Annotated in this window: 112 protein-coding genes, 4 tRNA genes and 3 pseudogenes (2 of these 119 cut by a window edge); 67 read left to right on the forward strand and 52 right to left on the reverse strand. The window is 63.3% G+C overall.

What is annotated here, in order from left to right; translation table 11 throughout:
* The 4 genes from rlmD to ACOAPY_RS06750 all read left to right on the forward strand — a co-directional run.
* Nucleotides 1-506, forward strand: the end of a protein-coding gene (gene rlmD, locus ACOAPY_RS06735; RefSeq protein WP_465155801.1) for a 23S rRNA (uracil(1939)-C(5))-methyltransferase RlmD. The gene continues 844 nt to the left of window position 1, outside the view; 506 of the gene's 1,350 nt are visible here — the last part of the coding sequence; its start codon lies off the left edge, out of view; its stop codon occupies nucleotides 504-506.
* An 80-nt stretch (nucleotides 507-586) separates the two neighbouring features.
* Entirely contained in the window at nucleotides 587-2,833 is a 2,247-nt protein-coding gene (gene relA, locus ACOAPY_RS06740; protein ID WP_142136846.1) for a GTP diphosphokinase, read from the forward strand.
* Nucleotides 2,834-2,973: 140 nt separating this feature from the next.
* The gene (gene mazG, locus ACOAPY_RS06745; RefSeq protein WP_465155803.1) at nucleotides 2,974-3,813 is read left to right on the forward strand and encodes a nucleoside triphosphate pyrophosphohydrolase; all 840 of its coding nucleotides are present in this window, start codon (nucleotides 2,974-2,976) and stop codon (nucleotides 3,811-3,813) included.
* A gap of 14 nt (nucleotides 3,814-3,827) precedes the next feature.
* Nucleotides 3,828-4,367, forward strand: coding sequence for a DUF2058 domain-containing protein (locus tag ACOAPY_RS06750; RefSeq protein WP_076584250.1), 540 nt, complete (start codon nucleotides 3,828-3,830; stop codon nucleotides 4,365-4,367).
* Nucleotides 4,368-4,453: 86 nt separating this feature from the next.
* Here the strand turns inward: ACOAPY_RS06750 and ACOAPY_RS06755 are convergent, their stop codons facing one another.
* The 3 genes from ACOAPY_RS06755 to purM are packed head-to-tail and all read right to left on the reverse strand — an operon-like array spanning nucleotide 4,454 to nucleotide 6,884.
* The gene (locus ACOAPY_RS06755; protein WP_465155805.1) at nucleotides 4,454-5,170 is read right to left on the reverse strand and encodes a DUF3108 domain-containing protein; all 717 of its coding nucleotides are present in this window, start codon (nucleotides 5,168-5,170) and stop codon (nucleotides 4,454-4,456) included.
* 8 nt (nucleotides 5,171-5,178) lie between these two features.
* On the reverse strand, nucleotides 5,179-5,826 hold the full coding sequence (purN, locus tag ACOAPY_RS06760; protein ID WP_424924173.1) for a phosphoribosylglycinamide formyltransferase: 648 nt from the start codon (nucleotides 5,824-5,826) through the stop codon (nucleotides 5,179-5,181).
* Complete coding sequence (gene purM / locus ACOAPY_RS06765) at nucleotides 5,826-6,884, reverse strand: phosphoribosylformylglycinamidine cyclo-ligase (RefSeq protein WP_280053509.1); 1,059 nt, start codon at nucleotides 6,882-6,884, stop codon at nucleotides 5,826-5,828. The genes purN and purM overlap by 1 nt, the downstream gene beginning before the upstream one ends.
* Before the next feature lie 197 nt (nucleotides 6,885-7,081).
* Between purM and ACOAPY_RS06770 the strand changes: the two genes are divergently transcribed.
* From ACOAPY_RS06770 to hda, 3 genes are read left to right on the forward strand one after another with little or no spacing between them, the layout of a single operon-like run.
* The gene (locus tag ACOAPY_RS06770) at nucleotides 7,082-8,107 is read left to right on the forward strand and encodes a DUF2066 domain-containing protein (RefSeq protein ID WP_465155807.1); all 1,026 of its coding nucleotides are present in this window, start codon (nucleotides 7,082-7,084) and stop codon (nucleotides 8,105-8,107) included.
* Between the two features lie 31 nt (nucleotides 8,108-8,138).
* Nucleotides 8,139-9,233, forward strand: a complete 1,095-nt coding sequence (locus tag ACOAPY_RS06775; protein ID WP_465155809.1) for an AI-2E family transporter — start codon at nucleotides 8,139-8,141, stop codon at nucleotides 9,231-9,233.
* The gene (gene hda / locus ACOAPY_RS06780) at nucleotides 9,230-9,934 is read left to right on the forward strand and encodes a DnaA regulatory inactivator Hda (RefSeq protein WP_465155811.1); all 705 of its coding nucleotides are present in this window, start codon (nucleotides 9,230-9,232) and stop codon (nucleotides 9,932-9,934) included. The genes ACOAPY_RS06775 and hda overlap by 4 nt, the downstream gene beginning before the upstream one ends.
* Nucleotides 9,935-9,953: 19 nt before the next feature.
* Here the strand turns inward: hda and ACOAPY_RS06785 are convergent, their stop codons facing one another.
* Genes ACOAPY_RS06785 through arsC form a run of 3 tightly spaced genes read right to left on the reverse strand, consistent with a single transcriptional unit; the run spans nucleotide 9,954 to nucleotide 11,309 of the window.
* The gene (locus tag ACOAPY_RS06785) at nucleotides 9,954-10,361 is read right to left on the reverse strand and encodes a DUF2069 domain-containing protein (protein ID WP_465155813.1); all 408 of its coding nucleotides are present in this window, start codon (nucleotides 10,359-10,361) and stop codon (nucleotides 9,954-9,956) included.
* Complete coding sequence (gene wrbA / locus ACOAPY_RS06790; protein ID WP_465155815.1) at nucleotides 10,354-10,959, reverse strand: NAD(P)H:quinone oxidoreductase; 606 nt, start codon at nucleotides 10,957-10,959, stop codon at nucleotides 10,354-10,356. Before wrbA ends, ACOAPY_RS06785 begins: the two co-directional genes overlap by 8 nt.
* Nucleotides 10,956-11,309 carry an arsenate reductase (glutaredoxin) gene (gene arsC / locus ACOAPY_RS06795; RefSeq protein WP_465155817.1) on the reverse strand — a complete coding sequence of 118 codons (354 nt, stop codon included), beginning with the start codon at nucleotides 11,307-11,309 and terminating at the stop codon, nucleotides 10,956-10,958. Before arsC ends, wrbA begins: the two co-directional genes overlap by 4 nt.
* Before the next feature lie 71 nt (nucleotides 11,310-11,380).
* On the opposite strand from arsC, the gene ACOAPY_RS06800 reads away from it, so the two are divergent.
* Together ACOAPY_RS06800 and ACOAPY_RS06805 are read left to right on the forward strand one after the other, a co-directional pair.
* The gene (locus ACOAPY_RS06800; RefSeq protein ID WP_465155819.1) at nucleotides 11,381-12,598 is read left to right on the forward strand and encodes a YihY family inner membrane protein; all 1,218 of its coding nucleotides are present in this window, start codon (nucleotides 11,381-11,383) and stop codon (nucleotides 12,596-12,598) included.
* Between the two features lie 181 nt (nucleotides 12,599-12,779).
* Complete coding sequence (locus ACOAPY_RS06805) at nucleotides 12,780-12,971, forward strand: hypothetical protein (protein ID WP_061905009.1); 192 nt, start codon at nucleotides 12,780-12,782, stop codon at nucleotides 12,969-12,971.
* A 55-nt stretch (nucleotides 12,972-13,026) separates the two neighbouring features.
* Here the strand turns inward: ACOAPY_RS06805 and ACOAPY_RS06810 are convergent, their stop codons facing one another.
* A complete protein-coding gene (locus ACOAPY_RS06810; protein ID WP_465155821.1) occupies nucleotides 13,027-13,419 on the reverse strand; it encodes a hypothetical protein in 393 nt (130 codons plus the stop codon).
* 121 nt (nucleotides 13,420-13,540) lie between these two features.
* On the reverse strand, nucleotides 13,541-14,950 hold the full coding sequence (locus ACOAPY_RS06815; protein WP_465155823.1) for a PilZ domain-containing protein: 1,410 nt from the start codon (nucleotides 14,948-14,950) through the stop codon (nucleotides 13,541-13,543).
* Between the two features lie 30 nt (nucleotides 14,951-14,980).
* Between ACOAPY_RS06815 and ACOAPY_RS06820 the strand changes: the two genes are divergently transcribed.
* Nucleotides 14,981-15,448: a TlpA disulfide reductase family protein gene (locus ACOAPY_RS06820; RefSeq protein ID WP_465155825.1), complete on the forward strand. Its 468-nt coding sequence runs from the start codon at nucleotides 14,981-14,983 to the stop codon at nucleotides 15,446-15,448.
* Nucleotides 15,449-15,453: 5 nt separating this feature from the next.
* On the forward strand, nucleotides 15,454-15,726 hold the full coding sequence (locus ACOAPY_RS06825) for an acylphosphatase (protein ID WP_061905005.1): 273 nt from the start codon (nucleotides 15,454-15,456) through the stop codon (nucleotides 15,724-15,726).
* A 27-nt stretch (nucleotides 15,727-15,753) separates the two neighbouring features.
* Here the strand turns inward: ACOAPY_RS06825 and ACOAPY_RS06830 are convergent, their stop codons facing one another.
* Together ACOAPY_RS06830 and ACOAPY_RS06835 are read right to left on the reverse strand one after the other, a co-directional pair.
* A complete protein-coding gene (locus ACOAPY_RS06830; RefSeq protein ID WP_076584278.1) occupies nucleotides 15,754-16,704 on the reverse strand; it encodes a hypothetical protein in 951 nt (316 codons plus the stop codon).
* A 16-nt stretch (nucleotides 16,705-16,720) separates the two neighbouring features.
* Complete coding sequence (locus ACOAPY_RS06835) at nucleotides 16,721-18,436, reverse strand: proline--tRNA ligase (RefSeq protein WP_465155827.1); 1,716 nt, start codon at nucleotides 18,434-18,436, stop codon at nucleotides 16,721-16,723.
* Between the two features lie 101 nt (nucleotides 18,437-18,537).
* Between ACOAPY_RS06835 and ACOAPY_RS06840 the strand changes: the two genes are divergently transcribed.
* Nucleotides 18,538-18,945 carry a PaaI family thioesterase gene (locus ACOAPY_RS06840; protein ID WP_465156728.1) on the forward strand — a complete coding sequence of 136 codons (408 nt, stop codon included), beginning with the start codon at nucleotides 18,538-18,540 and terminating at the stop codon, nucleotides 18,943-18,945.
* A gap of 73 nt (nucleotides 18,946-19,018) precedes the next feature.
* On the opposite strand, the gene ACOAPY_RS06845 is transcribed toward ACOAPY_RS06840, so the two are convergent.
* Nucleotides 19,019-20,299: an OprD family porin gene (locus ACOAPY_RS06845; protein WP_465155829.1), complete on the reverse strand. Its 1,281-nt coding sequence runs from the start codon at nucleotides 20,297-20,299 to the stop codon at nucleotides 19,019-19,021.
* 656 nt (nucleotides 20,300-20,955) lie between these two features.
* Here ACOAPY_RS06845 and ACOAPY_RS06850 point away from each other — a divergent pair.
* Nucleotides 20,956-21,381, forward strand: a complete 426-nt coding sequence (locus ACOAPY_RS06850) for an HIT family protein (RefSeq protein WP_076584472.1) — start codon at nucleotides 20,956-20,958, stop codon at nucleotides 21,379-21,381.
* A 3-nt stretch (nucleotides 21,382-21,384) separates the two neighbouring features.
* The gene (locus tag ACOAPY_RS06855; RefSeq protein ID WP_076426307.1) at nucleotides 21,385-21,591 is read left to right on the forward strand and encodes a SlyX family protein; all 207 of its coding nucleotides are present in this window, start codon (nucleotides 21,385-21,387) and stop codon (nucleotides 21,589-21,591) included.
* Between the two features lie 45 nt (nucleotides 21,592-21,636).
* Here the strand turns inward: ACOAPY_RS06855 and ACOAPY_RS06860 are convergent, their stop codons facing one another.
* From ACOAPY_RS06860 to ACOAPY_RS06880, 5 genes and pseudogenes are all read right to left on the reverse strand, one after another.
* Nucleotides 21,637-21,867: a cold-shock protein gene (locus tag ACOAPY_RS06860; protein WP_237034913.1), complete on the reverse strand. Its 231-nt coding sequence runs from the start codon at nucleotides 21,865-21,867 to the stop codon at nucleotides 21,637-21,639.
* A gap of 57 nt (nucleotides 21,868-21,924) precedes the next feature.
* Nucleotides 21,925-22,248, reverse strand: a pseudogene (locus ACOAPY_RS06865) (cold shock domain-containing protein membrane protein); the annotation flags it as partial.
* 140 nt (nucleotides 22,249-22,388) lie between these two features.
* Nucleotides 22,389-23,456 (reverse strand): GGDEF domain-containing protein, encoded by a 1,068-nt coding sequence (locus ACOAPY_RS06870; protein ID WP_465155831.1) that lies wholly within the window; start codon nucleotides 23,454-23,456, stop codon nucleotides 22,389-22,391.
* 109 nt (nucleotides 23,457-23,565) lie between these two features.
* Nucleotides 23,566-24,036, reverse strand: coding sequence for a Dps family protein (locus ACOAPY_RS06875; RefSeq protein ID WP_076426304.1), 471 nt, complete (start codon nucleotides 24,034-24,036; stop codon nucleotides 23,566-23,568).
* 116 nt (nucleotides 24,037-24,152) lie between these two features.
* Complete coding sequence (locus ACOAPY_RS06880; RefSeq protein WP_465155833.1) at nucleotides 24,153-25,268, reverse strand: HD-GYP domain-containing protein; 1,116 nt, start codon at nucleotides 25,266-25,268, stop codon at nucleotides 24,153-24,155.
* Between the two features lie 245 nt (nucleotides 25,269-25,513).
* On the opposite strand from ACOAPY_RS06880, the gene aspS reads away from it, so the two are divergent.
* The 16 genes from aspS (at nucleotide 25,514) to nadA (ending at nucleotide 38,497) form a co-directional block, all read left to right on the forward strand.
* Nucleotides 25,514-27,289, forward strand: a complete 1,776-nt coding sequence (aspS, locus tag ACOAPY_RS06885) for an aspartate--tRNA ligase (protein ID WP_465155835.1) — start codon at nucleotides 25,514-25,516, stop codon at nucleotides 27,287-27,289.
* A gap of 80 nt (nucleotides 27,290-27,369) precedes the next feature.
* On the forward strand, nucleotides 27,370-28,119 hold the full coding sequence (locus ACOAPY_RS06890) for a YebC/PmpR family DNA-binding transcriptional regulator (protein WP_465155837.1): 750 nt from the start codon (nucleotides 27,370-27,372) through the stop codon (nucleotides 28,117-28,119).
* 125 nt (nucleotides 28,120-28,244) lie between these two features.
* Complete coding sequence (gene ruvC, locus ACOAPY_RS06895; RefSeq protein WP_061904992.1) at nucleotides 28,245-28,769, forward strand: crossover junction endodeoxyribonuclease RuvC; 525 nt, start codon at nucleotides 28,245-28,247, stop codon at nucleotides 28,767-28,769.
* Nucleotides 28,770-28,786: 17 nt separating this feature from the next.
* Nucleotides 28,787-29,392 carry a Holliday junction branch migration protein RuvA gene (ruvA, locus tag ACOAPY_RS06900; protein ID WP_465155839.1) on the forward strand — a complete coding sequence of 202 codons (606 nt, stop codon included), beginning with the start codon at nucleotides 28,787-28,789 and terminating at the stop codon, nucleotides 29,390-29,392.
* 3 nt (nucleotides 29,393-29,395) lie between these two features.
* Entirely contained in the window at nucleotides 29,396-30,445 is a 1,050-nt protein-coding gene (ruvB, locus tag ACOAPY_RS06905; RefSeq protein ID WP_465155841.1) for a Holliday junction branch migration DNA helicase RuvB, read from the forward strand.
* 53 nt (nucleotides 30,446-30,498) lie between these two features.
* Nucleotides 30,499-30,942, forward strand: coding sequence for a tol-pal system-associated acyl-CoA thioesterase (ybgC, locus tag ACOAPY_RS06910; RefSeq protein ID WP_465155844.1), 444 nt, complete (start codon nucleotides 30,499-30,501; stop codon nucleotides 30,940-30,942).
* Nucleotides 30,943-30,973: 31 nt separating this feature from the next.
* Complete coding sequence (gene tolQ / locus ACOAPY_RS06915; protein ID WP_043216495.1) at nucleotides 30,974-31,645, forward strand: protein TolQ; 672 nt, start codon at nucleotides 30,974-30,976, stop codon at nucleotides 31,643-31,645.
* A 10-nt stretch (nucleotides 31,646-31,655) separates the two neighbouring features.
* Entirely contained in the window at nucleotides 31,656-32,114 is a 459-nt protein-coding gene (gene tolR / locus ACOAPY_RS06920; RefSeq protein WP_465155846.1) for a protein TolR, read from the forward strand.
* Nucleotides 32,114-33,067: a cell envelope integrity protein TolA gene (gene tolA / locus ACOAPY_RS06925; protein WP_076584307.1), complete on the forward strand. Its 954-nt coding sequence runs from the start codon at nucleotides 32,114-32,116 to the stop codon at nucleotides 33,065-33,067. Before tolR ends, tolA begins: the two co-directional genes overlap by 1 nt.
* Nucleotides 33,064-34,362, forward strand: a complete 1,299-nt coding sequence (gene tolB, locus ACOAPY_RS06930) for a Tol-Pal system beta propeller repeat protein TolB (RefSeq protein WP_061904988.1) — start codon at nucleotides 33,064-33,066, stop codon at nucleotides 34,360-34,362. The genes tolA and tolB overlap by 4 nt, the downstream gene beginning before the upstream one ends.
* A 56-nt stretch (nucleotides 34,363-34,418) precedes the next feature.
* On the forward strand, nucleotides 34,419-34,916 hold the full coding sequence (pal, locus tag ACOAPY_RS06935; protein ID WP_021700660.1) for a peptidoglycan-associated lipoprotein Pal: 498 nt from the start codon (nucleotides 34,419-34,421) through the stop codon (nucleotides 34,914-34,916).
* Between the two features lie 6 nt (nucleotides 34,917-34,922).
* Complete coding sequence (gene ybgF, locus ACOAPY_RS06940; protein WP_465155848.1) at nucleotides 34,923-35,741, forward strand: tol-pal system protein YbgF; 819 nt, start codon at nucleotides 34,923-34,925, stop codon at nucleotides 35,739-35,741.
* A gap of 120 nt (nucleotides 35,742-35,861) precedes the next feature.
* A complete protein-coding gene (gene queE / locus ACOAPY_RS06945; protein WP_374560942.1) occupies nucleotides 35,862-36,509 on the forward strand; it encodes a 7-carboxy-7-deazaguanine synthase QueE in 648 nt (215 codons plus the stop codon).
* Between the two features lies 1 nt (nucleotide 36,510).
* Nucleotides 36,511-37,185 carry a 7-cyano-7-deazaguanine synthase QueC gene (gene queC / locus ACOAPY_RS06950; RefSeq protein WP_374560940.1) on the forward strand — a complete coding sequence of 225 codons (675 nt, stop codon included), beginning with the start codon at nucleotides 36,511-36,513 and terminating at the stop codon, nucleotides 37,183-37,185.
* A 56-nt stretch (nucleotides 37,186-37,241) separates the two neighbouring features.
* Nucleotides 37,242-37,317, forward strand: a tRNA-Lys gene (locus ACOAPY_RS06955).
* Nucleotides 37,318-37,438: 121 nt separating this feature from the next.
* On the forward strand, nucleotides 37,439-38,497 hold the full coding sequence (nadA, locus tag ACOAPY_RS06960; RefSeq protein ID WP_076584315.1) for a quinolinate synthase NadA: 1,059 nt from the start codon (nucleotides 37,439-37,441) through the stop codon (nucleotides 38,495-38,497).
* Nucleotides 38,498-38,552: 55 nt separating this feature from the next.
* Here the strand turns inward: nadA and ACOAPY_RS06965 are convergent, their stop codons facing one another.
* Complete coding sequence (locus ACOAPY_RS06965; RefSeq protein WP_279999638.1) at nucleotides 38,553-39,983, reverse strand: M48 family metalloprotease; 1,431 nt, start codon at nucleotides 39,981-39,983, stop codon at nucleotides 38,553-38,555.
* A 101-nt stretch (nucleotides 39,984-40,084) separates the two neighbouring features.
* Between ACOAPY_RS06965 and ACOAPY_RS06970 the strand changes: the two genes are divergently transcribed.
* Nucleotides 40,085-40,324: a sulfurtransferase TusA family protein gene (locus ACOAPY_RS06970; protein WP_076426294.1), complete on the forward strand. Its 240-nt coding sequence runs from the start codon at nucleotides 40,085-40,087 to the stop codon at nucleotides 40,322-40,324.
* Nucleotides 40,325-40,372: 48 nt separating this feature from the next.
* Here ACOAPY_RS06970 and ACOAPY_RS06975 read toward each other — a convergent pair whose 3' ends face one another.
* Together ACOAPY_RS06975 and ACOAPY_RS06980 are read right to left on the reverse strand one after the other, a co-directional pair.
* On the reverse strand, nucleotides 40,373-40,846 hold the full coding sequence (locus ACOAPY_RS06975; protein WP_465156730.1) for a peroxiredoxin: 474 nt from the start codon (nucleotides 40,844-40,846) through the stop codon (nucleotides 40,373-40,375).
* 10 nt (nucleotides 40,847-40,856) lie between these two features.
* Nucleotides 40,857-41,414, reverse strand: a complete 558-nt coding sequence (locus ACOAPY_RS06980) for a glycine cleavage system transcriptional repressor (RefSeq protein WP_465155850.1) — start codon at nucleotides 41,412-41,414, stop codon at nucleotides 40,857-40,859.
* A gap of 155 nt (nucleotides 41,415-41,569) precedes the next feature.
* Here ACOAPY_RS06980 and dapA point away from each other — a divergent pair, with 155 nt between their 5' ends.
* The 4 genes from dapA (at nucleotide 41,570) to ACOAPY_RS07000 (ending at nucleotide 44,756) form a co-directional block, all read left to right on the forward strand.
* A complete protein-coding gene (gene dapA / locus ACOAPY_RS06985; RefSeq protein ID WP_076584326.1) occupies nucleotides 41,570-42,448 on the forward strand; it encodes a 4-hydroxy-tetrahydrodipicolinate synthase in 879 nt (292 codons plus the stop codon).
* A 17-nt stretch (nucleotides 42,449-42,465) separates the two neighbouring features.
* Nucleotides 42,466-43,581, forward strand: a complete 1,116-nt coding sequence (gene bamC, locus ACOAPY_RS06990; RefSeq protein WP_465155852.1) for an outer membrane protein assembly factor BamC — start codon at nucleotides 42,466-42,468, stop codon at nucleotides 43,579-43,581.
* A 92-nt stretch (nucleotides 43,582-43,673) separates the two neighbouring features.
* On the forward strand, nucleotides 43,674-44,543 hold the full coding sequence (locus ACOAPY_RS06995; RefSeq protein ID WP_076426289.1) for a phosphoribosylaminoimidazolesuccinocarboxamide synthase: 870 nt from the start codon (nucleotides 43,674-43,676) through the stop codon (nucleotides 44,541-44,543).
* 123 nt (nucleotides 44,544-44,666) lie between these two features.
* Nucleotides 44,667-44,756: transfer RNA gene (locus ACOAPY_RS07000), tRNA-Ser, on the forward strand.
* Between the two features lie 180 nt (nucleotides 44,757-44,936).
* Here ACOAPY_RS07000 and ACOAPY_RS07005 read toward each other — a convergent pair.
* Complete coding sequence (locus ACOAPY_RS07005) at nucleotides 44,937-46,292, reverse strand: hemolysin family protein (RefSeq protein ID WP_076584329.1); 1,356 nt, start codon at nucleotides 46,290-46,292, stop codon at nucleotides 44,937-44,939.
* Nucleotides 46,293-46,420: 128 nt separating this feature from the next.
* Complete coding sequence (locus ACOAPY_RS07010; RefSeq protein ID WP_465155854.1) at nucleotides 46,421-46,906, reverse strand: CBS domain-containing protein; 486 nt, start codon at nucleotides 46,904-46,906, stop codon at nucleotides 46,421-46,423.
* A gap of 299 nt (nucleotides 46,907-47,205) precedes the next feature.
* Between ACOAPY_RS07010 and ACOAPY_RS07015 the strand changes: the two genes are divergently transcribed.
* Both ACOAPY_RS07015 and ACOAPY_RS07020 read left to right on the forward strand, forming a co-directional pair.
* Entirely contained in the window at nucleotides 47,206-47,577 is a 372-nt protein-coding gene (locus ACOAPY_RS07015; RefSeq protein WP_076426286.1) for an XRE family transcriptional regulator, read from the forward strand.
* 115 nt (nucleotides 47,578-47,692) lie between these two features.
* The gene (locus tag ACOAPY_RS07020; RefSeq protein WP_465155857.1) at nucleotides 47,693-48,445 is read left to right on the forward strand and encodes an RES family NAD+ phosphorylase; all 753 of its coding nucleotides are present in this window, start codon (nucleotides 47,693-47,695) and stop codon (nucleotides 48,443-48,445) included.
* On the opposite strand, the gene ACOAPY_RS07025 is transcribed toward ACOAPY_RS07020, so the two are convergent.
* The 4 genes from ACOAPY_RS07025 to ACOAPY_RS07040 all read right to left on the reverse strand — a co-directional run bounded on the left by ACOAPY_RS07025 (nucleotide 48,446) and on the right by ACOAPY_RS07040 (nucleotide 52,883).
* Nucleotides 48,446-48,910, reverse strand: a complete 465-nt coding sequence (locus tag ACOAPY_RS07025) for a copper chaperone PCu(A)C (protein WP_465155859.1) — start codon at nucleotides 48,908-48,910, stop codon at nucleotides 48,446-48,448. It lies immediately after the preceding gene.
* Entirely contained in the window at nucleotides 48,907-50,337 is a 1,431-nt protein-coding gene (locus ACOAPY_RS07030; protein ID WP_465156732.1) for a PepSY domain-containing protein, read from the reverse strand. The genes ACOAPY_RS07025 and ACOAPY_RS07030 overlap by 4 nt, the downstream gene beginning before the upstream one ends.
* Complete coding sequence (locus ACOAPY_RS07035; RefSeq protein ID WP_465155861.1) at nucleotides 50,337-52,406, reverse strand: TonB-dependent receptor family protein; 2,070 nt, start codon at nucleotides 52,404-52,406, stop codon at nucleotides 50,337-50,339. The genes ACOAPY_RS07030 and ACOAPY_RS07035 overlap by 1 nt, the downstream gene beginning before the upstream one ends.
* A 93-nt stretch (nucleotides 52,407-52,499) precedes the next feature.
* Nucleotides 52,500-52,883, reverse strand: a complete 384-nt coding sequence (locus ACOAPY_RS07040) for a DUF2946 domain-containing protein (protein WP_465155862.1) — start codon at nucleotides 52,881-52,883, stop codon at nucleotides 52,500-52,502.
* Between the two features lie 429 nt (nucleotides 52,884-53,312).
* Here ACOAPY_RS07040 and ACOAPY_RS07045 point away from each other — a divergent pair, with 429 nt between their 5' ends.
* Both ACOAPY_RS07045 and ACOAPY_RS07050 read left to right on the forward strand, forming a co-directional pair.
* Nucleotides 53,313-53,726 carry a tetratricopeptide repeat protein gene (locus ACOAPY_RS07045; protein WP_076584336.1) on the forward strand — a complete coding sequence of 138 codons (414 nt, stop codon included), beginning with the start codon at nucleotides 53,313-53,315 and terminating at the stop codon, nucleotides 53,724-53,726.
* Nucleotides 53,727-53,906: 180 nt separating this feature from the next.
* Nucleotides 53,907-55,268 (forward strand): DNA recombination protein RmuC, encoded by a 1,362-nt coding sequence (locus ACOAPY_RS07050; protein ID WP_465156734.1) that lies wholly within the window; start codon nucleotides 53,907-53,909, stop codon nucleotides 55,266-55,268.
* 1 nt (nucleotide 55,269) lies between these two features.
* Here ACOAPY_RS07050 and ACOAPY_RS07055 read toward each other — a convergent pair whose 3' ends face one another.
* The 3 genes from ACOAPY_RS07055 to ACOAPY_RS07065 form a co-directional block, all read right to left on the reverse strand.
* Nucleotides 55,270-56,526: an MgtC/SapB family protein gene (locus tag ACOAPY_RS07055; protein WP_465155864.1), complete on the reverse strand. Its 1,257-nt coding sequence runs from the start codon at nucleotides 56,524-56,526 to the stop codon at nucleotides 55,270-55,272.
* 68 nt (nucleotides 56,527-56,594) lie between these two features.
* Nucleotides 56,595-57,293 carry a pirin family protein gene (locus ACOAPY_RS07060; protein ID WP_465155865.1) on the reverse strand — a complete coding sequence of 233 codons (699 nt, stop codon included), beginning with the start codon at nucleotides 57,291-57,293 and terminating at the stop codon, nucleotides 56,595-56,597.
* Nucleotides 57,294-57,502: 209 nt separating this feature from the next.
* Nucleotides 57,503-60,973: a hybrid sensor histidine kinase/response regulator gene (locus ACOAPY_RS07065; protein WP_465155867.1), complete on the reverse strand. Its 3,471-nt coding sequence runs from the start codon at nucleotides 60,971-60,973 to the stop codon at nucleotides 57,503-57,505.
* A 165-nt stretch (nucleotides 60,974-61,138) separates the two neighbouring features.
* Between ACOAPY_RS07065 and ACOAPY_RS07070 the strand changes: the two genes are divergently transcribed.
* The 5 genes from ACOAPY_RS07070 (at nucleotide 61,139) to ACOAPY_RS07090 (ending at nucleotide 65,727) form a co-directional block, all read left to right on the forward strand.
* Nucleotides 61,139-61,708, forward strand: a complete 570-nt coding sequence (locus ACOAPY_RS07070) for a GNAT family N-acetyltransferase (protein ID WP_465155869.1) — start codon at nucleotides 61,139-61,141, stop codon at nucleotides 61,706-61,708.
* A gap of 4 nt (nucleotides 61,709-61,712) precedes the next feature.
* On the forward strand, nucleotides 61,713-62,540 hold the full coding sequence (locus ACOAPY_RS07075) for an AraC family transcriptional regulator (protein ID WP_465155871.1): 828 nt from the start codon (nucleotides 61,713-61,715) through the stop codon (nucleotides 62,538-62,540).
* Between the two features lie 61 nt (nucleotides 62,541-62,601).
* Nucleotides 62,602-63,312, forward strand: coding sequence for an AzlC family ABC transporter permease (locus tag ACOAPY_RS07080; protein WP_374323666.1), 711 nt, complete (start codon nucleotides 62,602-62,604; stop codon nucleotides 63,310-63,312).
* Nucleotides 63,312-63,641, forward strand: a complete 330-nt coding sequence (locus ACOAPY_RS07085) for an AzlD domain-containing protein (RefSeq protein ID WP_465155873.1) — start codon at nucleotides 63,312-63,314, stop codon at nucleotides 63,639-63,641. The genes ACOAPY_RS07080 and ACOAPY_RS07085 overlap by 1 nt, the downstream gene beginning before the upstream one ends.
* A 187-nt stretch (nucleotides 63,642-63,828) precedes the next feature.
* Nucleotides 63,829-65,727: an MFS transporter gene (locus tag ACOAPY_RS07090; protein ID WP_465155874.1), complete on the forward strand. Its 1,899-nt coding sequence runs from the start codon at nucleotides 63,829-63,831 to the stop codon at nucleotides 65,725-65,727.
* A 52-nt stretch (nucleotides 65,728-65,779) separates the two neighbouring features.
* Here ACOAPY_RS07090 and sugE read toward each other — a convergent pair whose 3' ends face one another.
* A complete protein-coding gene (gene sugE, locus ACOAPY_RS07095; RefSeq protein ID WP_465155876.1) occupies nucleotides 65,780-66,094 on the reverse strand; it encodes a quaternary ammonium compound efflux SMR transporter SugE in 315 nt (104 codons plus the stop codon).
* Nucleotides 66,095-66,258: 164 nt separating this feature from the next.
* Nucleotides 66,259-67,179, reverse strand: coding sequence for a recombination-associated protein RdgC (gene rdgC, locus ACOAPY_RS07100; protein ID WP_021701959.1), 921 nt, complete (start codon nucleotides 67,177-67,179; stop codon nucleotides 66,259-66,261).
* Between the two features lie 159 nt (nucleotides 67,180-67,338).
* Here rdgC and ACOAPY_RS07105 point away from each other — a divergent pair.
* The 7 genes from ACOAPY_RS07105 (at nucleotide 67,339) to ACOAPY_RS07135 (ending at nucleotide 70,504) form a co-directional block, all read left to right on the forward strand.
* A tRNA-Val gene (locus tag ACOAPY_RS07105) sits at nucleotides 67,339-67,414 on the forward strand.
* A gap of 20 nt (nucleotides 67,415-67,434) precedes the next feature.
* A tRNA-Asp gene (locus tag ACOAPY_RS07110) sits at nucleotides 67,435-67,511 on the forward strand.
* Nucleotides 67,512-67,737: 226 nt separating this feature from the next.
* Nucleotides 67,738-68,454, forward strand: a complete 717-nt coding sequence (locus tag ACOAPY_RS07115; protein ID WP_021701958.1) for an FKBP-type peptidyl-prolyl cis-trans isomerase — start codon at nucleotides 67,738-67,740, stop codon at nucleotides 68,452-68,454.
* Nucleotides 68,455-68,798: 344 nt separating this feature from the next.
* The gene (locus ACOAPY_RS07120) at nucleotides 68,799-69,230 is read left to right on the forward strand and encodes a YkvA family protein (protein WP_465155877.1); all 432 of its coding nucleotides are present in this window, start codon (nucleotides 68,799-68,801) and stop codon (nucleotides 69,228-69,230) included.
* A 115-nt stretch (nucleotides 69,231-69,345) separates the two neighbouring features.
* Complete coding sequence (locus tag ACOAPY_RS07125; RefSeq protein ID WP_465155879.1) at nucleotides 69,346-69,663, forward strand: helix-turn-helix domain-containing protein; 318 nt, start codon at nucleotides 69,346-69,348, stop codon at nucleotides 69,661-69,663.
* Nucleotides 69,660-70,025, forward strand: a complete 366-nt coding sequence (locus ACOAPY_RS07130; protein ID WP_076584353.1) for a hypothetical protein — start codon at nucleotides 69,660-69,662, stop codon at nucleotides 70,023-70,025. The genes ACOAPY_RS07125 and ACOAPY_RS07130 overlap by 4 nt, the downstream gene beginning before the upstream one ends.
* Complete coding sequence (locus ACOAPY_RS07135; protein ID WP_465155880.1) at nucleotides 70,025-70,504, forward strand: sel1 repeat family protein; 480 nt, start codon at nucleotides 70,025-70,027, stop codon at nucleotides 70,502-70,504. Before ACOAPY_RS07130 ends, ACOAPY_RS07135 begins: the two co-directional genes overlap by 1 nt.
* Here ACOAPY_RS07135 and ACOAPY_RS07140 read toward each other — a convergent pair.
* Nucleotides 70,488-70,976: pseudogene (locus ACOAPY_RS07140) on the reverse strand (diguanylate cyclase domain-containing protein); the annotation flags it as partial. The gene ACOAPY_RS07135 and the pseudogene ACOAPY_RS07140 sit on opposite strands and share 17 nt — an antisense overlap.
* Before the next feature lie 306 nt (nucleotides 70,977-71,282).
* On the opposite strand from ACOAPY_RS07140, the gene ACOAPY_RS07145 reads away from it, so the two are divergent.
* Nucleotides 71,283-73,442: a hypothetical protein gene (locus ACOAPY_RS07145; protein WP_465155882.1), complete on the forward strand. Its 2,160-nt coding sequence runs from the start codon at nucleotides 71,283-71,285 to the stop codon at nucleotides 73,440-73,442.
* A gap of 132 nt (nucleotides 73,443-73,574) precedes the next feature.
* Here ACOAPY_RS07145 and ACOAPY_RS07150 read toward each other — a convergent pair whose 3' ends face one another.
* Entirely contained in the window at nucleotides 73,575-74,843 is a 1,269-nt protein-coding gene (locus tag ACOAPY_RS07150) for a site-specific DNA-methyltransferase (protein WP_465155883.1), read from the reverse strand.
* Between the two features lie 66 nt (nucleotides 74,844-74,909).
* On the opposite strand from ACOAPY_RS07150, the gene ACOAPY_RS07155 reads away from it, so the two are divergent.
* The gene (locus ACOAPY_RS07155) at nucleotides 74,910-76,532 is read left to right on the forward strand and encodes a hypothetical protein (RefSeq protein WP_465155885.1); all 1,623 of its coding nucleotides are present in this window, start codon (nucleotides 74,910-74,912) and stop codon (nucleotides 76,530-76,532) included.
* 126 nt (nucleotides 76,533-76,658) lie between these two features.
* Here the strand turns inward: ACOAPY_RS07155 and ACOAPY_RS07160 are convergent.
* Both ACOAPY_RS07160 and ACOAPY_RS07165 read right to left on the reverse strand, forming a co-directional pair.
* Nucleotides 76,659-78,083, reverse strand: a pseudogene (locus ACOAPY_RS07160) (EAL domain-containing protein); the annotation flags it as partial.
* Between the two features lie 86 nt (nucleotides 78,084-78,169).
* Nucleotides 78,170-80,248, reverse strand: a complete 2,079-nt coding sequence (locus ACOAPY_RS07165) for a carboxy terminal-processing peptidase (protein WP_465155886.1) — start codon at nucleotides 80,246-80,248, stop codon at nucleotides 78,170-78,172.
* Between the two features lie 155 nt (nucleotides 80,249-80,403).
* On the opposite strand from ACOAPY_RS07165, the gene ACOAPY_RS07170 reads away from it, so the two are divergent.
* Entirely contained in the window at nucleotides 80,404-81,366 is a 963-nt protein-coding gene (locus ACOAPY_RS07170; protein WP_465155887.1) for an NAD(P)H-quinone oxidoreductase, read from the forward strand.
* A gap of 16 nt (nucleotides 81,367-81,382) precedes the next feature.
* On the opposite strand, the gene ACOAPY_RS07175 is transcribed toward ACOAPY_RS07170, so the two are convergent.
* The 6 genes from ACOAPY_RS07175 to ACOAPY_RS07200 form a co-directional block, all read right to left on the reverse strand.
* Nucleotides 81,383-82,036, reverse strand: a complete 654-nt coding sequence (locus ACOAPY_RS07175) for an HAD family hydrolase (protein WP_465155888.1) — start codon at nucleotides 82,034-82,036, stop codon at nucleotides 81,383-81,385.
* The gene (locus tag ACOAPY_RS07180; RefSeq protein ID WP_076584362.1) at nucleotides 82,036-83,025 is read right to left on the reverse strand and encodes an ABC transporter ATP-binding protein; all 990 of its coding nucleotides are present in this window, start codon (nucleotides 83,023-83,025) and stop codon (nucleotides 82,036-82,038) included. The genes ACOAPY_RS07175 and ACOAPY_RS07180 overlap by 1 nt, the downstream gene beginning before the upstream one ends.
* Nucleotides 83,026-83,069: 44 nt before the next feature.
* Nucleotides 83,070-83,864, reverse strand: coding sequence for an ABC transporter permease (locus ACOAPY_RS07185; protein ID WP_076584367.1), 795 nt, complete (start codon nucleotides 83,862-83,864; stop codon nucleotides 83,070-83,072).
* Complete coding sequence (locus ACOAPY_RS07190) at nucleotides 83,854-84,693, reverse strand: ABC transporter permease (protein WP_139332530.1); 840 nt, start codon at nucleotides 84,691-84,693, stop codon at nucleotides 83,854-83,856. Before ACOAPY_RS07190 ends, ACOAPY_RS07185 begins: the two co-directional genes overlap by 11 nt.
* Complete coding sequence (locus ACOAPY_RS07195; RefSeq protein WP_465155890.1) at nucleotides 84,693-85,499, reverse strand: alkaline phosphatase family protein; 807 nt, start codon at nucleotides 85,497-85,499, stop codon at nucleotides 84,693-84,695. Before ACOAPY_RS07195 ends, ACOAPY_RS07190 begins: the two co-directional genes overlap by 1 nt.
* A gap of 148 nt (nucleotides 85,500-85,647) precedes the next feature.
* Nucleotides 85,648-86,703, reverse strand: coding sequence for an ABC transporter substrate-binding protein (locus ACOAPY_RS07200; protein ID WP_076584371.1), 1,056 nt, complete (start codon nucleotides 86,701-86,703; stop codon nucleotides 85,648-85,650).
* Nucleotides 86,704-86,995: 292 nt separating this feature from the next.
* Here ACOAPY_RS07200 and ACOAPY_RS07205 point away from each other — a divergent pair, with 292 nt between their 5' ends.
* Entirely contained in the window at nucleotides 86,996-87,712 is a 717-nt protein-coding gene (locus ACOAPY_RS07205) for a UTRA domain-containing protein (RefSeq protein ID WP_465155891.1), read from the forward strand.
* A gap of 65 nt (nucleotides 87,713-87,777) precedes the next feature.
* On the opposite strand, the gene ACOAPY_RS07210 is transcribed toward ACOAPY_RS07205, so the two are convergent.
* From ACOAPY_RS07210 to minC, 5 genes are all read right to left on the reverse strand, one after another.
* The gene (locus ACOAPY_RS07210; protein ID WP_465155892.1) at nucleotides 87,778-89,067 is read right to left on the reverse strand and encodes a M18 family aminopeptidase; all 1,290 of its coding nucleotides are present in this window, start codon (nucleotides 89,065-89,067) and stop codon (nucleotides 87,778-87,780) included.
* A 172-nt stretch (nucleotides 89,068-89,239) separates the two neighbouring features.
* Nucleotides 89,240-89,875 (reverse strand): RluA family pseudouridine synthase, encoded by a 636-nt coding sequence (locus ACOAPY_RS07215; protein ID WP_076426259.1) that lies wholly within the window; start codon nucleotides 89,873-89,875, stop codon nucleotides 89,240-89,242.
* 56 nt (nucleotides 89,876-89,931) lie between these two features.
* Nucleotides 89,932-90,186, reverse strand: coding sequence for a cell division topological specificity factor MinE (minE, locus tag ACOAPY_RS07220; RefSeq protein ID WP_021701941.1), 255 nt, complete (start codon nucleotides 90,184-90,186; stop codon nucleotides 89,932-89,934).
* Nucleotides 90,186-90,998, reverse strand: coding sequence for a septum site-determining protein MinD (gene minD / locus ACOAPY_RS07225; RefSeq protein WP_076426258.1), 813 nt, complete (start codon nucleotides 90,996-90,998; stop codon nucleotides 90,186-90,188). The genes minE and minD overlap by 1 nt, the downstream gene beginning before the upstream one ends.
* A 100-nt stretch (nucleotides 90,999-91,098) precedes the next feature.
* Nucleotides 91,099-91,830, reverse strand: coding sequence for a septum site-determining protein MinC (gene minC, locus ACOAPY_RS07230; protein ID WP_465155894.1), 732 nt, complete (start codon nucleotides 91,828-91,830; stop codon nucleotides 91,099-91,101).
* Nucleotides 91,831-91,941: 111 nt separating this feature from the next.
* On the opposite strand from minC, the gene ACOAPY_RS07235 reads away from it, so the two are divergent.
* Both ACOAPY_RS07235 and ACOAPY_RS07240 read left to right on the forward strand, forming a co-directional pair.
* A complete protein-coding gene (locus tag ACOAPY_RS07235) occupies nucleotides 91,942-92,877 on the forward strand; it encodes a lipid A biosynthesis lauroyl acyltransferase (RefSeq protein ID WP_465155895.1) in 936 nt (311 codons plus the stop codon).
* Between the two features lie 39 nt (nucleotides 92,878-92,916).
* Nucleotides 92,917-94,122 (forward strand): patatin-like phospholipase family protein, encoded by a 1,206-nt coding sequence (locus ACOAPY_RS07240; protein WP_465155896.1) that lies wholly within the window; start codon nucleotides 92,917-92,919, stop codon nucleotides 94,120-94,122.
* A gap of 3 nt (nucleotides 94,123-94,125) precedes the next feature.
* Here the strand turns inward: ACOAPY_RS07240 and ACOAPY_RS07245 are convergent, their stop codons facing one another.
* The 4 genes from ACOAPY_RS07245 to ACOAPY_RS07260 form a co-directional block, all read right to left on the reverse strand.
* Nucleotides 94,126-94,974 (reverse strand): pirin family protein, encoded by an 849-nt coding sequence (locus ACOAPY_RS07245; RefSeq protein WP_465155898.1) that lies wholly within the window; start codon nucleotides 94,972-94,974, stop codon nucleotides 94,126-94,128.
* Nucleotides 94,975-95,066: 92 nt separating this feature from the next.
* Nucleotides 95,067-95,834: an MlaA family lipoprotein gene (locus tag ACOAPY_RS07250; protein ID WP_465155899.1), complete on the reverse strand. Its 768-nt coding sequence runs from the start codon at nucleotides 95,832-95,834 to the stop codon at nucleotides 95,067-95,069.
* Nucleotides 95,827-97,125 (reverse strand): serine/threonine protein kinase, encoded by a 1,299-nt coding sequence (locus tag ACOAPY_RS07255; protein ID WP_465155900.1) that lies wholly within the window; start codon nucleotides 97,123-97,125, stop codon nucleotides 95,827-95,829. The genes ACOAPY_RS07250 and ACOAPY_RS07255 overlap by 8 nt, the downstream gene beginning before the upstream one ends.
* Nucleotides 97,126-97,204: 79 nt before the next feature.
* Nucleotides 97,205-97,771: a hypothetical protein gene (locus tag ACOAPY_RS07260; protein ID WP_465155902.1), complete on the reverse strand. Its 567-nt coding sequence runs from the start codon at nucleotides 97,769-97,771 to the stop codon at nucleotides 97,205-97,207.
* An 84-nt stretch (nucleotides 97,772-97,855) separates the two neighbouring features.
* Here ACOAPY_RS07260 and ACOAPY_RS07265 point away from each other — a divergent pair, with 84 nt between their 5' ends.
* The gene (locus ACOAPY_RS07265) at nucleotides 97,856-98,224 is read left to right on the forward strand and encodes a hypothetical protein (protein WP_465155903.1); all 369 of its coding nucleotides are present in this window, start codon (nucleotides 97,856-97,858) and stop codon (nucleotides 98,222-98,224) included.
* Between the two features lie 39 nt (nucleotides 98,225-98,263).
* Here the strand turns inward: ACOAPY_RS07265 and ACOAPY_RS07270 are convergent, their stop codons facing one another.
* Together ACOAPY_RS07270 and ACOAPY_RS07275 are read right to left on the reverse strand one after the other, a co-directional pair.
* Nucleotides 98,264-99,817 carry a glycoside hydrolase family 17 protein gene (locus tag ACOAPY_RS07270; RefSeq protein ID WP_465155904.1) on the reverse strand — a complete coding sequence of 518 codons (1,554 nt, stop codon included), beginning with the start codon at nucleotides 99,815-99,817 and terminating at the stop codon, nucleotides 98,264-98,266.
* 64 nt (nucleotides 99,818-99,881) lie between these two features.
* A complete protein-coding gene (locus ACOAPY_RS07275; protein WP_465155906.1) occupies nucleotides 99,882-100,106 on the reverse strand; it encodes a DUF2061 domain-containing protein in 225 nt (74 codons plus the stop codon).
* 213 nt (nucleotides 100,107-100,319) lie between these two features.
* Between ACOAPY_RS07275 and ACOAPY_RS07280 the strand changes: the two genes are divergently transcribed.
* The 7 genes from ACOAPY_RS07280 (at nucleotide 100,320) to ACOAPY_RS07310 (ending at nucleotide 105,466) form a co-directional block, all read left to right on the forward strand.
* A complete protein-coding gene (locus ACOAPY_RS07280; RefSeq protein WP_465155907.1) occupies nucleotides 100,320-100,928 on the forward strand; it encodes a DUF3391 domain-containing protein in 609 nt (202 codons plus the stop codon).
* Nucleotides 100,847-101,548 carry an HD-GYP domain-containing protein gene (locus tag ACOAPY_RS07285; RefSeq protein ID WP_465155908.1) on the forward strand — a complete coding sequence of 234 codons (702 nt, stop codon included), beginning with the start codon at nucleotides 100,847-100,849 and terminating at the stop codon, nucleotides 101,546-101,548. The genes ACOAPY_RS07280 and ACOAPY_RS07285 overlap by 82 nt, the downstream gene beginning before the upstream one ends.
* Nucleotides 101,549-101,769: 221 nt before the next feature.
* Complete coding sequence (locus tag ACOAPY_RS07290) at nucleotides 101,770-102,081, forward strand: DUF485 domain-containing protein (RefSeq protein WP_076426246.1); 312 nt, start codon at nucleotides 101,770-101,772, stop codon at nucleotides 102,079-102,081.
* On the forward strand, nucleotides 102,078-103,736 hold the full coding sequence (locus tag ACOAPY_RS07295) for a cation acetate symporter (RefSeq protein WP_465155910.1): 1,659 nt from the start codon (nucleotides 102,078-102,080) through the stop codon (nucleotides 103,734-103,736). The genes ACOAPY_RS07290 and ACOAPY_RS07295 overlap by 4 nt, the downstream gene beginning before the upstream one ends.
* Nucleotides 103,737-103,839: 103 nt before the next feature.
* Nucleotides 103,840-104,547, forward strand: coding sequence for a DUF4349 domain-containing protein (locus tag ACOAPY_RS07300; RefSeq protein WP_280053432.1), 708 nt, complete (start codon nucleotides 103,840-103,842; stop codon nucleotides 104,545-104,547).
* A gap of 7 nt (nucleotides 104,548-104,554) precedes the next feature.
* Nucleotides 104,555-104,830: a hypothetical protein gene (locus ACOAPY_RS07305; RefSeq protein WP_465155911.1), complete on the forward strand. Its 276-nt coding sequence runs from the start codon at nucleotides 104,555-104,557 to the stop codon at nucleotides 104,828-104,830.
* A 105-nt stretch (nucleotides 104,831-104,935) separates the two neighbouring features.
* Nucleotides 104,936-105,466: an RBBP9/YdeN family alpha/beta hydrolase gene (locus tag ACOAPY_RS07310; RefSeq protein ID WP_465155912.1), complete on the forward strand. Its 531-nt coding sequence runs from the start codon at nucleotides 104,936-104,938 to the stop codon at nucleotides 105,464-105,466.
* A gap of 49 nt (nucleotides 105,467-105,515) precedes the next feature.
* Here ACOAPY_RS07310 and bfr read toward each other — a convergent pair whose 3' ends face one another.
* Complete coding sequence (gene bfr, locus ACOAPY_RS07315; protein WP_021701923.1) at nucleotides 105,516-105,986, reverse strand: bacterioferritin; 471 nt, start codon at nucleotides 105,984-105,986, stop codon at nucleotides 105,516-105,518.
* Between the two features lie 212 nt (nucleotides 105,987-106,198).
* On the opposite strand from bfr, the gene ACOAPY_RS07320 reads away from it, so the two are divergent.
* Nucleotides 106,199-106,564: a DUF2784 domain-containing protein gene (locus ACOAPY_RS07320; protein ID WP_465155914.1), complete on the forward strand. Its 366-nt coding sequence runs from the start codon at nucleotides 106,199-106,201 to the stop codon at nucleotides 106,562-106,564.
* A 103-nt stretch (nucleotides 106,565-106,667) separates the two neighbouring features.
* Nucleotides 106,668-107,095: the 5' portion of an SDR family oxidoreductase gene (locus ACOAPY_RS07325; RefSeq protein ID WP_465155915.1), read on the forward strand. 382 nt of this gene lie beyond the right edge of the window; the window shows 428 of its 810 coding nt (coding positions 1-428); it begins with the start codon at nucleotides 106,668-106,670; the stop codon falls past the right edge of the window.

A 107,095-nucleotide genomic window follows, 5' to 3' on the forward strand; every position in this document is an offset into this window, starting at 1 on the left:
AGGTCAATGGTGCGGTCAATCAGGCCATGGTCGAACAGGCGCTAGACTGGTTGGCGCCGCAGACTGGCGAGCGGGTACTGGACCTGTTCTGCGGCCTGGGCAACTTCGCCCTGCCGCTGGCGCAGCGGGTCGGCGAAGTGGTGGCGGTGGAAGGCGTGCAGGCCATGGTGGCGCGGGCGCGGGAAAATGCCGCGGCCAACGACTTGGGCAATCTGCACTTTTTCCAGTCCGACCTGTCGAAGCCGCTGGCCGATGCGCCCTGGGCCGCCCGCGGCTTCGACGCGATACTGCTCGACCCGCCCCGTGACGGCGCGTTCGAGGTGGTCAAGGAGATTCACCGACTGGGCGCCCGGCGCCTGGTCTATGTGTCCTGCAACCCGGCGACCCTGGCGCGCGATGCCGCCGAGCTGGTCCGGCAGGGCTACCGGCTGAAGCGGGCCGGGATTCTCGACATGTTCCCGCAGACGGCGCATGTGGAGGCGATGGCGTTATTCGAGAGGGGCTAGGAAGCCCCTGTAATCCGACTGGCCCAGAGAAGGTCAGAGCTAATCCGGCGGGGCGTGACTCGCCGTAGGGAAGGCAGAAAATGGTACAGGTCAGAGCACACCAGCCGATCAACCTCGACGGCAGCATCAACCTCGAGGCCTGGCTGGACCATACGCTGAGCGTCGACCCGGCGCTCGACCGCGAGGCCCTCAAGGTGGCCTGCGAGTTCGCCCGCGAGGTCGAGCAGCAGGCCAATGCCGCGCAGAACCTCTGGGCGGAGGGTAACTCCAGTTTCCAGACCGGCCTGGAGATCGCCGAGATCCTCGCCGACCTCAAGCTGGACCAGGACAGCCTGGTGGCGGCGGTGATCTACCGCGCCGTGCGCGAGGGCAAGACCACGCTCAAGGTGGTGCAGGAGAAGTTTGGCGCGGTGGTGGCCAAGCTGATCGAAGGCGTGCTGCGCATGGCCGCCATCAGCAACAGCATCAACCCGCGCGAGTCGGTGGTGGTCGGCTCGCAGACGCAGGTGGAGAACCTGCGCAAGATGCTGGTGGCCATGGTCGACGACGTGCGCGTGGCACTGATCAAGCTGGCCGAGCGCACCTGCGCCATCCGCGCAGTCAAGCATGCCGATGACGAGAAGCGCCTGCGTGTGGCCCGCGAGGTGTTCGACATCTACGCGCCGCTGGCCCACCGCCTCGGCATCGGCCATATCAAGTGGGAGCTGGAGGACATCTCCTTCCGCTACCTCGAGCCGGAGCAGTACAAGCAGATCGCCAAGCTGCTGCACGAGCGCCGTCTCGACCGCGAGCAGTACATCAACGATGTGATGAAGCAGCTGCGCGACGAACTCTCCGCCACCGGCATCAAGGCTGACATCAGCGGCCGCGCCAAGCACATCTACTCGATCTGGCGGAAAATGCAGCGCAAGGGCCTGCAGTTCAGCCAGATCTACGACGTGCGCGCGGTGCGTGTGCTGGTGCCGGAAGTGCGCGACTGCTACACCGCGCTCGGCATCGTGCATACCCTGTGGCGGCACATTCCCAAGGAGTTCGACGACTACATCGCCAACCCCAAGGAAAACGGCTACCGCTCACTGCACACCGCGGTGATCGGCCCGGACGGCAAGGTGCTGGAGGTGCAGATCCGCACCAATGCCATGCATGAAGAGGCCGAGCTCGGCGTCTGCGCGCACTGGAAGTACAAGGGTACCGACGCCAAGGGTGGCTCCGACCACTACGAAGAGAAGATGGCCTGGCTGCGCCAGGTGCTGGAGTGGCACGAGGAGCTGGGCGACATCGGCGGCCTGGCCGAGCAGCTCAAGGTCGATATCGAGCCGGATCGGGTCTACGTGTTCACCCCGGACGGCCATGCCATCGACCTGCCCAAGGGCGCCACGCCGCTGGACTTCGCCTACCGCGTGCACACCCAGATCGGCCACAACTGCCGTGGAGCCAAGATCAACGGGCGCATCGTGCCGCTGACCTACAGCCTGCACACCGGTGAGCAGGTGGAGATCATCACCAGCAAGAACGGCGCACCGAGCCGCGACTGGCTCAACCCCAACCTGGGCTACATCACCACCAGCCGCGCGCGGGCGAAGATCGTCCACTGGTTCAAGCTGCAGGACCGCGAGCAGAACGTCGCGGCCGGCAAGGCCATGCTCGAGCGCGACCTGTCGCGCCTGGCGCTGGCGGCCGTGGACTTCGCCAAGCTGGCGGAAAAGTGCAACCTGAAGACGGTCGAGGACATGTACGCCGCCCTCGGCGCCGGCGACCTGCGCCTGGCCCATGCGGTCAACCTGGCCCAGCAGCAGGTCGAGCCGGAGCGTGGCAACGAGCAGCTGGAGCTGATCCCGCGCCGCGCCAGTGCACCGCGCCCGGGCAAGCGCGGCGATATCCAGATTCAGGGCGTCGGCAACCTGCTGACGCAGATGGCCGGCTGCTGCCAGCCGCTGCCGGGTGATCCGATCGTCGGCTACATCACGGTCGGCCGTGGCGTCTCCATCCACCGCCAGGACTGCGCCTCGGTGCTGCAACTGGAGGGGCGCGAGCCGGAGCGGATCATCCAGGTCAGCTGGGGGCCGGTACCGGTGCAGACCTACCCGGTGGATATCGTGATCAAGGCCTACGACCGTTCCGGCCTGCTGCGCGACGTGACCCAGGTGCTGCTCAACGAGCGCATCAACGTGCTGGCGGTGAACACCCGCTCGAACAAGGAGGACAACACTGCCTCCATGCAGCTGACCATCGAGATTCCCGGGCTGGACGCGTTGTCGCGCCTGCTCGCGCGCATCTCCCAGCTGCCCAACATCATCGAGGCGCGGCGCAACCGCTCCGGCAATTGAGTTGGTAACTCCCTCTCCCTTTGGGAGAGGGGTGGGGTGAGGGTGCCATCGGCGACTCGGAGCTGCCTGGAGCCCCTCACCCCCGGCCCCTCTCCCGGCGGGAGAGGGGAACGTGTGGCCCCATTCTTCGAGACTGACTCATGCAAGACACTTATTCCCTCGATGACCTGCTGCACCTGATGGCGCGCCTGCGTGACCCGCAACACGGCTGCCCCTGGGACCTCAAGCAGAACTACGCGACCATCGTGCCCTATACCCTGGAAGAGGCCTACGAGGTGGCCGATGCCATCGAGCGTGGCGACTTCGACCATCTGCCCGGCGAGCTGGGCGACCTGCTGTTCCAGGTCGTCTACTACAGCCAGCTGGCCAGGGAGGAGGGGCGCTTCGAGTTCGCCCAGGTGGTCGATGGCATTACCCGCAAGCTGATTCGCCGCCACCCACACGTGTTCCCTGATGGTGACCTGTACGGCGCGCCGGATGCGGCGAAGCTGGAAGAGGCGGCGGTCAAGCAGCGCTGGGAGGAACTCAAGGCCGAGGAACGGGCCGAGAAGGCCGCGGCGCCGGAGCAGCTGTCGCTGCTCGACGATGTGCCCACGGCGCTGCCGGCGCTGTCGCGTGCCGCCAAGCTGCAGAAGCGCGCGGCCCAGGTCGGTTTCGACTGGCCCGAGGCGCTGCCGGTGGTGGACAAGGTCCGCGAGGAACTCGACGAAGTGCTGGAGGCCATGAGCGAGAACGATGCCGAGGCCATCGCCGAGGAGATCGGCGACCTGCTGTTCGTCGTCACCAACCTGGCGCGGCACCTCAAGGTCGACCCGGAAGCTGCCCTGCGCGGGGCCAACGGCAAATTCGAGCGGCGCTTCCGCCATATCGAACAGGCATTGCGCGAAGCCGGCCGGTCCATCGAGAATTGCAGCCTGGAAGAGCTGGATGCCCTGTGGGGCGAAGCCAAGAAACTGGAAAAACTGCAGCCTGGCTGCTGAGTGATGAGAACCCCATGAGCCTTTCCCTCCGCGACCAGCTGCTGAAAGCCGGCCTGGTCAATGAAAAGCAGGCCAAGCAGGCCGGCAAGCAGAAACAGAAGCAGCAGCGCCTGGAGAAGAAGAACCAGGTCGAAGTCGACGATTCGCAAAAGCAGGCCGCCCTGCAGGCCATGGCCGAGAAGCAGGCCCGCGACCAGGAACTGAACCGCCAGCAGCAGGAGAAGGCCCAGCAGAAGGCCATCGCCGCGCAGATCAAGCAGCTGATCGAGACCAGCCGCTTGCCCAAGATCAACGGTGAGGACTACTACAACTTCGTCGACGACAAGAAGGTCAAGCGCATCGCGGTGAACAACCTGATGCGCGACAAGCTCAGCCGTGGCTCGCTGGCCATCGTCCGCCATGGCGGCGCCTACGAGGTGATTCCGCGCGAGGCTGCGCTGAAGATCCAGGAGCGTGACGCGCAGCGCATCGTCCTGCTCAACACCCAGACGGAAGGGCCGGACGAGGATGATCCTTACGCCGCCTACCAGATCCCCGATGATCTGATGTGGTGACGAAAAAGCCGGGCTTGCCCGGCTTTTTCCTGTCTGCAAACACAAAGAAGCCGGGACAGACCCGGCTTCTGGCATGACACGGCGCCTTACTCGGCGAGGCCCTCGACGGTGCGCCCGTCGACCTGGCCGTCCTTGAGCATGATCTGGTATTCCTTGCCGTCCTTCTCCACCTGGTGCAGGCGCACCAGCAGGTAATCCCAGTCCTTGGCGAACCACAGCACGGTCTTGCGGCTGCTCTGGGTCGGGTCGCGTACGCGCTCGACCTTGATCGCGTCAATCAGCCCGGCCTTGGTGCGTACGCGCTCCTCGCCGAGTACGCGGAAGTCGTAGGTCTCGATCTCGTCACCGTCGATCACCTGGTAGCTCATGCTCTGCTTGCCGGCCGCCACGTCGTGCTGCAGCACCAGCTGGTAGGTCGACTTGTCCATCAGGCCGCGGTTGAGCGGGAAGCGCACCGGTTCGCCGCGGTCGTTGCCCAGTACCTGCTTCTCGGTCCAGTCGAAGTCCAGCTCGATCTGCTTGGACTTGCCCAGGCCGCTGCGGTCGAAGCGATAGGTCAGCGGCAGGAAGGCGTCGCTTTCCATGCGCAGGGTGCTGGTTTCCTTGAGGCTGGCGACCAGCATGGAGGCCTCGAAGTCCAGCTCCCAGCGGCCGTTATCCAGGGCCTTGAGGCTGCGCCCGGCGGTACCGCTGATCGGTACCTGCTTCCAGTCGGCGGTGTAGCTGGCGGAGAAGGGCTTGAGCTCCAGGGCCTGCACCGGCAGGGCCAGGAGGGCGAGCAGCATCAGCAGAACGCGGGGCATGGAGTCTCCTATGGGCGGATCAGGTGTCCGGTGGCCGGCAGGTCCTTGCCGTCCAGTTGTGCGCCGGTCTTACCCAGCTTCAGGCGGCCTTCGGCGAACCAGCGCATGGCCAGGGGGTAGACATGGTGTTCCTGGCGGTGCACGCGCTGGGCCAGACTTTCCGGCGTGTCGTCAGACTCTACCGGCACCACGGCTTGTACGACCAGTGGTCCGCCATCGAGTTCCTCGGTGACGAAATGCACGCTGCAACCATGTTCGCGGTCGCCGGCCTCCAGCGCGCGCTGGTGGGTGTGCAGGCCTTTGTACTTGGGCAGCAGCGAGGGATGGATATTCAGCAGGCGGCCCTCGTAGTGACGCACGAAGTCACCGGTGAGGATGCGCATGAAGCCGGCCAGCACCACCAGCTGCGGGTCGAAGCCGTCGATGGCTTCGATCAGCGCGGCATCGAAGGCCTCGCGGCCGTCGAACTGCTTATGGTCGAGCACCCTGGTCGGGATACCGGCGTTCTGCGCGCGAACCAGGCCGTAGGCATCGGCGCGGTTGGAAATCACCGCGGCGATGCGCGCCGGATTGCCGTCCTGGGCGATGCTGTCGATCAGGGCCTGCAGGTTGCTGCCGGACCCCGAGATCAGCACCACGACATTGCAGTCGGCCATCAGTGGGCTTTCAGGTTGTTCAGCACGACCTGCTCGGCACCTTCGGCGGCCTGGGCGATCTGGCCGATCACCCACGGGGTTTCGCCGGAAGCACGCAGGCTGGCCAGGGTGGCCTCGACCTGGTCCTGAGCGACGCAGATGACCATGCCGACGCCGCAGTTCAGTACGCGGTGCATCTCGTGCTCGTCGACGTTGCCCTTTTCCTGCAGCCAGTCGAACACCGCCGGGCGGGTCCAGCTGGCCACGTCGATCACGGCCTGGGCGCCTTGCGGCAGCACGCGCGGGATGTTGTCGAGCAGGCCGCCGCCGGTGATGTGGGCCATGGCCTTCACCGCGCCGGTGTCCTTGATCAGTTTGAGCAGCGGCTTGACGTAGATGCGCGTCGGCGCCATCAGCAGGTCGGCCAGCTTCTGGCCGTTCAGCTCGGTGGCTTCGATGTCGGCCCCGCTGACTTCGATGATCTTGCGGATCAGCGAGTAGCCGTTGGAGTGCGGGCCGGAGGAGGGCAGGGCGATCAGGGCATCGCCGGTGACCACTTTCGAGCCGTCGATGATCTCGGCCTTTTCCACCACGCCGACACAGAAGCCGGCCAGGTCGTAGTCTTCGCCTTCGTACATGCCCGGCATCTCGGCGGTCTCGCCACCGACCAGGGAGCAGCCGGCCAGCTCGCAGCCGGCGCCGATGCCGGTGACCACGGTGGCTGCCACGTCGACGTTGAGCTTGCCGGTGGCGTAGTAGTCGAGGAAGAACAGCGGCTCGGCGCCGCACACCACCAGATCGTTGACGCACATGGCGACCAGGTCCTGGCCGATGCTGTCGTGTTTGTTCAGGTTCAGTGCCAGGCGCAGCTTGGTACCGACGCCGTCGGTGCCGGACACCAGCACCGGCTGCTTGTAGCCGGCGGGGATTTCACACAGGGCGCCGAAACCACCCAGGCCGCCCATGACTTCCGGACGCGCAGTGCGCTTGGCCACGCCTTTGATGCGCTCGACCAGGGCTTCGCCGGCGTCGATGTCGACACCTGCATCCTTGTAGCTGATGGAGGGTTGCTTGCTCATGGGTTCGGGCCTTTAGAAAGGGAGAATGCTGTGGGCGACCGGTGCGGCAGCGGGCCGGTCCGCGAAGGCGCGCGATTTTATCAGGCTTGCCCGCCAGCGGCCACCGGGCGCGACGGTTGCCGGGGGGCAGGCGGCTGTTTAAGGTATAGCCCTTCGCGTGCCGCTCAGGCACAGCCTTTCCAGCCGAGACCCGATCGATGCGCCTGTCCGCCCGCCTGTTTGCCCTCTGCTTCCCGCTGTTCAGCCTGCCGGCCCTGGCCGCGCCGGTCAGCGGCCTCTATCAGGTGCGCGAGGCGGTGACCAGCCAGCAGCCGGAGGAGCGCAGCGCCGCGCTCAACCGTGCCCTGGAGACCCTGGTCCTGCGCCTGACCGGCGACGCCAAGGCACTGCAGAGCCCAGCCCTGGAAGGAGTGCGCCAGGACCCGCAACAGCTGGTCAGCCAGTATTTCTACGAGGGCGAAACCCTGGTGGTGGACTTCGATCCGCTGACCACCGAGAACAAGCTGCGCCAGGCCGGCCTGCCGCTGTGGGGCGCCAACCGCCCGGCGATCCTGACCTGGTGGCTGAACAGCAGTGCCGAGGGCGCCAGCCTGGTCGGTGATGGTCAGGAAGCCGCCGCGCCGCTGCAGCAGGCCGCGCAGCACCGTGGCCTGCCGCTGCGCCTGCCGCTGGCGGACCTGCAGGAGCAGTTGGCCGCCACGCCGGAGAACCTTGGTGCCACGCAGCCGGACGCACTGCGTGAGCCCTCCGAGCGCTATGCCGCCGATGCGCTGCTGGCCGTGCAGGCCCGCGAGGATGGCGGCCAGTGGCAGGCCGAGTGGCGCCTGTGGCTGGGCGATGCGCGCGAGCAGGGCAAGGCCCAGGGCGCCGATCCGCAAGCCCTGGCCGATGCCGTGCTGCTGGCCGTGAGCGAGCGCTTGGCGCCGCGCTTCCTGGTCAAACCGGGCGCGGCCAGTGCCCTGACCCTGGAAGTCCAGGGCGCCAACCTCGGCCGTTTCGCCGAACTGGAACGTCTGCTCGAGCCCTTTGCCGCGCGCCTGCTGCGGGCCAAGGGCGATCTGCTGGTGTGGCAGGTCAATGCCAGCGCCGAACAGCTGCGCGCCCAGCTGGCGCTGGCGGGGCTGCAGGAAGTGCCGGCCGATGCCGCTCCGCTGGATGCCGCCGGCAGCCCGCAGGCCGCCCCCGCGGCGGCACCGGCCAACCTGATGCGTTTCCGCTGGTAAAGTCCCCATCAATAGCGACGGAGTGCCTGAGATGACCGATTCGCGCCGCTGGCTGTGGCTGGCCGGAGTGTTTCTGTGCGGCTGGTTGATCTACCTGCTGACCCCCATCCTGTCACCCTTCCTGGTGGCCATGCTGCTGGCCTACATGGGCGATCCGGTGGTGGATCGTCTGGAGAAGCGCGGGCTGTCGCGGACCTGGGGTGTGGTCATCGTCTTTGCGCTGTTCAGCCTGTTGCTGCTGATCATGCTGCTGGTGTTGATCCCCATGCTCGGTCGCCAGCTGGTGCGCCTCTACGAACTGGTGCCACAGGGCCTGGACTGGGCGCAGCACCAGGCGCTGCCCTGGATACAGGCGCAGCTCGGTCTGGCCGAGGGCTTCTGGCGCTTCGATCAGCTCAAGCAGGCGCTGTCCGGGCATCTGGGCAAGACCACCGACATCCTTAGCGGACTGCTGGCCCAGGCCACCGCCTCGAGCCTGGCGCTGCTCGGCTGGCTGGGCAACCTGCTGTTGATCCCGGTCGTGGCCTTCTACCTGCTGCGCGATTGGGACCTGATGCTGGCCAAGCTGCAGAACCTGCTGCCGCGCGCCCGCGAAGGCCTGGTGGTGCGCCTGGTCGGTGAGTGCCACGAGGTGCTCGGTGCCTTCATGCGCGGTCAGCTGCTGGTGATGCTGGCGCTGGCCGGCATCTATTCGGTCGGCCTGATGGTGGTGGGGCTGGAGCTGGGCCTGCTGATCGGGCTGCTTGCCGGCCTGGCCAGCATCGTGCCCTACATGGGCTTCATCGTCGGCTTTGGCGCCGCAGTGGTCGCTGCGTTGTTCCAGTACAGCGGCTTCGAACTGTACCCGCTGATCGGCATCGCCGTGGTGTTCGGCATCGGCCAGTTGCTCGAAGGCATGCTGCTCACGCCCATGCTGGTCGGCGATCGCATCGGCCTGCACCCGGTAGCCGTGATCTTCGCCATCCTCGCTGGCGGCCAGCTGTTCGGCTTCACCGGCGTGCTGCTGGCCCTGCCGGTGGCCGCGGTAATCATGGTTTTGCTGCGCCATGCTCATGATTTCTATAAACTTTCCGCCCTTTACGGAGAGTCTTCCGGCGATTCGCAAGAACCGCCGTCCAGTGCATGAAACCAGTTCAGCTGCCCCTGGGCGTGCGTCTGCGTGACGACGCCACCTTCGCCAACTACTACCCCGGTGCCAACGCGGCGGCCCTCGGCTATGTCGAGCGCCTGTGCGAGGCCGATGCCGGCTGGACCGAGAGTCTGATCTACCTCTGGGGTAGTGACGGCGTGGGCCGTAGTCACCTGCTGCAGGCGGCCTGTCTGCGTTTCGAGCAGCGTGGCGAGGCGGCGGTCTATCTGCCGTTGGCCGAGGTGGCCGAATATGGCCCCGAGCTGCTGGATGGCCTGGACCAGTCCGAGCTGGTCTGCCTGGATGACCTGGATGCGGTGGCCGGCCGTGCGGACTGGGAAGAGGCGCTGTTCCACCTGTTCAATCGCCTGCGCGATTCCGGCCGGCGCCTGCTGCTGGCGGCCATGGCCTCACCGCGCGAATTACCGGTGCAGCTGCCCGACCTGCAGTCGCGCCTGACCCTGGCGCTGGTGTTCCAGCTGCACGCGCTGTCCGACGAGGACAAGCTGCGCGCACTGCAGCTGCGCGCTTCGCGCCGCGGCCTGCACCTCACCGACGAGGTCGGTCGCTTCATCCTCACCCGTGGCGAGCGCAGCATGAGCGCATTGTTCGAGCTGCTCGAGCGCCTCGATCAGGCTTCGCTGCAGGCGCAGCGCAAGCTGACCATTCCCTTCCTCAAGGAAACCCTGGGCTGGTAAGGCCCAGGTTTGTCCTTTCTCACTCGCCCGCCAGCTTGCGGTCGTACTGGAACTTCCAGCGCACATAGAGCAGCGCGCTGCAGAACAGGCCGAGGCTGATCACCGTCTCCAGCGCGCCGAACAGGGCTCGGGCCGGGTCGATGGCGGCCAGCACGCCCTGGATGAAGTAGATGTTCACCACGAAGCAGGCCCAGGCGTGCGCGCGGGCGTTGCCCAGCAGCAGGCCGGGGGCGAGCAGCAGCAGCGGCAGCAGCTGAATGCTGAGGACGACCCAGATGCGTGCGCCGTGCAGGTCGGCGAAGGCCAGGTTCCACACTAGCAGCAGGATCAGCAGGGCGAAGTAGCTGAACAGGGCGAGGGCGCGGCTGATTTTCAGGCGCGGGGCCAGCCATTCCAGGCTTGGCAGGGGCTTGGGCGTTTTAGCCACGAGAGGTCTCCAGTTGCTTCGCGGTGCTCGCCAGGCGCTGGCCGAGGGCGCGGCACAGGGCGATTTCGTGTTCGTCGAGCTTGCGTTTGCCATCGGCTCCGGCATGGTGGCTGGGGCCGTAGGGGGTGCCGCCGCCGCGGGTGTCCAGCAGGGCGCCTTCGCTGTAGGGCAGGCCGGTGATCAGCATGCCGTGGTGCAGCAGCGGCAGCATCATCGATAGCAGGGTGCTCTCCTGGCCGCCGTGCAGGCTGGAGGTGGAGGTGAACACGCCGGCTGGCTTGCCGACCAGCTCGCCGGTCAGCCACAGGCTGCTGGTGCCGTCGATGAAATACTTGAGTGGCGCGGCCATGTTGCCGAAGCGGGTCGGGCTGCCCAGGGCCAGGCCGGCACAGTGGCGCAGGTCATCCAGTTCGGCGTACAGCGCACCCTCCTCAGGAATGGGTGGGGCGGTCGCCTCGCACTCGCTGGAAACTGCCGGCACGGTGCGCAGGCGCGCTTCCAGCCCGGCCATCTCCACGCCACGGGCGATCTGTTTGGCCATCTCGGCGGTGGCGCCGTGGCGACTGTAATACAGCACCAGGATATAGGGCGCGCTCATGCCAGCAGCTCCAGTACCTTCTCCGGCGGCCGACCGATCACCGCGCGCTCGCCGGCGACCAGGATAGGGCGCTCGATCAGTTTGGGATGGGTGACCATGGCGGCGATCAGTTGCGCGTCGCTCAGGCTGCTGTCGGCCAGGCCGAGCGCCTTGTACTCGTCCTCGCCAGTGCGCAGCAGTTCGCGCGGAGCGATGCCGAGCTTGCCCAGCAGCGCACGCAGCTCCTCGGCGCTGGGCGGGGTTTCCAGGTAGCGCACCACGGTCGGGCTCAGGCCTCGTGCTTCGAGCAGCTCCAGGGCGCCGCGAGACTTGGAGCAGCGCGGGTTGTGGTAGAGGGTCAGGTCGGTCATTGGCAGTGCCCATTGGCGAATGAGGGCGCTATTCTAGCCGTCTAGAGGACATTACGGGCTAAGGAGTGGGGATGCGACAGCGGCTGGATGATCTGGTGGAGTTCTGGCGTTTCCTGCTGCAGCGTTTTTTCGCCGACCGTGCCATCAACAGCGCCGCGGCGCTGACCTACACCACGCTGTTTGCCGTAGTGCCGGTGATGACCGTGACCTTCGCCATGCTCTCGGCCGTACCGGCCTTCCAGGATACCGGTGAGCAGATCCAGAGCTTCATCTTCCGCAACTTCGTGCCGTCCTCGGGCGAGACGGTGCAGCAATACCTGCGTGACTTCACCACCCAGGCGCGACACCTGACCTGGGTCGGCGTGGCACTGCTGGCGGTCACCGCCTTCTTCATGCTGGTGACCATCGAGAAGACCTTCAATGCCATCTGGCGTGTGCGCCAGCCGCGCCGCGGGATTTCCAGCTTCCTGCTGTACTGGGCAATCCTCAGCCTGGGCCCACTGTTGCTGGGTGCGGGTTTCGCCGTGACCACCTACATCACCTCGCTGTCGCTGCTCTCCGGGCCGGATGCGCTGATTGGCGCCAAGACCCTGTTGGCCTTCGCGCCGCTGCTGTTCAGCACGGCAGCGTTCACCCTGATCTACTCGGCGGTGCCCAATGCCCGGGTGCCGCTGCGCCATGCGCTGACCGGCGGCTTGTTCGCGGCGGTGCTGGTGGAAGTGGCCAAGGCGCTGTTCGGTCTGTTTGTCAGCCTGTTTCCCGGCTACCAGCTGATCTACGGGGCCTTCGCCACGGTGCCGCTGTTCCTGCTGTGGATCTACCTGTCCTGGCTGATCGTGCTGTTCGGTGCCGAGCTGGTGTGCAACCTGTCGTCATCGCGTACCTGGCGCCGGCGTGCACTGCCGCGCCTGCTGGTGCTGCTCGGCGTGCTGCGGGTGTTCCACGACAGTCAGCAGCGTGGCCTGGCGGTGCGCCATGCCGACGTGCAGCGCGAAGGCTGGCCGCTGCCGGAGGACGAGTGGGAGGAGCTGCTCGACTTCCTTGAGCGCGAGCAGTTGATCTGCCGCGCCAGTGGTGGCGGCTGGGTACTGTGCCGTGATCTCGAGCACTACAGCCTGCATCGTTTACTCGGCCACAGCCCCTGGCCGTTGCCACGCCCGACCCAACTGCCGGAGCAGCTGGACGAGGCCTGGTATCCCGCGCTGCGGCGTGCCCTGGACATGCTGCATGAGGAGCAGGCGGCGCTGTTCGAGGGCAGCCTGGCGCAATGGCTGCACGCCAGAGACTGAAGGCTTGCCAGATGTGACGAAAAAAGTCAGTTTAGGGCGAGGTGCAGTCCGTCGCATGGGGCTGCCTGGGCGCTGAGGCGCAACATTTCCGGCCATGGAAGGGCTGGCACGCTTCTGGCAATCAACCAGCGAAATGCTGGCAGACTGCCGGCGGCCTGAACGGATCAGGGATGTCGAGTGGATGAGCAGTAGCAAGAACAAGATAGTGCCGTTGCAGCCGCGGGACTCCGAGGAAGCCCTGGAACGGCTCAATCGCATTACCGGCCTGCGTTTCGCACGTTGGCCGGAGTCGCTGGCTGCTTTGGCGCGTCAGGCCGCCGAAGAGAATGAGCCGGCCAAGCCTGGCAGCGTGGTGCGTTTCGGCGTTTTCTGAGGCGCCAAAAAACAAAACCCCCGCCGAGGCGGGGGTGGGGAAAGAGCCGGAAGATTCAGGCCATGGCCTGACGGGAGGCGCTGTCCTGCATCTCCACGGCTTGCACGAACAGTTCCTCGACGATCAGGGTTTGCGCCGGCACCGCCGAGCGCAGGCGTATCTGCATGTCTTCGATCTTCTGCTTCAGGGGCAGGCGGGCGATGCCGGACAGCATCACCTTGCTGTGGCTGTTGACCTTGCCGTGATCGACCGCCACTTCGCGCACCTGGCTGCCATCGCGGTAGCGCACCATCAACGACACCGGCAGATTGGCCAACCCCGGTAGATGCAGCCAGACCGCCACGTTGTACTCGCCAATGCGCCCTTCGTAGGGCGTCACGCTCAGACGCGCGCTGTTGACGATGCTGGCAGGTACAGGGCCGATCAGCTTGTCGTTGGCTTGGGTCATGAAGGCTCCGGCAGAACTCATTGGTATAGGAATGGCGCGATTATAGGGGTGGGCTGCGCCGGCAATCTGTGCGCTGAGCCTTTTTCGGCTGAGACTTCCGTCGCAGAACCTGTCTCAGGGTTCAAGCCAGGCGCAGCGGGTGGCGGACCACTTCCGAGGTGCCGAGGTTGGCGGCGGGCAGGGGCAATACGGCCTGATTGTTGACGTTGGCCAGTTGCAGCCAGATGTTCTCGCCCTCGACGAACTGTCCGCAGGGCAACCACAGGCCGTGGTGCCAGCCGGCTCCCGGCTCGGGCGTGCTCTGCAGTACGCCGGGGTGGGTCTGGGCGCTGGGTGCGCGCCGCAGCCAGGCAGCGCGTGGCAGCCCCTTGAGGTAGCGCAGGCCGAGGTACAGCCCCTCCTGGTTGAGGTGGCGCCAGCGCACCAGGGCCAGGGTCGGCGTACCGCTGTGCGGCATGACCAGGATCAGCTGGCCGACCGGCAGTTGCGTGGCCTGGTCGCGGTGGCACAGCAGGCGTGCGCCACCGGCGCTGGCATCGAGCATCTGCGCCGTGCAGCTGCTCGGGCGTTTCTCCAGTAGCTGCGCATGGATGGCGGTGAGGCCGATCACCAGCCTGCAGTCGGCGCTGAAGTCGGCGCGCGGGTGGCGGCGTTGCTGGCGTCCCAGCCAGTGCTGGCGTACCCGCTCGAGCAACTCGTGCTCGCGCGCACTCTGCAGCGGCGCGGGTTCGTGCAGGGCTACCAGCAGGGCGCCCAGCTCCAGGCGCCGCAGGTACTCGGCGCTGCCTTTGGCTTCGCCATCGTAGGGCAGGCAGGGCAGCGCCTGGCTGAGATCGATCAGCGGGCCTTCCTGCTCTTCCTCGTCGTCCCAGGGCAGCAGGCGCGCCAGCTCGGCCAGGGGGGTGAGGGCGCCGAACAGTACTGCACATTCGCCCTCGGCCATGTGGAAGGGGTTGCTCAGCGCCAGTATCAACATCTGTTGGTAGAGGCCGCGCAGGGTGCCGGCAGGTATCGGCTGGAAGGGAGCGGCCACGTGTTCATCGAGGCAGCCCTGATGTTCGCCTATCCAGTACAGCAGGTGGCTGTCGCTCCACAGCGAGGCTGGCGGTTCCAGATACAGCTGGTAGTGGCGCAGCAGGCTCTGGGCCAGGAAGTGTTCGGCCATGTACAGGCACCAGGCCAGGTGCGGGCGCGATGGCTGACGGCCCTGGAGGATCTGCAGCAACAGACGCTTGAAGCCTGCGGCCAGCTCATCACAGAGATGCACGAACAACGGCGACGGCGCGCTGCCATCGCGCAGGGCGCTGCTGTAGTGGCGGTACTCCTCGCACAGGCTTTGCAGGGCGCGCTGTCTTTCCAGTAAGGTCATGGCGCTGCGGTTCAGACGAAACAACAGCCTCAGCACCTGTTGCAGGCCCTCCTCGCGAGGCTGCAGGCGTGCTTCGGCCAGCGCAGCATTGAGGTCGGTCAGCGGCGGGGAGTCCTCGTCGAGAATATCCGGCACTTCCAGATGCAGGGCATCCAGCGTCATACCAACCCCGCGAACACGAGGAGCGATTGCATGGGAAGACCACTCCAGATGGTAATAGGTGTGATTGCCGGGCTTCTGCTGGCCGGCTGCGCCGACGACTGGGGCGTCGATCAGCATGGACGAAAGGTACCGGCTGAACAACTGGATGGCCAGTGGTTGGTGATCAATTACTGGGCCGAGTGGTGCGGCCCCTGCCGGACCGAGATTCCCCAGCTCAATCGCCTCGAAGCGGAGCTGGGAGGTAAGGGGGCGAGGGTGATCGGGGTCAATTTCGACGGAGTGCAGGGCGATAAGCTGGCACAGGTGACCGACGCCTTCGATATCCGCTTCACCGTGCTGGCTAAGGACCCGGCCGCGCGCCTGCAGCTGCCGCGCAATGACGTGCTGCCGGTCACCTATATCATCGATGCCGATGGCAGGCTGCGCGAGCGTCTGGTCGGCGAACAGACGGCCGCGGGCCTGCAGGCGCGGCTGGCCCACTGGCGGGCCCAGGAGTAACGACGATGCAGATCTGCCTACACGGTTTTGTCAGTGGCAAGGTGCAGGGCGTGAGCTTTCGCCAGTGCACGCAGGATGAGGCCGAGCGTCTCGATCTGAACGGCTGGGTGCGCAACCTGGCCGATGGCCGGGTCGAGGTGCTGGTCGAGGGTGAAGAGTCGGCAGTGCGTGAGCTGGAGGTCTGGCTGGGGCGCGGTCCCGAGCGCGCTCGGGTCGATGCGCTGGTGCTGGAACAGCAGCCGGTGCAGGGCGTCACCGGCTTCGTCGTACGGCGCTAGAGCGCTCCGGTCCTGCCCGGCACGGGCTCAGTCCTCGCCGGGGTCGGCGGCCAGGCGCCCGGCATCCTTCATCAGTGCCTTGAGGAACTCTTCCTGCAGCTCCGGATCGTTGCGGGTCAGTTCGATCAGGCTCTGTTCCAGTTCGCTGGCTTCCTCTTCCAGGCCGAGGTCGGAAAGGCGCTTGACCCGATGGACCCACTGGCTGACTTCGTCATCTTCGAGGTCGTCATAGATCAGGGCGTGAGCCTCGCGCAGCTTGCCGCGCAGACTGCGGCTGACCAGCAGGTTGGCTTCGGCGCGGGTGCCATCCTGCGGGTCTTCGACGCTGAGCAGCAGGTTGCCGATCAGGGCTGCATCATGCTCGGCGAACGGGCCGTCGAGCAGGTTGAGGCGCAGCACGCCGTTGCGGTCGGTGGTCAGCTCCAGCTCGTCCTTGCCGGCCTTGACCAGCACCGGACGCTCCGCCCAGGGCAGGCTGGAGTATTCCGTACGCCTGTCGCGCTGGGTTTCCTCGATGGCGGCCAGGTTCTGTTCGGCACGACCATTGGACTCGACGTTCATTGCCGGATTGAGGCCGGCGACGCCGTAGCTGATCCAGTCCTTGGTCACGCTGTCCGGTAGGCGGCCGAGCATGACCACGTTGAGCACGTTGGCGCCCACGCCAGCGACTACCGCCACCGCCCCCAGCGGTACTTCGTAAAGCTCGCGCCAGGGCTGGTAGGGGGTATAGCGATCGTAGCGGCGGGTGACCTCGAACTCGGTGACTTCGAAGGTCTTCTGCTCGTTGATGCGTACCCGGCGCTGCGGCAGTTCCAGTACGCGTGGCTCGCCCACGTCGATCTGCAGGCTGTGGTCGAGCAGGCGGCGCTCGAAGCGTTCCTCATGCTCGCTACGCTGTGGCAGGTGGTTGGCACAGCCGGCGAGGAGGAGGGCGCCGATCAGGGCGGCGCCAGTGCGCAGGGTGGTTCGCTGGAACATGCGGGCTACTTGCGACTCAGCGTGGGATGCGGGTGGAGAGGAACGGCAGCAGTTCGGCCGCCGGGATTTGCTGGCTCTCGCTGTCGCGACGGCTCTTGTACTCGAGGTTGCCCTCGGCCAGGCCGCGCTCGCTGACCACGATACGGTGCGGGATGCCGATCAGTTCCATGTCGGCGAACTTCACGCCGGGGCTGGTTTTCTTGTCGCGGTCGTCCAGCAGCACCTCGTAGCCGGCGGCGGTCAGCTCGGCATAGAGCTTGTCGGTCGCCTCGCGCACGGCTTCGTTCTCGTACTTCATCGGCACGATGGCGATCTGGAAGGGCGCCAGGGCGTCGGTCCAGAGGATGCCGCGCTCATCGTAGTTCTGCTCGATGGCGGCAGCGACCACGCGCGATACGCCGATGCCGTAGCAGCCCATGATCAGGGTGACCGGCTTGCCATTCTCGCCCAGTACCTTGCAGCCCATGGCCTCACTGTACTTGGTGCCCAGCTGGAAGATGTGCCCGACCTCGATGCCGCGCTTGATCACCAGGGTGCCCTGGCCATCCGGGCTGGGATCGCCTGCGACGACGTTGCGCAGGTCGGCAACCGCCGGCAGCGGCAGGTCGCGTTCCCAGTTGAGGCCGAAGTAGTGCTTGCCGTCGATGTTGGCGCCAGCGCCGAAGTCGCTCATCAGCGCCACGCTGCGATCGACGATACAGGCGATCGGCAGGTTCAGTGGGCCCAGGGAGCCGGGGCCGGCACTGATGGCGGCGCGAATCTCTGCTTCAGAGGCGAACACCAGCGGGCTGGCGACCAGCTCATGGTTGGCAGCCTTGATTTCGTTCAGCTCGTGGTCGCCACGGATGATCAGGGCGATCAGCTTGCCTTCCTCGGCTGCGTGGACCACCAGGGTCTTGACGGTTTTCTCGATGGCCAGGCCGAACTGTTCGACCAGATCAGCGATGGTCTTGGCGTTCGGCGTGTCGACCAGGCGCAGTTCCTCGGTGGCGGCGCCGCGCTCTTTCTCGCGCGGGATGGCCTCGGCCTTCTCGATGTTGGCTGCATAGTCCGAGGTGTCGCTGAAGGCGATATCGTCTTCGCCGGACTCGGCCAGCACATGGAATTCGTGGGAGCCAGTGCCGCCGATAGAGCCGGTATCGGCCTGCACCGGACGGAAGTTCAGGCCCAGGCGGGTGAACACGTTGCAGTAGGCCTGATGCATGCGGTCATAGGTTTCCTGCAGCGAGGCCTGGTCCAGATGGAAGGAATAGGCATCCTTCATCAGGAATTCACGGCCGCGCATCAGGCCGAAGCGCGGACGGATTTCGTCGCGGAACTTGGTCTGGATCTGGTACAGGTTGATCGGCAGCTGCTTGTAGCTGTTCAGCTCGTTGCGCGCCAGATCGGTGATGACTTCCTCATGGGTCGGGCCGACGCAGAACTCGCGATCATGGCGGTCCTTGATGCGCAACAGCTCCGGGCCGTACTGCTCCCAGCGCCCTGATTCCTGCCACAGCTCGGCCGGTTGGATGGCCGGCATCAGAACTTCCAGTGCGCCGGCAGCGTTCATTTCCTCGCGCACGATGGCTTCGGCCTTGCGCAGTACGCGCAGACCCATTGGCAGCCAGGTGTACAGACCGGAGGCCAGCTTGCGGGTCATGCCGGCACGCAGCATCAGTTGATGGCTGATCACTACGGCGTCGGAGGGGGTTTCCTTGAGGGTCGAGAGCAGGTACTGACTGGTACGCATGTTTGGCCGTTATGTCGGTTGCGAGGGCAAATAATGACTCGGCATTGTACGGTGCCAGCCAGGTGGCGTACAGGACAGAGCGGGAGTTGAACATGGCGGAACTGACCGCTGACCAGGTGCAGGCGCTGATTCGTGCGGGTGTGCCGATGGCGGAAGATATCGACCTGCGTATCGAGCGTCTCAATGGCGATCTGGCGGTTGCGCGAGTGCCGTTTCACGGCAAGCTGGTGCGGCCGGGCGGGACCTTGTCGGGGCCGACCATCATGGCGCTGGCCGATGCGGCCATGTATGCGGTGGTGTTGGGGAGACTGGGGCGCGTGGAGATGGCGGTGACGGCCAATCTCAATATCAACTTCCTGGCCAGGCCCAAGCCGGTCGACCTGATTGCCGAGGCGCGCATCCTGCGTCTGTCGAAGCGCCAGGCGGTGTGCGAGGTGCAGCTTTATTCGCAGGGTGAAGAGGGAGAGTTGGTGGCGCATGTCACCGGGACCTATGCCTTGCCGCTTTGAGTGGCTCGTCCCGATAAAAAAGAACCCGGCCTAGGCCGGGTTCTTTTTGCACTGATTGCAGTATCGCTAGGACTTACAGCACGTCCAGCGGGTACTCAACGATCAGGCGGGTATCGTTCAGGTCAGCGCTGTAGTCAGCGTTGTAGGCATCGTTAGCACGCCAGATGGCGTGACGCAGACGGAAGGACAGATCCTTCGCGGCGCCTTCCTGGATAACGTACTTGGTTTCGAAGTTCCACTCGTGCTCTTTGCCTTCTTCGCCAGAGCTGGTGGTGATGTCGTCACCGGTGATGTAGCGGGTCATGAAGCTCAGGCCCGGTACGCCGTAGGTGGCCATATCCAGGTCGTAGCGAGCTTGCCAGGACTTCTCGTCTTGGGCGTCGAAGTCGGAGAACTGAACGGAGTTGTTCAGCCAGACGGTGCCGCCACCGTCCACTACGCCGTAGGAGTAGCGGGTGTCACCGGAAGAGCGCTGGTAGGCAACGGTGAACTTGTGAGCGCCGATAGCGTATGCAGTTGCCAGGCTCCAGATCTTGTTGTCGATCTCGCCGGCCAGGGCATCGCCGTCATCAGTGGTGCGGTAGCCATTGAGGTCGAAGTTCAGCGACTGCTCATCGGCCAGCGGCAAGGTGTAGTTCAGGTTGAGGTACGTCTTCTTGTGATAGTCCTCGAAATTAGCGTGGTGGATAGCACCGCTAAAGTTCTCGGTGAAGGCGTAGCTGGCGCCGACGATGTCACCCTCGGTGACTTCGAAGGTGTCGCGGTCGGTCGAGGTCTGGCTGCTCAGTGCGGTGAAGCGACCGGCGCTCAGTTCCAGGCCTTCGATCTCGTTGCTGACCAGGTAGGTACCGGTGGCGACTTCCGGCAGGATGCGGCTGTCGTCGGTGGAGAAGACCGGGCTAGCAACAAACTGATTGCCGTATTTCAGGACGGTATCGGAAATACGGAACTTGATGGCGCCACCGACTTCGGTCTGGGTGTCGTCGCCACGACCATCGCTGGTCTGGTCGAACTGGCCAGTGCCGTAACGGCCGCGGCCGCTATCGATCTTGATGCTGGAGAGGGAGTGAGCATCAACGCCGACACCTACGGTGCCCTGAGTGAAGCCGGATTCGAACAGCAGGCGGATGCCCAGGCCGGTTTCTTCGCGATAGCCAGCCGGATTGGCCGAGCTGCTGGCGCCGTTGCTTGCGCCATTGCGGAAATCGCGGTTCATGTAGAGGGCGCGGTTGAAGATGTCGAAGCTGCTGTCTTCAACGAAGCCCTTGGATTCGGACTGCGCGCTGGCGAAAGCCAGCTGGGTGGTACCGGCGGTCACGGCCAGAGCCAGTGCGCTCCACTTCATCACTTGCATTGTGAATGCTCCTTTGGTTTAGAAGAGTTGTGCTGCCCAAGGTCTTGTTTTTAGGCGGCTCTTTCTTTTTGTGTCGGCGCTAACTTATAGCACGGAGACTCAAGTTGGCGACAGCTATCATCGATTCGCTACGGTTTATTTACGTGTGCGTCGCATTTTTGCACGTCAGGTGTCGCGAATCTGTAGTTTTGCCGCCGACGTTCCACCTGTCGGGTGTTCCGAAAAGCCTGCAAATCCAACTGGTTAGAGGGCTGCAGGGTGTTTCTCGACACGCCGACTCCGACGGTGTATTGGTTCAAGCAAGTTCCATGCACAAAACTCGATTTCAAGACTGATTGATCACTTGGTCATCGTTGGGGGCCTTGCAAGAGCGCTCTCTGCGCTGCGGCTTGGAGGCCAGATGCGAACGCCGGTTGAGCGCCATTGGAGGTCGTGCATCTGCTGGCGTTACCTGAGTAGGTAAAATCTACTCGCCGGTAACGTTATTGTCTGAGACGGCGTTCGATTTGTGGGCGCTATGGTCATCGGGGTGCTCGATTCTGGGGCATTTGTTGCGTGGGGCCCTGTTGCGCCCGTCGGGGGTGTCTGAAAGGGGGTGAATTGTGCAGGGGGCGCCCTTATCCTGCGCAGCTTGCCGATATAGAGGGGGAAGCATGATGTTCAGTCTTGATAGTCGTTTACAGCAGGACACTCTGGTCGTTGGGGATTTTCCCCTGTGCCGGCTGCTGTTGATGAATGATGCGAACTATCCCTGGTTCATCTTGGTGCCGCGCCGGGAGGCGGTCAGTGAGCTCTTCCAGCTGGATGCTGTCGATCAGCAGGCTCTCTGGGGTGAGACCACGCGTCTGGCGGAGGTGCTCAAGGACGCTTTCTCTGCCGACAAAATGAATGTGGCCACGCTGGGTAATGTCGTCAGTCAGCTGCATATGCATGTCATCGTGCGTCGTCGTGAGGATCCCGCCTGGCCGGCCCCGGTATGGGGGCGTCTCCCTGCGCGGGCCTATACAGATGCAGAGATCGCTTTGGTGCGTGAGCGTCTGCGCCTTGTGTTGACTGCCGATTTCCACTTCATCGAGGGTTAGGCTATGGATCTACAATCCAGAGTGGTCGAGCTGGAGAGTCGGTTGGCTTTTCAGGACGATACCATCGCGACCCTTAATGACGTGGTGGTGGAGCAGCAAAAGGTCATCGAGCGTCTGCAGTTGCAGATTGCCGTGCTGGCGCGTCGTCAGGAGGAAATGGCGGGACAGTTCGGCATCGCCGAAGATGAGGCACCGCCGCCACATTATTAAAGGCAGAAAAAAGCCCGCGTTAAGCGGGCTTTTTGCTTTGCAGCTTCAGCGGTAGCCGGGCAGGGCAATGATCACGTCTTCTGCCTGCAGGCCCTTGTCGCGTTGCATCACCGAGAACTCGACGCGCTGGCCTTCGACCAGGACGCGGTGGCCCTCGCCGCGAATCGCCCGGAAGTGCACGAAGATGTCGTCGCCGCTGTCGCGGGAGATAAAACCGAAGCCCTTGGAGGTGTTGAACCATTTCACCGTGCCGGTTTCGCGATTCTCGTCGCTGATCTGGCTCTGCGCGGGGCTGGTCCGGGCGCTGGTGCCGCCAAACCTGATCGCCAGGTGCAGTGCGCAGGCAATGGCTAGCACGGCCAGGCTCAACCAGATGGCGGGCTGCTCGCCGATCTGTGGCAGCGGTGCGAGCAGGATGAGTGCCTGCAGCACGCTGGCGAAGACCAGTAGCGCACTGACCAGTGCCTGCAACTGATTGCGCAGACCCTGTTGGCGGCCGGATACGACGGGGGCGACGAGCAGGTTGATCAGGCCGAACATGGCCAGGTGCAGCGCATCGGGGTGTTGCAGGAAGCCTGGAGTCTGGCTCTGTAGGCTGGGTGCGAACGACAGCAGCAGTGCGCCGCCGCCTGTGATCAGGTGAACGATCTTTAACATATCCAGAGAACTCACTTATCGAGGGTGGTCAATCAGAGAGCGGTGCTGTTCGACTCGATGGATTGGCCGAACATGACCCGCCTATGCCGCAACATGACGGCACGGCACCTATTTAACCGCAAAGGAGATATCCGCTCAAATCAAGCGCTTAGAGCGGCTTCTGGTTTGGAGGGGTGGACCTGATTACGACCGTTGCGCTTGGCTTGGTAGAGGGCGTCGTCGGCTCGGGTGACGAGGCTGTCGAAAGTATCGCCCGGCTCGGCCATGGTGAGGCCAAAGGAGGCGGTGATGGTATCCAGTACCTTGTCAGTGCTGCGTACTTTCACGCGCAGGGCCTGGATCTTCTGGCGCAGTTGCTCGGCGAAGCTGTTGGCGGTGCTGATGTCCGGGCAGTCTCGCAGGATGACGCAGAACTCTTCACCGCCATAGCGTGCGGCGATGCCTCGTGCCGGCAGCAGGTCGCGCAGCAGTTGGCCGACATGCTGCAGCACGCGATCGCCCAGCGGGTGTCCGTACTGATCGTTGAACTGCTTGAAGTGGTCGATATCCAGCATGACCAGGGCGAGACCAGTGGTGTCGCCCGCCAGTGCCTGCTCCAGCAGGCGGGTGAACGCGTGGCGGTTGAATACGTGAGTCAGGCTGTCCAGCGTGGCAGCGGCTTGGGCGCGCTCGAGTTGAGTGCGCAGGTTCTGAATTTCGGCCTGGGCTGCCCGCAAGCGATAAAGAAAGCGCTCCTGCTGATCCTGCATCTGCAGGGTGCTTTGCTGGAGTTCGTTGAGGACATTTGGCAGGTCGTCAACGATGGGCTCCTGCAGGGCGGCCAGGCCATGAGACAGGCTGGCCTGATAGTGCTGGCTACCCGTCACGCTGCGCTGTACATCGCCTTCGATATCGTCGACCAGTTCGATGACCTGCTGCTGGCCGGCGCGCGCCTCTTCCAGCTCGCCACGAATGATGAAGTCACGGAATAGTTTGGTGGCAGTCTCTGGCGGGAAGCTGGAGAAGTCCTTGACGGTCTTGTCGAGGCGGCGGTTCAGTTCGGGCTCGGAGCCTTTGCAGTAGCTGTACCACAGTGCGTAGTGGATCGGGTTTGGGGGGATGTCGTGGCGCACCATGTGCGGCACCGCTTGCTTGAGCAGATCCGCAGCCTCACGGGTCTCTTCGGGAAAGAGCTCTAGCAGGGAGGGTGCTTTGGTCGGCTGGCTCATGCAATTCACTGAGGTAAAAAGGGGTAATACGCAAAGGATAGAGTAGTCGTGTGCCTCTCGCCTAGCAAAAGGCCCGGTCTAGCCGGGCCCTTTGGAGGCGCGGGGATGGTCAGGCGGCGAGCAGGCTGCGCAGCATCCAGGCGGTTTTTTCGTGTACCTGCATGCGCTGGGTGAGCAGGTCGGCGGTCGGTTCGTCGCTGACCTTGTCCAGCAGCGGGAAGATGCCCCGCGCAGTGCGCACCACGGCTTCCTGGCCTTGCACCAGCAGCTTGATCATGTCCTGCGCGTTCGGCACGCCTTCTTCTTCCTTGATTGAAGACAGGCGGGCGTAGGCGGCGTAGGTGCCCGGCGCAGGGAAGCCCAGGGCGCGAATGCGCTCGGCGATGGCGTCCACGGCCAGGGCCAGTTCGGTGTACTGCGCCTCGAACATCAGGTGCAGGGTGTTGAACATCGGGCCGGTGACGTTCCAGTGGAAGTTGTGGGTCTTCAGGTACAGGGTGTAGGTGTCCGCGAGCAGGCGGGACAGGCCTTCGGCGATGGCGGCGCGATCCTGTTCGGCGATGCCGATATTGATTTCCATGCCTTTTTCTCCTCTCAGATGTTCAGGGCAAAGACTCCCCTTGATGACTGCAGGCTATCACGGCTAGTTCCGTAAACCTCTTGTCTTATATCAATCGGTTCGATGCTTGCGGCCTATCACTGTTGGTGTGCCAGCTCGGGGTGTTCCTGCAAGGTGCGGTTGAAGATATCGACCCAGTAGGCACTGAACTGCTGGCCTGCCAGGTTGTTGATTTCCAGGATGGCACGCAGGCGTGGGCGTTTGCTCAGTGTCTGGTGGGCGCGCTCGTGGGTGCGGGCGTCGAAGGTGTCGACGATGTTGAGCAGCAGTGCTCCCGGGTGGATTTCCGCTTCGCGCAGGCCCTTGGGGTAGCCGCTACCGTCGGCGTGTTCCTGGTGTTGCAGGATGATCTCGCTGGCGCTGGCCCAGGCGGGCATGCGCTTGAGTAATTCGCTGGCCTGGCGTGGGTGTGATTGCATCTGTCGACGTTCCTCTCGGCTCAGTTCGCTGCCCTTGTGCAGCAGGTCGAGCGGCAGGAAAGCCATGCCAAGATCGTGCAGGCACACGGCGGCGGCCAGCTGTGCGGGTTCCACCGGGCGGCCGGCGGTCTCGTTCAGTGCCAGGGTGAGTTCGAGCGTGCGCAGGCCGCGGCCTTGCCAGAAGGGCGAGCGGCGCTCGCTGGTGGCCATCAGGTCGGTAAAAAACAGCAGGTCGGCGTCCAGGGTGATGTCGTGGCGTGCCAGCAGCTGCGGAAGCTGCTCATGATCGATCTCTTTCGGTTGCAGGCGGGTATTGGGGTCCAGATGCTGCAGCAGGGTGCGACGGATCTCGGTCTGGCGAGTTTCCGGGGCAGTTGCCAGGGCTCGCAGAGCCTGGCACTGGCTGGCGATCTGCTGCGGGTCGGGGGCGTCGGTCATGCCCAGGGCGGCGTCGATGAGCTGGCGTAGCTGATCCAGGCTGAGCAGCAGGATGTCGCCGAGCAGGCTGTCGAAACGCAGCGTGCCTTCGCGCAGGCTGCCCAGAACATCTTCCATGGCCTGGGGTAGCGGTAGCAGGTCGTTCAGCTCCACATAGCCCAGGCTTCCCTTGATCGTGTGCACCAGGCGGAACAGTTCACGCAGGCGATCGCCATCCTGTGGATGGCGCTCCAGTTCAATCAGCAACTGCTCGCAGCGTGGCAGCTGTTCCTTGGTATCGAGGCGGAAATCCTCCAGCAGGTCGCTGGAAATGTCGGCGGGGCGGTGCAGGGCCATGGGGGAGTCTCCACGGGGCTAGACCTTCAGTATAGGAAGGCCGCGGGGCGGTGGCTGCGCGGGTACGATTAACCCTATATAATCCCGCCCCTTGTCTGCGGATGCGGAAACGCCTCGGTCCCGGCGCTGGGCGCCGTTAGTCGCCTGTTTCGGTGCTTTCCCCGTCGTTTTGCAGAAAATGCTCGCTGTTGCCCGGTATCGCCGGGCGCGAATTCAAGACTGATCTAGAGAAGCGAACCACGACCATGATGCGCAGCCACTATTGCGGCCAGTTGAACGAGAGCCTGGATGGCCAGGAAATCACCCTTTGCGGCTGGGTGCACCGCCGTCGTGATCATGGTGGTGTGATCTTCCTCGATATCCGTGACCGTGAAGGTCTGGCCCAGGTGGTATTTGACCCGGATCGCGCCGAAACCTTCGCCAAGGCCGACCGCGTGCGCAGCGAATATGTGGTCAAGGTCACCGGCAAGGTGCGTCTGCGCCCCGAGGGTGCGCGCAACGCCAACATGGCCAGCGGCGCCATCGAGGTGCTGGGTTACGAGCTGGAAGTGCTGAACCAGGCCGAGACCCCGCCCTTCCCGCTGGACGAGTACTCCGACGTGGGCGAGGAAACCCGTCTGCGTTATCGCTTCATCGACCTGCGCCGCCCGGAAATGGCCGCCAAGCTGAAGCTGCGCTCGCGCATCACCAGCAGCATCCGTCGCTACCTGGATGACAATGGCTTCCTCGACGTCGAAACGCCGATTCTGACCCGCGCCACCCCGGAAGGCGCGCGTGACTACCTGGTGCCGAGCCGCACCCACGCCGGCAGCTTCTTCGCCCTGCCGCAGTCGCCGCAGCTGTTCAAGCAGCTGCTGATGGTCGCGGGCTTCGACCGCTACTACCAGATCGCCAAGTGCTTCCGCGACGAGGACCTGCGCGCCGACCGTCAGCCGGAATTCACCCAGATCGACATCGAGACCAGCTTCCTCGACGAGAACGACATCATGGGCCTCACCGAGACCATGATCCGCAACCTGTTCAAGGAAGTACTGGGCGTCGAGTTCGGCGAGCTGCCGCACATGACCCTGGCCGAGGCCATGCGCCGTTTCGGCTCCGACAAGCCGGACCTGCGCATCCCGCTGGAGCTGGTGGATGTCGCCGACCAACTCAAAGACGTCGAGTTCAAGGTGTTCTCCGGCCCGGCCAACGATCCGAAAGGTCGCGTCGCCGCCCTGCGCGTGCCGGGTGCCGCGTCCATGCCGCGTAGCCAGATCGACGACTACACCAAGTTCGTCGGCAACTACGGCGCCAAAGGCCTGGCCTACATCAAGGTCAACGAGCGCGCCAAAGGCGTCGAGGGCCTGCAGTCGCCGATCGTCAAGTTCATTCCGGAAGACAACCTCAAGGTCATTCTGGATCGCGTTGGTGCCGTCGACGGCGACATCGTGTTCTTTGGTGCCGACCGCGCCAAGGTGGTCTGCGACGCCCTGGGCGCCCTGCGCATCAAGGTCGGTCACGACCTGAACCTGCTCACCTGCGAGTGGGCGCCGCTGTGGGTGGTCGACTTCCCGATGTTCGAGGAGAACGACGATGGCAGCCTGACCGCCATGCACCATCCTTTCACGTCGCCCAAGTGCACTCCGGAAGAGCTCAAGGCCAACCCGGCCGGGGCGCTGTCGCGCGCCTACGACATGGTGCTTAACGGCACCGAGCTGGGCGGCGGCTCCATCCGTATCCACGACAAAAAGATGCAGCAGGCGGTATTCGAAGTCCTCGGTATCAGCGAGGCGGAGCAGGAAGAGAAGTTCGGCTTCCTGCTGGATGCACTGAAGTTCGGTGCGCCGCCGCATGGTGGCCTGGCCTTTGGTCTGGATCGCCTGGTGATGCTGATGACCGGCGCCGCCTCGATCCGCGAAGTGATCGCCTTCCCGAAAACCCAGAGCGCGGCCTGCGTCATGACGCAGGCGCCGGGCCTGGTTGACGCCAAGGCGCTGCGCGAGCTGCATATCCGCCTGCGCGAACAGCCCAAGGCTGAGTAAGCGGTAGCAACAGGAGCCTGGCATGCCAGGCTCCTTGCATTCAGGCACGACAAAATCGATTGAAACTGACGGAGTGAGTTATGGCCGGTCATTCCAAATGGGCCAACATCAAGCACCGCAAGGGGCGCCAGGACGCCAAGCGCGGCAAGATCTTTACCAAGCTGATTCGTGAGCTGACCGTGGCGGCCAAGCATGGCGGTCCGGTGCCGGCGGATAATCCACGCCTGCGCCTGGCGGTCGACAAGGCCCTTACGGCCAATATGTCGCGCGACGTGATTGACCGCGCCATCGCCCGTGGTGCCGGCAACACCGAAGCCGACAACATGATCGAGCTGAGCTACGAGGGCTACGCGCCGAGTGGCGTGGCGATCATCATCGAGGCCATGACTGACAACCGTAACCGTACCGCCGCCGAAGTGCGTCACGCCTTCACCAAGTGCGGTGGCAACCTCGGCACCGACGGTTCGGTGGCCTACATGTTCGAACGCAAGGGGCAGATCAGCTTCGCGCCGGGCGTGAGCGAGGACGCGCTGATGGAGGCGGCCCTGGAGGCCGGCGCCGATGATGTGGAGATTGGCGAGGACGGCTCGGCGCTGGTGTCGACCAGCTTCGCCGACTTCCTGGCGGTCAACGAGGCGCTCACCGCTGCCGGTTTCAAGGGCGAAGAGGCCGAAGTGGCGATGATTCCCTCGACCATGGCGCCGATCACCGATCTGGACACCGCCAAGAAGGTGCTCAAGCTGATCGACATGCTGGAAGATCTGGACGACGTGCAGAACGTCTACCACAACGCCGAAATCCCTGACGAGATCATGGAGCAGCTGGACTGATCCCGCTGCGTCGGCCGAAGCCGGAAGTCGCCTCGCGCGCTTCCGGCTTTTTTATATGCGCGGCGCTCCGTATACTCGCGGCTGGATAAATAGACAGTGCCCAGGCGCGTGGAGCTGAACCCGGCATGACCCTGATTCTCGGCATCGACCCTGGTTCGCGCACCACCGGTTACGGCGTGGTGCGTGATACCGGGCGTGGGTGCGAATACGTGGCCTCCGGCTGTATCCGCACCGGCGATGGTGACCTGGCCAGCCGCCTGCAGGTGGTGTTTCGCGGTGTGGGCGAAGTGATTCGCCTGCACGGGCCGGTGACCATGGGTATCGAGCAGGTATTCATGGCCAAGAACGCCGACTCCGCGCTCAAGCTCGGTCAGGCGCGGGGCGCGGCGATAGTCGCCGGCATCGAGGCGGGTCTGGATGTCAATGAATACACCGCCAGTCAGGTCAAGCAGGCTATCGCCGGCACCGGGGGGGCGGACAAGCAGCAGGTGATGATGATGGTCATGCACCTGCTCAAGCTTACCCAGAAGCCGCAGATCGACGCCTCCGACGCTCTGGCTATCGCCCTCTGCCATGCCCATCACCGGCAGAGCCTGATTCCCCATGGGCTGCTCGGTGCCAAGCGGCGCAGCGGTCGCCTGCGCCTGTAATAGAAGGAAGCGAATTCGTGATCGGACGCCTCAAGGGCACCCTGGCGGAGAAGCAGCCGCCACATTTGATCCTCGACGTGAATGGCGTCGGCTATGAGCTGGAAGTGCCGATGACCACGCTTTACCGCCTGCCGGCGGTGGGGCAGGGGGTGACGCTGCACACCCATCTGGTGGTGCGCGAGGATGCCCACCTGCTCTACGGCTTTTTCGAGAAGCGCGAGCGCGAGCTATTTCGTGAGCTGATCCGTCTCAATGGCGTCGGTCCCAAGCTGGCCCTGGCGTTGATGTCCGGGCTGGAAGTGGACGAGCTAGTGCGCTGCGTGCAGGCCCAGGACACCTCGACCCTGGTAAAGATCCCTGGCGTCGGCAAGAAGACCGCCGAGCGACTGCTGGTTGAACTCAAGGATCGCTTCAAGGCCTGGGAAACCATGCAGTCCATCGCCACGCTGGTGGTGGAACCTCGTGCCGGCGTGGCAGTCTCAAGCGCGGAGAGCGACGCCTTGAGCGCATTGATCGCCCTCGGCTTCAAGCCGCAGGAAGCCAGCAAGGCTGTGGCGGCGATCAAGGAAGAGGGGCTGTCCAGCGAAGAAATGATCCGTCGAGCCCTCAAGGGCATGGTCTAAGCAGTGATCGAAGCCGACCGTCTCATTACCGCCAGCAGCCGCGACCGCGATGAGCAGCTGGATCGCGCCATCCGCCCCCTGGCGCTGGCTGAATACATCGGTCAGCCGGTGGTGCGCGAGCAGATGGAGCTGTTCATCCAGGCTGCCAAGAACCGTCAGGAAGCCCTCGACCACACCTTGATCTTCGGCCCGCCCGGCCTGGGCAAGACCACCCTGGCCAACATCATTGCCCAGGAAATGGGCGTATCGATCAAGAGCACCTCGGGCCCGGTGTTGGAGCGCCCGGGCGACCTGGCCGCGCTGCTGACCAATCTGGAACCGGGCGACGTGCTGTTCGTCGACGAGATCCATCGCCTGTCGCCTGTGGTCGAGGAAGTGCTGTACCCGGCCATGGAGGACTTCCAGCTCGACATCATGATCGGCGAGGGGCCGGCCGCGCGCTCGATCAAGCTCGACCTGCCGCCCTTTACCCTGGTCGGCGCCACCACCCGCGCCGGCATGCTGACCAACCCACTGCGCGACCGCTTCGGCATCGTCCAGCGCCTGGAGTTCTACTCCAGCGAGGATTTGGCCACCATCGTCAGCCGTTCGGCCGGCATTCTTGGGCTGCATATCGACCCCGCAGGCGCCTTCGAGATTGCTCGTCGCGCCCGCGGCACGCCGCGTATCGCCAACCGCCTGCTGCGCCGCGTGCGCGACTTCGCCGAGGTGCGCGCCGGCGGGCAGATCAGCCGTGGCATCGCCGACCAGGCGCTGAACATGCTGGATGTTGACGAACGTGGCTTCGACCACCAGGACCGGCGTCTACTGCTGGCCATGATCGACAAGTTCGACGGCGGGCCGGTGGGTATTGACAACCTGGCGGCGGCTATTGGCGAAGAACGCGGCACCATCGAGGACGTGCTCGAGCCTTACCTGATCCAGCAGGGCTACATCATGCGCACGCCGCGGGGCAGAGTGGTGACGCGGCACGCCTACCTGCACTTTGGCCTGAATTTGCCGAAGCGCCTGGGCGATGCGCCGGTCGCGGATCTGTTCGACGGCAACGATTAGTCGAAAAACAACGGCTTGCCCGGATTGGCAAGGCCAGGAGTAAACACTAGAGTATGCGCGCGCAAAACGAGGCCCAGCCTTTTGCCCTCAAGTGTCGGGTGTATTACGAGGACACCGACGCTGGCGGCATCGTCTACTACGTCAACTACCTCAAGTTTATGGAGCGGGCTCGTACCGAGTGCCTGCGCAGTCTGGGTTTCGCCCAATCGCAGCTGGCGGGGGAGAACCTGCTGTTCGTCGTGCATTCCGCCGAGGCGCGCTATCACGCGCCGGCCCGGCTGGACGACGAACTTTTTATCACGGCCGAGGTGATCGAGTTAAACCGTGCCAGCCTGCGCTTTCGTCAACAGGTGCGGCGGGCAACGGATGAGGCGCTGCTCTGCGAGGGGCAGTTCGTGGTGGCCTGTGTGCGCACCGACAATTTGAAACCCCGTGCCATTCCCGAAGCGCTGCGTGCAGCCTTCGCCGGCATGGGTCCAGTCACAGCAGGAGAGTAGCGTGGAAGCAACAGCCAACGCCGTTGACCATATGTCGATGTGGAGCCTGATCAGCAACGCCAGTCTGGTGGTGCAGCTGGTCATGCTGAGCCTGGTCGCCGCCTCGGTGGTGTCCTGGATCATGATCTTCCAGCGCAGCACCATGCTGCGTGCGGCGAAGAAGTCCCTGGAGGTGTTCGAGGAGCGCTTCTGGTCCGGCATCGACCTGTCCAAGCTGTACCGCCAGGCCGGCAGCAACCCCGACCCGGATTGCGGTGTCGAGCAGATCTTCCGCGCCGGCTTCAAGGAGTTCTCCCGCCTGCGCCAGCAGTCTGGCGTCGATCCGGATGCGGTGATGGACGGCGTGGCCCGTGCCATGCGCGTGGCCATCTCGCGTGAGGAGGAGAAGCTCGAGCAGAGCCTGCCGTTCCTCGCCACAGTCGGTTCCACCAGCCCCTATATCGGCCTGTTCGGTACCGTGTGGGGCATCATGAACTCCTTCCGCGGCCTGGCTCAGGTACAGCAGGCGACCCTGGCCACCGTGGCCCCGGGTATCGCCGAGGCCCTTATCGCCACCGCCATCGGTCTGTTCGCTGCCATTCCGGCGGTGATCGCCTACAACCGCTTTTCCGCCGGTGGCGATCGCCTGATCAGTCGTTACTACACCTTCGCTGACGAGTTCCAGGCGATCCTGCACCGCAAAGTGCACACCAGCGAGGACTGAGGCTCAGCCCATGGCCAGAATTCGCAACAGACGCAAGCCGGTCTCCGAGATGAACGTCGTGCCTTATATCGACGTGATGCTGGTGCTGCTGGTGATCTTCATGGTGACCGCGCCGATGCTCAACCAGGGCGTCAAGGTCGACCTGCCCAAGGTCTCCAGCGAGGTGCTGCCGCAGGACAATGACTCCCGCGTGCTGACCATCTCGATCAAGGCCGACAAGACCTACTACTGGAACATGGGCGACGAAGTCGATCCGGACCAGGGCAAGGCCAGCGAAACCGCCACCGTACTGCCGGCACTGGTGCAGACGGTGAGCGCGATCATGAGCCAGAACGCTGCCCAGGGTAAGAAGGTGCAGGTGTTCGTGCGCGGCGACAAGTCGGTCGACTACGGCTCGGTCATGGCCGTGATGGGCGGCCTGCAGGAAGCCGGCGTGGGCAACGTCGGGCTGATCACCGAGGCGCCCTGATGCAGCAGAAGAGCGTGCGCTCCTCGTCGGAAAGCTATTTCTGGCCAACGGTATGGGCCGTGACCATTCACGTCCTGCTGTTCGCCATGCTGTTCGTCAGCTTCCACTTCGCCCCGGAATTGCCGCCGGCGCGGCCGATTGTCCAGGCTACCCTGTACCAGTTGAAGTCGCAGAGCCAGGCGACTACCCAGACCACCCAGAAGATCGCTGGCGAAGCGCAGAAGACCAAGGCCCGCCAGTACGAGGTGGAGCAGCTGGAGACCAAGAAGGAAGAGCAGCAGAAGCAGGAAGCTGCGGAACAAAAGAAAGTCGCGGCGGCCAAACAGGCTGAAGAGAAGAAGCAAGCCGAGGCCAAGAAGGCCGAAGAGGCGAAGAAAGCGGCTGAGCAGAAGAAGCTGGCCGAAGTTGCCAAGAAAAAGGCCGAGGAAGAGAAGAAGAAAGCGGCTGCCGAGGAAGCGCGCAAGAAGGCGGCTGAGCAGGCGAAGAAGAAGGCGGCGGAAGAGGCCAAGAAGAAGGCCGCTGCCGAGGCCGCGAAGAAAAAAGCCCAGGAGGCCGCACGCAAGGCCGCCGAGGACAAGAAGGCACAGGCGCTGGCGGAGCTGCTGGGCGACACCACCGAACGTCAGCAGGCGCTGGCCGACGAGGTGGGCGACAAGGTGGCGGGCAGCCTCGACGACCTGATCATCAAACTGGTCAGCGAGCAGTGGCAGCGGCCGCCATCGGCGCGCAACGGCATGAGTGTCGAGGTGCTGATCCAGATGCTGCCCGATGGCACCATCGTCAATGCCTCGGTGACCCGTTCCAGTGGCGATTCGCCGTTCGATGCCTCGGCTGTCGCGGCAGTGAAGAACGTTGTGCGTATTCCTGAAATGCAGCAAGTCGATAGTGCCACTTTCAACGCCATGTACCGTCAGCGGCGGATGATTTTCAAACCGGAGGATTTGTCTCTGTGAACAGCTTGATTCGTATAGCGCTGCTCGGCCTGGCCCTGCTCGCGGGTGCCGTGCAGGCGGCAGACCCCTTGGTGGTCTCGACCGGCAGCGACCGTGCCATTCCTATCGCCGTAGTGCCCTTTGGCTGGCAGGGTGGCACCGTGCTGCCCGAGGACCTGGCCACCGTGATCGGCAACGACCTGCGCAACAGCGGCATGTACGAGCCTATTCCGCGGCAGAACATGATCAGCCTGCCGACCTCGGCGGCCGAGATCATCTACCGCGACTGGCAGGCCCTGGGCGCCCAGTACGTGATGGTCGGCAGCATCGTGCCGAGCGGCGCGCGCCTGCAGGTGCAGTTCGCCCTGTTCAACGTGGCGACCCAGCAGCAAGTGGTGGCCGGCACCGTCGGTGGCACCACCGACCAGCTGCGTGACATGGCCCACCATATCGCCGACCAGGCCTTCGAGAAGCTCACCGGTATCAAGGGCGCCTTCTCCACCAAGATGCTCTACGTCACCGCTGAGCGTTTCGGTGTGAACAACACCCGTTACACCCTGCAGCGCTCGGACTACGACGGCGCCCGTGGCGTGACCCTGCTGCAGTCGCGTGAGCCGATCCTGTCGCCGCGTTACGCGCCGGATGGCCGCCGCATCGCCTATGTGTCCTTCGAGCAGCGTCGCCCGCGCATCTTCATGCAGCACATCGACACCGGTCGCCGCGAGCAGCTGACCAACTTCGAGGGCCTCAACGGCGCGCCGGCCTTCTCGCCGGATGGCAATCGCCTGGCCTTCGTGCTGTCTAAGGACGGCAACCCGGAGATCTACGTGATGGACCTGGGCAGCCGCCAGATTCAGCGCGTGACCAATTCCGGTTCGATCGAGACCGAGCCGTTCTGGGGTAAGGACGGGCAGACCCTGTACTTCACCAGCGACCGCGCCGGCAAGCCGCAGATCTACAAGCAGAGCATCTACGGCGGCGCGGCCCAGCGCGTGACCTTTACCGGCAACTACAACGCCAATCCGAAGCTGTCGGCCGACGAGAAGACCCTGGTGATGATTCACCGCCAGGACGGTTTCACCAACTTCAAGGTGGCCGCCCAGGACCTGGTAACCAGCCGCCTGCGCATCCTCTCGGAGACTAGTCTGGACGACTCGCCCACTGTTGCGCCCAATGGCACCATGCTAATCTACGCCACCCGCCAGCAGGGTCGCGGAGTGCTGATGCTCGTGTCCACCAATGGACGCGTCAGACTGCCGATTCCCACCGCGCAAGGTGATGTTCGGGAGCCGTCCTGGTCTCCCTTCCTGAACTGATGCGGTAGCAACTTTTTCTGCTGTAAACACACCTAGAACTCATTAGGAGCTCCACCATGGAAATGCTGAAATTTGGCAAATTTGCCGCTCTGAGCCTGGCCCTGGCCGTGGCTGTTGGTTGCTCGTCCAAAGGCGGCGACAACTCCGGCGAAGGCGCTGTTGACCCGAACGCTGGCTACAACGCCAACGGCAGCGGCGTTGACGGTGCTCTGAGCGAAGAAGCCGCTCTGCGCGCCATCACCACCTTCTACTTCGAGTACGACAGCTCCGACCTGAAGCCGGAAGCCATGCGCGCTCTGGACGTACACGCCAAGGACCTGAAAGGCAACGGCGCTCGCGTCGTTCTGGAAGGCCACACCGACGAGCGCGGCACCCGCGAGTACAACATGGCTCTGGGCGAGCGTCGTGCCAAGGCCGTTCAGCGCTACCTGGTGCTGCAGGGCGTTTCCCCGGCTCAGCTGGAACTGGTTTCCTACGGTGAAGAGCGTCCGGTTGCTACCGGCAGCGACGAGTCCTCCTGGGCTCAGAACCGCCGCGTCGAACTGCGCAAGTAATTCGCCATGCGTAAGTGCCCTCGTGTCCTGACCTCTCTGGTATTCGCCCTGCCGCTTGCGGCGGTGGCGGAGGTTCCCGTGGTGGATGGCGGCTCTGCGAGCAGCTATCCGCCGGTCGGTTACGGTACGAGCGGCGCCTACGCCGGAGCCGGGGCAGCCGCCCCGGTTTCGGCGCAGGGCGAGCTGTTCATGCAACTGCAGCAGATGCAGCAAGATATTGCGCAACTGCGTGGCCAGGTTGAAGAACAGCAGAACGAGATCGCACGCCTCAAGCAGGAAAGCCAGGCGCGTTATCAGGATCTCGACAGCCGCCTGCAAGGCGGTGCCGCCGGTGCACCTCAGGCACCTGCACAGAATTCTCCTGCCGGTGGCGCGATCAATGCCGCCGGTACTCCCGTCGCTCCGGTCCAGCAGCCTGCTCCGGCTGCCAGCAACGAACCGGCCGACCCGGCGAAGGAAAAGCTCTACTACGATGCTGCCTTCGACCTGATCAAGGCCAAGGACTTTGCCAAAGCCAGCCAGGCCTTCGAAGGTTTTCTGCGCAAGTTCCCGCAGAGCCAGTATGCCGGCAATGCCCAGTATTGGCTGGGTGAAGTGAACCTGGCCCAGGGCAATCTGCAAGGCGCTGGCAAGGCCTTTGCCCAGGTTGCTGCCAGCTACCCAACGCATGCCAAGGTGCCGGATTCGCTGTTCAAGCTCGCCGACGTCGAGCAGCGTCTGGGCAACACTGATCGCGCCAAGGGTATCCTGCAGCAGCTGATCGCCCAGTACCCGGGCTCTTCCGCCGCTCAGTTGGCGCAGCGCGACCTGCAACGTCTGCCCTGACCCGGCCGTCGTTCGGTCAGAAAGCCCGCGCCTGTCGCGGGCTTTTTCGTTACTATCGCGGCCCCGATTCACCCGCAACGGAGGCGGATGGCCTGTTTCGCCGTCACGCCCGGTGCTCTCATGCAAACAAACCTGCGTATTACCGAGATTTTCTACTCGTTGCAGGGCGAGACCAATACCAGTGGCCTGCCCACCGTATTCGTCCGCCTCACCGGCTGCCCGCTGCGCTGCCAGTACTGCGACACCGCCTACGCCTTCAGTGGTGGCGAGATCATGAGCCTGGAGGCCATCCTCGAGCGGGTAGCCGCCTTCAAGCCGCGTTATGTCTGCGTCACCGGTGGCGAACCGCTGGCGCAACCCAATTGCATCCCGTTGCTCGAGAAGCTGTGTGACGCCGGCTATCGCGTGTCGCTGGAAACCAGCGGTGCCATGGATATTGCCCCTACGGATCGGCGGGTCAGCCGGGTGGTCGACCTGAAGACCCCGGGCTCGCAGGAAGTCACGCGCAACCTCTACAGCAACCTGGATGAGCTGACCGGCAACGACCAGGTGAAGTTCGTCATCTGCTCGCGCGAGGACTATGACTGGGCTGTCTCCAAGCTGATCGAGTACCGCCTCGAGCAGCGCGCCGGCGAGGTGCTGTTCTCGCCCAGCCACGGGCAGGTGGATGCCCGCGCCCTGGCCGACTGGATCGTCGCCGACAACCTGCCGGTGCGCTTCCAGTTGCAGTTGCACAAGATTCTCTGGAATGACGAGCCGGGACACTGATATGACCGACAAGAAAGCCGTGGTACTGCTCTCCGGTGGCCTCGACTCCGCCACCATCCTGGCCCAGGCCAAGGCGGCGGGTTTCGCCTGCTACAGCATGAGTTTCGATTATGGCCAGCGTCACCGCGCCGAGCTGCAGGCGGCCGAGCGGGTGGCGCGGCAGATGGAGGTGGTCGAGCACAAAGTGATCGGCCTCAACCTCAACGGCATCGGTGGCTCGGCCCTGACCGACAGCAGCATTGCCGTGCCCGAGGCGCCGACCGAGGGTATTCCGGTCACCTACGTGCCGGCGCGCAACACCGTATTTCTCTCCCTGGCACTGGGCTGGGCCGAAGTGCTGGGCGCCCACGACATCTTCATCGGTGTGAATGCGGTGGATTACTCGGGGTATCCGGACTGCCGTCCGGAGTTCATCGAGGCCTTCGAGCGAGTGGCCAACCTGGCGACCCGCGAGGGGGTGGAAGGCCGAGGGTTCCGTATTCAGGCGCCGCTGCAGAATCTGTCCAAGGCGCAGATCGTGCAGATCGGTGTGCAACACGGCGTCGACTACGGCCTGACCGTGTCCTGCTATCAGGCGGACGACGACGGGCGTGCCTGCGGCAAGTGCGACAGCTGCCGCCTGCGCGCTGCGGGTTTTGCGGCTGCCGGGGTGGCCGATCCCACCCGCTACGCATAAATTTTTCTCTGGAGTGTTGATTTCCTGAATTAAATCAGTATCATGCGCTCCGCGTTGGGTCGTTAGCTCAGTCGGTAGAGCAGTTGGCTTTTAACCAATTGGTCGTAGGTTCGAATCCTACACGACCCACCATATCGCTAAAGCCAGTCGAAAGACTGGCTTTTTTTATGCCTCGAAAAAGCGGTTTGGCGGGCGGCCCTGGGCCCGGTGATATACTGCCCGCTCGCGTTTCAGCGCCCTCAGGTTTGATGACATGACCCAGATTTCCGAACGCCTGCTGGTGCAGGCCCATCTTGCCGCCAAGCAGCCCAAGCCGCTGACGGTCGAGGAGGAAGCCTTCTACCGCAGCGAGATCGCCGCCGAGCTGAAGAAGCAGAACGCCGTGCTGGTGGCGCATTACTACTGCGACCCGGTGATCCAGGCCCTGGCCGAGGAAACCGGTGGTTGCGTCTCCGACTCGCTGGAGATGGCCCGTTTCGGCAACCAGCACGCGGCGCAGACCGTGGTGGTGGCTGGGGTCAAGTTCATGGGCGAGACCGCCAAGATCCTCAATCCGGAAAAGCGTGTGCTGATGCCGACCCTGGATGCTACCTGCTCGCTCGATCTGGGCTGCCCGGTGGATGAGTTCTCGGCCTTCTGCGACCAGCACCCCGATCGGACCGTAGTGGTGTACGCCAACACCTCGGCAGCAGTGAAGGCGCGTGCCGACTGGGTGGTGACGTCCAGTTGTGCGCTGGAGATCGTCGAGAGCCTGATGGACAACGGCGAGAAGATTCTCTGGGCGCCGGATCAGCACCTGGGGCGCTACATCCAGCGCGAGACCGGTGCCGACATGCTGCTCTGGGACGGTGCCTGCATCGTCCACGAAGAGTTCAAGGCCAAGCAGCTGGAGGATATGAAGGCGCTCTATCCGGAGGCCGCCGTACTGGTGCACCCGGAGTCGCCGGAGGCGGTGATAGAACTGGCCGATGCGGTGGGTTCGACCAGCCAGCTGATCAAGGCGGCGCAGACCCTGCCGAACAAGACCTTCATCGTCGCCACCGACCGCGGCATCTTCTACAAGATGCAGCAGCTGTGCCCGGACAAGGTCTTCGTCGAGGCGCCTACCGCCGGTAACGGCGCCGCCTGCCGCAGCTGCGCGCACTGCCCTTGGATGGCGATGAACACCCTGCAACGTACCTTGCAGTGCCTGCGTGAGGGCAGTAACGAGATCCTGGTCGATGCGGCGCTGATTCCGCGTGCGATCAAGCCGCTCAAGCGCATGCTGGACTTCACCCAGGCTGCTCGACTGAAGCTGGCCGGCAACGCCTGATTTTCCAGCGTGCAGAAAAAAGCCCGGCCAGTGCCGGGCTTTTTCATGGCTGGGTTCAGCGCATCATCTTGTCCAGGGCGCGCTTCTCCTCCATCAGCTCCTGCTGGCGCGCGTCGATGCGTGAGGCCAGGGGGAAGTTGCTGCTGGCGCGGCGCTTGGCCAGGTCGAGCTGCTCCAGTGCCTGGTCGTAGTCGCCAACCAGGGCGAAGAACTCGGCGCGGGCCTGATGCAGGCCGATGATGTTGCGCGTCAGGCCGCGCACCTCCGCCACCTGATACCACACGTCCGGATCGTTGCCGCGCTGCTTGAGCAGTTGGTCGAGGGCGACTTCGGCTTCCTTGGTCTGGTTCTGCTTGAGCAATAGGTCGATGCGCGCCTGCTCCAGCGGGTAGCTGTCCGGATACAGGCTGCGCATCCGTTCGACGCGCTGCTGGGCGTCGCTCAGTCGGTTGGCTGCGCTGTCCAGTTCGATCATGGCCAGGTTGTAGGTGAGATCGTTGGGCTTCTTGGCCAGCAGGGCGTTCAGCTCGCTGCGCGCCTCGGCGAGGCGGCCGCCCTTGATGTGGGCGATGGCCAGGCCGTAGTGGGCCGCTTCCAGCTGGGGGTTGCTGTCGAGCATGGCGCGGAAGCGCTTGGCGGCAATGCCCGGGGTTTCCTCGAACATCAGCTGGGTACGTGCGCGCATCAGCTGATAGCCGAGGCTGTCGGAGATACCGCGGGAGGGATACTGCTCGGCGCGGTTGCGGGTATCGGCGATGCGCGACTCGGTGACCGGGTGGGTAAGCAGGAATTCCGGCGGCTTGGAGTCGTAGCGATACTGACGCATCAGGCGCTCGAACATGCTGGGCATGGCGCGCGGATCGTAGCCGGCTTTTTCCAGGTTGAGCAGGCCGATGCGGTCGGCTTCCTGTTCGTTCTGTCGGGAGAAGCGCCGCTGCTCCTGGATGGCGGCGGCCTGCGCACCCATGATGGTGGCGATACCGGCGTCTCCGGCGCCGGCAGCGGCAGCAACGATGCCGGCGAGCATGGCGGCCATCACCGGTACCTGCATGCGTTGCTGGGCCTCGACGCCGCGGGCGAAGTGGCGCTGCGACAGGTGTGCGAGTTCGTGGGCCATCACCGAGGCGTATTCGCCTTCGGTCTGGGCGTGCAGCAGCAGGCCACCGTTGACCCCGACGATGCCGCCGGGGGCGGCGAAGGCGTTGATCTGCGGGCTGTTGAGCAGGACGAATTCCAGGCGGCGGTCTTCCAGCTGGCTGGTCTCGGCCAGGCGATAGACGCTGGTTTCCACATAGTCCTTGAGCTGCGGGTCGGACAGCTGGTCGATCTGCCCGCGCAGGACGCTGAGCCAGGCGCGGCCTAGGCGGTGTTCCTGTTCTGGCGAGACGATAGATGAGCTGGCGTCGCCCAGCGACGGCAGGTCGCTGGCGCCTGCGGGAAGCGCGAGGCAGGCCAGGGCGAGCAGGGTGGGGCGCAGAAGATTCATGCACGGGGCTCTTGGCGAAACGAGGGGCTTACTGTAGCCGCCTTGCCGCGCTGCTGGCCAGGGTTGTGCGTTATCCTTGGCGGCCTTCGAGGAGAGTGTGCATGACCGATATTCCCCCTTGCGATGCCGAGCTGGATGCCACGGGCCTGAGCTGCCCGCTGCCGCTGCTCAAGGCCAAGCTGGAGCTCAATCGCCTGGCCAGTGGTGCGGTGCTCAAGGTCACCGCCACCGACGCCGGCTCACAGCGCGACTTTCGCGCGTTCGCCCGGCTGGCCGGGCATGAACTGGTGCGCGAGGAAGAAGGAGGCGGGGTGTTCCGCTACTGGCTTAGGAAGGCCTGAGGCCTGTTCAACGAAAAAGGGCCGCTGATGCGGCCCTTTTTCTGTGAGTCAGCTCTTGTTCAGCGCCTGTGCCGCAGCCAGCACTTCATCCACATGGCCCGGCACCTTGACGCCGCGCCACTCCTGGCGCAGCACGCCCTGCGCGTCGATCAGGAAGGTGCTGCGATCAATGCCCAGGTATTCCTTGCCGTACAGCTTTTTCAGCTTGATCACGTCGAACAGCTGGCAGAGTGCCTCGTCCTTGTCGCTGATCAGCTCGAAGGGGAATGACTGCTTGCATTTGAAGTTCTCGTGAGACTTCATGCCGTCGCGCGAGACGCCGAAGACCACCGTATTAGCGGTCTGGAAGGCGGCGTGCTGGTCGCGAAAGTCCTGGCCCTCGGTGGTGCAGCCCGGGGTGCTGTCCTTGGGATAGAAGTAGATCACCACTTGCTGGCCCTTCAGGGCACTGAGGGATACCTGCTGGCCGCTGGTGGCAGCGGCGCTGAAATCGGCAACCGGTTGGTCGAGAGAGACGGCCATCATTCACTCCTTACGGGTTTTGCGGGCGCCAGGGTTCGATCAGCGCGTCCAGGTTCAGCGCATCGGCAAAGTCGAGGAACTGGTCGCGCAGCCAGCTGATCTGGGTGCCCGGTGGCAGGGTCACGGTGAGCGTTGCGTTGAGCAGGGTGCCGCCGGTTTGCGGTGCCTGGTAGGTGTCGCAGGTGATGTTCTCCAGTTCCACGCGGTGGTCGCTGAAGAACTGGCACAGCTCGTTGAGAATGTCCGGGCGGTAGGCGCAGCTGACATAGGCCACATAGGGCAGCGCATTGGGGCGTACGTCCAGGGCGGCGCTGCGGATCATGTTGACGCTGAAGGCGTGGCGCTTGGCCAGCGCCGGCAGCGCACCCTCCAGGCGCGCCAGAGCGTCCCAGCTGCCGTTGACCTGCAGTACCAGGGCGCTGTACTCGCCATGGCGAGTGAGGCGGCTACTGACCACGCCGCAGCGGTTCTCCTGGCTGGCCCGGCAGAGCACGCTGGTGAGCTCCATGGGGTTGGCGCCGAGTGCGCTGATGACGAGGAATTGTTCGCGAACCTGAGGGGTGGACATGCAGCTTTCCTGAAACGATGGGCGCTCGGCACACGCTGGCCGAACAAAGGCAGAAGGGTAGCGAAAAGCGCCGCTCAGGGGAATGCTGCGGCGGTTGTGCAACACCTGAGCCGCCAGTACCATTACGGCTCTCTTTTTCCGGCAGGAGCGGTTGCATGATTTCGGGCAGTATGGTGGCACTGGTCACGCCCATGGACGCACAAGGCGGTCTGGACTGGGACGCCCTGAGCAAACTGGTCGACTTCCACCTGCAGGAAGGCACGAACGCCATTGTTGCCGTCGGCACCACCGGTGAGTCCGCGACCCTGGATGTCCACGAGCACGTGGAAGTCATCCGCCGCGTGGTCGACCAGGTGGCTGGGCGCATCCCGGTGATCGCCGGCACCGGCGCCAACAGCACCCGCGAGGCCGTCGAGCTGACCCAGAACGCCAAGAGCGTCGGCGCCGATGCCTGCCTGCTGGTCACCCCCTACTACAACAAGCCGACTCAGGAAGGTCTCTATCAGCACTTCCGGCATATCGCCGAGGCAGTAGCGATTCCGCAGATCCTTTACAACGTGCCGGGCCGTACCGCCTGCGACATGCTGCCGGAGACCGTCGAGCGCCTGGCCAAGGTCGCCAACATCATTGGTATCAAGGAAGCCACTGGCGACCTGCAGCGCGCTCAGGACATTCTCAATCGCGTGAGTTCCGACTTCCTGGTCTACTCCGGCGATGATGCCACCGCCGTCGAGCTGATGCTGATGGGCGGCAAGGGCAATATCTCGGTGACAGCCAACGTCGCCCCGCGTGCCATGGCCGAGCTGTGCGCCGCCGCGATGCGCGGTGATGCCGCCACCGCGCGGGCGATCAACGAGCGCCTGATGCCGCTGCACAAGAATCTGTTCATCGAATCGAACCCGATTCCGGTGAAGTGGGCCCTGCATGAGATGGGACTGATGCAGGACGGCATCCGCCTGCCGCTGACCTGGCTCAGCCCGCGTTGTCACGAACCGCTGCGGCAGGCCATGCGCCAGTCCGGCGTCCTGGCTTAATCGAGGAATACTTGCGCATGAAGCGACTGGCTGGACTCTCCACCCTTGCCCTGATCATCTCCAGTACCAGCGGCTGTGGCTGGCTGTGGGGCGACGAAGGTTACTTCCGTGACCGCTCCACCGACTATCTGGACGCGCGCCAGACCGCGCCGATGCAGATGCCGGCCAATGTTGACGCCAAGCGCATCGATCCGCTGTTGCCGGTTCCGGCACACGTGGCGACCAGCTCAGAGACGCCTCAGAGCTTCGAGGTGCCGCGTCCGCAGGCACTCGGTGCTGCGGCCGAGTCCAACGAATTCAGCCTGCAGAAGAGCGGTGATTCGCGTTGGCTGGTGGCGCAGCGTACGCCGGCGGAAGTCTGGCCGGTGGCGCGCTCCTACTTCGAGAACAACGGTTTCCGCATCGCCGAGGAGCGTCCGCAGACCGGCGAATTCGTTACCGAATGGCAGGGCGCACAGGACCTGGCGCCGTCCATGGGCCGTCGTGTCGGCAGCCTGATGAGCGACACCGATAACCAGTTGCGGGTGCGCGTGCGCATCGAGCCGGGCGTGGTGCGCAACACCAGCGAAGTCTTCGTGGTAAGTGTCGAGCGTGAGGAAGGCAGCAGCGCCGACGTGGGCTTCCCGGCTCGCAGCGGTAACGCCAGCCTGGAGGCTTCACTGCTCGACGGCATGCTCGCCGATCTGGGCAGTACTTCCGAGCATGGCTCGGTCTCTCTGCTGGCCGCGCGCAGCTATGACGCGCCAAGCCGTGTGAGCCTGACTCAGGATGGCGCCGGCAACCCGGTACTCAACCTCAGCACCGACTTCGACCGCGCCTGGTCCAGCGTGGGGCGCGCCCTGGAACTGGGGGATGTGCGCGTCGACGACATCAACCGCAGCCTAGGCGTGTACTACGTCAACCTGGCCGAGGGCGCGAAGAAGCCCGAGGAGAAGAAGGGCTTCATCAGCGGCCTGTTCGGCAGCGAGCCGACCAAGGAAGAGATCGATGCGCGCGCCGAGCGTTATCAGGTACGCCTGACCCGCAACGCCGGCGGCGACGTGCAGGTCACCGTGGAGAAGGACATCAACACCGTGGCGCCGGAAGATGTGGCCCGCCGTGTACTCACCCTGATCCAGGAAAACCTCGGCTGATCCGCTCCGGCCGCGGCCGGAGCCACAGCGAACCGATAGGCGAAACCCTCAGGGTTTCGCCTGTTTCGTTTTGAACCAGGCGGAAAATCGACATGACCACACCTACCACCCTCAGCCTGAAGAAGATCTACTCCGGCAAGGTCCGCGATCTCTACGAAATCGATGAAAAGCGCATGCTGATGGTCGCCAGCGACCGCCTGTCGGCCTTCGACGTGATCCTCGAGGAGCCGATTCCGGAGAAGGGCAAGATCCTCACCGCCATCTCCAATTTCTGGTTCGACAAGCTCAAGGACCTGGTGCCCAACCACTTCACCGGCGACAAGGTCGAAGACGTGGTGCCGGCCGCCGAACTGCCGTTGGTCGAGGGCCGCGCGGTGGTGGCCAAGCGCCTCAAGCCGGTCGCGGTGGAGGCCATCGTGCGCGGCTACATCGTCGGTTCCGGCTGGAAGGAATATCAGAAGAGCGGCACCGTCTGCGGCATCCAGCTGCCGGCCGGGCTGAAGGAAGCGGCCAAGCTGCCGCAGCCGATCTTCACCCCATCGACCAAGGCCGCCGTCGGTGACCACGACGAGAACATCAGCTTCGCGCAGTGCGAAGCCATCATCGGCGCCGAGCTGGCGGCCAAGGTGCGTGACACCGCCATCGCCCTTTACAGCGCGGCGGTCGAGTATGCGGCCACTCGCGGCATCATCATCGCCGACACCAAGTTCGAGTTCGGTCTGGATGAAGACGGCACCCTGACCCTAATGGACGAGGCGCTGACCCCCGACTCCAGTCGCTTCTGGCCGGCCGACAGCTACGCCGAAGGCAGCAACCCGCCCAGCTTCGACAAGCAGTTCGTGCGTGACTGGCTGGAATCCACCGGCTGGAACAAGCAGCCACCAGCACCGGCCGTGCCGGCCGATGTCGCGCAGAAGACCGCCGACAAGTACCGCGAGGCGCTGACCCGCCTGACCCAGTGACGTCTGTCTAGGCGAGAGAGGGGGGCAGCGGCCCCCTTTTTCATTTCGGCAGCGCAAGCGGTTGATCAGCCAAGAAAAAATGCTGGACTAAAGGCTCTCAACTGGTATCATGCGCACCGCTTTGGGAAGATGCCGGAGTGGTCGAACGGGACGGATTCGAAATCCGTTGTGTCAGCAATGGCACCTAGGGTTCAAATCCCTATCTTCCCGCCATATCCAAAGCCTAAACCCCTGAAACTCCTAGAGTTTCGGGGGTTTTGCATTTTGGGGTGGTGACTGCCGATTGGGCTCGATGACCAGCTCGCAAGGCGTACGGCTAGCGCGCTCAGTTCCGCGTGCCAGTTGTTCGGGCGCGGGGCCGTGGTGAGCACCGGCCCGATGGCGTGTTGTTCGTTAGCGTTGTCTGGTGGTGCTGCGCGTTTCGGCGTCGCTCCAGGGGAGCTCACCCTCGCTGCTTTCGCCATCCGGGCGTTCTACCGGTGTGGCGAGGACCTTGTCGATGCGCTTGCCGTCCATGTCCACGACCTCGAACATCCAGCCGTCCCATTCGACGCGGTCACTGGTGGCCGGTACCCGGCCGAGCAACAGCATGAACATGCCCGATACCGTGTGGTAGCGGCCCTTGTCTTCTTCGGGGACCGTCTTTAGGTTCAGGCGATCCTTCATTTCAGGAATCGGTATGGCTCCGTCCAGTAACCAGGAGCCGTCATGGCGCTGTACGGCCCAGGCGTCTTCCTCATTATTGGGGGTGAACTCACCAGTGACCGCCTCCAGCACATCCTGAAGAGTCACGATACCTTCCAGCTCGCCGTACTCGTCGATCACGAATGCCATCTGCATGCCGCTGGCCCGGAACTGCTCGAGCAGCTCCATGCCCGTGAGGGTTTCCGGCACGAATACGCAGGGGTGCAATTGCTCGCTGAAGTCGGGTTTCTCTCCCTTGGCCAGGCAGGCAAACGCCTGCTTGGCATGCAGCACGCCCAGCAGGTTGTCGAGCCCGCCGTCGCAGACCGGAAAGCGAGAATGTTCGGATTCGATCATGATCTGGATGTTCTCTTCCGGTGTCTTGCGTATGTCCACGAAAACCAGATCCGAGCGCGGGATCATCAGAGAGCCGAGTTGGCGATCATCCAGGCGGAATACGTTGCGCACCATCTCATGCTGGTGCTGCTCGATCACACCAGCTTCCGAGCCTTCCTCCAGCATGGCGTGTATCTCTTCTTCGGTTACGCCGGAGTTACTGGCCTGGCGTACGCCCATGATCCGCAGAATGGTGTGGGTGGACCATGACAGCAGCACGACGAATGGGCGCGTAAGGAACGACAGGGTCACCATCGGCCTGGCCACGAGGCGGGCAATAGCCTCGGGGTTGAGTTGGCCGATGCGTTTGGGTACCAGTTCGCCGATGACGATGGATACATAGGTAATGACGATCACCACGCCAGCGGTCGCGCCAATGCTTGCCGTTGCGTCGGGTACGCCCAGGCTGTGCAGCCACTTCGCCAGCGGAGCGGCGAGCACGGCCTCACCGACGATACCGTTGAGGATGCCAATTGAGGTGATGCCGATTTGGATGGTCGAGAGAAACTTGGTTGGGTCTTCGCCCAGCTTCAGGGCGATTGCAGCTGCTGAATCACCCTCGGCGGCCAGCTTCATCAGGCGTGCTTTCCGCGCTGCGACCAGGGCGATCTCCGACATGGCGAAGAGGCCGTTAAGGACGATCAGCAAAGCCAATGCAACAAATTCCACGTTTCATCTCCCACGTACGCCGTTGGCGCACGGATAACTGTTTCGTTCCGGCCAGGTCAAGCAGCTGTCAGGCCCGGCTCCATTCATGCGGTCATGCTGCCGAGCGACAAGCATGAAACGTCGCTTGCCTACAGGCGGTCATCGTCCAGGTTCAGCAGGCTGCTGCGGGTGCACAGGCCGATGAGAGTGCCATCAAGGTCGCATAAAGCGCCGAGTTCAGCCTGCTTGCGGCTCAGCAGGCGAATGGCCTCATCGACACTGATCGAGACGGGCAGGCAGGGGGTGACGATGATCCGGGACAGCAAATCGGGGGCATGCCTCAGCAATTCAGCGCGCAGCGATTCACGTGTGGCGTAGCCCAGTGGGAAATCATCATCAGCGGAGGTGAATACCAGACAGCAGGAGTTTTCCCGGCGCATCACTGCGTCGTACAGGGCTTCGAATGTGTCGTTGAGGTAGATGCGCTCGAACTGGTGCAGTGGCGTGCTGATCGACGGCAGCAGGGCCGAGAGCGGTGTGATCGAATCCGCCGCATGAGCGACTGGCATAAGGTCGCAGTGAGGGTTGGTCTCTTCAGGGAAGGTGCGACTGGGAGGTTCCGATGAAATGGTCATGCAGAAAGGTGTTAGCCAAGGGAACCAAAGCATAAACCTTGCTGTCGCGCGGGAGGCAGAGCATCTTTTACAAGCTGTTTCCCATCGCCGTCCGCCTGGCCCGCTTGGGCGATATGGCTGTTGGCGCGCCTGCTGTGCCGGTTTCCGGCCGCTGCATAGTCGAGGCTCGGGCTGAGTTATCTGGCGTGGCCGCCATTGATCGCGTGGTTGTTCGGCGCGTTTGCGGCGGCGCGGTGCAGGTTTTGTCTGTTTGCTATTAATCTGCTAATTTTGTTGCAAACAGACATGGTGAGGCGATCATGAGTGCGCTCAGCAAACCCAATGTCGACGCCGGCGCTGTCCTGCTCAAGGCGCTGCTTAACAGCCGTGAGCAGCTGGGCCTGACCCAGCAGGAGCTGGCGGCGATAGTCGGCGTCAACCGTTCCGCCATCAGTCGCTGGAGCGACAGCGGCGGGCTGCGTCCGGAGAGCAAAACCGGTGAGCTGGCCTTGCTGCTGATCCGTATCTACCGAGCCCTGTTCGCCCTGTTTGGTGGCAATCTGGACGACATGCGGCATTTCCTGCGCACCGAGAATCGGCATCTGGCTGGCGTGCCTTTGCAGCAGATGGGGCAGGTGCAGGGCCTGGTGCGGGTGGTTGAGTACCTGGACGCCATCCGTGGCAAGGTCTGAGGGCCTGCTGTATTGAGCACCCCGTCCGTGGCGTTTGCCACTTCTGATTGATCCTCGACAGGTTCTGACCTTTTTTCTGAGCGCCCCCAGCAGTGGGGCTGAGCGAGCTTTCGATATGGATATCTGGCAGGTCTGTGAGGGAGAGCAGCAGATCATTCCCCTGCGCGGTCGTCTGGTGCGGCTGGTCGAGAACCAGGGCCAGGTCGCAACCTTGCAGTTGGTGGATACGCTGGAGGAGCAGGCGTTGCTCGAACAGTTGCTGGAGAGCAGCAAACCGCCGTTGCCATCCAGCGACGAGCCGCTGCACTACCTGTTGCGCACGCCGTTTCGCTACCCGCCGCTGCGCTGGGGCTCGCGTTTCGGTCGGCGTCATGAGCCCAGCCTGTTCTACGCCGCTTGCCGGCTGGAAACGGCGATGGCCGAGACGGCCTTCTATCGCTTCGTGCTGTGGTACGGCATGGTCGAGCCGCCGCCCAGTGGTCGTATTCTTTCCGAACACTCATCCTTCGAGGCGCGCTACCAGGTGCAGCGCGGGGTGCGTCTGCAGCTGCCGCCGTTCGACCGCCATCGCGCGCTGCTCACCCACCGCAGTGACTATCGCGCCACTCACAGCCTCGGTAGCGCAATGCGCGAAGCGGGGGTGGAAGCCTTCGAGTACCCCTCGGCACGTTGTCCGAGGGGCGGCAACAATGTCGCCCTGTACGTGCCGGCAGCCTTCAGCGAGAGGCGCCCACGCAACCTGCAACCCTGGCTGTGTGAAACCACGGCAGGTTACGTGGCGTTCAAGAACGCCCAGGCGCCCGATACACCACGCCTGTACGCCCTTGATCTCTATCTCGAGGATGGCGTGCTGCCGCAACCTGCCTGATCAGTGGCTGTGCTCGGCGGCCGGGGCGTCTTTCTGCACGGCGACTTCGACCTGCACCTCGCCTGCGTGCTCGAAGCGCAGGGTCATGGGGAAACGCTCGCCGTCCTTGAGTTGCTGCTTCACCCCGAACAGCATCACGTGGTAGCCCATGGGCACGAACTTCACCTCGCCGCCGGCGGGTACATCCACGCCCTGTACCTGTTGCATCTTCATCAGACCGTCCTTGTGCACGTGCTCGTGCAGCTCGACTTTCTGTGCCTGCGGCGAGCTGGCTGCGAGCAGACGGTCGGCTGTTGCACCCTGGTTGTGCAGGGTGAAGAAGGCTGCGGCATTCGGAGCGCTTGGGGGCATTTCGCGGGACCAGGGGTGGTCGATCTGGATCTGGCCTGCCTTGTACTCATGGGCCTGAGCCATCAGCGGTGACAGCATCAGTCCGGTCAACAGCAAAAGTGTTTTGGCGTTCATGGTGTTTCTCCTTGGGGGGCGTTGAGCGTGGTCGAAGCAGTGCGCTGCGGGCGCCGGGCATGCAGCCAGAGGCCCGTACAGGCGAGCAAGAGCAATGACAATGCGCTGAGGCTCAGCAGCAGGTCTTTGGTGACTTTACCCAGATGATTGAGCAGTTCCCACTTGTGCAGGTAGGCGAATATGGCGCCTTCCAGGCGATCGGCGTTGCTGACGCGCGCGGCCAGTGCGCCATCGACCGGATCAAGGAAGAGCGCGCTGTTGTCGGCGTCATCGTAGCTCGCCTTGAGCACTGGCAGGCGCTTGAAAATGAAGCCGTACTCATGGTCGAAGCGCTCCTGCAGCTGGATTTCCCGTGGCTGGCCAAGGCCCCGTTGCGCGGCGTAGTAGGCAAAGCGCTGCTGCAGGTAGCGCTGCGCCGCCGCGTCGGGCAAGGGCTCGCCACCGGCAGTGCGGTAGAGCAGGGCATGGTCCGCTTCCAGGCGCCAGGTGGGCTCGCCATCGAGCTCAACCAGGTGCAGGCGATACAGTGAATCCCCTGGCGGTAGCCATTCTGGCGCGGGCGCGCCGACCAGCTTGGCCGTGCTCAGTTGTGCGGCATAGTCCACTAGGGGCGCAGGCGCGGCGCGTTTGTGCAGCAGGTGCCAGGTGCCGCTGGCCAGGAAGCTCAGGCTCACCAGAGCCAGCAGCATGCCGCCCCAGCCATGCAGGCGGCGCAGCCGGGTGGGCGCGCGCCTGCGCGCGATGAACAGCGCCAAGCCGAGGAGCGCCGTCAGCGCCACGCTGGCGAGCAATACCAGCATCAGCACCACCCGCCAGGTGCCCGCGTGCTGCAGCCAGGCGAAGCTGTGCAACTGCTGGAACAGCAGGCTGAACCATGCCTTGCGGTCGTCCACCAGCGTGCCGAGACGATCCTGGTAGAGGTCGACATACAGGCGCAGGCCGTCCTCGCGTGCAGTGTCCACGCGCGCGGCCGGCAACAGGCGGTTGATGAAGGCGTACTCGCTGCTGAAGCCCGTCAGGTTGCCGCGATAGCGCAGGCCGGCGTCCTCGCCGAGATAATGCGCGGCAAGGCTCTCGGCGTGGCGGGCCGCGAGATCGGCAGGTGCGCCCGTGCGGGCATGCCAGTAACGTGGTTCGCTCTGTCCGGGCAGGCGCGCCTGGTAGTAAGGCTGGCCATCCAGCACCAGCAGGCGCAGGCCGGCCACCGCCGGTACTCCGGCAGTAGCCAGCACCTGGGCTGGCGCACGCAGCTGCTCCAGCGGCAGGGCCGGACGGGGCGCCACGAATTGCGCCGGGCGAGGCTGCAGCGCGCTCATCAGCGGATGCAGCATGCCACTGGCCGCCCAGGTGAATACCCCCAGGCAGGCCAGCAGTGCCAGGCGCCGGTGCCACGGTAGCAGCCGCAGCAGGCGTTGGCGCCAGCGCATCACATCCGCCACTCCAGGCCGACGTACAGGCTGCGACCGTCACCCGGGAGGAACAGCGCCGCATCCTGGCCGTTGGCGTTGGCCACGACACCGGTGGTGGCGATGTAGGTCTTGTCGGCGAGATTGCGGCCTTCAACGAAGAAGCCCAGACCATCATCCGGTCGGTAGCCGCCTTTCAGGCCCCAGATGGCATAGCCTTCGGCATACAGGCTTTCGGCATGGTCGACGGCATAGTGGGTCGGCACCCATTCCAGGGTCGGACCGGCATACCAGCCCGCCTTCTGCCAGAGCGCCTCGCCTTTGAGGAACTGGCGCGGCACGCCGGCGATGCGGTTGTCGCCGTAGACCTCGTCGTTGTCGAAGCGGAAGTCGTTGAACAGGTATTGGCCGCGCAGCACGAAGTCGCCCAGGGTCCAGGCGGCGCCGAACTCGATCCCCTGGTGGATGGTGCGGTCGGCGTTGGTGGTGATGACATTGCCTTGTCGGGTCGGGTCTGTGTAGCCGATCAGCTCGTCGCGAATCTCGCTGCGGTAAACCGCCATGTCGACATCCAGGTCACCGCGCGCCCAGCGCAGGCCCGCTTCCAGGGTGTTGGCCTTTTGCGCGTCGTTCTCGCTGACGATGGCGCCGCCGGAGAGCTCGCTGAAGGTCGGCGGCTCGAAGCTCTGGCTGAAGTTGGTGAACAGTTGCAGCTCTTCATTCAGGTCATGGCGCAGGCCGATGCGTCCGCTGCGACCGATGTAGGTCTTGTTGAACGACTCGTCCTGCGGCAGGCAGAAGCCGGTGACGAAGGCATTGCAACGCAGGCGGTCATCCACGTCGCGCTCCTGGTGCTGCCAGGCTGCGCCGGTAATCAGCGCCCAGCGTTCCGCCAGTGGGATTTCCAGTTCGCCAAACAGGTTGAGGTTGCGTGCGGTCTGGTGCAGCTCATTGAGCTTGTTGCCGCTGTGGCCACTCTGGTTGGCGTAGCGCGAGTCCCAGGCGCGGCCGTGGCTGCTGTCCAGTCCGCCTTGCCAGCGCCAGCCGGCGTCGTTCTGCCACTTGTGGGTCAGACGCAGGCCATAGTCCTCATAATCGATGTCCAGTACCTGGAAGATGGGGTGGAACAGCGACTTCTCGCTGTAATAGGTGGCCAGTTCGAGGCTGTGCCCGCCGTTCAGCTCCAGCACGCTGATATTGCCCAGGCGGTTGAGGGTGAAGTCGCGCTGGTTGTCTTTGCTGACCGACTCGGCCGCAGCCTGTTCCGGATTGTCGCGCAGCTGGGCTTTGCTGAGATTGCCTGGCAGGTCCGAATCGGTCTCCACGTGGGTCAGGTAGAAGCGAGTGGAGAGGCGATCATTGATACGGCCGCCCAGGTTGGCGAAGTAGCGCTGGTTATCCTGGCGAGCGTGTTCGCGGAAGCCGTCCTGCGCATAGTCGTTGAGGCTGACGAAGGCGTCCCAGTCGCCGAAATCCTGGGCGAATGCGGCGTACAGGCGCTGGTAGTCGAAGCTGCCAGCCTCGGCGCGCAGGGTCACCGGGGCGGCGGTCTTGCCGGTGGGGCTGACGAAGTTGATCGCGCCCCCCAGGTTGGCGGCGCCGTAACGCCAGGCGTTGGCGCCGCGTAGCACTTCGATATGGTCGGTGGCCAGCGGCTCGATGCTCTGGAAGTCGAAGCTGCCGTCCGCCATGTTCACCGGCGCGCCGTCCTGCATCAGCAGCAGGCCGCGGCCATGGAAGGTGCGTTGCAGGCCCGAGCCGCGAATCGACAGACGCGCCTCTTCGGCGCCGAAGCGTGGCTGGATGAACACGCCGGTGGCCAGGCCGAGGGCATCCTGCATGGTGCTGCTGCGGCCATTTTTGTATTGCTCGGCATCGACCACGCCGGCGCCGCCCGGAATCTGGGCGAACTCGGCTTTTTTCTCGGCCTGGGTGGGCGCGGTGGGGTCGCTAACATGGCGACCTTCGATCTGGGTGGTTTCCAGTTGCAGCTGCTCGCTGGCCTGGGCGCTGTGCGCCAGGCCCAGGCTGAGCGTCAGCAGGCTGGGGATAAACAGGGGACGCAGGGCGGCTTCAATCGTTCTTTTCATGGTTCCGATCCGGGTATGGCGAGGTGCACGCGGGCGCACTCGCGACGTGCAGAATGACAATGGCTGCGGCCCGGCCAGGACGGCCGGGTGGGATCAGAACAGCGGGGAGGCGCGGGGGTTGGCCGAGGGCCAGGAGTAGCGGGGAGGGGCCTTGTGGCGTGGCTCGTGGGGCGGGCGTGGCGCCGGCGGGATGCGCAGCAGCCAGGCCAGCACGAACAGCAGGCCCAGGCTGACGATGGCGCTGCCACAGACTGCACAGCTGAACGGGCTGCTCAGCTGGGCGGAGTCATTGCCGGACAGATCGTCGCCAAAGCCTGCGCCGGAGCTGCCACTGGCCGAGCAATACAGCCCACCGATACCGCTCAGCTCCAGGCCGGCGTATTGGCCATGGGCAAGGGCGCAGGCGACCAGATTGCTCAGGATGCACAGATAGAGCATCCAGGCAGTGGCGGCACGGTGGAGTGGGCGGAGTTTCATGGGCGGCGACTCTAGCACCGGAGGGAGGGGGACCGGAATCCCCCCGTGGATGCGCCCCGATGTCGCGGTCTGGCCGCTCCGAAACGGGGCAGGCCCCGTGGCAGAGCGTCGCAGTTGTGCACAATCGCGAGGCAGGCTGTCAACTTCCTGTCATAACCCGGCGTAAACCCCTGATTCTCGTTGGATAATTTTTAATTCATTGAAAAATAAGGATTTTTTTAATTGGTGAAAAAATCGCCAGTTTGACTGTAAGCCGCGTTTCTTCGGGGTTGAGAAGGTTTTTCACCCAGTTGTCCACGGAGTTATCCACAGCTTCTGTGGATGTTTTAGAGCCTTTGTTCTAGAGCAGCTTTTCGCGGTGCTTGGCAAGTCTTTACCGGCAGAAAAAAGAGAGTAGAGTGGCGCGCCCCGTTGTCAGCCAATGCTTACATGAAGTCTCGCGCCCTGTTTGTCAGCCCGTCGCAACCTGCGCCACAACAACGTCTGCCACTGCGCCTGGCTCTCTGGCTGCTCGATCGCCCGCGTCTGAGTCACCATGCCAGCGTCAAGCGTATCGCTGGGCGCCTGCTCAAGCAGCCGGCGCGTCAGGGCGTGGTGGTCGCCCAGAGCCGTCTGGGGCAGATGTTGTGCCGGGAGTGCGGCAATGCCCGTGATCGGCGCATCGGCCTGGAGCTGTTGCGCCAGGCGGCCCGCTCGGGCGACCTGCGGGCCCAGCTGGAACTCGGCCGGCATTACTGCCAGCCGCGCCAGCGTGAACCGTTGCAGGCTCGCCACTGGCTGGAGGCCGCCGCCGCACAGGGCTCCCACGAAGCTGCCCGGCTGTTGCAGCGCCTCAACCCCTGAGCCGCACGCGGGTATACTGCCGGGCAGTTTTCCCACCGCCCGCGAGTCTGCCCCGTGCCCTTTGCCTTCGTTCTCGATCCGACTAACTTGCTCCTCGGCCTGCTGCTGGGTGCCGCACCGCTGGCCGTGCTGGCCTGGAATCTCCAGCGTGCCCAGGCCGGCCAGGCCGCCGAGCGCCTGCTGCTGGAAGAGCGCCTGAGCCAGGCGCGCCTGGCCCAGGAGGGCTTGTCGGTGCAGCTCGAGGGTCTGCAGGATGATCTGCGCGCGCAGCAGCAGCAGAGCAGCCAGCAGCAGGCCGAGCTGGCGGCCCTGCGCCGCGAGCGCGAGTTGCTCGGGCGCGAGCGCGAGGCCGCGCAGCTTGCTGCTCAGGAGTGGGCGCGTGAACGGGAACAGAAGGAGAGCCAACTACGCCAGCTGGACAGCCAGCGTGCCGCCCTGGCCGCCGAGCTGCGCGAGCAGCAGGAGAACCAGCAGCAGCGTCTGGCTGATCTGCAAGGTGCGCGCGACGAGTTGCGCGCACAGTTCGCCGAGCTGGCCGGGAAGATCTTCGATGAGCGCGAGCAGCGCTTCGCCGAAACCAGCCAGCAGCGCCTGGGTCAGCTGCTTGATCCGCTCAAGGAACGCATCCAGGCGTTCGAGAAGCGCGTCGAGGAGAGCTACCAGAACGAGGCGCGCGAGCGTTTCTCCCTGGCCAAGGAGCTGGAGCGCCTGCAGCAGCTCAACCAGCGCCTGGGTGACGAGGCGACCAACCTGACCCGTGCGCTCAAGGGCCAGAAGACCCAGGGCAACTGGGGCGAGCTGGTGCTGGAACGGGTGCTGGAGCATGCCGGCCTGGAGAAGGGCCGCGAATACCAGACCCAGGTCAGCCTCAAGGGTAGCGACGGCGAGCGCTTCCAGCCGGACGTGCTGATCCAGCTGCCGGGCGACAAGCAGGTGGTGGTCGATGCCAAGGTCAGCCTGACCGCCTATCAGGCGCTGATCGCCGCCGAGGACGAGGAAGGCCGCGCGGCCGCGCTGAAACAGCACGTGCTGAGCCTGCGCAGCCACCTCAAGGGCCTCTCGGTGAAGGACTACCAGCGCCTGGAAGGCCTGCACAGCCTGGACTTCGTGCTGCTCTTCGTGCCCATCGAGGCGGCCTTCGCCGCTGCCCTGCAGGCCGATCCGGGGCTGTTCCAGGAGGCCTTCGAGCAGCACATCGTGATCGTCAGCCCGACCACCCTGCTGGCCACCCTGCGAGTGATCGACAGTCTCTGGCGTCAGGAGCGGCAGAGCCAGAATGCCCGCGATATCGCCGAGCGCGCCGGCCAGCTGTACGACAAGTTCGTCGCCTTCATCGGCGACCTGGACGAAGTCGGCAGCCGCCTCAAGCAGCTCGACAAGGCCTACGACGCGGCGCGCAACAAACTGTGCGAAGGTCGCGGCAACCTGATCAACCGGGTCGAGAACCTCAAGCTGCTCGGCGCCCGCGCCAGCAAGAGCCTGCCGGCCGAGCTGATTGAACGTGCCTCCGGTGTGCCGCAGCTGGACGAGGCGGGCGAGTAGGTCAGACCAGCAGCAGGGCCGCCAGGCCCAGCAGCAGGCCCAGGCCCATCACCGGCAGGGTACGCAGGGCCAGTTCGCGGCCGCCGATCAGGGCGATCAGCCCGGCCTTGACCAGGCTGTTGCTCAGCGCCGCCAGGTAGATGCCCTGCACCGCCAGTTCCGCCGCCATGTCGCCCTTGGCGCTGCGCGCCAGCGACAGGGTGATGGCGTCCACGTCGGACAGGCCGGAGAGAATCGCCACACCCCAGACTCCGGCATGACCGAACCATTCGCGGGCGGCCTCGATCAGCAGCAGGATCAACGCCAGCAGGGCGGCGAAGCGCAGCGCCGGGGCCAGCTCGAAGGGGTTCTTCAGCGGCGGCTCGACCGTCTGCTGCAGTTCGCTGCCGGCGATGCGGTAGAACACCAGGGCACCGCCGGCGTAAACCAGCCCGGCCAGGCCCAGCGGCAGCAACAGGTGCGGCAGCAGCGCGGCGTTGATCAGGCCGACTTCCAGCAGCACGCGCGGGAACATCAGTGCCGAGGTGGCCAGCAGGGCGCAGGCGAGCATGGCGCGCAGCTGGCGGCCGTCATGCAGGCGCGACAGGGTGATGGTCATGGCGGTGGACGACACCACGCCGCCGAGCAGGGCGGTGACCAGCAGGCCGTGACGGGTGCCGATGACGCGAATGGCCACGTAGGCGGCAAAGCCAATGGCGGCGATCAGTACCACCATCCACCACACTGCATAGGGGTTGAAGGCCTGCCAGGGGCCGTAACCCTGATTGGGCAGCACCGGTAGCAGTACCAGGGAGATGAACAGTAGCTTCAGTGCGCCCGACAGCTCGGCTTCGGAAAGCCGGCGCAGGCCGCTGTGCAGCGGTTCCTTGAGGCTCAGCAGCAAGGCCACCGCTACCGCGCCGCCGGCGGCCAGGCTGTGCTCACCGGCCATGGCCAGGCTGCCGAGGAGGAAGGTCACCAGCAGGGCGATCTCGCTGGTCAGCCCCAGGTCGCCGCTGCGGCGTACCTCGCCGATGTATCCCGCCAGCGCATGCAGGCCGACCAGCAGGGCGATGGCGATCCAGGCCGCCACGCCGAAATGGTTGCCGAGCAGGGCGGCCAGGCCACCGAGCAGGCCGACCAGACCGAAGGTGCGGATGCCTGCCACCAGGTGCGTGTCGTCGGTGTCGCGCGCGCGCCAGCCGCGCTCGGCGCCAATCAGCAGGCCGGCGGCGAGGGCGGTAGCGAGGTTGAGGGCAAGTTCTGCGGCGGGTGACATCGGCGCTCCTTCGGCGCGGCGGATGAACGCATTCTAGATTGCCACACCGCCGGTCGGCTTGCCCCAGGTCATGCCACGTCGACCAGCACCACCTCGCTGTCCTGCAGAGCGGTGACACGCACCACTTCCTCTTCGGCGACGGCCACGCCGTCGCGCTCCGCCGCGACTATGCCGTTGACCTCGATGCGCCCACGGGCCGCCACCAGGTAGCCTTTGCGCAGGCGCCCCAGCGGGTACTCGGCGCTCTGTCCGGCGCTCAGGGTGGCGGCGGCCAGGCGGGCGTCGGCGCGGATGCGCAGGGCACCCTCGTCGCTGGCGTGGCCGCTGGCCAGGACCACGAACTGGCCGGCGCGTTCGCCGCGCGGGAAGGGCTTGCTGCCCCAGGCAGGCGCCTGGCCCTGCTGGTCTGGGATGATCCAGATCTGGAAGATCTTGGTAGTGACGTCCTCCAGGTTGTACTCGGAGTGGGCGATGCCGGTGCCGGCGCTCATCACCTGCACATCGCCCGCCTCGGTGCGGCCCTGGTTGCCCAGGTTGTCGCGGTGCGTGATGGCGCCTTCGCGGACGTAGGTGATGATCTCCATGTCGTGGTGCGGGTGCGGCGGGAAGCCCGAGCCTGCGGCGATCTCGTCGTCGTTCCAGACGCGCAGGCGGCCCCAGTTGACCCGCTGCGGGTCCTGGTATTCGGCGAAGGAGAAGTGATGACGGGCGTTCAGCCAGCCGTGGTGGGCATGGCCGAGGGAGGCGAAGGGGCGTACTTCGATCATGGTGATGACTCCGTGGCCTGGGCGCCAGATTGCGCCGCAGGGGATGGAGTGGATGATCTATCGACTATGCATCGATAAAAAGCGTAAAAAATGCGCCGTATTTATCGGATAGATAGATGTTTGGTGGCCTGTAGGGCGGGTGAGACCTGCATGCATCATCGCTTGCGGCTCGCGGGTTTCATCGGCCCTGCAGCCGCTTGTGCCGTGGCTCAGGCCAGCGGCAGGTGCCGGCTGATCAGGGCGCGCAGGGCCGCCGGCTTGACCGGCTTGGCCAGGTAGTCGAGGCCGGCGGCATGCACTTCGGCCACCAGTTCCGGGCGGCCGTCGGCGCTGATCACCACACCGGGCAGTGGCTGGCCCAGGCGCGTGCGCAGCCAGGCCATCAGCTCGGTGCCGGTGTCGCCCTCGTCCAGGTGGTAGTCGACCAGCGCCAGTTGTGGCCGCACGGCCTCGTCCAGCAGGTGCTCGCACTCCAGGCGGTTGCGCGCCGTCCACACCTGGCAGCCCCAGCGCGACAGCAGGCTGTGCATGCCGGCGAGGATGCTGTCCTCGTTGTCGATGCACAGCACCTGGGCGCCGCCGAGGGCGCCGGGAACGACCTCCAGGGTTTTGCTCGTGCTCGGTTGCGGCAGTTCGCGGGCCAGCGGCACGCTGACGCTGAAGACGCTGCCCTTGCCCGGCCAGGAGCGTACTTCCAGGCGGTGACCGAGGACCCGGCAAAGGCCATCGGCGATCGCCAGGCCGAGGCCCAGGCCTTTTTCGGCACGGGTCTGGTGGCTGTCCAGGCGCTTGAACTCCTCGAAGATCACCTGGCGCTTGTCCTCGGGAATGCCCGGGCCGCGGTCCCAGACTTCCAGGCGCAGCTGCCCGCCCTCGCGCCGCGAGCCGAGCAGCACACGGCCACGGGCATAGCGGAAGGCATTGGTGAGGAAGTTCTGCAGCACCCGGCGCAACAGCTTGGGGTCGCTGTCCACGGCGAGGGCGCAGGGCACCACGCGGAAGTCCACGCCCTGCTCGGCGGCCAGCACCCTGAACTCGGCGCCGAGGGCGTCGAACAGCTGGTGCAGCGGAAAGCGACTGCGCTCCGGGGTGATGCGCCCGCTTTCCAGGCGCGAGATGTCCAGCAGGTCGGCGATCAGGTCTTCGGCCGAGCGCAGCGAACTGTCGAGGTGGCGCACCAGTTCGCGCGCCTCGGCCGGCAGGGCGTCCTGCTGATGGGCGAGGGCGGCGGAGAACAGCCGTGCGGCGTTCAGTGGCTGCATCAGGTCGTGGCTGACGGCGGCGAGGAAACGGGTCTTCGACTGGTTGGCAGCCTCGGCGTTGCCCTTGGCCTCGCCCAGCGCCTGGTTCAGCTGCGACAGCTCGCGGGTGCGTTCCTCGACGCGCTGCTCCAAGCCTTCGTTGGCTTCCAGCAGGCCCTGTTCGGCGCGGCGGAAGGCGGTGATATCAGTGAAGCTCATGACGAAGCCGCCACCGGGCATGGGGTTGCCGATCAGTTCGATGACCCGGCCGTTGGGGAACAGCCGCTCGGAGGTATGCGCCTTGCCCTGGCGCATCCAGAACAGGCGCTTGCTCACGTGTTCCTCGACGTCGCCGGGGCCGCACAGGCCGCGCTCGGCGTTGTAGCGGATGATGTCGGCGATCGGCCGGCCGACGCCAATCAGCCCCTCGGGGTACTCGAACAGCTCCAGGTAGCGGCGGTTCCAGGCCACCAGGCGCAGGTTCTGGTCGACCACGCTGATGCCCTGGGTGATGTTCTCGATGGCGCCCTGCAGCAGGGCGCGGTTGAACTGCAGGACCTCGGACGCCTCGTCGACGATGCGCACCACGTCCTCGACCTGCATCTCGCGGCCCTCGATGGCCGCGCGCACCACGGCGCGGGTCGAGGAGGCGCCGAGCACGCCGGCAAGCAGACGCTCGGTGTGGGCGATCCACTCGGCGTTGGCGTTCTGTGCCGGGTTGAAGGCGCGCTCCTGCTGCTGGGCGAAGCGCTCGAAGCTCTGCCGTGCGCGTTCCTCGCCGACGAAGCGGGCGGCCAGGACCATCAGGTCGGCGACCTGCACGGCCAGCAGGTTGCGCGTGCTGGTCTTGTGGCCGGTGTCGAGGCCGATGAAGCGGCCTGCCTGCCAGTGTTCTGAGACGCGCGTGCGGGAGAACCAGGAGACGGCGCCGAACAGCAGCCAGTTGCCGGTCAGCGACAGCAGTACGCCACGGGTCAGCGGGTCGATCTCGATGCCGACCGGGTAGTAGAGCAGCTCCGGCAGCAGCGGGAAGCTGTCCAGCGACCAGCGCAGGCCGCCGGCTACCAGCGGCAGGACCAGGGTGTAGAACCACAGGGCGCAACCGGCGGCCAGGCCGGCGAACACCCCGCGGCGATTGGCCTGTTTCCACACCAGCGCGCCGAACATGGCCGGCGCCAGCTGGGCAATGGCGGCGAACGACAGTTGGCCGATCGTGGCGAGGCTGGCGTTGGTGCCGAGCAGTCGGTAGCAGACATAGCCGAGCAGCAGGATGATCAGGATGCTGAGGCGGCGTGCGCTGAGCATCCAGTGACGGAACAGCTCGAAGGGGCGCTCGGCATTCTGCCGGCGCAGCAGCACGGGCAGCAGCATGTCGTTGCAGACCATGGTCGACAGCGCCACTGCCTCGACGATGACCATGCCGGTGGCCGCCGAGGCACCGCCGATAAAAGCCAGCAGCGCCAGCGTGGAGTGGGCTTCGGCCAGTGGCAGGCTGATGACGAAGGAGTCGGGTTGCACATCGGCCGACAGCAGCATCTGTCCGGCCAGGGCGATGGGGACCACGAACAGCGCGGCCAGCACCAGGTAGATCGGGAACACCCAGCGCGCCAGGCGCAGGTCGCCGGCTTCGATGTTTTCCACCACGGCCACGTGGAACTGGCGCGGCAGGCAGATGATCGCTGTCATGGCCAGGCCGGTCTGCACCAGCATGGCCGGCCAGCTCACGGTCTGTGTCCAGAAATCCTCCAGGGCGGGGGCTTGGCCGGCACGCTGGAACAGGTCGGAAAAGCCGTCGAACAGCCCCCAGGTGACGAAGGCGCCCACCGCCAGGAAGGCCAGCAGCTTGACCAGCGACTCGAAGGCGATGGCCAGCACCATGCCGCGGTGGTGTTCGGTGACGTCCAGGTTGCGGGTGCCGAACAGCACGGTGAACAGGGCCAGCACTAGCGACACGATGAGTGCCGTGTCCTGGCTGCGGGTCGGGCTCGGCGTGGTGCCGACCAGCAGGTTGACGCCCAGCACGATGGCCTTCAGCTGCAGGGCGATGTAGGGCAGCACGCCGACCAGGCAGATCAGCGCCACCACCACCGCCAGGCTCTGTGACTTGCCGTAGCGGGCGGCGATGAAGTCGGCAATCGAGGTGATGTTTTCCTGCTTGCTGATCGCCACCATCTTTTCCAGCACCCAGGGCGCCAGCAGCAGGAGAATGATCGGCCCCAGGTAGATGGGCAGGAACGACCAGAGTTCGCCAGCCGCCTGACCGACCGCTCCGAAGAAGGTCCAGCTGGTGCAGTACACCGCCAGTGACAGGCTGAACACCCAGGCGCGCACGCGTGGCTTGAGGGGCGCGCGGCGACGGTCGCCATAGAAGGCGATGGTGAACAGGGTAGCCATGTAGGCCAGGGCAACGAAGGCGATCAGACCGCCAGACAACGACATGCGAACTCCGCGGATGCAGGGATGGGCGGCACGACCATTAGGCTAGGGAATAGTCTCGCATGTCCTGGCCGCCGCGCCAGGCCGACCAAGGTCGCAAGCGGCTTGAGCGGCCGCGACCGGCCTGCTAGCGTGGCCGGCCGTGGTCGCTTTACCGGAGTTCGTGTCATGTTCAAGCCCCAACCCGTCGCCCTGCAGCAGGGCGCCCTGCGCCTCGATCCGCTGACCGAGGCCGACCTGCCGGGCCTGCTGCAGCTGGCGGAGGCCAACCGCGCATCGCAGCAGTTCATGAGTGGCACGACCCGCCCGGACTGGTACCGCAGCGCCCTGGCCGAGCAGCGCGAGGGCCGCGAGGTGGTATTCGCCATCCGCCTGGCCGGCGAGCTGGTCGGCACCACCAGCTTCTTCGACTTCAACTTGGTGCTGCCGGCCGCCGAGATTGGTGCCACCTGGCTCGACGTGGGCCAGCACGGCACTGGCCTGAACCGCATGATCAAGTACCTGATGCTGCGCCATGCCTTCGAGGAGTGGCAGCTGGTGCGCGTGCAGCTGAAGACCGCCGTCAGCAACCTGCGCGCGCAGCGTGCCATCGAGAAGCTCGGTGCCCAGCGCGAGGGTTTGCTGCGCAACCACCGGCGCCTGGCCGACGGGCGCCTCGACCACACCGTGATGTACAGCATCACCGACAGCGAGTGGCCGCAGGTCAAGGCCGGGCTGGAGGCGCGCTTCGGCGCGTGAGACGTTGGCTGGCGGCGAGCAGACCCGCTTCTGGGAGAGCCAGGCGCTGACAGGCGTCGAGTTGCTGCACGCGCGCTACATCGAGCAGCGTTTCGCCCCGCATGTGCACGAAGGCTTTGTGTTCACCGTGATCGAAGGTGGCGCCCAGCGCTTCCGCCATCGTGGCAGTGACCACCTGGCGCCGGTCGGCAGCATGGTGCTGATCAACCCGGATGAGGTGCATACCGGTTCCAAGGCGCACGAGCAGGGCTGGTGGTACCGCGGCTTCTATCCGGCTCCGGCGCAGGTGCAGGGCGTACTGGCGGAGCTGGAGCTGGCGGATCGCGGCATGCCGTCCTTCGGCGCCAGCGTGCTGCAGGACCTGGAGTTGCATCAGGTTTTCGGCCGGCTGCATCGCCTGCTCGATGGCGAGGCGTGCGCCCTGCAGCAGCAGACGGCCTGGCGCGAGGCGATTCTGCTGCTGTTCCAGCGCCATGCGCGCATCCCGCAGGCGCGTGAGCCGGGCGCCGAGCCACGCGCCGTGGCCCTGGCCAAGGAGCTGCTGGCCGCGCGCCTGGGCGAGCCCCCCTCACTGGAGGAACTGGCGACGCTGGTGCACCTGTCGCCGTTCCATTTCGCCCGGGTGTTTCGCCGCGCCACCGGCCTGCCGCCGCATGCCTGGCTCAAGCAGCGCCGCCTGGAGCAGGCGCGGGCGCTGCTGCGCTCCGGCTGTGCGCCGTTGCAGGTGGCGCTGCAGCTGGGCTTCTCCGACCAGAGTCATCTGACTCGGCAGTTCAAACAGAGCTACGGTGTCAGCCCCGGCGAATACCGCCGCGCCTGCGTGGCCGACTGAGCAATATCGTTCAAGACCTGCCGACACTTCGCGACTAGCCTCTGGGCTCCAAGGAGGTTCCATGTCCCGTCACCATGAATTCCTGCAGGGCCTGCGCGACATGCTGCCGATGCTGCTCGGCGCCATGCCCTTCGGCATCATCTACGGCAGCCTGGCCGGTGCTGCCGGCCTCACGCCCTGGCAGACCATCGGCATGTCGCTGCTGGTGTTCGCCGGTTCCGCCCAGTTCATTGCTATCAGCCTGCTCGGCGGTGGCGCGACCCTGGCCGTGCTGTGGCTGACCACCCTGGTGGTCAACCTGCGTCACGCCCTGTACAGCGCCAGCCTGCAGCCCTTCGTCCGTCACCTGCCCAAACGCTGGCGCATGCCGCTGGCGTTCTGGCTGACGGACGAGGCCTTCGCCGTAGTCCAGCACCGCTATGCCGAAACCGATGCCTCGCCCAACAAGCACTGGTATTTCCTCGGCGCGGCACTGGCCATGTACGTCAACTGGCAGGCCTGCACCCTGATTGGCCTGGTGTTCGGCCAGGCGGTGCCGAACATCGGCGACTGGGGGCTGGACTTCGCCATGCTCGCCACCTTCATCGGCATCGTCGTGCCCATGCTGCGCAATCGCCCACAGGTGGCGGCGGCCCTGGTGGCCGGCGCGGTGGCGCTGGCCTGTCACGCGCTGCCCTACAAGCTCGGCCTGATGGCCGCGGCCTGCGCCGGCATCGTCGTCGGCGTGGTGCTGGAGCGTCGCTATCGCCTGCTGCAGGACGAGGTGTTCTGATGGACAACTGGATGCTGATCCTCGGCATGCTGGCGATCACCTTCGCCACCCGCTACAGCCTGTTCGCCTTCCCCGACCTGCGCTTCCCGCCGCTGATTCGCCAGGGGCTGCACTATGTGCCGACCGCCGTGCTCACCGCCATCGTGGTGCCTGGCATGCTGCTGCCGGACGGCCAGACCTGGGCGCTGAGCCTGGACAACGCCTACCTGCTGGCCGGCCTCGCGACCATCCTGATCGCCGCGCTGACCCGGCATCTGCTGGCGACCATCGGTGGTGGCCTGCTGGTGTTCTTCCTGCTGCGCTGGTGGCTGGGGCAGATGCCGATCTAAGCCCCTCTTGCTTTGGGAGAGGCGCCTGTCAGCTTCTCGGTGTTGCCTGGAAACCCCTCACCCCCGTCCCCTCTCCCAGAGGGAGAGGGGAGTTGTGCACGAAAGCCACACGCGGGTGTGGCTTTGCCCGGGGCAGATGCGGTCCAATGCAGGACGGCCCGCTCGGCCTCAGACAGGTACAAGGACGATGACCCCGAATTCGCAATTCGCCCTGCTCGGCACCCGGCGTTTCCTGCCGTTCTTCATCACCCAGCTGCTTGGCGCGTTCAACGACAATCTGTTCAAGCAGTCGCTGATCCTCGCCATCCTGTTCAAGCTCAGTTTCGAGGTGGACAAGCAGGCCTGGATCAACTTCGCCGACCGCGATCTGCTGGTCAATCTGTGCGCGATGCTGTTCATCCTGCCGTTCTTCCTGTTCTCCGCCCTCGGCGGCCAGTTCGGCGAGAAATTCGCCAAGGATGCGCTGATCCGCCTGATCAAGCTGGCCGAGATCGTGATCATGGCGGTCGGTGCCACCGGCTTCCTGCTGGAGAACCTGCCGCTGATGCTGCTGGCGCTGTTCGCCATGGGTACCCACTCGGCGCTGTTCGGCCCGGTGAAGTACTCGATCCTGCCAGCGGCCCTGCGCGAGGAGGAGCTGGTGGGCGGCAACGCGCTGGTGGAGATGGGCACCTTCCTGGCCATCCTCGCCGGCACCATCGGTGCCGGGCTGCTGATGTCCGGCAACGGCTACCAGAGCGCAGTGGGGATCGCCATCGTCGCCACCGCCGTTGCCGGCTACCTGTCCAGCCGCGCCATCCCGCGTTTTGCCGCCTCGCTGCCGCAACTGCAGCTGGACTGGAACATCTTCCGCCAGTCCTGGCAGATCATGCACCTGGGCCTCGGCCAGCGCCCGGCGGTGTCGCGCTCGCTGATCGGCAGCTCCTGGTTCTGGTTCCTCGGGGCGGTGTACCTGACGCAGATTCCCAACTTCGCCAAGGACTTGCTGCACGGTGACGAGAGCGTGGTGACGCTGATCCTCACCGTGTTCTCGGTGGGCATCGCCCTGGGCTCGATGCTCTGCGAGCGCATGAGCGGACACAAGGTGGAGATTGGCCTGGTGCCGTTCGGCTCCTTCGGCCTGTCGCTGTTCGGCATTCTGCTGTGGGCCGCCTCCAGCAGCTTCCCGCAGGCGAGCGCAGCGCACGACTGGCTGGGGCTGCTGCAGATGGGCGAGGCCTGGCCGGTGCTGGCATCGATCCTCGGCCTGGGCGTGTTCGGCGGCTTCTATATCGTGCCGCTGTATGCGCTGATCCAGTCGCGGACCGAGGAACATGAGCGGGCACGGGTGATCGCCGCCAACAACATCCTCAACGCGCTGTTCATGGTGGCGGCGGCCGTGGTGTCGATCCTCTTCCTCAGCGTGGCCAAGCTGAGCATTCCGCAGCTGTTCCTGGCCATCTCGCTGATGAACCTGGCGGTCAACGCCTACATCTTCAAGATCGTGCCCGAATTCACCATGCGCTTCCTCATCTGGATGCTCAGCCACTCGATGTACCGGGTGCGCCACCAGAACCTCGAGGCGATTCCGGAGGAGGGCGCAGCGGTGCTGGTGTGCAACCACGTGTCCTTCGTCGATGCGCTGCTGATTGGCGGTGCGGTAAGGCGGCCGGTGCGCTTCGTCATGTACTACAAGATCTACAACCTGCCGGTGCTCAACTTCGTGTTCCGCACTGCCGGCACCGTGCCAATCGCCGGGCGCAACGAGGACCCGGAGGTGTTCGAGCGGGCCTTCGCACGGATCGCCGAGTATCTGGCGGCGGGCGAGCTGGTGTGCATCTTCCCCGAGGGCAAGCTGACCACCACGGGCGAGATCGACGAGTTCAAGGCCGGGGTCGAGCGCATTCTCGCCGCCAACCCGGTGCCGGTGATTCCGCTGGCGCTGCAGGGGCTGTGGGGCAGCTTCTTCAGTCGGGCGCCGCACAAGGGCCTGTTCAAGCGCTTCTGGTCGCGGGTCAACATCGTCGCCGGTACGCCGCTGCCGGCGGACACCGGCCGGCTGGTCATGCAGGAGCAGGTCGCTCTGTTGCGTGGCGATCAGCGCTGACCCGATTGAACGAAAAAGCCCGCCGATTGGCGGGCTTTTTTGTTGGGGTCTATCAGTGGCTGAGCTTGAGGCCGATCAGGCCGACGACGATCAGCGCCACGCTGCCCAGACGCAGCAGCGCCATCGACTCGCCGAACAGCAGCACGCCGGCGATCACCGTGCCGACCGCGCCGACGCCGGTCCAGATGGCATAGGCGGTACCCAGCGGCAGTTCCTTCATGGCCAGACCGAGCAGGCCGATGCTGACGATCATCGCCGCGACGGTGAGCAGGGTGGGCAGGGGGCGGGTGAAGCCGTCGGTGTACTTGAGGCCGACGGCCCAGCAGACCTCGAACAGGCCGGCGAGAAACAGAATGATCCAGGACATGGGATGGCTCCTAACAACTGATGGACGGGCCGTCCCGGATGGTCACTCGGATGGAGCGGCGAGGTCGTCCTCGCGTTGTTCGCTATTTTGCACAGCGAACTGCCCAGGGCAAGTCCGTGGGGACGAACGAGCCCTGGCAAAGGTTACCGGAGTTGTCCTGCTGGTCAGATACCTTCCGGCACCTCTTCGCCGCCAAAGGCCTCGAACAGGGCCGGCAGGAAGTCGGTGAAGGTCAGCATCATCAGGGTGAAGCTGGCGTCCAGCTGGCCGAGCGCCTCGTCACCGCCATCCTGGGCGGCCTGGTCCTGCAGCAGATCCTCGAAGCGCAGGCGCTTGACGGTCATCTTGTCGTCCAGCACGAAGGACAGCTTGTCCTGCCAGGCCAGGGACAGCTGGGTGACCAGCTTGCCGGAGGACAGGTGCAGCTGGATTTCCTCGCTGGTCAGGTCCTGGCGCTTGCAGCGCACCACACCGCCGTCCTCGCTGGTATCGCGCAGTTCGCACTCGTCGAGGACGAAGAAGTCCGGCGCTGCGGTCTGGGCCTTGACCCAGTCGGTGAGGGTGGCGGTCGGCGCCATCTTCACGGTCAGCGGGCGTACCGGCAGCGAGCCGATGGCTTCGCGCAGGGTGGACAGCAGGTCTTCGGCCTTCTTGGCACTGGCGCTGTCGACCAGGATCAGGCCTAGCTTGGGCGCGATGGCTGCGAAGGTGCTGGAGCGGCGGATAAAGGCACGCGGCAGGAAGCTCATGACGATCTCGTCCTTGAGCTGGTCGCGTTCCTTCTTATAGACCTTGCGCATCTGCTGCGCTTCGATCTCGTCGACCTTGTCCTTCAGGGCGTCGCGCACCACGCTGCCCGGCAGGATGCGTTCTTCCTTGCGCGCGGCGATCAGCAGAAAGTCACCGCTGACATGCACCAGCGGCGCATCGCCGCCTTTGCCGAACGGGGCCATGAAGCCGTAGGTGGTCAGCTCCTGGCTGGCGCAGGGGCGCGCGGCCTTGGCGGCCAGCGCCGCTTCCAGGGTTTCGGCGTCGAAGGGCACGTCCTGGGTCAGGCGATAAACAAGCAGGTTGCGGAACCACATGAGGGAGACACTCCTTGAACACGAAGCGCGCATTATTCTCTGCCGGCCTCGATTGGCCAACCCGAAGCTAAGCCTTTGGAACTGCTCGAAAATTTTTTTCAAAAAAGGCTTGCCAAGGTAAAAGCTCATCCCTAGAATGCGCACCACTTCGAGAGCGAAGGGTGATTAGCTCAGCCGGGAGAGCATCTGCCTTACAAGCAGAGGGTCGGCGGTTCGATCCCGTCATCACCCACCATCTCGCTCACGGGGTTACGCGCAGCGGTAGTTCAGTCGGTTAGAATACCGGCCTGTCACGCCGGGGGTCGCGGGTTCGAGTCCCGTCCGCTGCGCCATATATAAAGCCTTGGTTAGACTGAAGACCAGGCTTGAAGAAAACGACCGAAAGGTCGTTTTTTTTTGCCCGCATTTTATTGGTTCCGGCTGGCGGTATCGCGATGATGCCCGGCGTGCTGAACTTATCTGCATACCACTGTTCCTATGGTGCCGTAGCCAGTGCTCGCCGCAGGCTGCTAAGCTCGCGCTCTCTTTCTGCCCTCGTGGCGCTAACAAGGAACAAGCATGAAACAACATCGTCTTGCTGCGGCGGTTGCCCTGGTCGGCCTGGTTCTGGCCGGTTGCGATGCTCAGACCAGCGAAGTGGAACTCAAGACTCCGGCGCAGAAGGCCTCCTATGGTATCGGCCTGAACATGGGCAAGAGCCTGTCGCAGGAAGGCCTGGATGACCTGGATTCCAAGGCCGTGGCCATGGGCATCGAAGACGCCATCGGCAAGAAAGAGCAGAAACTGAAGGATGAGGAGCTGGCCGAGGCCTTCGCCTTCCTGCAGAAGCGCTCCGAGGAGCGCATGGCCAAGCTCAACGAGGAGTCGGCCCAGGCCGGCAAGAAGTTCCTCGAGGAAAACGGCAAAAAGGACGGCGTGAAGACCACCGAATCCGGCCTGCAGTATGAAGTGGTGAAGAAGACCGAAGGCGCCCAGCCCAAGGCCACCGACGTGGTGACCGTGCACTACGAGGGCAAGCTGATCGACGGCACTGTGTTCGACAGCTCGATCCAGCGCGGCAGCCCGATTGATCTGCCGGTCAGCGGCGTGATCCCGGGTTGGGTCGAAGGCCTGCAGCTGATGCACGTCGGCGAGAAGTACAAGCTGTACATCCCCAGCGAGCTGGCCTACGGCGCCCAGAGCCCGAGCCCGGCGATTCCGGCCAACTCGGTGCTGGTATTCGATCTGGAACTGCTGGCCATCAAGGACCAGAAAGAAGAAGCCGCTGCTCAGTAAGACGCCGCGCAATCGATGCAAACGCCCCGCTCGCCGGGGCGTTTTCATTTGTGCGACTTGTCGGTCTGAATGAAGGTTGATCGGCGGCTGGTGTTACGCTTATGCACATTGGGCCGGTTACCTGCTCCGGGTTGACCGTTACCGCGTTTCCTGAGCAATGCTCGTATCATAACTGCATGATTTATAAGCGTTTTTGCTCGTGGACAAAAAATGCCCGATCTGTCCCGGGGCCCAGTGGGACGGGCGTTTGAAGCCTTATCAAGAGAACTGTTCACAAGGTTATCCACAGCTTTGGTGGATAACCCAGGCAGCCCAGTCGTGGCGGGGGATAGAGGAGTACGGGCATGAATTCTTCCTGGGGCGGTGCGCGTTACCTGAAGATGGCAAGGCGTTTGCTCGAGAGTGGTCGGTTGCCAGGCTTGCTGCGCGCAGTGGCGAACAAGGGGGAGCGCAGTGCGCGCTTCGCACGGGTACGCGATGACCTGAACCTGCTGCTGGGACTGTGTGCTGCCTGGTGGCGCGGCGAGTACCGGGCCGTGGGGCGTCAGGCGCTGCTATCGGTGGTGGCGGCGTTGCTGTACTTCCTGGCGCCGCTGGACATGGTCCCGGACTGGCTGCCGGGCGCGGGCTTGCTTGACGATCTGGCCGTACTGGCCTGGGTGATGCGCACCTGGGCTGCGGAACTGGATGCCTATCGAGCCTGGCGCGAGGCGCGGCCTGCAGAGCAGTTGAAACAGGTGGAGGCGCTGCCGCACAGCGACGAGGAGGCGCGCTGATGCGGGCCCACTCTTGTCTGACGAGTCAGTATGGGTCACGCTCTGCCCATGGGCGGATAAGCGCCAGCAAGGGAAGTGCCGAGTGTTTCGGCATTGTTTTCCACGGAGAGCTGTAATGAGTGTGCAAGTGATCAGGCGCGATGGGCAGCCCGAATACGCCGTGTTGCCCTGGGCTGAGTACCAGGCCCTGTTGAGCGCCGCCGGCCAGGTACAGGCCGCCGCCGCACCGGTCCCAATGGGCGTTACCCCGTTAGACCAGTTGGTCAGTCTGCGCGAGGCCAAGGGACTGTCCCAGGCCGATCTGGCCCGCGCGGTGGGTATCAGCCCGCACTACCTGAGCCTGTTCGAGTCCGGCGAGCGTGTACCGGAGGGGGCCATCCTGCGTTCGCTGGGGCGCGTGCTGGGTGTGAGCGACTGGGAGCAGTCCTCTTGAGCGTGCGTATCCACCGGCAACACTGGCAGGCGCTGCTGGGTGAGCTGGAGGATGCCCGTCGCCAGCGTCATCTGCTGACCTACCGTGCCCTGGTCGAACGCCTGCAGCTGCCGACGCCGGCCATGCAGACGCTGACCGCCGCCCTGGAGCACCTGGCGGCCCTCGATGCGCGTGCCGAGCGGCCACTGCGCAGCGCGCTGGTGATCAGCCAGGGCGCCAGCCGCCTGCCGCGTACCGGTTTCTTTGAGTGTGTGGCGCGGCTTGGGCGCTTCTCCGGCCCATCCGACGGCATCGCCGCGGCTTCCTGGCATGCCGCCGAGGTGGCGCGGGTGTTCGAGTTCAGTTACCCCGAGGAGGCCTGATGTTCTGGCCTGCACGAGCGCGACTGGGCTACTGGCTGGCACGCCGTCTGTTTCACTGGCGCTGGTTGTTACGACAGCCGCGCGCCTGGGCCTGGATGCAGGGGCAGTACGCGCGCATGGCTGCGCTAGGGCATGTGCCGGCACAGAGCTTCTACGGTCATATCCTGCTGTTCCGAGGCCAGGGCTTCGGGGCGCGCGAAGAGGGCTTGCGCCTGTTGCGCCTGGCTGCCCAGGGCGGTGACGGCAAGGCCGCCTACCAGGTGGGCGTGCAGGTGCTGACAGGCGACAGCCGTCAGGCCGCGGATGCCGCCAAGGCGGCACGCTGGTGGGCGCTGGCGGCCGATGCTGGCCATCCGCTGGCCGCCCAGCGCCTGAGCCAGTTGTATCGCGACGGCGGTCCCGGCCTGGTTGCCGATGCCGGGCAGGCCGAGCGTTTTGCCCAACGCGCCGAACAGCTGGGGCTCAGGCCGAAAGGCTGAGCGTATCCAGGATGTGCAGGCTGTAGCCGGGCACGGCCTTGGCCTGGCGTTTGGCCTCCGAGGCCAGGCCGGCCAGTTGCGCGGCGTCCAGCTGGGCGCAGCTCTGCGGGCGTAGCTGCACGACGCCGATCGATAGCGACAGCAGGGCAAACTCCTCGCGCCTGCCTTGGCGGTTGTGGCTGACGAAGCAGCCAGCCTGCAGGTGTTCCTCGCAGTAGAAGCGCCGGCACTGGGCCTGGAAGTCTTCCTGCAGCTGATTGAGCCGCTCGCGCCAGGCATCCGGCCCCAGCACCAGGAGAAAGTCGTCGCCGCCGATATGGCCGACGAAATCGCGGGCGGGATCAATCCGTTCATTCAGGCATTGCGCCAGGCACAACAGCACCTCGTCGCCACGGGCATAGCCGTACAGGTCGATCATTGCGAGGAAGAAAACTGCTGTAGGGATATGCCAGCGGACCTGAACGGATAAGCAAAGAGGCTTTGCTCTGCTAGATCCGAAGTCCTATTGAGCCCATCATCTTTACTTGATGTCTGCCGACAAGTCAGTTAGCAGCGTGCACGAGTATGTCAGTCGAAAAAACTGTAGTAAAAAAATAACCTTATGAGGTATTTTTTTAGAAAGTAGCTATCAGAATTTTTAATAAAATGGATGTCTGATTAATTATTGAGATTGTGCAGGCTCATTAAGTGTGGGCTGTGAAAGCCGATAAATGGGTGTGTGGTTTATTGTTCTAGGGAGCGCTATTTGCTCATGGATCTATATTTTTAAGGAGTGGAAATGAAACTTTCTGTAGAGCTAAAGAATTGTTATGGAATTAGTGAGTTGGTGCATGAGTTTGATTTCGATGTGACTAAGAGCTATGCCATATATGCACCAAATGGTTTTATGAAAACGTCGTTCTCTAAGTGTTTTGACGACCTTGCAAAAGGTAGGGGTACGAAAGATTTAATATTTCCAGAGAGAGAGTCGGTTAGAGTTATTAAGGACGACTTAGGTAACGATATTGCTCCTGATTCAGTGTTTGTTGTTGAGCCGTACAATCCAGATTTTTCATCGGAGAAGACATCTCTGCTTCTAGTTAATAGTGTGGTCAAAAAGAGATATGACCACGCCATTAAGGAGATCTCTGATAAGCAGTCGGCTCTGTTTATGAAGCTTAAACAGTTGTCTGGCTTGACAGGTCGGGCAGCAAGTCCTGAGGCTGAGATGTTGAAGTGCTTTGGGATGAAGTCGCTTAATGAATTGCTAGAGTCATTGGAAGGGGTGGTAAAGGAATGTAGTCCATCGCAGCTCTCTAGTGTGATCTATACGGAGGTTTTTAATGATAAAACAGTTATGTTTTTGGAGTCTGGTTCTATAAAGGATCAGCTAGAAGAATACATACAGAAATTCAATGAATTGGTTTCAAATTCTGATGTTCTCAGTAAGCAGTTTAATCACTACAGTGCATCTACGGTAAATAAGCAGCTTAGGGATAATGGTTTTTTTGAAGCAAAGCATACGGTTAATCTCAAGACTAAAGATGGGATGAAAGAGATTTCTACTGCTGATGAGCTTGCTGAGAAAATTGAAGAGGAAAGGAGCAAGATTCTGACTAACAAGGATCTTGCTGCGAAATTCGATGCAATAGATAAAAAAATTCAAAATGCTGAGCTGAGACGGTTTAGGGACTATCTTTTTGAGAATCAACACATCCTTCCTTTTCTCAAGGACTTTAAGCAGTTTCAAAAGGAACTATGGATTTCCTATATAGTGGATCAGAAAGAACTCTATAGTCAGGTATTGGGCGCCTATAGAGAAAACAAAGTTATTATTGAGGAGGCTATTGAACAGGCGAGAAATGAAAGAACGAAATGGGAAGCTGTTGTTGAGTTGTTTAATAAGCGATTTACAGTTCCTTTTAAAATGAGCGTATCAAATCAAGAAGATGTGATTCTGAAAGGCTCGCAGCCATCAATTTCGTTCGCGTTCTCTGATGTTGATGGGGTGGAGGGGGAAGTTTCTAGGGATTCTTTATTAAAGGTGCTTAGTCAAGGAGAGAGAAGGGCGCTATATATATTGAATGTGTTATTTGAAATTGAAACAAGAATGAGGCAGGGGGTGGTTACTGTTCTGGTGATTGATGATATTGCGGACTCGTTCGACTATAAGAATAAGTATGCGATTATTGAGTATTTGAAGGATATATCTGGCTCTGGTAAATTCTTTTGCCTGTTTCTTTCTCATAACTTCGACTTCTATAGAAGTATAAGTGGCAGGCTCGGGTTGAAGCGAGAGTGCAAGTTGCATGCAGCAAAAACAGGGAGAAAGCTTAGGTTGGTTAAGGAGAAGTATCAGAAGAATCCATTCAATCACTGGAGGGATAATTTAACTAAACCTGCATTCTGTATTTCGGCAATTCCTTTTGTTAGAAATTTGGCTGAATACTGCGGTTTGAATGAAGAGTTTACTAAATTAACGTCTCTCTTGCATGTCAAGGGGGATACCGATGCTATTACGCTAAATGACCTTTGTGTTATATATAGGAAGATTCTTTCTGATAAGCAAGATTTGGCTTTGAATCCTCCGGATAGGCTTGTAATTAACTTGATAAGCGAAGAGGCGGAGTCTGTTTTTAATTCGCAGGAAGAGATTGTGGAGCTTGAAGGGAAAATTGTTCTCTCGATTGCAATTAGGTTGATTGCGGAGCGCCATATGATCAAAGCTATAAATAATACTGAGTTTGTAGGTTCTATCACCGAAAACCAGACAATAAAGCTTCTTCAGGAATATAAGAGATTGGGGCTTGGTGAAGTCGGGGATGTGCTGGTGCTTGAACAGGTTAATCTAATGACTCCAGAGAATATCCATCTAAACTCATTTATGTATGAGCCTATACTGGATTTAGGAATAGCGCATCTGAAGGCTTTGTATTTGGATGTCAAACAGCTTCCGTGAGTTTGGCTTTTGTACTATTCGGCTGGGTGTAAATAAGTAGGGTCGATGAATTTGCACTCAGCTATCAAGATGCCTCTAGTTATTTGATTGTGTAAAGAAAGCGATGGGGTGGCTGCTTGTGCTGGGTGTGAGTTAGATGCTGATCTTTGTTATGTATGAGTAGTTGGGGCTGATTTTTTTTATGTAGTTAAGCCTGTGCTCCGTGATTTCATAAAGTCTGTTAAAACCCAGTTTTGACGCTACATGCCATTCCGGAATTAGGTCGTCCGACTCTATTAGAATCGTTTTCCGTGTTCCTTCATCTTGCTGATTAAGCTCCTGAGCCGCATGTGCGGTAGTTCCAGAGCCAGCAAAAAAGTCTAAGATTAAGGCATTTTTTGATGTCATCTGATGAATTATATCTTTGATGTATGCAATTGGTTTTGGTGTGTCGAAAGCCTTATCACCAAAAATTTTCTTTATTTCAGTTGTGGCTTTGTCGGTGTAGTGAAGAGAGTTTTCTTGCCACATGCTGCGAATTTTCTTCCGCTTCCCAATAGAAGAGTAGTTTTTAACGTAAATAGTTCCTTTGGGGCTTGCGTACAACTTCCATGAGTTTTCTTTTGCCGTATCTCTACCCCAGAGCCATCTGCGTTCAATGCCTTTCGAGTCTATAGGGTAGGCTGATTTGAGACCTGTACTGTACTCTAGATACACTTGGCCATTTGTATCGTAGTATAGTGGGTAGAACATATTGGGACGGTCATCTCGGCTACTGGCTTCTCCCTTTTTCCGGAACAGGCCGTCTATACGATATAGACCATGTTCGTCCTGCTTGTCATAGTTGCCGTAGTCATCAGGTGTTCCGGGTAAGACAGCGGATTTACTTTTTCCGTATACAAGCAAGTATTCGTGGTTGATTGCGATGTTCTTTCTACTTCCTTTGCCATTCTTTGATCTGCAAACTGAAATATTCCCTATGAAATTTTCTTCGCCAAAGATCATATCAAGCAAGACTTTAAGATACGCATGTTCATAGTCATCTATGCTTACAGCGATAACTCCATCGTCTTTAAGGATTTCATGAGCCATCACCAGTCGTGGAGTCATAAACTCCATCCATGATGTGTGTCGCCCAAAAACTCCGTTGGAAGGAGATTTTCTAGAATCATTGTATAGAAATGTGCTTCCAGTATTGTAGGGCGGGTCTATATAGATGAAATCAATAATTGGCTTGTGGCTGGAAGCTAATGCTGTTAGGTAGTTAAGGTTATCGCCGGCAAATAAAAGGCAGTCTTTCTGGTTCAGCTCGGTGAGATCAACTTTCACTGGTTGAGGTTGAAATAGATCCTGCTGCTTAATATTTGCACAGCCTATATTTATAAGCACTTTATTGATTTTGCTCACGAATGGTGGAATCATTGGATGCTCCGGCGATAACTGCGGCATTATAGAGTCTTTTGACATCTCTTGCACTAGGAATGAGTTATGAGAATTCCCGAGGAAAGGCTTACAGTATCTGATCAGATGAAGGAGTTTGATCAATGGCTAACTCCGCAGTTGGAGCGTATAAAGGATAGCGATAAATTTTCTTCAGAAATCGACTCTATTTGTAATTGTATTCGCCACTTGTCTTCACATATAAGTGATCCTATGAATGAGGGGGGCTGGTCTATAGAGTCGATTGCTAATGCTGTTATTGGTTCAAGTGAAGCATTTGTTGGTGGGGATTCGTTTGCGGATGATGAATCTCGTGTTGCGTCCTTCTATTCGGCTTTTTTTAATTTGTTATTCATGGCTACGGGCGCTACTGATAATAATTTGAAAAATCACTTCTTAATTAAGCTAAATCAGAATGAGGTTTCTTCTTTTGTGCCGAAGAGAAGTATCTCAAAAAAAGGTATAGTTTTTTCCCTCAAGGAGTTGCCTGAGGCTACAAAGGCAGAATTTGTAGCTAGGGTGCTTGCTAGTTGTTTTGTCGGCGGGTTGCCAAAGTATCGAGCGCTGATTAGCACTGAGCCAGTATTTTCACTAGATCAGTATCTGTCTATTTATCTTCGTGAGTATATAGGTCTGATTCTGCAAGATGAGGAGGACCTTCTTCAGTTGTGGGCAATCTGTCGTTCTTATTTGGAACTTTCACGGATGTCCGCCAAGGTTGACTTTGGTAAATATCTGTTAAATTCGAGCACGATATATAAGATTCGTGGGAGTGTTTCTGCGTCTGGTGGGCACATTACAGAGTCTATTCTTAGAGAGAAGTTGACTGTAATAGGGCTGCGTTCGGGTATAGATTTTAATGAGTCTGATGTTAATTTTGGAGAAATTGAAGTTGTTGAGAGTGGAAGGCGCAGAAAAAAGACAAGGGCTTATGATTTTATATTGCCATACAATGTAGAGGGTTGGGAGCCAAAGCCCAAGCTATTTATACAGTCGCAATTCTATGCGGGGGATAGTGGTAGTGTCTCCCATAAAGTAGTGGATCAGACAGCTAGTTCTAGGCGTCTTACCTTAGAGGATTATCCCGCTGCACGGTTTATCGAGTATCTTGATGGGGCTGGTTACTATGCTTCACTGAGAGGTGATCTTGAGCACATGCTTACCTTTGATGATACGCATTCATTTATTCAGGTTAAGTCAATCCTTGTTAGGCTTCGTCGAGAACTTCAGGTTATTGAATTTCTGACTCCGGTAGAGTTTGAGCATGCAATTTTTACAAGCTCTCCTGCTACTCGCCAGAATGTAATTTCAAAACTTTTGTCCGAAGGATACCCTGAAGAGGAAATTGAGCGTGCCGAAAATGTATCTCTAGGCTTGGGGTATATCAGTCTAGATGATTCAGGATATGCGATAAATCCGGATCGCTTAGATATTGCTCGAAGACTGTTTATTCTTGATGTGGCAGCTTGCTGTGGGCGAAGTGTAATTGAGTCGGAGCGTAAGTCGGGTAGATTCCTGCTTATTCCAGGTTTTGGTGCTAATTATGGGATTCTAGGTTCTGACCTAAGTAGGCTTGTATTAGAAAAAGCTTTGTCGCTGGTTGTTGATATTGTTGAGTATGAAAAAGATATTGAGTGGCTTCTTGATCAGGGAGTTATCTCTAGAAGGTGAAATTTGAGGAATTTCAGCTTGTAGAGATTTCCGGATTTTTTGGTTTTATATAATGTTTTATTGTTTTGCGGGATTTCTTTTCTATTCCGCATTTCGGAAGTTTTTAACTGACGTCTGCTGTCTTGGGACCATTTCATAATTTTCTTCAATCGTAGAAACAATCATGGCAATGAGCCTACCAAGCTGCTCATCATTTTCTCGAATAGTGCCGTTCAACTCGTTGAACGGCTTGAAGCTGTCGATATCCACGTAGCACACCACCGACTCGCGGCCTTGCTGCAGCAGGCGGGCGAGGCATTGCTGGATCGGTACGTTGCCTGGCAGCAGGGTGAGCGGGTTGGCGTGGCGGGCCTGCTGGATTTTCAGCTCGGTGATCAGCTTGAGCACGTCGATCACCCGGCCAAGCCCGCAGTAGCGGCCCTGACGAGTGATGATGAAGTCTTCCTCCATGCGTTGCCGCGCGCGGCTGGTGAGCAGGCGACTGACCTGCTGCAGCGAATGGCCGATGTCCACGGCGAGAAAGTCGTTGCTCATCAGCCGGCTGATCGGCTTGCGCGCGAACAGATCGGTGGCGAAGGGTTTGAGCAGGGCGTCGGACAGCGAATGGCGATGGACGATGCCGACCGGCTGTTGCCTGTCATCCAGCACTGCCAGGGAGTTGAGATTGGCCTGGGCGCGAAAGGCTTCCAGCACCATGGCGATGGGGGTGTCCTGGGGCACCGCCGGCTGTTCGGCGAGCAGCGCAGAGAGGTCGCCGCTGTCCTCGCCGAGTGCCGGAGCCAGGTTGTCCAGGCGCGGTAGCAGCTTCTGCGCGTCACGCGGTGGCTGCTCCTGGGGGCGACATAGCAGATAGCCCTGAACCAGGTCGACGCCCATCTCGATCAGGGTCGCCAGTTCTTCCGCCAGCTCGATGCCTTCGGCGATCACCTGGGCGCGCGAGGCCTTGGCCATCTTCAGGATCGAACCGACAAACTCGCGCTTCACCGCGTCTTGGTGGATGCCATCGATGAAGTGGCGGTCGATCTTCACGTAGTCCGGGCGCAGTTCGGACCACAGGCGCAGGCTGGAGTAGCCGGCGCCCAGGTCATCCAGGGCGATGGAGAAGCCCATGGCGCGGTAGTGGTGCAGGGCGGTGTCGAGCAGGCCGAAGTCTTCGATCGGTGCCTGTTCGGTGAGTTCGATCACCACCTGGTCCGGTGGGATGCCAACGTCCTGCAGCAACTTGAGTGTGCGTCCTGGCTGGTGGCTGGATTCGAGCAGCGACTCCGGCGAGACGTTGAGAAACAGCTTGCCGCTCAATTGCTGACCGCGGAAGTGGCGGCAGGCGCTCTTGCGTGCCAGCAACTCCAGTTCGCTCAGGCGGCCGACATTGCGGGCCACGCTGAACAATGCCAGCGGCGCGTGCAGCGGGCTGTTGGAAGGGCCGCGGGTTAGCGCCTCGTAGCCGAGGATGCGCCGTTCGGAGAGGCTGACGATGGGCTGGAACAGGCTGTGAAGGTCGCCGTGAGCGAGGATGGATTCCAGCGCGCTCAACTGCTCGGTGACGGTCATGGGCGTCTCGTTCTGCGGAATGAAAAAGGGCCGGTATCGCTACCGGCCCCTCTATTTCACGACAGTTCGATGACTGTTTGATTACGTCAGTGCTTGGCGACGGTCGCTTCCAGGCCGAGGTAGTCGAGCAGGATGTGCCCGCTTTCGGTGAGGTAGGCGTCGTCTTCCGGCTTGGTCTTCTCCGGTTCCACCGGGGCGGCGTCCTCGTCCTCTTCCTTGATTTCCTTGAGCAGCTCCTCGCCCTTGGCCAGGCGCTTGGCGTTTTCCAGGCTCAGTTGACGCTTCTCGATATCCGCATGCTGGGCGCGACGTTTGTCCTCGTTGAGGCTGACGCTGGTCTCGGCCATCAGCTCCTGAGCCAGCGCCAGGCGTTCGCGGGTGAAGACGAAGTCCGGATTGCCGGAGGTGCGCGATTCGTGACGAGCCTTGAGTTCTGCCAGGAACGGTTTGTAGGGGTTGCTGTCCGGGCGCACGGCCGGCTTGATGCTGTCCCAGGGCATGGCCTCGGGCAGGGCGCTCTCACCGATTTCCTTGGTGTCGACGATGTCCGGGTAGGCGATGTCCGGCAGCACGCCCTGGTGTTGCGTGCTCTGCCCGGAGACACGGTAGAACTTGGCCAGGGTCAGCTTCAGCTCGCCATGGTTGAGCGGCTGGATGGTCTGCACCGTGCCCTTGCCGAAGGTCTGGCCGCCAAGGATCAGCGCGCGATGGTAGTCCTGCATGGCGCCGGCGAAGATCTCCGAGGCAGACGCCGAGAGGCGATCAACCAGCACGGCCAGCGGGCCGTCGTAGAACACGCCAGGCTCCTCGTCGGCCAGTACGTCGACGCGGCCGTCGCTGTTGCGCACCAGTACCGTCGGCCCCTGGTCGATGAACAGGCCGGTCAGTTCGGTGGCTTCCTGTAGGGAGCCGCCGCCATTGTCGCGCAGGTCGATGACCACGCCGTCGACTTTCTCCTGTTTCAGTTCACCCAGCAGGCGCTTCACGTCACGGGTGGTGCTCTTGTAGTTGGGATCCTGGGCGCGGTAGGCCTTGAAGTCCAGATAGAAGGCCGGAACCTTGATCACGCCGAGTTTGTAGTCGCGTCCCTCGTGCTGCAGCTTGAGCACCGACTTCTGCGCCGCCTGTTCTTCCAGCTTGACCGCTTCGCGGACGATGGTGACCACTTTGCTGGTCTGATCGCTCGGCGCGTTGGCGGCCGGGATCACTTCCAGGCGCACCTTGGAACCCTTGGGCCCGCGGATTAGCTTGACCACTTCGTCCAGGCGCCAGCCGATCACGTCGACCATTTCCTTGTCGCCCTGGGCTACGCCAACGATCTTGTCGGCGGGTGCGAGCAGCTTGCTCTTTTCGGCCGGGCCGGCGGGCACCAGGCGCACCACCTTGACGTACTCGTTGTCGCTCTGCAGCACGGCGCCGATGCCTTCCAGCGACAGGCTCATGTTGATGTCGAAGTTCTCCGCGTTGTCCGGGGAGAGGTAGTTGGTGTGTGGGTCGTAGGTCTGCGCGAAGGCGTTGATATAGGCCTGGAACACGTCCTCGCCGCGGGTCTGCTCGAGACGCTTGCGCTGGTTCTTGTAGCGTTTCTGCAGCAGCTCCTGGATGTCCTTGCTGTCTTTGCCGGCCAGCTTCAGGCGCAGCACCTCGTCTTTCACGCGCTTGCGCCAGAGATCGTCCAGTTCGGCCTGATCCTTGGCCCACGGAGCTTTCTCGCGGTCGACCAGCAGGCTTTCGTCGAGGCTGAAGTCGATCTTGTCGACACCCTCGGCCAATAACGCATCGACGTGATCAAGGCGTTCCTCGGCACGCTGCAGGTAGGTGCGGTAGATGCGGAAACCAGGTTCCAGATCGCCGCTCTTGAGCAGGTCGTCGAACTTGCTCTGCCAGCGGTCGAACTGGGCGATATCGGCGGCGGTGAAGTAGCTGCGTGCCGGGTCGAGCATCTTCAGGTAGCCCTCGTAGATCTTCGCCGAGCGGGCGTCATCCAGCGGGGGCTTGTTGTAGTGGTGACGCTTCAGCAGCTCGACCACATTGAGGCTGGCGATCACCTGTTCGCGGTCAGGCTGCAGGTAGGCCCAGTTCTCCGCGGCGGCCTTGGCGGCAGCGGGCAGGGAGTGCAGGCCGAGAAGCAGGGCCAGGGCGGTAGCGGGGAGGAATCTCTGCATGGTGGTTCGACGCGAAGGCAGGTGATAACGCATATTAGGCCGTCTGATAGGGCGCCGGTTCCGTGGGAGCCGGGCGGCAGAATGCAAAAACCCGACGGTAGGCGCAAAGCCGCATGCTGTCTATTGCCGGGGTCTTTACTCACTATGGAGGCAGCATGAAGGCATTGCAAGGCATCGAGGGGCAGCTGGAGTGGGTGCAGCGGGCGGTTCCTGCCTGCGATGTGGGGCAGGTCCGCATTCGCGTGGCCGCCGCCGGCCTCAACCGCGCCGACCTGCTGCAGCGGGCCGGGCATTACCCGCCACCGCCAGGTGCCAGCGATGTTCTCGGCCTGGAGTGCTCGGGGGTGGTGGTAGAGGCCGGTGCCGGCAGCGTCTGGAAGGCCGGTGACCGGGTCTGTGCCCTGCTGGCGGGTGGTGGCATGGCCGAGGAAGTGGTGGTCGATGCCCGCCACGCCTTGCCGGTGCCGGAAGGCATGAGCCTGGCCGAAGCAGCCGCTCTGCCGGAGGTATACGCCACGGCCTGGCTCAACCTGTTCCAGCTGGCCGCACTCAAGCCCGGTGAGAAGGTATTGCTGCACGCTGGCGCCAGCGGCGTCGGCTCGGCGGCGATCCAGCTGTGCAAGGCCTTCGGCAATCCCTGCTGGGTCAGCGTCGGCTCGGCCGAGCGCCTGGCCTATTGCGAGGGCCTTGGCGCCCAGGGCGGTGCGATTCGTGGCGAGGGACTGGAAAGCCTGCGCGACTTCGGGCCTTTCGACATGATCCTTGACCCGGTGGGGGCCAGTTATGCCGAGCTCAACCTGCAGCTGCTGGCCCGCGACGGCCGCTGGGTCTGCATCGGCTTGATGGGCGGCAGCAAGGCGCCGTTGGACATGGCCCTGCTGCTCGGCAAGCGCATCCAGCTGACCGGCTCGACTCTGCGCAACCGCGATGAGCAGTTCAAGGCCGAGCTGTTGGCCGACCTGCAGCGCCATGTCTGGCCGCTGTTCGCCGAAGGGCGTCTCAAGCCGCAGCTGGAGCGTGTCTACCCGGCCAAGGACGTGGATGCCGCCTTCGCCGCGCTGGCCAGCAACCAGGTGGCCGGCAAGCTGGTGCTGCAGCTCGACGCGAGCCTGACCTGAGCCGGCTCGCGCGCTGTCAGTGCCAGGCGAGGATGTCCCAGCCGGCCTGCTCGGCGTGAGCGCGCAGGGTCGGGTCCGGGTTGACCGCATGCGGATGCGGCACCTGCTGCAGCAGAGGCAGGTCGTTGCGCGAGTCGGAGTAGAAATGCGCGCCGTCCAGGCTCTCGCCTTCGGCCTCTAGCCAGGCGGCGAGGCGGGTGACCTTGCCTTCGCGGTAGGTCAGTACGCCGCTGGTCTTGCCGCTGTAGCAGCCATGCTGCAGCTCGCAGTCGATGGCCAGGACTTCCTCGACGCCCAGGCGTTCGCCGATGGCGCTGACCAGGAAATGTGCCGAGGCGGAGATGATCAGCAGGCGGTCGCCGGCCGCACGGTGAGCGGCCAGGCAGCGCATGGCGTCGCTGTAGATGATCGGCTCGATCACGTCTTCGACGAAGGGGCCGACGATGAACTCGACTTCCTCCGGCGTGCGCCCCACCAGCGGCGACAGGGTGTAGGCCATGTAGTCCTCCATGGCCAGCTTGCCCTGGGAATAGAGCGCCATCAGCTCCTGTTCGCGGGCGAGGAAGGACTCGCCGTCGACCCACTGGATGTCGGCCATGTGCTGTGCCCACAGCGAGGCGCAGTCGCCGTGGATCAGGGTTTCGTCGAGGTCGAAGATCGCCAGGGCCATCACGCCACCTCCCGGATCGCGTTGGTGTCGATGGACAGGCCGACGCACTGGCCCTTGCCGATCAGCGAACCTTCCGAGCGGTTAAGCACATCCACCAGCAGTTCCACGCCGTTGGCTTGCACCCGGTAGCGGATCACGTTGCCGAGCAGGCTGTGGCCGAGCACCTCGGCGGCAATGGCGCCGCTGTCTTCCAGGCGGATGGACTCGGGGCGGATGGCAATGCGCTGGTGCACCGGACGCAGCAGCAGGCGGCTGGCGGCATCGGCATCGAGCAGGTTGTAGTTGCCGATGAAACCGGCGGCGAAAGCGTCAACCGGCGCGGTGTAGAGGGACTCGGCATCGCCGCTCTGGACGATCTTGCCGGCGTTCATCAGGAAGATGCGGTCGCTCATGGTCAGCGCTTCCTCCTGGTCGTGGGTGACGAAGATGGTGGTCAGGCCCAGCTCCTGCTGGATGGCGCGGATCTGCTCGCGCAGGTGCTTGCGGATGCGTGCATCCAGCGCCGACAGCGGCTCGTCGAGCAGCAGCAGGCGCGGGCGGGTGACCAGCGAGCGGGCCAGGGCCACGCGCTGGCACTGGCCGCCGGAAAGCTGGTGCGGGTAACGCGCGGCATAGTCGTGCAGCTCCACCAGGCGCAGCACTTCGTCGACGCGCTGGGCGGTCTCGTCCTTGCCGACCTTCTGCATGCGCAGGCCGAAGGCGACGTTCTGCTGCACGGTCATGTTGGGGAACAGCGCGTAGCTCTGGAACACCATGCCGATGCCGCGCTTCTGCGGCGACAGCGGCACCAGGTCCTGGTCGCCCAGGAGGATCTGCCCGCCATCGACCTCGGTTAGGCCGGCGATGCAGCGCAGCAGGGTGGACTTGCCGCAGCCGGAAGGGCCGAGCAGGGTGACGAACTCGCCTTTTTCGATCTCGCAGTGGATGTCGCTGAAGATCGGGGTGGCGCCGTAGCTTTTGTGCAGGCTGCGGATACTCAGGTAACTCATGAAGGTGTCCTTGTAGGCTTCGACTCGCTGCGCTCGCGCGCAGCCTACGGTTTGTCCTTGTTCAGGCGGGTGGCCGCCCAGGTGAAGAGCAATACGAAGAAGAAGTAGGAAATGACCAGCGCGCTGTTGAAGTGGCCGCTGCTGTTACGCATGTTGTTCAGGTACACCTGCAGGGTTTCGTAGCGGGTACCGACCAGCAGGTTGGCGAACACGAACTCGCCGAACAGGAAGCTGAAGGAAAGGAACAGCGAGACCATCAGGCCGTTGCGCAGGTTGGGCAGCACCACCAGGAAGGCGGCCTTCCAGGTGCTGGCGCCGAGCAGGTGGGCGGCGTCCATCAGGTCGCGCAGGTTGATCGCCTGCAGGTTGTTGGTGATGGCGCGGTACATGAACGGCAGGGCCACGGTGAAGTAGCAGCCGATCAGGATCCACGGTGTGCCGACCATCGCCAGCGGTCCGGAGCCGTAGACCTGCAGCAGGCCCACCGAAGACACCACCGGCGGCACGGCGAAGGGCAGCAGGATGAGGATGTTCATCACCCCGTCCAGCTTGGGGAAGTGGTAGTGCACCACGAACAGCAGCGGCAGAATCAGCACCACCGCCAGCAGCAGCGCGCCCAGGCACACCAGCAGCGACTGGCCGAAGGCGGCGAGGAAGCGCGCGTCGCTCCACAGCGCCAGGTACCACTTGAAGGTCAGGCCATCCGGCAGGATGGTCGCCGACCAGCTGGTGGACAGCGAGTAGAGCAGGGTGGCCGCCAGCGGCAGCAGCAGGATCAGGAACAGCAGCCATACCACCACGCGGTGGTAGAGGGCGACGGGTTTGGTTTCAGCGCGCATCGTGATAGCTCCTGCGCAGCAGCCACTGGTGCACCACGGTGATCAGCGCCATCAGGCCGACCAGCACCATGGCCAGGGCACTGGCCAGGTTGGGGTCGAGGCTGATGTCGCCGGCCACCAGGCCGGCGATGCGGATCGGCATCACGTTGAAGTTGCCGGTGGTCAGGTAATAGACGGTGGCGTAGGCGCCGAGGGCGTTGGCCAGCAGGATGACGAAGGTGCCGAGCAGTGCCGGGGTCAGCACCGGCAGGCCGATATGTCGCCAGAAGTCCCAGCTGCCGGCGCCGAGCAGTTGCGCCGACTCGCGCCAGTCCTGGCGCAGGGCGTCGAAGGCCGGGTAGAGCAGCAGTACGCCCAGGGGGATCTGGAAGTAGGTGTAGAGCACGATCAGGCCGGTCTTGGAGTACAGGTTGAAGTCGTCGATCACGCCGGCCTGCTTGAGCAGCAGGGTCAGTGCGCCGTTGAAGCCGAGCAGGATGATGAAGGCAAAGGCCAGCGGCACGCCGGCGAAGTTGCTGGTCATGTTGGAGAAGGCCATGACGAAGTCGCGCAGCTTCGAGTCCACCTGGCGCAGCGAGTAGCTGCCGAGGATGGCGATGACGATGCCGAACAGGCTCGACCAGAAGGCGATCTGCAGGCTGTGCTTGATCGCCTGCAGGTAGAACTTCGAGGAGAAGATCTTGCTGAAATTGGCCAGGCTCCAGCTGTCGCCAACAATCAGGCTGTTGACCGCCACCCACAGCAGCGGGGCGACCTGGAAGGCGAAGAAGAACACGGCGAAGGGCAGCAGGCACAGCAGGGCCAGCCACTTGCCGCGAAGAACGGACATCACTTGAGCAGTTCCTTGCACAGGGGTTTGTCGTGGGCGGCACCGAGCAGCGCGCAGATGGTGCCGCACAGCTCGAGCTGCCGGGGACGGGCGTTGGCATCGAGGCTGAAGGCCTCGCCCAGCACCAGCAGCGGGACCTCGCGCTCTTCGGCCAGCAGGCCGTTGTGCGAGCGGTCGTTGTTCATGCCATGGTCGGCGGTCACCAGCACCTGGTAGCCGGCGTCGAGCCAGCCCTGCAGGTAGTCGGCGAGGATCACGTCGGCACGCCGTGCAGCGTTGCGGTATTGCGGCGAGTCCAGGCCATAACCATGGCCGGCGTCGTCGATGTTCATCGGGTGCACCAGCAGGAAGTCCGGCGCGTGTCTGAGGCGCAGGCTCTCGGCGTCGGCGAACAGGTGCGAGTCCGGGTAGTGGTCGGCGTAGTAGAAGTGGCCGTGCTGGATCGGCAGGGCCGCATCGCTGGTGTGGCGGTCGCGGGCGGCGACGAAAGGTGCGCGGTTATACAGCTCGCTCATCCAGTGATAGGCCGCGGCGGCGGTGGTCAGGCCGGCGTCACGGGCATAGTGGAAGATGCTGCGCTCCCTGGACAGACGCACCACATCGTTGTGCACCACGCCGCTATCGATTGGCGCAACGCCAGTCATGATGCATTCGTAGAGCGGGCGTGACAGCGCCGGCAGTTCACATTCGAGGCGGTACAGCGCGGCGCGGCCGGCGGCGCAATAAGCCTGCAGATGGCCCAAGGCATGCCGGGCGACCTCGTAGTTGAGACCGTCCAGCAGCACCAGGATAACTTTGTGTTTCATCGCGATAGTCCTCAGCGAAAACGGGGCGTTGCGCTCCCCTCGCCCACGTGTGGGAGAGGGGCCGGGGGAGAGGGCCAGCCTTGCCACCCTCTCCCCGGCCCTCTCCCGTAAACGGGAGAGGGAGTAAAAGCACAGCCCCGCATCGCGGTTACTGCATTTCGATGATCACGTTTTCCTGCCACAGCTGCGGCAGGGCCTTGGACGTGGCTTCCCAGGCAGCGGCATCCTTGATCGGCTGGACCTTGGCGTACTGCTCGTTGGGCAGCAGCTTGGCCTGCACTTCCGGCGGCAGGGTCAGGTGCTCGGCGCGGATCGGCCGGGCATTGCCCTTGGCCAGGTTGATCTGGCCGGCGTCAGAGAGGATGTACTCGCGGGCCAGCTTGGCCGCGTTGGGGTGCTTGGCGTACTTGTTGATGATGGTGGTGTAGCCGGAAATCACCGAACCGTCGGACGGGATCAGCACCTCGAAGCGACTCGGGTCGATCTGGTCGCGGTAGGACAGGCCGTTGAAGTCCCATACCACGCCGACTTCCACTTCGCCTTTTTCCAGGGTCTGGATGGTCGGGTTGGACAGCGACAGGCGGCCCTGCTTGGCGATCTCGGCGAAGAAGTCCAGGCCCGGCTGGATGTTCTTCTCGTCACCGCCGTTGGCGATGGCGGCGGCCAGCACGCCGTTGACGGCCTGCGCGGCAGCGCTGACGTCACCGATGGCGACCTTGTACTTGCCTTCCTTGAGGTCGGCCCAGGACTTCGGCGGCTCCTTGACCAGCTGCTTGTTGACGATGAAGGCGATGGAGCCGGTGTAGGCCAGCATCCAGTGGCCATCGGCATCCTTGGCCCAGGCCGGAATCTGCTCCCAGGTGCTCGGCTTGTAGGGCTGGGTCACGCCTTTCTGCACCGCGATGGGGCCGAAGGCGGCGCCAACGTCGCCGATGTCGGCGGTGGCGTTGTCCTTCTCGGCCTCGAATTTGGCGATTTCCTGGGCCGAACTCATGTCGGTGTCCATGTGCTTGAGGCCGTACAGCTTGTTCAGGTCAGCCCAGGTGTCTTTCCAGTTGGCCCAGCTGTCGGGCATGCCGACGCTGTTGACTTCGCCCTCTGCGCGGGCGGCTTGTTCCAGTGCTTTCAAGTCCTCGTTGGCCATGGCCTGGTTACCCAGAACAATGGCCGATCCCATCAGTGAAGCCAGCAGCAGGCGTTTCATCGTGAAGCTCCTTAGCAGGGTGGAAGTTTGGTCTAGATCAGCAAGACCCAGGCCAAATCTAGAGGCTTTGTATGACGTTTTTATGGCGATGCCATGCACCCAGGCATGCGTGGGAAAGCGTAGACCATAGCTAAGTGGCTGATTTGTCGAAGTTGCAGGGGGCCACATGGCATGCGGCGTGCAGGCCCTACGGGAAGAAAACTGGCTGTCATCTGACAGTCATCTAGGCTGCCTAGCATGACCGGCGCCTGCACCGGCTTGGTGCTGGTCTATGCCAGATTGGGAGAAAAGCATGCGCGAAGAAGCGCCGCGTACCGTTACTGCTATCTGTCGTGCTCTGCAGGAGCAGATTGACCACGGCCTGTTGCCCGAAGGTGGGCGGTTGCCGGCCGAGCGCGCGCTCAGCGAGCTGTTCGAAACCACCCGCATCACCCTGCGCGAGGCATTGGGGCAGCTGGAAGCCGAGGGGCTGATCTATCGCGAGGAGCGTCGTGGCTGGTTCGTCTCGCCACGGCGGTTGGCCTACAACCCGCTGGTGCGCAGCCACTTCCACGCCATGGTGCGCGAGCAGGGCAGGGTACCCTCGACCGAGGTGCTGAGCGCGCGGCTGATGCCGGCGCCAGTGGACATCTGCGAGCGCCTGGAACTGCCGGCGCTGTCGGCGGTGCTGCAGATTCGTCGGGTACGGCGGATCGACGGGCGCCTGGTGCTGTATGTCGAGCACTACCTCAATCCGGCCTACTTTCCGGGCATCCTCGACGCCGACCTGACCGCCTCGCTGACCGAGCTGTACGCCAGCCGCTACGACATCCGCTACGGCCGGGTGGCCTTCGATATCCTGCCGACTGCCTTGCCGGCGGATGCCGCCTTCAACTTCAAGGCGGCGCCCGGTAGTCCGGCGCTGTGCATCACCCGGGTCAACCGCGACCAGCACGGGCGGATCATCGACTGCGACGTGGAGTACTGGCGCCACGACGCCGTGCGAGTGAGCGTCGAAGTGCCGGATTGAGCGGCCCGCGTAGGAGAAAGCTCCCTCTCCCGTTGACGGGAGAGGGTTGGGGAGAGGGACGAGACTTAGGCCAGCTCGGCGCTGCCGTAGAAGGCGCTCAGCACCCGCACCAGGTGCGCCAGGTCGTGGCTGCCGGCCAGCTCGCGGATGGAGTGCATGGCGAAGGTCGGCAGGCCGATGTCGACGGTGGGTACGCCCAGCTGACTGGCGGTGATCGGGCCGATGGTCGATCCGCAACCCATGTCGCTGCGCACCACGAAGCTCTGTACCGGCACTTCCTCGGCCAGGCACAGGTGGCGGAAGAACCCGGCGGTCTCGCTGTTGGTGGCGTAGCGCTGGTTGCTGTTGACCTTGATCACCGGACCAGCATTGAGCTTGGGACCGTGATTGGCATCGTGCTTGTCGGCGTAGTTGGGATGCACGCCGTGGGCGTTGTCGGCCGAGACCAGCAATGATTTCTGAATGATCCGTACAAAGGCATCGCCTTCCGGCAGCACGCGGCGCAGGACCTGCTCGAGGAATGGGCCGTCGGCGCCGCAGGCCGAGCAGGAACCGATTTCCTCATGGTCGGTGCACACCAGCACGCAGCTTTCATCGCCATCGGCTTCGATCAGCGCCTGCAGGCCGGCGTAGCACGACAGCAGGTTGTCCAGGCGCGCGCCGGCGATGAAGTCCTGGTTGAGGCCGATCACCGCGGCGCTCTGGGTGTCGTAGAAACTCAGCTCGTAGTCCAGTACCGCGTCGGCGCTGATACCGTGTTCCTCGGCCAGGCGCTCGGTCAGTACGGCGCGGAAGTCGGCACTGTCCTCGCCGGGGAACTGGGCGAGTATCGGCGGCAGCTCGGTCTGCGGGTTGATCGCCCAGCCCTGGTTGGCCTCGCGGTTGAGGTGAATGGCCAGGTTGGGGATCACGGCGATCGGCTGTTCGAAGTCGATCAGCAGGCTCTGTACCTTGCCGCCTTCGCGGAAGGTCACGCGGCCGGCCAGCGACAGGTCACGGTCGAACCAGGGGGCGAGCAGGGCGCCGCCGTACACCTCCACGCCGAGCTGGAAGAAGCCCTGGCGCTGCAGTTCCGGCTGCGGCTTGACGCGCAGGCAGGGGCTGTCGGTGTGCGCGCCGACCAGGCGCAGGCCGCCATCCAGCGGGGCGCGGTGGCCGAGACGGAAGGCGATGATCGAGGAGTCGTTGCGGGTCACGTAATAGCAGCCGCCCGGCTCGGTGTGCCAGGGTTCGCGCTCATCCAGTGCGCGGAAGCCGGCGGCCTGCAGGCGCTGGGCCATGCTGCGGGTGGCGTGGAAAGGGGTGGGCGAGGCCTTGAGAAAATCGATCAGACCCTGGTTCAGCTCTGCGCGCATAACGGACTCCGGACGGCGATGCCCGAGTTTATCGGATTCCGCCGCTGGATTGGCAGGAGCCTGTCAGGGATGCGCAGCAGTCTGTAGGGTGGATCGCGCTGTATCGATCCACCGAGCGGCGTGGTGGTGGATGAAAAAAGCGTCATCCACCCTACGGGCTGTGAAGAGCGGTCTAGAAGGGCGCCGGGCACTCGAAGCGCAGGCGTTCGCCGGTCTGTGGGTGGGTCAGGCTCAGCATGCTGGCGTGCAGGCATAGGCGCGGCCAGGCGGCCAGGGCCTGTTCGTGGGCATAGAGGCCGTCGCCAAGCAGCGGGTGGCCGATCGACAGCATGTGCACGCGCAGCTGGTGCGAGCGGCCGGTGATCGGCGTCAGCTCGACGCGGCAATAGTCGCCACAGCGTTCCAGCACGCGCCAGAAGGTCAGGGCGTGCTTGCCGTGCTCAAAGTCGACCACATGGCGCGGCTTGGTCGGCGGGTCATAGCGCAGTGGCAGGTCGATGCTGCCGCTGTCCAGTTCCGGCTGGCCCCAGCACAGGGCGGTGTAGGCCTTTTCGGTTTCGCGGTCATGGAACTGGCGGGACAGTTCGCGGTGGCTGTCGGCGTCACGGGCCAGCACGATGATGCCGGAGGTTTCCCAGTCCAGGCGGTGGACGATGCGCGCTTCCGGGTAGCCGTTTTCCTGCAGGCGGGTCACCAGGCAGTCACGGTTGTCCTCGGCGCGGCCGGGCACCGAGAGCAGCAGGGTGGGCTTGTTGATGACCAGCAGGGCGTTGTCCTGATGGAGTATCTCGATGTTCGACAACGGCATGGCGGTTCCACAAATGACGACGGCGGCCGAGGCCGCCGTCGCTTACCCCGTCTGAATCAACGATCCGGCAGGGTGATGTTGAGTTCCAGGATGGAGCAGCTGCCCTGGTTTTCCAGCGCTACCTGCACCTGATCCTGCTCGATGTTGACGTACTTGCGGATCACCTCGACCAGCTCCTTCTGCAGGGCCGGCAGGTAGTCCGGCTGGCTACGCTGGCCGCGCTCGTGGGCGACGATGATCGACAGACGCTCTTTCGCAATCGACGCAGGGGTTTCCTTTTTGCGTTCACGAAAGAAGTCGAAAATGTTCATTAGCGCGCTCCAAACAGGCGTTGCATGAGTCCTTTCTTCTGCACGTCGAGGAAGCGATGCGGCACTTCCTTGCCGAGCAGGCGGTCGACGGCATCGCTGTAGGCCTGGCCGGCGTCACTCTGGTCGTCGAGGATGACCGGTACGCCCTGGTTGGAGGCTTTCAGCACGGCTTGGGACTCGGGGATCACGCCCAGCAGGTTGATGGCGAGGATTTCCTCGACGTCTTCCACGCCGAGCATTTCGCCTTTGGTGACGCGCTCGGGGTTGTAGCGGGTCAGCAACAGGCGCTCCTTGATCGGCTCCAGGCCCTGCTCGGCGCGGCGCGACTTGCTGGCCAGCAGGCCGAGCATGCGGTCGGAGTCGCGTACCGAGGAAACTTCCGGGTTGGTCACGACGATGGCTTCGTCGGCGAAGTACATGGCCATGTGCGCGCCGGTCTCGATGCCGGCCGGCGAGTCACAGATCACGTATTCGAAGTTCTGCGACAGCTCGTCGATGACTTTGCCCACGCCTTCCTTGGTCAGCGCTTCCTTGTCACGGGTCTGGCTGGCGGCCAGCACGTAGAGGTTCTCAAGGCGCTTGTCCTTGATCAGGGCCTGAGTCAGGGTCGCTTCACCGTTGATCACGTTGACGAAGTCGTACACCACGCGGCGTTCGCAGCCCATGATCAGGTCGAGGTTACGCAGGCCCACGTCGAAGTCGACGATGACGGTCTTGTGCCCGCGCAGGGCGAGGCCGGTGCCGATGGCGGCGCTGGTGGTGGTTTTACCCACGCCGCCCTTGCCGGAAGTCACTACGAGGATCTTGGCCAAGGTGATTCACCCCAAATATATGAAAAATCGGGAAATCCGGCGCCGGTAAACTGGCTTCCGAATGCCCCTTTTGGTCCCTGAAATTGGGCCGCAGTATCCGTTAAAGGCGGGTGATGTTCAACACGTCACCCGACAGGTTGACTTGCACCGATTGCCCCCACAAGGGATCGCGGCGCAGCTCTTCCGCGGTCTTGTATTGCCCCGCCACGGAGAGCATTTCGGCGCCCATCTGCTGGCAGAAGATGCGCGCCCTGGTATCGCCCTTGACGCCGGCCAGGGCGCGGCCGCGCAGCGGGCCGTAGACATGGATATTGCCGTCGGCGAGCAGTTCCGCGCCGGCGCTGACCGGCGCCATCACCACCAGATCGCCGCCCTGGGCGTAGATCTGCTGGCCGCCACGTACCGGGCTGGTGACGATGCGGGTCGGCTTGTACTGCGGCTCGGCCGGCTTCTCTTCCTTCTTGCGAGCTTCGACGGGCTCGACCAGCTTTTCGCGGGCGCCGGACGGCGGCAGTACCGGGATGTCCAGGGCCTCGGCGGCGGCGATGTCGTCCTCGCGGCTGGCACGAATGGCCAGGGTGCGCAGGCCGTGCTGGCGGCAGAGGTCCATCAGTTTGCCCAGGTCGAGTGCGCCTTCACCTTCCGGCAGCTTGTCCAGTGCCAGCACCAGGGGGATGTTCTGGAAGAAGTTGGGCGCCTGCGCCACTTTCTCGGCCAGTTGCCGGTCCAGGCGCTCCAGGTCGTTGTGCGCCAGTTCCAGCACGGTGATGGCGAGCATGCTGCCCTTGAGCTGGAACACGGGGTCTTGGTCGAGGAGGTCGGCTTGGCTCATGGTTCGCCCACTGCATTGAATGGGCACGACTTATAACGATAAGCCCGCAGCGCCGCAAGCCGGGCGGACTTCTGTAAAATGCGCGGTTTTCCCGCCTGCCCGGAATCATTCATGGACCGCCCGCAATTTCGCGCTTCTTTCCTTCACCCGCGTTTCTGGCCGCTGTGGCTGGGCCTCGGGCTGCTGTGGCTGATTGCGCAGTTGCCGTACCGGGTTCTGCTGCTGCTCGGTCGCGGCCTGGGCGCACTGATGTACCGTGTTGCCGGCTCGCGGCGGCATATCGCTGGGCGCAACCTCGAGCTGTGCTTCCCGCACCTCAGCGCCGCCGAGCGCGAGCGCCTGCTCAAGGAGAACTTCGCCTCCACCGGTATCGCCTTCTTTGAAATGGCCATGAGCTGGTGGTGGGCCAAGTCACGGCTGGCCGGGCTGGCCCATATCGAGGGGCTGGAGCACCTGCGCCAGGTGCAGGCCGAGGGGCAGGGCGCGATTCTCATGGCGCTGCATTTCACCACCCTGGAAATCGGTGCGGCGCTGCTCGGCCGGGTGCAGACCATCGACGGCATGTACCGCGAGCACAAGAACCCGGTGTTCGACTTCGTGCAGCGCCGCGGCCGCGAGCGCCACAACGCGGATGCCACCGCCATCGAGCGCGAGGACATCCGCGCCATGCTCAAGGTGCTGCGCGCCGGCCGCGCCATCTGGTACGCGCCGGACCAGGACTACGGCCCCAAGCAGAGCATCTTCGTGCCGCTATTCGGCATCCAGGCTGCCACCGTCACCGCCACCACCAAGTTCGCCCGTCTGGGCAAAGCGCGGGTGGTGCCCTTCACTCAGGAGCGCCTGGCCGATGGCAGTGGCTACCGCCTGGTGATCCATCCGCCGCTGGCCGACTTCCCCGGCGAGAGCGAGGAGGCTGACTGCCTACGCATCAATCAGTGGATCGAGCAGGCGGTCAGCCAGCATCCCGAGCAGTACTTGTGGGCACACCGGCGCTTCAAGACCCGCCCTGAGGGCGAACCCAAGCTGTATCGCAAGCGCAGGCGTTAGCCCGGCCCTATACTCGCTGAAAAACAGCGGACAGCCCCCATGACCGATGCAGTCGAAGTTGCCAGCCCCGTCACCGGGCTGATCCTGTCCGGTGGCGGAGCAAGGGCGGCCTATCAGGTCGGGGTCCTGGGGGCGATTGCCGACCTGCTCGGTGATGCTGGTCGTAACCCGTTTCCGGTCATCGTCGGTACCTCGGCCGGTGCCATCAATGCCGTTGGCTTGGCCTGTGGCGCCCTGCACTTCGCCAGCGCGGTCCGCCGCCTGACTGAGGTCTGGCAGGGGTTTCACTGTGGCGACGTCTATCGCAGCGACTGGCCTGGTGTGCTGCGCCAGGCCAGTCGCTTTTTCGCGCACAGCCTCATGGGCATTGGCAAGGATCTGCCGGTCGCGCTGCTCGACAGCACGCCGTTGGGCGACCTGCTGGCCCGTGAGCTGGATTTTTCAGGTATCGCGGCGGCAGTGCGCCTGCGCCAGCTGCGCGCGGTGGCGGTGACCGCCTTCGGTTACGAGAGCGGCCAGGCGGTGACCTTCTACCAGGGGCGCGCGACCATCGATCCCTGGTTCCGCCATCGCCGTGTCGGTGTGCCGACCCGCCTGAGCCTGGAGCACTTGCTGGCCAGTGCGGCGATCCCGCTGATTTTCCCGCCGGTCAAGGTCAACCGTGAGTACTTTGGTGATGGCGCGGTGCGCCAGCAGGCGCCGATCAGCCCGGCGCTGCACCTGGGCGCCAGTCGCGTGCTGGTGGTGGGCGTCAGTGGCAATCCACAGGGCAAGGCTGGCAACCAGCAGGTGTTGCGCCGCCGAAGTGGCCACCCGCCAACCCTGGCGCAGATCAGTGGACACATGCTCAACAGCACCTTCATCGATAGCCTGGAAGGCGACATCGAGTTGCTTGAACGACTCAATCACATGAGTCGCCTGGTACCTTCCGGGCTGCATCCGCGCGGACTAGGGCTGAAGCCGGTGGATGTGCTGGTGATCTCGCCGAGTCAGCCGCTGGATCAGATCGCCGCACGGCACCGGCGGGAGATGCCCAGAGCCATGCGCTTCTTCCTGCGCGGTTCGGGCGCGACCCGAGCCAGCGGTGCCGGCGTACTCAGTTATCTGTTGTTCGAGCCGGGCTACTGCAACGAACTGATCGAGCTGGGCTACCAGGACGCCATGGCGCAGAAGGGCGCCCTGTGCCGTTTCCTCGGCCATGCCGAAGTGGCTGCCGAGGACGTGCCGGTGCTCTCCGCGCGCTGAGGCTCAGGCAGTCAGGCGATCATCGCGAAAATCGCGCAGTGCCTGTTCGATCTCCTCGTGGCTGTTCATCACGAAGGGGCCGTATTGCACGATCGGCTCGTTCAGCGGCGTGCCGGCGATCAGCAGCACCCGCGCGCCGGTTGCGCTGCCCATCTCGATGGCGCCGATTTCCGATAGCCGCGCCAGGCGGCCTTTGCTGACGCTGTGGCCGTTGACCGCCAGCTCACCCTCGTAGACATACAACAGCACCCGCTGGCCATCGGCCAGGCGCGGTGCCAGGCGGCTACCGGCTGGCAGATGCAGGTCGAATAGCTGTGGCGCGGTATGCGGACGTTGTACGGCACCCTCCTGCTGCTGCTCTCCGTCATCGAAGCGCCCGGCGATCACCGTTACCGCCACGCCCGTGCTAGTGGTGAGGCGGGGGATTTCCTCTGGTGCATAGTCGCGGTAGCCGGCATCGCCCAGCTTGTCCTTGGCCGGCAAGTTGAGCCAGAGCTGGAAGCCACGCATCACGCCTTCCTGCTGCTCCGGCATCTCGCTGTGGATGATGCCGCGCGCGGCCGTCATCCACTGCACGCCGCCGCTTTCCAGCAGGCCGACATTGCCCAGGTGGTCTTCGTGGCGCATGCGCCCTTCGAGCATGTAGGTGATGGTCTCGAAGCCGCGGTGCGGGTGCGGCGGGAATCCGGCGATGTAGTCGTCCGGGTTGTCCGAGCCGAACTCGTCGAGCATCAGGAAGGGATCGAAGCGCTCGATGCCGGCGCCGCCGATTACGCGGGTCAGGCGTACACCGGCGCCATCCGAGGCGCTCTGGCCGATGTGCTGGGTGAGGACTTGGCGGAATTGGGTCATGGGGCACCTCCTGAAGTGGAATGCGCCCATGCTAGTCCAGCAGATTGAATCTATGGGTGAGACTTTTACCGTTTAAATATCTATTAATTGGATCATTCGGCGATCTGCAGCTTGCGCGCCTCGCGGTACACGTAGCGTACCTTCTCGTATTCGAACGGGCTGTTGAGCTGGCCATAGCGGAAGCTGGTGCTGTCGCGCAGGTCGATCACGCGCAGGCCGGTGATTTCCGGGTGATCGCTGCTGATCTCCGCCATGTTGAGGTAGTTGATCTGGTTCTCGGCAGCGAAGTCGAACACCTTGCCACCGGTATCGCGCAGGTTGGACGGGCCGAGCAGCGGCAACATGACGTAGGGGCCGTCCGGCACGCCGTAGAAGCCCAGGGTCTGGCCGAAGTCCTCGCTCTGCTTGGGCAGGCCCATGCGCGTGGCCGGGTCCCACAAGCCGGCTATGCCGACCGTGGTGTTGAGCAGCAGGCGCCCGGTGGTTTGCAACGAGCGCTTACCCTTGAGCTGCAGCAGGCTGTTGAGCAGGTTGGGTACATCGCCCAGGTTGCCGAAGAAGTTGTTCACGCCGGTTCGCACCAGGCCCGGCGTGACATAGCGATAGCCGCGCACCACCGGCAGGAACACCCACTCGTCAAAGCGGTAGTTGAAGTGGTACACGCGGCGGTTCCATGACTCCCAGGGATCATAGACATGCAGGGCGCTCAGGGTGGAGCGCTCGAACTCGCGCTGGTCCAGGTACGGGTTGAACTGCAGCTGCTGCATGGGGTTGGTGAAGCCGTCGGGGTCGGTCTGGGTTTCGGCCTGGGCCAGGCTGGCGGCCAACAGCAGGGCGAGCGGGAACAGGTACTTAGCCACGGAAGAACTCCAGCATGGCGTCGCCGTTGACGCGGTAGTTGAGGTTGCCGCAATGCCCGCCGCGCGGATAAAGAGTCAGGCGCTCGCCGAAGGTGCGGCGCAGGAACCCGAGGTCGCCACGCCCCAGGATCAGGTCGTCGGCATTGTGCATCACCGCCACCTTGGGGCTCTTCTTCAGGTACTGCTCCAGGGCGTAAAGGCTGATCTGGTCGTTCAGCTGCAGCAGGCTGCCGCCGTCATAGGCCTTGCGCCAGTAAGGCAGCAGTTGCTCGACGATGTAGCAGTCGAAATCGCACTGCAGGGCGCGCTTGAAGAAAGGAGTCAGGCTGGTGCCTTCGCTGATCGGGTAGTGCGGCGGGGTGATCAGGCCGCGGCGGTTGATCAGGTCGGCGGTGAAGGCCATGTCCGATACCGAGAAACGGAACGAGCTGCCGATCAGCATGGCCAGCTGTTCGTTGCTGAGCTTCTGGCCGGACTGCTGGAAGTCGTAGAGCAGGGCCTCGTTCATGTCGATGTGGCCCTTTTCCTCGAAGTAGCGCGAGAGCTTGCCGAGGATCAGCTCGAAGTAGGTGGTGCCGTCGTCGACGCCCTTGACCCGGGTCTGTACCAGGCGGTCGAGGTTGGTTACCGAGGTGTAGAGGTTGACCGGCGGGTTGAGCAGCAGCACGCGCTTGAAGTTGAAGCTGCGCAGGCGCTCATCCAGCTCGCTGACAAAGGCGGCATTCAGCGCCCCCAGGCTGTAGCCGGTGAGGTGGTAGTCGCTGACGGCCAGCTTGGGGTGCTGGGCGCGCACGGCCATCATCACCCGGTACAGGTCCTCGGCGTCCTGCCGTGACAGGCCGGGGGTGGCATTGCGCGAGGCGGCGCTCATGAAGTCGTAGCTGGTTGGCGAGGACAGCTGTACCACGTGATAGCCGGCGCCATAGAACAGGCGCTTGAGTTCTTCGGTCTTGCCGCTGGAGTAGCTGGCGCCGGTGCCGGCGATGATGAAGATCAGCGGCGCCTGGCCCTTCTGCTGGGCCAGGCGATAACGCAGCTTGGTCACCGACCAGAAGTTTTCCGGCAGCTGGAATTCACGCTCCGGGCGCAGCTTGAGGTCGTAGTCAGCCTGGTCGATCTCGTCGTCGCTGGGCACCGGCGAGCGCAGTTCCGGCGGCGTGGTGGCGATGGTCGCCTCGAAGGGGTTGGCCAGCGGGTAGCCGTAGCTGGCTACGTCAATGTCCGCCGCCAGCACTGGCGAGCCGAGCAGCAGGCTGCCGAGCAGGGCGATGAGCGAGGGGAAACGGGGCATGGGCCGGGTTCCTGGATAACGGAGGGTGAAGTGAATAACGGCGCTATGACAAGTGCAAGCGCCGCAAGTGCCGCAGCTGCTAATCCAGCGCGCTGAGGCTCTGTACCCAGATCAGTTCGCAGGCACCTTGGCCGACATCCTCTCGGGTCAGTGAACTTTGCCAGTGAAAGCCATCGTCGCCGACCACTCGCACCAACTGGCCGCTCAGGGCGATGCGCTGGCCCGGCTCTACCCGCTGCAGAGCCCTGGCCACCGTGGCATCGGCGGGAATCAGGTGCATATTGGCGCTGTGGATTTCGATCTCGCGACGGGGAATGGGGAAGTCGTCGGTGCGCCAGTGATACCAGCGGTTGCGCTGGCTGATGTCGATACGTGCCAGCACCTGAGGATCGGCCATTGGGCCCCAGCCCAGCGCCAGGTCGGTGGGCGAGATTCGCGCGCCGCGGTCGAACAGGTAATCCTCGCGGCCCAGTACGCGGGCCTCCAGGCTGAAGGCCTGCAAGGGCGTAATGGTATGGCCATCGAGGCGGATCACGCCGTCCGGCGAGGCCTGCTGCGGGGGTTCGGATGGCAGACGCAGCCATTGCCAGCCAAGTGCGAGCAGCATCAGCAGGGTCAGGGCGAGGAGCAGGCGGCGTGCGGTCATGGGGCTAATTCTAGTGTTGCGGTCTTGCACTCGGGCACGAGCAGATTAAGCTGGTCGCCTTTTTCGGACCACCGGAGCGTCAAGATGTCCCGCCATATTCCCCTCCTGCTGTTGCTGCTGGTGCTGCCCCTGTGGCTGGCGGCCAGCTACGGCGTGCGTTTCGCCCTGATGGAGGACAGCCAGTGGGTGGGCATTTGCGTTGAGCAGGCAGCGCGCTGGGAATGTCAGGCCCGTGCCGGGCTGGGCTATCTGATTCACTTCCGGGTGATTGCCTGGACAGCACTGGTGTTGGCGCTGGTGGGCTTCATCGCGCCGGGCAAGACCGGTCGGGTGTTGGCCGCTCTGGCACTGTTCTGCGGTATTCCGGCTCTGGTGTTGTACAGCGCCAGCCTGGCGGTGTTCGCCCTGGTGCTGGCGGGCCTGCGCCTGGTGCGGGCGCCCCGCGCCGCCTGACGGCACGGGGCGGCAGGCGCCGCGCCTTAGAGCGAGCCTTCAGCCGCGCGAATGACGCAGGCTGCGCCACAGGGCGGCGACCAGCAGCGCGCTGGTCAGTGCCCAGCCGATGGCTTGCTGGTTGTGCAGGCCTTCCTGATAAAGCTGAGGCGCGATACCGGCACCGATGATCACGGTCAGCAGGGCGATCTCGCGGCGCGGCGCGCGCACCGGTCGGCACAGGTAAACCAGCGCCGGCAGTAGCAGGGCCAGACTGGGGAAGCTGCGGTAGCGCGAGTCGAACACCAACCCGAGCATCAGTACCGCACCGGCAAAGCCGGCTGCCGCCAGCCACCAACCGCCGCGCGCCTCCAGCCAGGCGAAGGCGCGCTCACGCCAGCCATGGCGCGAAGACAGGGCCAGGATGGCATGCGCCAGCACCAGCAGGTTGAGGCCGAGTAGGGCGGTCGCCCATAGCCATTCGCCCCAGTAGCGGCTGGTGATCAGCGCCAGCTCGCTCCAGCCCAGGCTGCAGGCTGCGCCGAAGGCAGCGACGAGCGGCAGCAGCAGAGCGGCGCGCGTTGAGGCAGGGCGGCCGGCGAGCAGCAATGCGGCGCACAGCAACAGGCCGCTGGCTCCCAGCCACAGCGGCCAGTGCGGCAGGTTGGACACCGGGCCGGCGAGGATGCCCTTGTCGCCGCGGTCGGCATCATAGAGGCCCCAGAAACCGCCGACGGCGCCCTCGCTGTCGCGTTTCCACGGCTGGTCGAAGGCTTCGATCAGGTTGTAGTGCCAGCCGTTGTCCTCGGCCAGTTTGACGAAGCCACGGATGAACAGTGCTTCGTTGACCCGGCTCGGCAGCGCTGTCTCACGCTGGCGGCCTTCGCTGGGCCAGCCGGTTTCGCCGATCAGGATATCCTTGGGTGCATAGGCGCTGCCGAAGGCACGGCGTACGTTGGCGACCTGGTTCAGGGCCGCGTCGATGCCAGTGGGATCGTCTTCCCAGTACGGCAGCAGGTGAATGGTGAGGAAGTCTACCGCCGGTGCCATCTGCGGATGCTTGATCCAGAATTCCCAGACATCGGCATAGGTCACTGGCTGCTTCACTGCCGCCTTGACGCGTGCGATCAGGGCGACCAGCTGGCTTTCGGTGGCTTCCTTGCGCAGCAGCACTTCGTTGCCGACGATGACCGCATCGATCACGTCCGGGTAGGTGTTGGCGGCGCTGATCAGCGCCTTGATCTCAAGCTCGGTGTCCGCCGGATTGGCGCTGACCCAGGCGCCGGCCAGCATTTTCAGACCATGTTTGCGCGCCAGTTCCGGCAGGGCTTCCAGGCCGATTTGCGAATAGGTACGGATGCAGGTAAAGCGCTGGGCGAGCAGCGCCAGGTCGGCATCGACCCGCTCCGGGCGCAGCACGAAAGGCTGCTGGAAGGGCGACTGGTCCTTGTCGAACGGCGTGTAGGACGCGCACTGCAGCTTGTGCGTCGGCGTGGCAGCGTCGGGCAGTTCGACTGGCCGGCCGACCCAGTACCAGATGGCGGTGAGTGCCGCCAGGGCGATAAGCAGGGCCAGGGAGTAGGGGAGAGCGGGAAAGCGCGACGTGGTGGTCATGGCATCCATAGTTAGCGGGCGGCGGAGCCGCGCATCTTAACGGAGCCCCGGGCTCACGCACAGCTCACCCGTGGTGATGCAGCCAGGCATGCCCTGGTATGGCGCCGCCGCCGGCTTTGTTGCCCTCAATGCGTTTCCAGATCTTCTCGTGAAAGTAGAAGCCCACCGAGTTGCACAGCGGTTCCACCGCCGCCACCAGGCCGCCAACGGCGACACTGCCGGTCAGGGCATAGGCCACACCGAAGGCGATGCAGAAGTGCATGAGGGTGAAGGTGATGGTCTTGAGCATGACGCACCTCGACTGAGAGTTGTTGCATGTCGAGGTAAGGCTAGGACCATTGGCATGAGCGTGGAAATACAGCGTTTGCATGAGTTGAATAGGTATAAGTCAATGTATCTTGGTGTCTTGATAGGTTTTGTGTTGAGCACTGGGTACTCCCCTCTGGCTAATCTTATGAAGCGACGTGGCGCTGTTCTGGATCGTCCTGCCCGGTAAATCTGTATGTCCAATCCCACTGACGGTGATCGTCTCAGAATCCCTGTAGAGCAGTTGGTCATCGGCATGTACGTGGTCGAACTCGACCGGGCCTGGACCGAGACTGCATTCCTGTTTCAGGGTTTTCGCATACGTCAGCAGCAGGAGATTCGTCTTCTGCAGGAGATCTGCCAGTACGTCTGGGTAGATGCGCGACGTTCGGTGGGCATTCGCCAACAGGCCCAGGAGAACCAGGCCGCGAGCCTGCAGCCGGTCATCGGCAAGGTCTCCTTCTCCGCCGAGATGACCCAGGCCGAGCCGGCTTACCAGGCGGCGCGTGAGCAGTCACAGCGCATACTGCAGGCCATCAAGCTGGGGCAGGCGCTGGATGTGACCGCAGTGAAGGAGGTGGTCAAGGGCTGTGTCGAGAGCATCCTGCGCAACCCCTCAGCCCTGCTCTGGCTGGCGCGTATAAAAAACAAGGATGAGTACACCTCCGAACACTCCCTGCGAGTGGCCATGCTGTCCATTGCTCTGGACCAGAGCTTGGCCTGTTGCCGCTGCAACTCGAGCAGATCGGTGTCTGCGGCATGTTGCACGATGTCGGCAAGATCAAGGTGCCCAACGAAATCCTGAACAAGCCCGGCTCGCTCACGTCCGAAGAGATGTTGATCATGCAGAGCCACGCGGCGGAGGGGCGCAAGCTGCTGCTGAGCAACCAGCAAGTAACGGCGGCTACGGTCGATGTCGCCTATTGCCACCATGAGCGCCTCGATGGTCGGGGCTACCCGCGTGGTTTGGATGGTGCCCGTATTCCGTATTTCGCCAAGATAGTCGCGGTGGTCGACAGCTATGATGCGATCAACAGCGACCGTGTCTACAACAAGGGCAAATCATCCCTGGAGTCGCTACGCATCCTGTTCGATGCCCGCGACAGCCATTTCGATGCCGATATCGTCAGGGCCTTCATCCACCTCATCGGCATTTATCCACCCGGAGAAATCGTCGAGTTCAGCAACGGCGAGGTCGGCATCATTATCGGCTGCCCGCCTGGCAACAAGCTCAAACCGCGCGTGCTGGTGGTGCTCGACGACCATAAGCAACGATGCAAGGAGCGGGTGGTCGATCTCCAGGAGTCGCCTCGCGATACCTCCGGCAAGCCCTACAGGGTGAAGGAGGTGCTCAGCTGTGGCGCTTTCGGTATTTCCATCGATGAGTATCGTCAGCGCGGGCTTATCGTTCCCGGCAATCTCTGACAAGCAGCGGTGATTCTGCTTATTCGATAGCCGTCGCGAAGCACCGGCCGGCTTCGCAGCCCCGGCAGCATTCCGTTCACGGCCCGCTCTGTTGATCGCACGTAGATGCTAAGACTTTGGTCGAGAACCGCCGCGGGCTACGACTAAGGTCGTCTGTCGTGCTTGCGTGGGTGCTCGCAGAGTGACCTCACCAGTAACTCGTGCTGTGGAGGACAACAACAATGAACGACAGCGTCTACAAGCGGATTGAGGAAAGTCCGCGCTTCAAGGAGCTGGTCGCCAAGCGCGACCGCTTCGCCTGGATACTCTCTGCCATCATGCTCGGCCTCTACGTGGCCTTCATCCTGTTGATCGCCTTCGAGCCGCAAGTGCTCGGCATGCGCATCAGCGATGATTCGCCGATGACCCTGGGCATCCCGCTGGGCGTCGGTCTGATCCTATCGGCCTTCGTGCTGACCGGTATCTACGTCAAGCGTGCCAATAGCGAATTCGACCGTCTGAACCAGGAAGTCCTGGCCGAGGTGCAGAAATGATCGCGCGTATTCTCTCCACACTCGGCCTGCTGGCGCTGGCGCCGACTCTCTGGGCGGCGGGTGCCATCGAAGGCGAGGTGCAGCGCCAGCCGCTGAACATGGCCGCCATCGTGATGTTCGTCGCGTTTGTCGGCTTCACCCTCTACATCACCTACTGGGCCTCCAAGCGCAGCAAGTCGGCGGCCGACTTCTACACCGCCGGCGGTGGCATCACCGGTTTCCAGAACGGTCTGGCGATCGCCGGTGACTATATGTCGGCGGCCTCCTTCCTGGGTATTTCCGCCCTGGTGTTCGCTTCCGGCTACGACGGCCTGATCTACTCGATCGGCTTCCTGGTTGGCTGGCCGATCATCCTGTTCCTGATCGCTGAACGCCTGCGCAACCTCGGCAAGTACACCTTCGCCGACGTCGCCTCGTTCCGCCTCAAGCAGACCGAGATTCGCACCCTGTCCGCCAGCGGTACGCTGGTGGTGGTGGCGTTCTACCTGATCGCGCAGATGGTTGGCGCCGGCAAGCTGATCGAGCTGCTGTTCGGCCTCGACTACCACGTCGCGGTGATCCTGGTCGGCATCCTGATGGTCTGCTACGTGCTGTTCGGCGGCATGCTGGCCACCACCTGGGTACAGATCATCAAGGCCGTGCTGCTGCTGTCCGGCGCCTCCTTCATGGCGCTGATGGTGATGAAGCACGTCAACTTCGACTTCGGCACCCTGTTCAGCGAAGCGGTCAAGGCGCACCCGAAAGGCGAGGCCATCATGAGCCCTGGCGGCCTGGTGAAAGACCCGATCTCGGCCATCTCCCTGGGCCTGGCGCTGATGTTCGGTACCGCTGGCCTGCCGCACATCCTGATGCGCTTCTTCACCGTCTCCGATGCCAAGGAAGCCCGCAAGTCGGTGTTCTACGCCACCGGTTTCATCGGCTACTTCTACATCCTGACCTTCATCATCGGCTTCGGCGCGATCCTGCTGGTCGGCACCAACCCGCAGTTCAAGGATGCCGCTGGCGCCCTGATCGGCGGCAACAACATGGCGGCGGTACACCTGGCCGATGCCGTGGGTGGCAGCCTGTTCCTCGGCTTCATCTCCGCCGTGGCCTTCGCCACCATCCTCGCGGTGGTCGCCGGCCTGACCCTGTCCGGCGCTTCGGCGGTGTCCCACGACCTGTACGCCAGCGTGATCAAGAAGGGCAAGGCCAACGAGAAGGATGAGCTGCGCGTGTCGAAGATCACCACCCTGGTGCTCGGCGTGCTGGCCATCGGCCTCGGCATCCTGTTCGAGAAGCAGAACATCGCCTTCATGGTCGGTCTGGCCTTCTCCATCGCGGCCAGCTGCAACTTCCCGGTGCTGATCCTCTCCATGTACTGGAAGAAGCTGACCACCCGTGGTGCCATGATCGGCGGCTGGCTGGGCCTGATCACCGCCGTGGTACTGATGGTGCTCGGCCCAACCATCTGGGTACAGATCCTCGGCAACGCCACGCCGATCTACCCGTACGAGTACCCGGCGCTGTTCTCCATCACCGTGGCCTTCATCGGTATCTGGTTCTTCTCGATCACCGACAAGTCCACTGCGGCCGACGAGGAACGCGCGCGCTTCTACCCGCAGTTCGTGCGCTCGCAGACCGGCCTGGGTGCCAGCGGTGCTGCCGCCCACTGATCGACGCTCCGTGTGAACTACTGGGCAGCCTGCGGGCTGCCCTTTTTTATGGGCGGCTGTATGATCGCCGGCCTCCACAGGGACGAACCGAGGACACTCAAGGATGAACATCACTTTCTCTCGCTGGGGCAGCGTTGCCCTGGCACTCTGCCTGAACCTGCTGGCCGGCTGTGCCTACCGCGGCGGCGATGTCGCCAGCGCCGCGGCCGAGCCGGTGAGCGCCGGCTATTCCGCCAACCAGGGCCAGGCCAGCGGTCGTCTGCTGGTGTGGACCGCCGACTTCTCCGTTGAGGTGGCCGATCTCGGCAAGTCTGCCGAGCAGCTCAGTGCGCGCATGGTCGCCCTCGGCGGTTACGTCGAGGAGAAGAGCGACGACGGCAGTCAGCGCCAGAGCTTCGTCTACCGCGTGCCGAAGGACGCCTTCAATGAAGCGCTGGGCGATGTCGAGCGCAGCGGCAGCGTGCTGTCGCGCCACGTCAAGGGCGAGGACGTCACCGAGCAGTACGTCGACGTAGAGACCCGCCTGAAGAACAACCTGGCCCTGCGCGACCGTTTCCGCGACCTGCTGGCCAAGGCCAAGGACGTCAAGGACATCCTGCTGATCGAGGCGGAGCTCAACCGCATCCAGTCGGAAGTCGACTCGATGGAAGCGCGCATGCGCGTGCTCAAGGACCAGATCCAGATGGCCACCCTGCGCGTCACGCTCCACCAGCAGGTGCCACCCAAGCCGGCCACCATCTATGGCCCGCTGGGCTACCTGTACAAGGGGGCCGAGTGGTTCGTGATCAAGCTGTTCGTTATCCGCGAGTGAGCTGAGCATGGACGTGCTGCGCATGCTGTTGGCGGTGCTGGCCCTGCTGGCCGGCATTGCCGCGCTGGTGCAGGGTATCGTCGTCGGGCCGCTGTGGGCCTGGTTGCTGGTCATGGCGCTGGGCTTTCTGCTGGCCTACTGGCTGTGGCCGCGCCACCGTGAGGTGGAGAGCGGCTGGTTCGACGTGCTGGAGCTGCTGGTTGAGCTGCCGGTGAATGCCCTGCTCGTGCTGTTGCGCCTGCTCGGGCGGTTCTTTCGCGATATCGACCTGCCTGGGCCATGAGGCGTCGCGGGGCAGTGGCGGGCTGCTGAGTTCGCCACCCGGCTTGAGTCGCTGCCTCGCTTTGCGGCATGGTGGGCGCAGCTTTCCGACATGGCAGTCAGCCCCATGCACACGACCTTTCTGATCATCCCCGGCTACGGCAACTCCGGGCCCGAGCACTGGCAGAGCCTGTGGCAGCAACAGGATGCGTGTTTCCGCCGGGTCGAGCAGCGTGACTGGTGGAGCCCGCAGTGCAGCGAGTGGGTGGCGACCCTGGAACGGGCGGTGGCGGCCAGCGGGCCGGACACCGTGCTGGTGGCCCATAGCCTGGGCTGCGGTCTGGTCGCGCACTGGGCGGCGCAGACCCGCCAGCGCATCCGCGCCGCCATGCTGGTCGCACCACCCGACCCCGAGGGCCCTGTGGCTGAGCTGAACATTCAGGGCTTCGTGCCGGTGCCGGACCTGCCGCTGGCTTTTCCCAGCCTGGTGGTGGCCAGCAGCGACGATCCTTACTCCAGCCTCGAACATGCGCATGCTGCGGCCGCCCGCTGGGGTAGTCGCTGGCACAACCTGGGCCCGTGCGGCCATATCAATGGCGACAGTGGCCTGGGCGACTGGCCGCAGGGGCGGGCGCTGCTGGACTCGCTGCTGCGCTGAAAAGCAAAAGCCCCGCACTGGGCGGGGCTTCTGGCGTAAAGCGGCGGGCTTATTCGTCCATCTGCGACTGCAGGTAGTTCTCCAGGCCGACCTTCTCGATCAGGCCGAGCTGGGTTTCCAGCCAGTCGATGTGTTCTTCCTCGGACTCGAGGATATCTTCCAGCAGCTCGCGGCTGCCGTAGTCACCAACGGTTTCGCAGTAGGCGATGGCGGCTTTCAGGTCGGGCAGGGCGGCTTGCTCGAGCTTGAGGTCGCAAGCCAGCATTTCCTTGGTGTTCTCGCCGATCATCAGTTTGCCGAGGTCCTGCAGGTTGGGCAGACCTTCGAGGAAGAGGATGCGCTTGATCAGCTTGTCCGCATGCTTCATCTCGTCGATGGACTCGTGGTACTCGTGCTTGCCGAGTTTCTCCAGACCCCAATCCTCGTACATACGGGCATGCAGGAAGTACTGGTTGATCGCCACCAACTCATTGCCGAGGATCTTGTTCAGATGCTGAATGACCTTCTTGTCGCCTTTCATGATATGTGCCTCGCCCTGAGTGGTGATTGGTAATTCAGGAGTCTGCGTCAGAAGTGCTATTCGGTCAAATATAAGCCATTGAAATATATATGAAAATTAATATAAATAAGAATGTTTAGCTTCCGCGTTTTGGCGCTAACTTATTGAAAGCACAAATAAACTTGCTGCCCTCAGATGGCCGGGTTCTTCTACGTGATGGTGGAGTCGACGACATGTTTCTGCGCCTGGCGGCCGATATCCTGGTCGTGATGCACCTGCTGTTCATCCTGTTCGTGCTGGCTGGCGGCCTGCTGGTGCTGCGCTGGCCACGCCTGGCTCTGGTGCACCTGCCGGCGGCAGCCTGGGGTGTGGCGGTCGAGTGGCTGCATCTTTACTGTCCGCTGACCCCGCTGGAGAACCGTCTGCGTCAGGCGGCGGGGCAGGCCGGCTATGAGGGCGGCTTCGTTGAGCATTACCTGATTCCGCTGATCTACCCGGCCGGGCTGACCCCGCAGATACAGGTCTGGCTGGGTGGAGGGGTGCTGTTGGTCAACGGGATCATCTATGCCTGGCTGCTGGCGCGCCTGCCGAGGCGCTAGGCACTCTTCTGGGCTGTCATTCAGCGGCCTGATACAGCGCCGCCAGTGGGGGCGGCTTGGCTACACTCGCCTCAACCTCACCACAGAACAAGGCAATACGAGTATGCAGAATCGCATGATGATCACCGGTGCCGGCTCGGGGCTCGGTCGCGAGATCGCCCTGCGCTGGGCCCGTGAGGGCTGGCGTCTGGCGCTGTGCGACGTGAACGAGCAGGGCCTGGCCGAGACCCTGAAGCTGGTCCGCGAGGCCGGTGGCGACGGCTTCACCCTGCGCTGCGACGTGCGCGACTACAGCCAGCTGACCGCCGTGGCACAGGCCTGCGAGGAGCGCTTCGGCGGCCTCGACGTGCTGGTCAACAATGCCGGCGTGGCTGCCGCCGGCTTCTTCGCCGATCTCAGCCTGGAAGACTGGGACTGGCAGCTGTCGATCAACCTGATGGGCGTGATCAAGGGCTGCAAGGCTTTCCTGCCGCTGCTGCGGGCGAGCAAGGGCAAGATCATCAACGTCGCCTCCATGGCCGCGCTGATGCA

Origin of the sequence: Pseudomonas stagnisoli (assembly GCF_048595745.1) — a bacterium.
Taxonomy (GTDB): Bacteria; Pseudomonadota; Gammaproteobacteria; order Pseudomonadales; family Pseudomonadaceae; genus Aquipseudomonas; species Aquipseudomonas alcaligenes_A.

What these genes read in the sequence shown, in the direction of transcription:
- ACOAPY_RS07265 (WP_465155903.1), top strand. Translation starts at nt 97,856, where the DNA reads ATGTCCCGCCATATTCCCCTCCTGCTGTTGCTGCTGGTGCTGCCCCTG.
- bamC (WP_465155852.1), top strand. Translation starts at nt 42,466, where the DNA reads ATGAAGCGACTGGCTGGACTCTCCACCCTTGCCCTGATCATCTCCAGT.
- ACOAPY_RS06965 (WP_279999638.1), bottom strand. Translation starts at nt 39,983, where the DNA reads ATGAATCTTCTGCGCCCCACCCTGCTCGCCCTGGCCTGCCTCGCGCTT.
- ACOAPY_RS07125 (WP_465155879.1), top strand. Translation starts at nt 69,346, where the DNA reads ATGAGTGTGCAAGTGATCAGGCGCGATGGGCAGCCCGAATACGCCGTG.
- ACOAPY_RS07290 (WP_076426246.1), top strand. Translation starts at nt 101,770, where the DNA reads ATGAACGACAGCGTCTACAAGCGGATTGAGGAAAGTCCGCGCTTCAAG.
- ACOAPY_RS07120 (WP_465155877.1), top strand. Translation starts at nt 68,799, where the DNA reads ATGAATTCTTCCTGGGGCGGTGCGCGTTACCTGAAGATGGCAAGGCGT.
- ACOAPY_RS07185 (WP_076584367.1), bottom strand. Translation starts at nt 83,864, where the DNA reads ATGCGCGCTGAAACCAAACCCGTCGCCCTCTACCACCGCGTGGTGGTA.
- ACOAPY_RS07275 (WP_465155906.1), bottom strand. Translation starts at nt 100,106, where the DNA reads ATGCTCAAGACCATCACCTTCACCCTCATGCACTTCTGCATCGCCTTC.
- ACOAPY_RS07020 (WP_465155857.1), top strand. Translation starts at nt 47,693, where the DNA reads ATGGATATCTGGCAGGTCTGTGAGGGAGAGCAGCAGATCATTCCCCTG.
- tolR (WP_465155846.1), top strand. Translation starts at nt 31,656, where the DNA reads ATGGCCAGAATTCGCAACAGACGCAAGCCGGTCTCCGAGATGAACGTC.
- ACOAPY_RS07320 (WP_465155914.1), top strand. Translation starts at nt 106,199, where the DNA reads ATGTTTCTGCGCCTGGCGGCCGATATCCTGGTCGTGATGCACCTGCTG.
- hda (WP_465155811.1), top strand. Translation starts at nt 9,230, where the DNA reads ATGAAACCAGTTCAGCTGCCCCTGGGCGTGCGTCTGCGTGACGACGCC.
- ACOAPY_RS07060 (WP_465155865.1), bottom strand. Translation starts at nt 57,293, where the DNA reads ATGATCGAAGTACGCCCCTTCGCCTCCCTCGGCCATGCCCACCACGGC.
- ACOAPY_RS06830 (WP_076584278.1), bottom strand. Translation starts at nt 16,704, where the DNA reads ATGTTCCAGCGAACCACCCTGCGCACTGGCGCCGCCCTGATCGGCGCC.
- ACOAPY_RS07200 (WP_076584371.1), bottom strand. Translation starts at nt 86,703, where the DNA reads ATGAAACGCCTGCTGCTGGCTTCACTGATGGGATCGGCCATTGTTCTG.
- ruvC (WP_061904992.1), top strand. Translation starts at nt 28,245, where the DNA reads ATGACCCTGATTCTCGGCATCGACCCTGGTTCGCGCACCACCGGTTAC.
- ACOAPY_RS06890 (WP_465155837.1), top strand. Translation starts at nt 27,370, where the DNA reads ATGGCCGGTCATTCCAAATGGGCCAACATCAAGCACCGCAAGGGGCGC.
- ACOAPY_RS07270 (WP_465155904.1), bottom strand. Translation starts at nt 99,817, where the DNA reads ATGACCACCACGTCGCGCTTTCCCGCTCTCCCCTACTCCCTGGCCCTG.
- ACOAPY_RS06805 (WP_061905009.1), top strand. Translation starts at nt 12,780, where the DNA reads ATGAGCAGTAGCAAGAACAAGATAGTGCCGTTGCAGCCGCGGGACTCC.
- ACOAPY_RS07115 (WP_021701958.1), top strand. Translation starts at nt 67,738, where the DNA reads ATGAAACAACATCGTCTTGCTGCGGCGGTTGCCCTGGTCGGCCTGGTT.
- ACOAPY_RS06820 (WP_465155825.1), top strand. Translation starts at nt 14,981, where the DNA reads ATGGGAAGACCACTCCAGATGGTAATAGGTGTGATTGCCGGGCTTCTG.
- ACOAPY_RS07085 (WP_465155873.1), top strand. Translation starts at nt 63,312, where the DNA reads ATGGACAACTGGATGCTGATCCTCGGCATGCTGGCGATCACCTTCGCC.
- ACOAPY_RS06975 (WP_465156730.1), bottom strand. Translation starts at nt 40,846, where the DNA reads ATGGCCGTCTCTCTCGACCAACCGGTTGCCGATTTCAGCGCCGCTGCC.
- ACOAPY_RS07030 (WP_465156732.1), bottom strand. Translation starts at nt 50,337, where the DNA reads ATGCGCTGGCGCCAACGCCTGCTGCGGCTGCTACCGTGGCACCGGCGC.
- ACOAPY_RS07175 (WP_465155888.1), bottom strand. Translation starts at nt 82,036, where the DNA reads ATGGCCCTGGCGATCTTCGACCTCGACGAAACCCTGATCCACGGCGAC.
- ACOAPY_RS06850 (WP_076584472.1), top strand. Translation starts at nt 20,956, where the DNA reads ATGTTCAGTCTTGATAGTCGTTTACAGCAGGACACTCTGGTCGTTGGG.
- ACOAPY_RS06880 (WP_465155833.1), bottom strand. Translation starts at nt 25,268, where the DNA reads ATGGCCCTGCACCGCCCCGCCGACATTTCCAGCGACCTGCTGGAGGAT.
- nadA (WP_076584315.1), top strand. Translation starts at nt 37,439, where the DNA reads ATGACCCAGATTTCCGAACGCCTGCTGGTGCAGGCCCATCTTGCCGCC.
- queC (WP_374560940.1), top strand. Translation starts at nt 36,511, where the DNA reads ATGACCGACAAGAAAGCCGTGGTACTGCTCTCCGGTGGCCTCGACTCC.
- ACOAPY_RS07245 (WP_465155898.1), bottom strand. Translation starts at nt 94,974, where the DNA reads ATGACCCAATTCCGCCAAGTCCTCACCCAGCACATCGGCCAGAGCGCC.
- ybgF (WP_465155848.1), top strand. Translation starts at nt 34,923, where the DNA reads ATGCGTAAGTGCCCTCGTGTCCTGACCTCTCTGGTATTCGCCCTGCCG.
- ACOAPY_RS06800 (WP_465155819.1), top strand. Translation starts at nt 11,381, where the DNA reads ATGCGACAGCGGCTGGATGATCTGGTGGAGTTCTGGCGTTTCCTGCTG.
- ACOAPY_RS07255 (WP_465155900.1), bottom strand. Translation starts at nt 97,125, where the DNA reads ATGCCCCGTTTCCCCTCGCTCATCGCCCTGCTCGGCAGCCTGCTGCTC.
- wrbA (WP_465155815.1), bottom strand. Translation starts at nt 10,959, where the DNA reads ATGAGCGCGCCCTATATCCTGGTGCTGTATTACAGTCGCCACGGCGCC.
- ACOAPY_RS07080 (WP_374323666.1), top strand. Translation starts at nt 62,602, where the DNA reads ATGTCCCGTCACCATGAATTCCTGCAGGGCCTGCGCGACATGCTGCCG.
- ybgC (WP_465155844.1), top strand. Translation starts at nt 30,499, where the DNA reads ATGCGCGCGCAAAACGAGGCCCAGCCTTTTGCCCTCAAGTGTCGGGTG.
- ACOAPY_RS06970 (WP_076426294.1), top strand. Translation starts at nt 40,085, where the DNA reads ATGACCGATATTCCCCCTTGCGATGCCGAGCTGGATGCCACGGGCCTG.
- ACOAPY_RS06835 (WP_465155827.1), bottom strand. Translation starts at nt 18,436, where the DNA reads ATGCGTACCAGTCAGTACCTGCTCTCGACCCTCAAGGAAACCCCCTCC.
- tolQ (WP_043216495.1), top strand. Translation starts at nt 30,974, where the DNA reads ATGTCGATGTGGAGCCTGATCAGCAACGCCAGTCTGGTGGTGCAGCTG.
- pal (WP_021700660.1), top strand. Translation starts at nt 34,419, where the DNA reads ATGGAAATGCTGAAATTTGGCAAATTTGCCGCTCTGAGCCTGGCCCTG.
- ACOAPY_RS07300 (WP_280053432.1), top strand. Translation starts at nt 103,840, where the DNA reads ATGAACATCACTTTCTCTCGCTGGGGCAGCGTTGCCCTGGCACTCTGC.
- relA (WP_142136846.1), top strand. Translation starts at nt 587, where the DNA reads ATGGTACAGGTCAGAGCACACCAGCCGATCAACCTCGACGGCAGCATC.
- minE (WP_021701941.1), bottom strand. Translation starts at nt 90,186, where the DNA reads ATGAACATTTTCGACTTCTTTCGTGAACGCAAAAAGGAAACCCCTGCG.
- ACOAPY_RS06750 (WP_076584250.1), top strand. Translation starts at nt 3,828, where the DNA reads ATGAGCCTTTCCCTCCGCGACCAGCTGCTGAAAGCCGGCCTGGTCAAT.
- ACOAPY_RS06995 (WP_076426289.1), top strand. Translation starts at nt 43,674, where the DNA reads ATGACCACACCTACCACCCTCAGCCTGAAGAAGATCTACTCCGGCAAG.
- ACOAPY_RS07210 (WP_465155892.1), bottom strand. Translation starts at nt 89,067, where the DNA reads ATGCGCGCAGAGCTGAACCAGGGTCTGATCGATTTTCTCAAGGCCTCG.
- purM (WP_280053509.1), bottom strand. Translation starts at nt 6,884, where the DNA reads ATGAGCAAGCAACCCTCCATCAGCTACAAGGATGCAGGTGTCGACATC.
- ACOAPY_RS06875 (WP_076426304.1), bottom strand. Translation starts at nt 24,036, where the DNA reads ATGGAAATCAATATCGGCATCGCCGAACAGGATCGCGCCGCCATCGCC.
- ACOAPY_RS07310 (WP_465155912.1), top strand. Translation starts at nt 104,936, where the DNA reads ATGCACACGACCTTTCTGATCATCCCCGGCTACGGCAACTCCGGGCCC.
- sugE (WP_465155876.1), bottom strand. Translation starts at nt 66,094, where the DNA reads ATGTCCTGGATCATTCTGTTTCTCGCCGGCCTGTTCGAGGTCTGCTGG.
- dapA (WP_076584326.1), top strand. Translation starts at nt 41,570, where the DNA reads ATGATTTCGGGCAGTATGGTGGCACTGGTCACGCCCATGGACGCACAA.
- ACOAPY_RS07035 (WP_465155861.1), bottom strand. Translation starts at nt 52,406, where the DNA reads ATGAAAAGAACGATTGAAGCCGCCCTGCGTCCCCTGTTTATCCCCAGC.
- aspS (WP_465155835.1), top strand. Translation starts at nt 25,514, where the DNA reads ATGATGCGCAGCCACTATTGCGGCCAGTTGAACGAGAGCCTGGATGGC.
- ACOAPY_RS07165 (WP_465155886.1), bottom strand. Translation starts at nt 80,248, where the DNA reads ATGCAGAGATTCCTCCCCGCTACCGCCCTGGCCCTGCTTCTCGGCCTG.
- ACOAPY_RS07015 (WP_076426286.1), top strand. Translation starts at nt 47,206, where the DNA reads ATGAGTGCGCTCAGCAAACCCAATGTCGACGCCGGCGCTGTCCTGCTC.
- ACOAPY_RS06755 (WP_465155805.1), bottom strand. Translation starts at nt 5,170, where the DNA reads ATGCCCCGCGTTCTGCTGATGCTGCTCGCCCTCCTGGCCCTGCCGGTG.
- minC (WP_465155894.1), bottom strand. Translation starts at nt 91,830, where the DNA reads ATGAGCCAAGCCGACCTCCTCGACCAAGACCCCGTGTTCCAGCTCAAG.
- ACOAPY_RS07045 (WP_076584336.1), top strand. Translation starts at nt 53,313, where the DNA reads ATGAAGTCTCGCGCCCTGTTTGTCAGCCCGTCGCAACCTGCGCCACAA.
- ACOAPY_RS06870 (WP_465155831.1), bottom strand. Translation starts at nt 23,456, where the DNA reads ATGAGCCAGCCGACCAAAGCACCCTCCCTGCTAGAGCTCTTTCCCGAA.
- ACOAPY_RS07155 (WP_465155885.1), top strand. Translation starts at nt 74,910, where the DNA reads ATGAGAATTCCCGAGGAAAGGCTTACAGTATCTGATCAGATGAAGGAG.
- tolA (WP_076584307.1), top strand. Translation starts at nt 32,114, where the DNA reads ATGCAGCAGAAGAGCGTGCGCTCCTCGTCGGAAAGCTATTTCTGGCCA.
- ACOAPY_RS06810 (WP_465155821.1), bottom strand. Translation starts at nt 13,419, where the DNA reads ATGACCCAAGCCAACGACAAGCTGATCGGCCCTGTACCTGCCAGCATC.
- ACOAPY_RS07235 (WP_465155895.1), top strand. Translation starts at nt 91,942, where the DNA reads ATGGACCGCCCGCAATTTCGCGCTTCTTTCCTTCACCCGCGTTTCTGG.
- ACOAPY_RS07260 (WP_465155902.1), bottom strand. Translation starts at nt 97,771, where the DNA reads ATGACCGCACGCCGCCTGCTCCTCGCCCTGACCCTGCTGATGCTGCTC.
- ACOAPY_RS07305 (WP_465155911.1), top strand. Translation starts at nt 104,555, where the DNA reads ATGGACGTGCTGCGCATGCTGTTGGCGGTGCTGGCCCTGCTGGCCGGC.
- ACOAPY_RS06770 (WP_465155807.1), top strand. Translation starts at nt 7,082, where the DNA reads ATGCGCCTGTCCGCCCGCCTGTTTGCCCTCTGCTTCCCGCTGTTCAGC.
- ACOAPY_RS07215 (WP_076426259.1), bottom strand. Translation starts at nt 89,875, where the DNA reads ATGCCGTTGTCGAACATCGAGATACTCCATCAGGACAACGCCCTGCTG.
- ACOAPY_RS07070 (WP_465155869.1), top strand. Translation starts at nt 61,139, where the DNA reads ATGTTCAAGCCCCAACCCGTCGCCCTGCAGCAGGGCGCCCTGCGCCTC.
- ACOAPY_RS06855 (WP_076426307.1), top strand. Translation starts at nt 21,385, where the DNA reads ATGGATCTACAATCCAGAGTGGTCGAGCTGGAGAGTCGGTTGGCTTTT.
- arsC (WP_465155817.1), bottom strand. Translation starts at nt 11,309, where the DNA reads ATGACCGACCTGACCCTCTACCACAACCCGCGCTGCTCCAAGTCTCGC.
- ACOAPY_RS06775 (WP_465155809.1), top strand. Translation starts at nt 8,139, where the DNA reads ATGACCGATTCGCGCCGCTGGCTGTGGCTGGCCGGAGTGTTTCTGTGC.
- ACOAPY_RS07055 (WP_465155864.1), bottom strand. Translation starts at nt 56,526, where the DNA reads ATGTCACCCGCCGCAGAACTTGCCCTCAACCTCGCTACCGCCCTCGCC.
- ACOAPY_RS06815 (WP_465155823.1), bottom strand. Translation starts at nt 14,950, where the DNA reads ATGACGCTGGATGCCCTGCATCTGGAAGTGCCGGATATTCTCGACGAG.
- ACOAPY_RS07190 (WP_139332530.1), bottom strand. Translation starts at nt 84,693, where the DNA reads ATGTCCGTTCTTCGCGGCAAGTGGCTGGCCCTGCTGTGCCTGCTGCCC.
- ACOAPY_RS07195 (WP_465155890.1), bottom strand. Translation starts at nt 85,499, where the DNA reads ATGAAACACAAAGTTATCCTGGTGCTGCTGGACGGTCTCAACTACGAG.
- ACOAPY_RS06845 (WP_465155829.1), bottom strand. Translation starts at nt 20,299, where the DNA reads ATGCAAGTGATGAAGTGGAGCGCACTGGCTCTGGCCGTGACCGCCGGT.
- ACOAPY_RS07205 (WP_465155891.1), top strand. Translation starts at nt 86,996, where the DNA reads ATGCGCGAAGAAGCGCCGCGTACCGTTACTGCTATCTGTCGTGCTCTG.
- ACOAPY_RS07180 (WP_076584362.1), bottom strand. Translation starts at nt 83,025, where the DNA reads ATGAGTTACCTGAGTATCCGCAGCCTGCACAAAAGCTACGGCGCCACC.
- ACOAPY_RS07145 (WP_465155882.1), top strand. Translation starts at nt 71,283, where the DNA reads ATGAAACTTTCTGTAGAGCTAAAGAATTGTTATGGAATTAGTGAGTTG.
- ACOAPY_RS07150 (WP_465155883.1), bottom strand. Translation starts at nt 74,843, where the DNA reads ATGATTCCACCATTCGTGAGCAAAATCAATAAAGTGCTTATAAATATA.
- ACOAPY_RS07090 (WP_465155874.1), top strand. Translation starts at nt 63,829, where the DNA reads ATGACCCCGAATTCGCAATTCGCCCTGCTCGGCACCCGGCGTTTCCTG.
- ACOAPY_RS06825 (WP_061905005.1), top strand. Translation starts at nt 15,454, where the DNA reads ATGCAGATCTGCCTACACGGTTTTGTCAGTGGCAAGGTGCAGGGCGTG.
- queE (WP_374560942.1), top strand. Translation starts at nt 35,862, where the DNA reads ATGCAAACAAACCTGCGTATTACCGAGATTTTCTACTCGTTGCAGGGC.
- ACOAPY_RS07170 (WP_465155887.1), top strand. Translation starts at nt 80,404, where the DNA reads ATGAAGGCATTGCAAGGCATCGAGGGGCAGCTGGAGTGGGTGCAGCGG.
- ACOAPY_RS07240 (WP_465155896.1), top strand. Translation starts at nt 92,917, where the DNA reads ATGACCGATGCAGTCGAAGTTGCCAGCCCCGTCACCGGGCTGATCCTG.
- ACOAPY_RS07025 (WP_465155859.1), bottom strand. Translation starts at nt 48,910, where the DNA reads ATGAACGCCAAAACACTTTTGCTGTTGACCGGACTGATGCTGTCACCG.
- rdgC (WP_021701959.1), bottom strand. Translation starts at nt 67,179, where the DNA reads ATGTGGTTCCGCAACCTGCTTGTTTATCGCCTGACCCAGGACGTGCCC.
- mazG (WP_465155803.1), top strand. Translation starts at nt 2,974, where the DNA reads ATGCAAGACACTTATTCCCTCGATGACCTGCTGCACCTGATGGCGCGC.
- purN (WP_424924173.1), bottom strand. Translation starts at nt 5,826, where the DNA reads ATGGCCGACTGCAATGTCGTGGTGCTGATCTCGGGGTCCGGCAGCAAC.
- ACOAPY_RS07135 (WP_465155880.1), top strand. Translation starts at nt 70,025, where the DNA reads ATGTTCTGGCCTGCACGAGCGCGACTGGGCTACTGGCTGGCACGCCGT.
- ACOAPY_RS07295 (WP_465155910.1), top strand. Translation starts at nt 102,078, where the DNA reads ATGATCGCGCGTATTCTCTCCACACTCGGCCTGCTGGCGCTGGCGCCG.
- ACOAPY_RS06980 (WP_465155850.1), bottom strand. Translation starts at nt 41,414, where the DNA reads ATGTCCACCCCTCAGGTTCGCGAACAATTCCTCGTCATCAGCGCACTC.
- ACOAPY_RS07040 (WP_465155862.1), bottom strand. Translation starts at nt 52,883, where the DNA reads ATGAAACTCCGCCCACTCCACCGTGCCGCCACTGCCTGGATGCTCTAT.
- ACOAPY_RS07010 (WP_465155854.1), bottom strand. Translation starts at nt 46,906, where the DNA reads ATGACCATTTCATCGGAACCTCCCAGTCGCACCTTCCCTGAAGAGACC.
- ACOAPY_RS07065 (WP_465155867.1), bottom strand. Translation starts at nt 60,973, where the DNA reads ATGTCGTTGTCTGGCGGTCTGATCGCCTTCGTTGCCCTGGCCTACATG.
- ACOAPY_RS07280 (WP_465155907.1), top strand. Translation starts at nt 100,320, where the DNA reads ATGTCCAATCCCACTGACGGTGATCGTCTCAGAATCCCTGTAGAGCAG.
- bfr (WP_021701923.1), bottom strand. Translation starts at nt 105,986, where the DNA reads ATGAAAGGCGACAAGAAGGTCATTCAGCATCTGAACAAGATCCTCGGC.